Below are 115,343 nucleotides of genomic sequence, written 5' to 3' on the forward strand. Positions count from 1 at the left end.
GTCCAGGTGGTAGACGCGGCTGACGTCCGTGCGCCCCTCGGCGCGCAGGCCCGCCAGGATGAGCGAGGCGCTCGCCCGCAGGTCCGTGGCCATGACGGGCGCGCCGCTCAGGTGCTTGACGCCCTTCACCACCGCGGTGTGCCCCTGGATGGTGATGTCCGCGCCCAGACGGTGCAGCTCCGGCACGTGCATGAAGCGGTTCTCGAAGATGTTTTCGCTGATGACGGATGTCCCCTGGCTCACACACATGAGGGCCATGAGCTGGGCCTGCATGTCGGTGGGGAAGCCCGGGTGCTCGGTCGTCGTGATGTTGACGGAAGTCAGGGTGCGCGGGGCCTTGCAGCGGATGCCGCCGGCCTCGGCCGTGAGGGTGCACCCGGCCTCGCGCAGCTTGTCCATGACGGCGTCCAGGTGCTCGGGGACGGCGTGCTTCACCAGGACGTTGCCGCCGGAGATGGCCGCGGCGACGAGCAGGGTGCCCGCCTCGATGCGGTCCGGGAGGATGGCGTGCTCGACGGGCTTGAGGCCCTCCACGCCCTCCACGGTGATGACGGAGGTGCCGGCGCCTTCGATGCGCGCGCCCATCTTGTTGAGCACCCGCGCCAGCTCCTCGATTTCGGGCTCGCGCGCGCAGTTCTCCATGATGGTGCGGCCCTTGGCCAGCACGGCCGCCATCAGCACGTTCTCCGTGCCGGTGACGGTGATGACGTCGAAGTTGACGGTGCCGCCCTTGAGCTGCTTGGCGCGGGCCTCCACGTAGCCCTCCGTCAGGTGGATGTCCGCGCCCAGCGCCTTGAGGCCCTTGAGGTGCTGGTCGATGGGGCGCGCGCCGATGGCGCACCCGCCCGGCATGGACACCCGCGCCCGCCCGAAGCGCGCGACGAGCGGCCCCAGCACCAGCACGCTGGCGCGCATCGTCTTGACCAGGTCGTACGGCGCCTCCGGGGTGATGTGGCCGTTGACGCCCACCTCGCAGACGTCCTTCTTGCGCGCGGTGAGCCGCTCCGCGCCGCAGCCCATGGTGCGCAGCACCTTGAGCATGGTGGCGACGTCGGCCAGGTCCGGCACGTTGCGGAAGGTGGAGGTGCCGTCCGCCAGGAGCGCGGAGGCGAGGATGGGCAGCGCCGCGTTCTTCGCGCCCGAGACGACGACCTCGCCGTGCAGCTCCGCGCCGCCCTTCATCACGATCTTGTCCATGTTGCTTCCGGCCCTCAGCCCTGTGGCCCGCTGACCGCGGGCTGTGTCCCAAATGCCATGCGCTCCCGCCGCTCGAGGTCCTTCTCCACGCGCGCGTCCTCGTAACCGGCCGCGCGCAGGAGCTCCAGGACGGCGGGGCCCTGCGTCTCCCCCATCTCCAGTGCAAGCAGTCCGCCAGGCTCCAACCACTTCCGGGCCTCGCTGACCACGCGCTGGAGGGCGACCAGCCCGTCGGGCCCTCCGTCCAGCGCCAGCCGGGGCTCGCGCCGCACCTCGGCGGACAGCCCGGCAATCTCCTCCGACGCGATGTAGGGCGGGTTGGACACGACGACGTGGAAGCGGGCGTCGGCGGGCAGCGGGGAGAACAAGTCCCCCTGGAGCACCGTCACGCGCTCGGAGACCTTGAGCGCCTCCGCGTTCTCGCGCGCCAGCGCGCACGCGTCCGGCGACAGGTCCGTGGCCGTCACGGACAGCAGGGGCCGCTCGGCCGCGAGGCTGATGGCGATGCAGCCGGAGCCCGTGCACACGTCCAGCGCGCGCGCGGGCGCGTCCTTGGGCAGCTTGCGCAGGGCGGCCTCCACCAGGAGCTCCGTCTCCGGGCGGGGGATGAGCACGCGCGCGTCCACCTTGTAGGCGCGGTTGTAGAACTCGCGCGTCCCGGTGAGGTACTGCGTGGGCTCACCCGACAGGCGCCGGGCGATGAGCGCCTTGTAGGTGGCCAGCTCGTCCTTGGAGAGCGGGCGGTCCAGGTCCACGTACAGCCGCACGCGCCCGGTCTTCAGCACGTGCGACAGGAGGATTTCCGCGGTGAGTCGCGGCGCGTCCACCTGCCGCTTCTCGAAGTGCTGCGTCGTCCAGGTGAGGACCTTGCGGATGGTCCAGGTCTCGCTGCTCATGCTTCGGGCTGTGGCCTCGGACCGCCGCCCGTCTGCGCCTTGAGGGCCTCGGCCTGGTAGAAGGTCCGGCAGGCGGTGATGATGTCCTCGATGTCGCCCATCATCACGGCCGGCAGGTTGTGAACCGTCAGACCGATGCGGTGGTCCGTCAGCCGGTCCTGCGGGAAGTTGTACGTGCGGATCTTCTCGCTGCGGTCGCCCGTGCCCACCTGCGAGCGGCGGGTGGAGTCGCGCTCGGAGCGGATGCGCTCCTGCTCGATTTCGTAGATCTTCGCGCGCAGCATGCGAAGGGCCATGTTGTAGTTCTTCAGCTGGCTCTTCTCCTGCTGGCACTTCACCACGATGCCCGTGGGCCGGTGCGTCAGGCGCACCGCGGAGTCCGTGGTGTTGACGCTCTGGCCGCCGGAGCCCGTGGAGCGCATGGCCTGCCGGTCGATGTCCGCCTCGTTGATCTTCACGTCCACCTCCTCGGCCTCGGGCATGACGGCCACCGTGATGGTGGAGGTGTGGATGCGGCCCTGCGTCTCGGTGGCCGGCACGCGCTGGACGCGGTGCACGCCGGACTCGTACTTCAGGCTGCTGAAGACGGCGTCGCCCGACAGCGTCACGGTGGCGTCCTTCACGCCGCCCGCGTTGCCGGGGCTCATGTCGATGATGTCCGACTTCCAGCCGCGCGTGTCCGCGTACCGGAGGTACATCTGCATGACCTCCTCGGCGAACAGCGCCGCCTCGTCGCCGCCCGCGCCCGCGCGAATCTCCAGGATGACGTTCTTGTCGTCATTGGGGTCCTTGGGCAAGAGCAGCACCTTGAGGCTGGCCTCGAGCGCGTCGCGCTGTTCCTTCAGTCCGGGCAGGGCCTCGCGCGCGTAGGTCTTCTCGTCGGCGCTGCCGGCGTCGAGCCAGGCTTCGACCTCCTTGAGGTCCGCGAGCACCTGGCGGTACGTCCGGAACGTCTCCACCAGCTTCTCCAGGCCCGCACGCTCCTTGGAGACCTTCTGGAGCCTCGCCGAATCGGCGAGCACGTCCGGGTTGGACAGGTCCGCGGTGAGGCGCTCGAACCGGCGCTCGACGTCTTCGAGTTTGTCAATCATCGTCGTTCCAGGGGGTATTGCCCCTTTGTCCGGCTGCTGGCAAGGGAGGACGGAGTCAAGAAATTCCTTGGCCGCTCGGGCGGTAGCATGAAAGAAGGGCCGCCCTCACCGCCGAGCCTCGTGCCCGAGCGGTCGGTCTCACATCACCTACACGGAGTCCTTCCATGCCCGCCCAGAAGGGAAATCGTTCCAAGAAGAAGGTCGCCAACCGCGCCAAGGGCCGGAAGGCCCAGCTGAAGCGCCGCCGCAGCCGCGCCAAGAAGGGCCAGTCCAACAACAAGGTCTGACGCGCCGGTTACTCCCTCCCGCCTGTCGCGGGGGAGGGAGTCGGCCCGGCCCACGGCTCCAGCTCGGGGAGCATCTTCCCCAGGGAGCGTGAGCTTTCGGCCACCAGGCGCAGCACCTCCTCGGCCGCCGGCCCCGTCACGGGCACCGGCTGGAAGGGGAGCTCCGGGAAGCGGTCCGTGCGCAGCGGCAGCACCTCGCTCTTGAGGTAGCCCTCCGGTCCGAAGGTCCCCTTCCACAACGCGCTGCGCTTGTCGCGCGGGTTCCAGTTCCCCCCGAAGACGAAGTTGCCCAGCGAGTACACCACGGGCCTGCCCTGGAAGAGCTCCATGCCCTGGAGCACGTGGGGGTGGCTGCCCAGCACGCCCGAGGCGCCCGCGTCGATGGCGGCGTGCGCCAGGCGGACCTGGTAGGGCTCCAGCACCTGGGTGCCCTCGCGGCCCCAGTGGAAGTAGGGCAGCACGACGTCCGCCTGGGCCTTCGCCAGGGCGATGTCCTCGCGCAGCATCCGCTCCATCACGTCCACGTCGGAGAAGTGGCCCGCGACGCCCGGCGTGGTGTCGGTGGCGTAGACCTCCGGCGGCTCGATATTGCGCTCGCCCAGGAAGAAGTAGCCCAGCAGCGCCACCCGCAGGCCGCCCACGGTGAGGACTGCGGGACGGCGCGCCTCGGCCAGGGTGCGCCCGGCGCCGAAGTAGGGGATGCGCGCGGCCTCCAGCGTCGCCAGGGTGTCGAGCAACCCCTGGGCGCCGTAGTCCATCAGGTGGTTGTTGGCCAGGCTGACCACGTCCACGCCGCCCGCGGTGAGCGCGCCCACCAGCTCCGGACGGGCCCGGAAGTTGAAGTTCTTGGGCAGCTTCTCGCCCCCTTCGGTGAAGGGGCACTCCAGGTTGATGACGAAGAGGTCCGCCGCGTCACCCAGGGCGCGGACCTCCTTGAAGCCATAGGCGAAGAGCTCCTCCCGGGAGCGGCCCTTGGCCAGCTCGTCGTCGAAGAACTTCTGGTGGTTGTGGCCGAGCGTCACGTCCCCGCCGAACAGGAGGGTGATGGGGCGGGGGACGGCGGGCGGGGAGGGGGGCGCCAGGGCGGCGGGCGTCCCGGCGTCCTCGGTTTGTCGGGTCGGGGCGGGAGGGGTGGGGTCCACCGTCACCGGGCCGGGGCGAGGATGACAGGCGGAGAACAGGAGGAGCAGCAGGGCGGCGTGGCGCATGGACGGAGGGAAACTCTACCTTGCACCCGTGTTTGCGCGGCGCGTAGATTGCCCCGCGCTCTCATGGCCCGGGAAAAGGACAACATCGCGCTCTCCGACGAGCACAACACTCGCGGAATCGAGCTGGCGGACCGGGGTTGGCTGGACGAGGCCATCAAGGAGTTCAAGAAGGCCATCGAGCTGGACCCCAGCTCCGCCCATGCCCACGACAACCTGGCCACCGTCTACGCGGAGAAGAAGCTCTTCCGCGAGGCGCTCACCGAGTACCTCACCGCCCTGAAGCTGGAGCCGGAGAGCGCCACGGCGCACTACAACCTGGCCTGCTTCCTCTCCACGCACGCGGGGGAGATGGCGGTGGAGGAGTACAAGGAGGCCATCGAGCTGGACCCCGAGTACCCGGACGCGCACCTCAACCTGGGCCTCACGTACGCGGACCAGGGCCGGGTCGAGGAGGCGATGCGCGAGCTGCAGGCGGCCATCGAGTTGGATCCGCAGGACGCGTTCCCCCGGCACGAGCTGGCGGCGCTGATGATGGACGAGGGCGACTACCGCTCCGCCATCACGCTCCTCAAGGACGTGGTGCGGCTGGAGCCGGACAACTTCGAGGCCCAGTTGGATCTGGGCATCTGCTACGCGCAGAAGGGCTTCTACGCGGAGGCCGAGCGCGCGTACGAGCGGGCCCGGGCGCTCAACGCCGAGGACCTGCTGCTCAACTACAACCTGTCCGCGCTGTACGCCCTGTGGGGGCGGCCGAAGGACGCGGTGACGTACCTGAAGTCGGCGCTCACGGCGGACCGGCAGAAGGTGATGGGGTGGTTGTCGACGGACCCCATGTTCGACGCCCTCAAGGGCGACACCGACTTCGAAGCCTTGTTCTGAGCCATGGGCATGGAATGGGTGTTCCTGGGGCTGGCGATCCTCCTGGTCTTCGCCAACGGCTTCTTCGTGGCGACCGAGTTCGCCATCGTGAAGATTCGCGCCACGCGGCTGCAGGCGCTGGTGGACGAGGGCCAGCCGGGCTCCACGCAGGCGCTGAAGATGGTGGAGCAGTTGGACGCGTACCTGTCCGCCACCCAGTTCGGAATCACGCTGGCGTCGCTGGGGCTGGGCTGGCTGGGTGAGCCCGCCTTCGCGAAGCTGTTGGAGCCGGTGCTGACGCGGGTGGTGCCCGAGGGCGCGAGCCCCACGGTGGCGCACACCGCGTCGGTGGTCATCGCCTTCAGCATCATCACGTTCCTGCACATCGTGCTGGGGGAGCTGGCGCCCAAGAGCCTGGCCATCCAGCGCGCGGAGGCGACGACGCTCGCGGTGGCGCTGCCGATGCGGGCTTTCTACCTGCTGTTCTACCCGGCCATTGTCCTGCTCAACGGGCTGGCGGCGTGGGTGCTGCGGGTGGTGGGGCTGCAGACGGTGGGCGAGGCGCACGAGGCGCACAGCGAGGACGAGCTGCTCGTCATCCTCCACAGCTCCGCGCAGGCGGGGGCGATCACGACGGCGCGCGCGGAGCTGCTCGAGCGCGCGCTGGAGATGGCGCAGAAGACGGCGCGGCAGGTGATGGTGCCGCGAAACCAGGTGAAGTTCCTGGATGTGGAGGAGCCGCTGGAGAAGTGCATCGCGGACGCGCGCGCCGCGGGGCACACGTGGCTGCCGGTGTGTCGGGGCAACCTGGACGAGGTCGAGGGCGTGGTGAACGCCAAGGACCTCTTCTTCCTGTTGTCGCGCGGCGAGCTGCGCAGCCTGGCGCAGGTGCAGCGGCCGGTGCTGTTCATCCCGGAGAACGCGACGCTGGAGCAGCTGCTCGCGGAGTTCCGGCGCCGGCGTCGTCAGACGGCGCTGGTGGTGGACGAGCACGGCGGTACGTCGGGCCTGGTCACCATCGCGGACGTGGTCGCGGAGGTGGTGGGCGACGTGGCGGAGCTGGGCCGGCGGGTGGAGGAGGTGCGTTCGCTGCCCGGTGGACGCTTCGAGCTGCCCGGCACCGCGCAGTTGGACGACCTGGAGGAGCGGCTGGACGTCAGCTTCGACCTGGACGAGGACGAAGAGGGCGAGGTGACGACGATTGCCGGCTTCCTGATGTCGAAGCTGGGGCGGGTGCCGGAGAAGGGCGACTCGCTGCGGCTCGACATGTGGCGCATCCTCGTGGAGGAGGTGGACGGGCCCCGCGTGGTGCGCGTGGTGGTGGAGCCCCAGTCCCGCGCCGCGCCCAGGACGCCCGCGGATGGCTCCGCGCCGGCGACGTCGACGGACGGCTCCCCGGGTGAGCCTCCCCCGACGGCTTCCTCGGGCTCGGGCGGCGAGTCCGCCTGAGCCTCGGCGCCCGCTCGTGACGCCCTGGAGGTCCGGCCTCGCGTGGCGAGGGCGTCGACTCCTCGGCGCGACAGCCCGCGTCGGTCATCCGTGACGCGGGCCGCGCTGCGTTGACGTTCCCGGTCCCTCGGCTGCGCGCTCAGGGCGCGGACGTGCCCTTCTTGTCGGCCGCGGCCTTCTTCACGGGCCGCTTCTCCTTGCCGGAGGACTTGGCCTGTGCGGGCTGGGGCCTTTCAACCTTGAGCAGCTCCAGATCCGTGCTCTCCGGCGTGGCGAACTTGATGATGCCCACGCCCGGCGCGAACCAGATGTAGCTCTCCATGGAGCGGCCCTCGGAGCCGGGGCGGCTGGCGCGCGCGGTGACGATGTTCTTCACCTTCAGGGCCTTGAACGTCCCGGCCGCGACGGTGACCTCCTCCTCGCCCACCACCGTGGACTCCTTGTCGAACGTCGTCGCGATGATGGGGCGGATGCCGCCCGTCTTGCCCACGGGAGGCTGGAGCTTCACCGACAGGCTGTTCTTCCAGGTGCCACCCAGCACCATGCTCGACGGCGCGGGCACGGCCACGCCCTCGGAGCTCACCACCTGGACATCCATGCCGGACGCCGACAGCAGCGTACCCTCCAGGCCACCCAGGCCCGTGCTCATGCCCAGGCTGCTACAGGTTGCATCCGTCTCGCCCTGTCGGCCCTTGAGCTTCACGGCGACCTTGCCGGTGAGGCCCTCGGGCGTGGGCGTCACGCCGTGCGTGCTCAGCACCATCTGCGAGGACCTGCCCGCCCGGTAGGTGAGCGTCAGCCCCTCCTCGAGGGGGAAATACGGGTTGGGGCAGGCAGAGACCGCCTCCACCGCTTGAGTGTCAGACCGGGGTGCTACCTCCGGCGTAGGAGACGCTCCCATGAGGAGCGTCATGGCGAGAAAGGGCTGGAACGTATGCAACCTCCGGAAAAGTCAATGGGAAGGTAGGGTGGGGCGCCCAGGGTGCAAGTCCGAGAGAGGACCCTGCTGGCCGACTCCTGTCCGACCGAAGGGCAAGCAGCCGAACGTATGGCCACGCGTGGCATGGTCACGCTTGATCGCCTGGGAGGCGGCTGGTAGTCCTCGGAGAAATCGTTCCGAGGCCGATTTCTAGGCCTCGCGCTCACTTTTCACTCAGTACCTCGCGCGTCTCCCGGGAGCCCGCTGGCATGCGTATCAAGCGGTTGGACATCACTGGCTTCAAGTCCTTCATGGAGCGCAGCGTCTTCACGTTCGACGAAGGCGTCACCGGCATCGTCGGCCCCAACGGCTGCGGCAAGTCGAACGTCGTGGACGCCATCCGCTGGGTGATGGGTGAGCAGAGCGCGAAGAACCTCCGTGGCCGTGGCATGGAGGACGTCATCTTCAACGGCTCGGAGAACAAGCCGCCCCTGTCCATGGCGGAGGTGTCGCTGACCTTCCTGGTGGACGACACGGACCAGCTCGCGCCCCAGTACCAGGGCTTCTCGGAGATCACCGTCACGCGGCGCCTGTTCCGCAACGGGGACTCGGAGTACCTCATCAACAAGACGCTGTGCCGCCTGCTCGACATCACCGAGCTGTTCCTGGGCACGGGCGTGGGAACCAAGGCCTACTCCATCATCGAGCAGGGCCGCGTGGGCCTCATCGTCTCCAGCAAGCCGGAGGACCGCCGGCACCTGCTGGAGGAGGCCGCGGGCGTCACCAAGTACAAGGCGCGCCGCAAGGCCGCCGAGCGGAAGATGGAGGCCACCGAGGCCAACCTCCTGCGCGTCACCGACATCACCAGCGAGCTGGAGAAGCGGCTGGACGCGCTGTCGCGTCAGGCGAAGAAGGCGGAGAAGTACAAGAAGCTCAAGGCGCGCATGCGGGACATCGACCTGCACGCGGCAAGCCACCGTCACCTGGAGCTGCTCGCGGAGAAGCAGGTCCTCCAGTCGCGCCTGTCCAACCTGGGCACCGAGGAGCGCGACAGCCTGGACCGCGTGAAGGAGCTGGAGGAGACCATCGCCCGGCGCCGCGCGGAGCTGGACGCGGAGGCCGCGGCGCTCCAGGCCCTGGCCGCCGAGGTGCACGCGCTGGAGAGCTCGCTGCAGCGCGACACGCAGGACTTGTCCTACGGCAAGCGCGACCTGGAGGAGACGCAGGCCCGCGTGGCCCAGGCCCGCACGGAGCTGGACGGGCTGCTCGCCAGGCAGGCGGAGATGTCCGAGGCCATGGCCGCGCGCGAGGCCGAGCTGTCCGGCATCGCCGGCTCGTGGAAGGAGGACGAGGTGGCGATGCAGGTGGCGCAGGAGGAGCTGCGCCGCGTCACCCAGCTGCAGACGGAAGTGGCCCTGCGGCTCGAGCAGGAGCGCGCGGGCCTGGTCGCCGTGGCCACGCGGCTGGCCAACCACGAGAGCAACCTGGTGGGCCTGGCCCGTCAGCGCACCGATTTGGAGGGCCGCCGCGCCAAGCTGCAGGCGGAGCTGGCGGCGCTGCGCGAGCAGGAGGCGCAGCTGGAGACGGCGCGTGGTGAGGTGGCGAGGCGGGTGGAGGACACCCGGCACCTGGCCGCGGAGCTGGCCGAGCACAAGGCGCAGGAGGAGGACGCCCTGTCGCGCACGCGCGCGGCCTTCACGGAGAACGAAATCCAGGTCATCGCCCTGCGCGAGGAGCTGAGCGACAAGCGGAGCCGCCTGTCGTCGCTGGAGGACATCCAGAAGAACTACGACGGGTTCGACCGCGGCGTGCGCGCCGTCATGGTGCGCGCGGGCACGGTGGCCCGGGAGCAGGGCATCTTCGGCCTCGTGGCGGACGTGCTCACGGTGACGCCGCGCTACGAGCGCGCGGTGGAGGCCGCCCTGGGTGAGCGGCTCCAGCACGTCATCGTCGAGAGCCGCGACAAGGGCGTGGAGCTGGTGGAGTACCTCAAGGGCCACGCGGAGGGCCGGGGCAGCTTCCTGCCCGTGCCCGCGCTGGACGCCCTGCCGCCCGTGGAGGCGCCGGACTTCGAGCGCCCGGGCGTGCTGGCGCACGCGCTGGGCGAGGTGACGTGCGAGGAGGCGCTGCAGCCCGTGGTGCGGCTGCTCCTCGGAGACGTCGTCATCGTCCAGGACCTGGCGGCGGCGCGCGCGTACTCGGAGGCCGGCGGCCCGGCGCGCACGCTCGTCACGCAGGACGGCGAGGTGTTCCGGCAGGACGGCACCATCGTCGGCGGTGAGCGCGAGGGCGCGGCGGTGGGCGCGCTCCAGAAGAAGCGCGAGATCGCGGAGCTGGCCACCGAGGTGGCCCGGGTGGAGGAGCGCTACAACGAAATCCTGACCCGGCACTACACGCTCCAGAAGCAGATGGGGCACACCGAGGGCGTCCTCAAGGGGCTGGCCAAGAACCAGCACGCCGAGGAGGTGAACCTCGCCAGCCAGGAGAAGGACCTGCACAAGGCGGGTGAGGACCTGGCGCGCGTGCGCGAGCGGGTGCGCTCCCTGGAGCAGGAGGACGGGCAGCTGGGGCAGAGCCACATGGCGCTGGCCCACGAGGAGGAGGCCAGCCGCGGCGAGGTGGCCCACGGCCAGACGGACCGCGAGGCCCGCGAGGAGCGCGTCAAGCAGCTCGCCGGCGAGCAGGAGTCCCTGCGCCAGCGCGCGGAGGCCGCCAACGCGGACCTGACGGGCCTGCGCATCAAGGTGGCCGCCGGCAGCGAGCGCGGCGAGTCCGCGCGCAAGGAGTTGGACAGCCTGGTCACCCAGCGCCGGGAGATGGAGACGCGCGTGGCGCGCCTGCAGGCGACCCTGGCCGAGGGCGGCGCGCGCACGGAGGAACTGGGCAAGCGCACCACGGAGACCGAGGCGGGCCTGTCCCAGCGCGTGGAGGAGCACCGCGTCGCCGCGGAGGGCCTGGAGTCCCGGCGCGCCGCGCACCTGCTCGCCTCCAGCGAGGTGCGTGAGCAGGACTCCCAGTTCCGCGAGCTGCGCGGCCGGGTGGAGGAGCTGATGCAGGGGCTGTCCCAGATTTCGCTGCGCGAGCGCGAGATTGCCCTGGAGCTCGAGCACCTGTCGGCCGGCATCCGCGAGCGCCACCAGGTGGACCTGGCGCTGGAGCTGCACCGCTACCACCTGCTGCCGTCGCTGACGCCGGAGACGGAGGCGGAGCTGAAGGATCTGCGCGCCCAGGTGGAGAAGATGGGGGAGATCAACCTCACCGCCATCGACGAGCACGCGGAGCTCTCCAAGCGCTTCGACTTCCTCACCGCGCAGAAGACGGACCTGCAGGCCTCCATGGGGCAGCTCAAGGAGGCCATCCAGCGCATCGACGCGACCAGCCGCGAGCGCTTCAAGCAGACCTTCGACGTGGTGAACGAGAAGTTCCAGGCCATCTTCCCCCGCCTGTTCGGCGGTGGCCGCGCCAGCCTGGTGCTCACCAATGACGGGCCCAACGGCGAGCCGGGCGTGGAAATCGTCGCGCAGCCGCCGGGCAAGAAGCTCCAGAGCGTCAACCTGCTCTCCGGTGGCGAGAAGGCCCTCACCGCCGTGGGCCTCATCTTCGGCATCTTCCTCATCAAGCCCACGCCCTTCTGCCTCCTGGACGAGGTCGACGCGCCGCTGGATGAGGGCAACGTGGGCCGCTACAACGACATGGTGAAGGAGATGAGCCGCCAGTCGCAGTTCATCCTCATTACGCACAACAAGCGCACCATGGAGGTCTCCAACACCCTCTACGGCGTCACCATGGAGGAGCCGGGCATCTCCAAGCTGGTCAGCGTGAAGATTCGCGAGGCCAACGCGGCCAACGACGACAAGATCAGCGCGTAGTCGCGCGAGTCTGGGGCCGGGGAGTCCTCCCGGCCTCCCTGCTGGCGGCGGCACACAGGCCAGAAACACGGAAGGCGCGGGCCCCGACTTTCGGGAACCCGCGCCTTCGTGCGTTTCAGGCGGTGCCTGGGGCTACTTCTTGTAGCTCTTCTTCGGGCAGGCCTTCTGGTCCGCCTCGACGCGGGCCTGGGCGGTGCTCAGGTCCTTCTGGGTGTTGGTGAGGGCCGTCTGGCTGGCCGTCTCCACCGGCGTCCAACCCTCGGCGTCGGTCGTCTTCAGCTCCTGCACCAGCGCCACGGAGGCCTGGTCCACCACCTGCTGGGCCTCCAGCGCCTTCACCCAGCCCTGCGCGGCCTCGACCAGGCTGTTGCACTTGCCGGACAGCTCGTCGAAGAGCTTGTAGTCCTTGGTCTTCTGGTACTTGGCCACCACGGCCTCGAAGGCCTCGGCCGCCGCGGCGCGGGCGCCGAACGCGATGGCCGCGTCCGCCGCGCGCTGGTTGCGCACGACCTCCAGCTGGAAGAAGCGCAGCTGCGGGGGCAGCGAGGACGTCGCCTCGGTGGCGTTGGAGTTGAAGTGCACGAAGCGGTGCGGGTAGGTGAGCTTGTCGGTGGACACCTTCGCGGGCACCGCGAGCACCTTCGTCTTGAGGCACGCGGCCAGCTGGTCACCCTCGGTGCTGCCGGAGGCGTCGAACGTCACCTCGGCCGTGGGCTGCCCCTTGACGAGCGTCACGTGCGACGTCAGCACGGGCGGCGTCGCGCCCTTGTAGCCCGCGTAGCAGTCACACCACTCCTGCTGGGCCAGGCGCACCGCGCCGGAGAAGTCCGAGCCGTCGTTCACCCCGAACTTCACCGACGCGCTGCTGCCGGTGTCGTGCTCGAAGGTCGCGGTGGACTCGACGGCCGCGGCGCCCTTGGCGAGCAGCTTCGGCTTGACGAGCTTGTCCACCACGCCCTGGATGCACTGCTGGCCGGTGGGGGTGAGGTTGTCACCGCTGATGGCGTGCGTGGCGCTCGTGTCCGTCACGGTGGTCTTCACCGTCACGACGGTCTTCTCGGCGGGGCCCCGGTTGCTGGGGCTCACCAGACACTCGAGCACCTCCGGACGGGTGGTGAGCATGGCGCCCACGAGCACGCCCTGGTTGGACGGGGGCAGGTCCAGCTCGCGCGGGAAGCAGCTGGCCACGTCGAAGGCGGGCTGGTTGCCGATGCGCACGCGCTCCTCGGTGCTCACGGGCTTGCCGCCATTGCCATTGGCCGCCGCATCCTCTGCGGGCTTCTGCTGACCGGCGCAAGCGGCGGTGAAGACGACGGAGGCTACGACGAGACGACGCAACATGCGGTTGTTCTCCCTGGGGTAGGACTGCGAGGGGGCACTCACTTCTCCAGGCCCTCGGCGTTCTTGAGGTCCTTGAGGCGAAGCCCATTCTTCTTGAGCAGGCGGTAGAGGCTCTGCATCGACAACCCGGTGCGCTGCTCGGCGGCCTTCATGTCGAAGCCCACCGTGCGCATCACCTCGGCGAAATACAAACGCTCGAAGTCGGCCAGCACCCGGTCCTTGGCCTCGTGGTACGGCATGCCGGTGACGAGCGTGGCCACCTGCGTGCTGGGCGGCTGCCCGTCCGGGCGGCGCGAGGGCTGGGCCAGGAAGTCCAGCCAGCTGGTGTTGCCCGTCTCCTCCATGAGCGCGCCGCGCTCGAGCACGTTGCGCAGCTCGCGCACGTTGCCCGGCCAGTCGTAGCCCTCGAAGAGCGCCAGCGTCTGGGGCGTGAGCGACACGCTGGCCCGCAGCGTCTGGGACAGGGCCTGCGCGAGCGACGGCAAATCCTCCCGGCGCGTGCGCAGGGGCGGCAGCCGCACGCGCGCCACGGCCAGGCGGAAGTAGAGGTCCGCGCGGAAGCGGCCCTGGCGCACGTCCTCCTCCAGGTTGCGGTGCGTGGAGGCGATGACGCGCACGTCCACCGGCACCGGCTGCCCGTCCAGCGACGGCACCTCGCGCGCGTCCAGCACGCGCAAGAGCTTGCCCTGCACCAGCAGCGGCAGCTCGCCCACCTCGTCCAGGAAGAGCGTGCCTCCGCGGGCGGCCTCGAAGACGCCTCGGGCCTCCTTGTCCTCCGGGTCGCTCGCGCGCAGGCCGCCGAACAGCTCGCGCTCCGCCTTCTCCTCGGAGATGAGGTTGCAGTCGACGACCTTGAAGGGGCCGTGACGCCGCGACGAGTGCTGGTGCACCGCCCTGGCCGCCAGCTCCTTGCCCGTGCCCGTCTCACCCTCGATGAGCAGGCTCATGTCCTCGCGCGCCACGCGGCGCAGCTCCGTGAAGACCCAGCGCATCTTCTCCGACGTGCCCACCAGCGCGCCGAAGGACTCCGCCCCGGCCAGCTCCACCTCCGTGGGCTTGGCGGCCACCTTCACCGCGAGCTTCGTCTTGCCCAGCTCCACCTTGTCGCCGCGCCCCAGGTACGCCTGGAGCACCTGCCGGCCGTCGAGGAAGGTGCCGTTGCGGCTGCCGGTGTCGCGCAGCAAGAGGCCCCGGGGCGTGCGCTCCACCTCCAGGTGACGGCGGCTCACCGTGGTGTCGGTCAGCACCAGGTCGCTCGCGGGGTCCGAGCCCACGCGCACCAGGCCATCCTGGGTGGTCACCTTCTTTCCCTTGTCGGGGCCCGACACCACCTCCACGGTCCACTCGTGAATGGGGATGCGCGTCGTGCGGCCTTCGTCCTTGTCCGTCTGGGTGGTCTGGGTGACCTCGGGCCTGGGTTCCATCATGGGTCCTCTTTAGGTGCGAGGGGACCGGGCGGGCAAGCCCGACGCACCGTCTGCGCGCCCCCACTTCGCGGGGGCAACAAGAGTGGAAGATTCTTCCCGGAAGGCAGCTGTAAGCGCGCCTCCTGCGAGAAGGAAAACCCGGGCATCGCGGCCCGGGACAATGGGAAACGTCGAGGGGGGACGCTTCAGGGCGAGGGAGGGTTCCGCGCGCGTGTGCAGCGCGAGCGCGGCCTCGCGGGTGGGCTTCGGGAGGACGCGTCGAGGGGCGGCGCCTGGAGCCACAGACGCTCCAGTCAGGGGTCGGCGGTGAGTGTCCACCAGGACACGTTCACCGCCGGTCGCGCGCCAGGACGCGTCGGGCTCACGGCGCGCGGCCTCGTCCAGCGCGTGCCCGGAAAGGCCTGCGGGAGGAGAGGTCTCGACGTCGTGGGTCCGAGGGCCCCGTCCGGAAGACACGGCACGGCCGGCGCGCCGCCACATGGGCAGGCGCGCCGACTCGCATCGTCCGGGGAGGGAAGGGCCGTTCCTGAAACTCACGGCCGGCATCCAATGCGAACGCCTCGCGCGAATCCAGTGCTCACGCGAGGCCGTGCTTCACTTCAGTACGTCGCCGGCGAGTCGCTGGCCGGGAAGGACTCCTTCGACAGCTCGTCGACGAGGTCGTCGGACGCGCTGCCTCCGGACTTCACGCCCGCATTCACGGGAGCGCCGGCTCGCGGCGTCTTGCTGGAAGCGCTGGACTTGCTGGAGCCGGCCGCGCGCTTCTTGCCAGGCTCCGCGGCGGGCTTCTCCACGGACGAAAGGCGCGCGCCCAGCAGGTTCTTCGCCCGCTCGGCCAGGTGGCGCTGCTCGTCCTGCCAGTCGCGGAAGAACTGCGCCAGCTCCGGGTCGCCCGCCTGCTCGGCGTCGCGGATGAACTGCTCGGCTGTCGAGGCGCCCTTGAGCAGGTGGTACAGCGTGCTGATGACGTTGTAGTGCGCGTCCCGGGTCCCCGTCTGCCGCTCTTCACCTGCCATGTCCGCCTCCCGAGAAAGGGTGGTGTGCCATGGGGGAAAGCTAGCCACGGGGGCGGTGGGCGGCCCCGGGTGGGGCGCCCGCCCGCCTGCTCGCACCCGGTCAGGCTTGCAGCATGGGGTCCAGCTTGCCTTCCTTGTCGAGCTGGGCCAGGTCCGAGTAGCCGCCGACGTGCGTGTCGCCGATGAAGATTTGCGGCACGGTGCGCTGGCCGCCGCTCATCTCCACGAGCCTGGCTCGCGTGTCGTCGTCTCCGGTGACGTCCAGCTCCTGGAAGTCAACGCCCTTGCGCTTGAGCAGGTCCTTCGCGCGGACGCAAAAGCCACAGTAGTTCGTGGTGTAGATCTTCACGGGCTTCACGGTGTCTCCTCCTTCATTCCCAAACCTAAGGGCGTGGCCTGCCCCGCGCCACCCGGGGCATGAAAGCACGACGGCCCCCGGCTCCCTGAAGAGGAACCGGAGGCCGTCTTCGACAGCAGTCACCCCGGCCGGAGCCGGGGTGGGGGCATCACATCCCCATGCCGCCCATGCCGCCCATGCCGCCCATGCCACCGGCGCCAGCGGGAGCGTCCTTCTCCTCCTTCGGACGCTCGGCCACCATCGCCTCGGTGGTGAGCATCAGGGAGGCCACGGACGCGGAGTTCTGCAGCGCCGTGCGGCTCACCTTGGCCGGGTCGATGACGCCCGCGGCCAGCAGGTCCTCGTACGCGCCCGTCGCGGCGTTGAAGCCGAACGCGCCCGTGCCTTCCTTGACCTTGTTGACGATGACGCTGCCCTCGAGGCCGCCGTTGCCGACGATCTGGCGCAGGGGCTCCTCGACGGCGCGGCGGATGATGTCCACGCCGAACTTCTCACCCTCGGCGAACGTCTGACCCTCCAGCGCCTTGAGGCACCGGATGTAGGCCACGCCGCCGCCGGGAACCACGCCCTCCTCGACGGCCGCGCGGGTCGCGTTGAGCGCGTCCTCCACGCGGGCCTTCTTCTCCTTCATCTCCGTCTCGGTGGCCGCGCCGACGTTGATGACGGCCACGCCGCCCACGAGCTTCGCCAGGCGCTCCTGGAGCTTCTCGCGGTCGTAGTCGCTGGTGGTCTCCTCGATCTGCGCGCGGATCTGCTTCACGCGCGCGTTGATCTCCTGCTCGCTGCCCGCGCCGTCGACGACGGTGGTGTTGTCCTTGTCGACGGTGATGCGCTTGGCGCGGCCCAGGTCCTTGAGCTCCAGGGTGTCCAGCTTGATGCCCAGGTCCTCGGCGATCATCCGGCCGCCCGTCAGGGTGGCGATGTCCTCGAGGATGGCCTTGCGGCGGTCGCCGAAGCCCGGCGCCTTCACCGCGCACACGTTCAGCACGCCGCGGATCTTGTTGACCACCAGCGTGGCCAGCGCCTCACCCTCGACCTCCTCGGCGATGATGAGCAGCGGCTTACCCGCGCGCGCCACCTGCTCCAGGATGGGGAGCAGGTCCTTCATGGAGGAGATCTTCTTCTCGTGGATGAGGATGAGCGCGTCGTTCAGCACCGCCTCCATCCGCTCCGGGTCCGTCACGAAGTACGGGGAGAGGTAGCCGCGGTCGAACTGCATGCCCTCGACCACGTCCAGCGTGGTCTCCAGGCCCTTGGCCTCCTCCACCGTGATGACGCCCTCCTTGCCGACCTTCTCCATCGCGTCCGCGATGATCTGGCCGATGGTGGCATCGCCGTTGGCGGAGATGGTGCCGACCTGGGCGATCTCCTTCTTGTCCTTCGTCGGCTTGGCCAGCTTCTTCAGCTCGCCCACGATGACCGACACGGCCTTGTCGATGCCGCGCTTGATGTCCATCGGGTTGTGGCCCGCGGCCACCAGCTTCGCGCCCTCGCGGAAGATGGCCTGCGCCAGCACGGTGGCCGTCGTGGTGCCGTCACCGGCCACGTCGGAGGTCTTGGACGCGACCTCCTTGACCATCTGCGCGCCCATGTTCTCGAACTTGTTCTCCAGTTCGATTTCCTTCGCCACCGTCACACCGTCCTTGGTGATGGTGGGCGAGCCGAAGCTCTTCTCGATGACGACGTTGCGGCCCTTGGGGCCCAGGGTCACCTTGACCGCGTCGGCCAGGATGTTGACGCCACGGAGGATGGCCTCGCGGGCGCGCACGTCGAAAAGCAGGTCCTTCGCCATGATGGGGATTCCTTGAGTGAAGGGGTGGGGGCGGGATTACTTCTCGATGACGCCGAGCACATCCTCCTCACGGAGGATGAGGTGCTCCTCGCCGTCGAGCTTGATCTCGGTCCCGGCGTACTTGCTGAAGAGGATGGTGTCGCCGGCCTTGATGTCCAGGGGACGCACCTTGCCGTCCTCCTGCACCTTGCCGTTGCCGACCGCGACGACCTTGCCCTCGAGGGGCTTCTCCTTCGCCGTGTCCGGGATGAAGAGGCCGCCCTTGGTCTTGTTCTCCTCGGCGACCCGCTTGACGATGAGCCGATCCTGCAGGGGACGAATCTTCATGGTCTGCTCCTTGATGGGGCGCCCTCCGTCCGGGGACTCCGGGCGGCTTGGGGCGCCGCTGGGGGTTGAAAAAGGGCCGTGACGACCCGCGGCATTAGCACTCCGACCTCGCGAGTGCTAACGCCTAGGCGCGGCGGATAATAACCAGGGAAGATGACCCGTCAAGCGACGCGGGACGCTCGGGCCGTGAGCTGCCAACTGCCCGGCATTGCTGTCTTTTTTCCCTCCCGTTGCGTCCGTGACAGGTAGAGCCCGCCCGCATGCCCGCACGGCTCGGATTGGCACTCGGACGTCACGAGTGCTAGCGCAAGTGCCTGGAATCATTGACGGGCGCTTTTGCGACGCGGAGGGTCGATTGCTACCGTTCCCTTATTCCCGCCGGCCACGCGGGCCGGGCGGGGGGAAGGGAGTGTCGATGAGTCAACTGGTGGCGTCCCTGTCGTTGAAGGAGTTCTTCAAATCGCTCCTGGACGAGGTCACCTCGCGGCAGCGGGTGATGCTGGAAGAGGTGACGGAGTTCTACCTGGTGAACCTGCTGGCGGAGTTCGCCAGCACCGACAACCTGTTCGACCGCCAGGAGGACGGCCGCCGCGCGCGGGAGCCCCTGGCGGTGCTCTACCACCAGGCCCTCCAGCAGGAGCGTGAGGCGCGCATCAAGACGCTGCGGCGGCTGGGCGACGTCTCGCTCTACACCGTGGGGTTCTTCTCCGGCGCGCTGCAGGGCGGGGTGGTGGGGCCCGACTACTACATCCAGATGGGCGGCACCGCGTACGGTCAGGTGGCGGACCTGTCGCCCCGTGCGGGCTTCGCGGGGGTGTACCGGGAGCTGCGCGACAAGTTCCGCGCGGTGGCGGAGGTCCTGGAGGAGATCGCCGCGCGGGGCATGGTGCAGGCGGGGCCCAGCGGGGCGCTCAAGGTCTATGAGACGTGGGCGCGCACGGGCAGCGACCGGCTGGAGCGGGTCCTGGTGGATGCGGGGATGATGCCGGCGCCCAAGGGCCAGCTCCCCAACTGACGCGAGGGAGGTCGCCACATGATTGGCCGCGTTCAGGACCACCTGGAGGCCATCTACGGCTTCACGTGCGAGGCACGGGCGGAGACCTTCGTGGTGGACACGGAGGCCGCCGCCCGGCTGGGCGCCACCGGGCGCAGCGACGAGGAGCTGCTGGTCCACGAAGCCGACGACGCGCTGGAGCTGGCGCTGTACCTGTCCCCGGCGCTCCTGGACCGGCTCAAGCCCTACGAGGCCGGGCCCCTGGGGTACGTGCTGGACGGGGACCTGGCCGGCTACTGCCAGGTGGCCGAGGGCGTCAGCCACTTCCTCTACATGGCCCACACCGCGGCGCACGGGCGCACGGTGTCGCTCTTGGAGCTGGAGGCCCAGGCGGAGGTGGACAAGTTCGCCGTGTGCCTCCTGCACCGCTGGGGCGAGGGCGTGGGGGCCTGGGCGCAGGAGCTGCTCACCCGGCTGTTCGACCGGGTGTCCTACCGCGACAGGCTGTCCTCCCAGGAGCGCTGGCGCTACGAGGAGGCCAACCGGCTGTCCCGGCGGTTCTGCTCGCGGATGATGACGCACGTGGCCGGACGGCGGCTGGAGCGGCTCCTGTCGGACCTGCGGTACGCCTACCGGCTGGGGGCGGAGGCGAAGCTGAGCCACTTCGCCCACGGAGGCTGAGTCCGGGCCCCCACGTCCCGCCGCCATCGGTTAGGGTAGGTGGGCATGCCACGCGAGGCGTCCGCAGGCGGGATTGTCATCCGGGAGAGTGACGGCACCTGGGAGGTGGTCGTCATCCGTCCGCATGGCCGTCCCCTGTGGGCGCTGCCCAAGGGGCACGTGGACCCGGGCGAGACGCCGGAGCAGACGGCGAGCCGCGAGGTGCACGAGGAGACGGGCCTCACCGCCGCGCTCATCGCGCCGCTGGGGGAGATCCGCTACGTCTACCAGTTCCGGGGTCAGCGCATCTTCAAGCGCGTCCACTTCTTCCTCTTCCGCTACCAGGAAGGCGCGCTGGGGCCGCTGCCGGGGCCGCGCGTGGAGGTGGACGAGGTGAGATGGGTGCCGGTGGGACAGCTGGTGCCCCTGCTCGGCTACAAGGGCGAGAAGGCCGTGGCCGCGCGCGCCGTGCGGTGGATGCGCGCCCAGGGCCTGTTGCCCGAGGCCCCTTCCCCGGCCGTGGGGCCCGAGGGGAAGGGAACCTAGAGGGACGGCGGACTACTTGGCGGTGTCGGCCGTGTACTTGCCGGACAGCGCCTCGCGCACGTCACGGTCGAACTTCACGCGGCCGGTGGCCACCTCGCGCAGCGACAGCACGGGGGGCTTGTTCTTGGACTGCTCGATGATGGGGCGGGCGCCGGCCATCAGCTGACGCGCGCGCTTCGCACCGAGCAGCACCAGCGCGAACCGGTTGTCGACGAGGGGGAGGCAGTCTTCGACTGTGACGCGAGCCATGGAACGTCCTTCGGAATTTCGGTGGGGCTACCTGAGAACACTGAAACCTAAAGAGCACCCCGGGGGGAGTCAAGGAAGGACGTACCCCCAGGGCCGCCGGGCGGACAGGCGCTTCGTGGATCAGGTGTACCACCAGGCCCAGAGGATGAGGACGCCCTGCAAGGGGAGCCTCGCCCAGAGGGCGGCCTTGGGAATCTTCCGGAAGCGCTCCGGCTCGCGCGCCATCTGGACGTTGGCGGGGAAGACGGCGATGAACAGCGCGATGAGCCCCCAGGCGGACACCACCCGGGTGGCGGGGATGAGCAGCCCCACCCCCAAGAGCACCTCCGCCACCCCGCTCCAGAAGACGAGCGGGCCGTGCCAGGGCAGGTACGGCGGCATCATCCGCACGTAGGCGCGCGGATGGACGAAGTGGTTGATGCCGCCGGCCACCATGAAGAGGGCCAGCACGTACATCAGGACGGTCTTCACGCTCCGGCGAAGGCCTGGGCGACGATGGCGCGGGCCTCCTCGAGGATGGCGTTCAGGTGGGCCTCGTCGCGGAAGCTCTCCGCGTAGATCTTGTACACGTCCTCGGTGCCCGAGGGCCGCGCGGCGAACCAGCCGTTCTGGGCCACGACCTTGAGTCCGCCGATGTCCGCGTCGTTGCCGGGCGCGCGGGTGAGGCGCTGGAGGATGGGCTCGCCGGCCAGACTCTGCGCCTTCACCGCGTCCGGGGAGAGCTTCTTGAGCACCGCCTTCTGCGCGGGCGTGGCCGCCTGGTCGATGCGCGCGTAGTAGGGCGTGCCGAAGCGCGCGGCCAGGTCCTGGTAGTGCTCGCCCGGGTCCTTGCCGGTGCGCGCCAATATCTCCACCGCGAGCAGGTCCAGCAGCATGCCGTCCTTGTCCGTGGTCCACACCGTGCCGTCGCGGCGCAGGAAGGACGCGCCCGCGCTCTCCTCGCCGCCGAAGCCCAGCGTGCCCGCGAGCAGCCCGTCCACGAACCACTTGAAGCCCACCGGCACCTCGACGACGCGGCGGTGGAGGCTTTGCGCCACCCGGTCGATGAGCCCGCTGGACACCAGCGTCTTGCCCACCGCGGTGCCGGCCTTCCAGCCGGGGCGGTTCTGGAACAGGTAGTGGATGGCCACCGCCAGGTAGTGGTTGGGGTTCATCAGCCCCAGCGAGCGCGTGACGATGCCGTGCCGGTCCGAGTCCGCGTCGTTGCCGAAGGCCAGGTCATACTGGTCCTTGAGCTTCACCAGGTTGGCCATGGCGTACGGCGACGAGCAGTCCATTCGAATCTTGCCGTCGTGGTCCACCGGCATGAACCGGAACGTCGGGTCCACGGTGGGGTTCACCACCGTCAGATTCAGCCCGTAGCGCGTGGCGATGGGCTCCCAGTACGCCACGTTGGAGCCGCCGAGCGGGTCCGCGCCAATCTTCAGCTTCGCGCCCTGGATGGCCTCCATGTCGACGACGGAGCCCAGGTCCTCGACGTACGGCGTGATGAAGTCGTGCGGCTTCACGGTGGGCGCCGTGCGCGCCCGCTCGTACGGCGTGCGCTGGACGCCGCGGTTGTCCTCGCCCAGCAGCGCGTTGGCGCGGCGCTCGATGAGCGCGGTGACGTTCGTGTCCGCGGGGCCGCCGTTGGGCGGGTTGTACTTGATGCCGCCGTCCTCGGGCGGGTTGTGGGACGGGGTGATGACGATGCCGTCGGCGAGCCCCGTGGTGCGCCCCTTGTTGAACGTGAGGATGGCGTGGGAGATGACCGGCGTGGGCGTGGCGCCGTCGGTGAAGCGCACCTGCACGCCGTTGGCGGCCAGCACCTCCAGCGCCGTCTGTTGCGCGGGGGCGGAGAGCGCGTGGGTGTCCATGCCCAGGTACAGCGGGCCGTCGATGCCCTGCTGCTGGCGGTACTCGCAGAGCGCCTGCGTCACCGCGACGATGTGCGCCTCGTTGAAGCTGGTGCGGGCCGACGAGCCACGGTGTCCCGAGGTGCCGAAGGCCACGCGCTGCTCGGGGACGCCCACGTCGGGCTTCTCCGCGTAGTAGCGCGCGCGCAGCTTCTCGGGGTCGATGAGGAGGTCTTCGGGCGGGAGCTTTCCGGCGAGAGGATGGGCCATGTCGGCCGCACCATAGGCGCGCGGGCCGACAGTTTGCTCTGCCTTCTCGACCCGCTGTCCTCGGGTGGACCGAGACCCGCCCGAAGTCCCGCTACGGGCTGGGCGCGCCGGAGGGGGAGGGGGGCGCCTCCTGCTCGGGCAGGTAGAAGGCCCCGGAGCGCGCGGCGAGCACGGCGGCGGTGAGCAGGCCCACCGTCAACCCGAAGACGATGATGCTCGCCAGCGTCACCCAGTCGGTGACACCCGCCGGCTGGAACAGCGCGCCGAAGGGCGTGGCGAAGTCGAAGCCCGCCTGGGGCGTCTTGCGCAGGTTCTGCACCGCGGTGAGCAGCGCCGTCGTCACCAGTCCCAGGCCCATGCCCACCACGGCCGCGAGCGCCGCGCTGCCCACCATCATCGGCCGGCTCACGGCGCGCGTGGTCGGGCGGCTCTGCACGTCGAAGTCCGGGTCCCTCACGCCCAGCGGCACGAAGCGCGCGAGCAGCAGCAGGCCGGGAATGCCGCCCACCATGGTGAACCAGAAGAAGGGCTCCCAGCCGATGGAATACACGAGGAAGCCGGCGATGGGGCCCGCCACCACGCGCGGAATCGAGAACAGGCTGGAGAGCAGCGCGAACTGCGTGGCGGAGAAGCGCTTCTGCGTCAGCCGCATCAGCAGCACGGAGAAGGCGCCCGTGCCCAGGCCTTGCGTCACCTGCTCGAAGCCGATGGCGCTGTACATCAGCCACACGTTGGGCGCGCCCGCGCGGGCCACGAGCACGTAGCCGATGTTGGAGACAATCTGGATGACGCCGAACACCCACAGCGCGCGGCCCAGCCCCAGCACCGTCGTCCACGCGCCGCCCACCAGCGTGCCCAGGATGGTGCCGAACAGGCCAATCGTCCCGAGCGCCACGCCGCGGTGCAGGTCGCTGTAGCCCATGTCCACCAGGAACGGGCGCAAGAGCGTGCCGCCGAGGTTGTCGGCCAGCTTGTAGAGGAAGACGAAGGCGAGGATTTCGAGCGCGCGGTGCCGCGACAGGAAGCCCACGAACGGATACCAGACGGCGTCCTTGAGGGACTTGGGCGGGGTGAGCCGCTCCTCGGGCTCCGGCGCGAAGCGGGTGATGACGAGCATGGGCAGGTACAGCGTCGCCAGCCCGATGACCACCCACTTCCACGACACGCGGCCCGCGAGGGTGATCGCCGCCGACCCCGCGATGAACATGGCCGCGCGGTACAGCGCCACGCGCGCGCCCACCGCCACGCCCTGCTCCTCCTTGCGCAAGACCTCCACCGCGTACGCGTCGATGGCGATGTCCTGCGTCGCGGACGCGAAGGCCACCGCCATGGCCAGCGCGCCCACCACCCACGCGGCCTCGGGATGTTCTCCCAGCCCCGCGAGCGCCAGCGTCGTGGCGAACAGCGCCACCTGCGCCACCGCCATCCAGCCCCGCCGCCGTCCCCAGAAGGGCGGCACGTAGCGGTCCATCAGCGGCGACCAGATGAACTTGAAGGACCAGGGCGCCTGCGCCAGCGTGATGAGGCCCACCACGCGGATGTCCACGCCGATGCTGCGCAGCCAGTCCGGGATGGCGATCCACACCAGGCCCAGCGGCAGACCCGAGGAGAACGAGAGCAGGGTGACGGAGGCCGTCCGCCAGGACGCCATGGCCCGAGCCAGGCTGGCCCACGTCCCCGGTCGCTTCTCCCCACTCTTGCCGCCCTGCTCGCTCATAGGCGGCGGACTCTATACCAGCCGCGTGCGGGGCCCAGGCCGTCCCGCGCTCCTGCGCTCGGAGGGTTGGCCGGTCACCGGTCCAGCGCCGACAGGTCCGGGCAGGAGGCTCGCACGCCCTCAGTCGGATTGAAGATGTCCCAGGAGCGGGCGATGAACGTCACCTTGCCCTGGGCATCCCAGCACTCGGTGTACTTCGCGCCCGGGATGTCGCCCTTCAATATCTCCACCGCGCCCAGGCCCCGGCCGTCCGGCGCCCAGCGCGTGGTGAGCGCCATGTCCTCCTTCAACCCCCCGAGCACGAAGTCCGTCTGGGCCAGCTCGAAGGTCATCTCCGCCACGCCGCCCTCGCCCTCCCGGTACACGTAGCGCGAGGGCAGGGGCCGGGTGGTGTCCGCGAAGGTCCAGACCAGCTCCACCCGCGTGGGGAACGTCTGCGTCTGGTAGTGGATCTCCTGCCGGTCGATGACGTCCACGCCCAGGTACCCCTCCTCGCGCGAGCGCTTCAGGTCCAGGATGAGGCCGCCCGTCCCCCGGCGCACGCCGCCGGTCGCCTCGAAGTGGCCGGAGAGGAAGCTCCACCAGTCGCCCTCACCCTCGCCGACGTCGCGAAGCTGGAGGTGGTAGTCGAAGCGGCCCCCCTCACGCGTCATCACGAAGCGCGTGTCGAACTTCATGTCGTTCCTGCCCGGGAACGGCCCCCAGACCCGACGGTTGGGGCCGCGGGAGGTCGCCGGCTGGGTCCGGATGTTCTCGATGGCCTGCAGCATGTTGCCGACCGAGTCGTTGAAGTCGCGGCCCGTCTCGGACGTGTCGCCGACGATGCCGGAGACCTCTCCCAGCCTCCCCAGTCGCAGGGCGTGGACCTTGGACGCCACGCGCAGGGCCCGGGTCTTCGCCTGCTCCTGCCCGAGCACCTTCGCCATCAGGTCCTCGCGCCGGGGGATGGCGTTCTGGAACTCCAGGTCGTCGTTGGAGAAGTCGCCGCCGCACGCGGCCAGGGCCAGACACAGGCAGATGGGCGTCAGGTATCGCATCGAACGCTCCTTCATGGCCGGTAGGTGAGGAGCGCGCCCAGCTCCCAGAAGCCCAGGGAGCGTTGCTCGTCCACGGTGTAGAGCAGGTAGTGGAGCCGGGCACGCCCCGTCACGTGCAGGCGTCGCAAGGGCTGCCAGCGCAACCCCGCGACGAGCCCCGGCGAGAACATCGCGAACTTCTGGTCCGGATACGCGGCCTCCTCGAAGTCGCGCCGCATCACGAGGTACGCCATGCGCGCGCCGACGAAGGGGGTGACGCGTCCCTGGGGCCACTCGGACGCGAGCGTCGTGCCCAGGCTCGTCACCGAGTACCGGTACGCGGGGCCACTCAACGTGGGCAGGTCCAACAGCGCCTGCTTGCGCCCCAGCGCCACGTCCACGCCCCACACCCAGTCGCGTCGGAAGTAGTCGTGCAGCTGCGCCTCCGCGCCCAGCAGGCCCACCGAGAGGAACAGCGACTGGCGCGTGGGCGCGTCGAAGTAGGACTGCACCGCGCCGGACAGGCCCAGCGTCCACCACGCGCCACCGTCCAGGCTCACGCCCTTCACCGGGTCGTCGGAGAAGGGCGCGTCCCTCAAGCGCGACTCCTCCAGCACCACGGGCTGTCCGCGCGACACCTGCACCTCGCCGATGCGCAGCTTGTCCGGGAGCCGGCGCTTCACGCGGTACGTGCCGGGCGCCAGGGCCACGCGGCGCTCCACGCCGTCCGTCTTGTCCAGCTCCGCCACCACCAGCCCGGCCGGGTCCACGAAGTAGTACATGCCCGGAGGCGCCACCCGCGGCACCACCAGCCCGTCGCCACCCGCGCGCAGGTCCGTGAGCACCAGGTCCCCGTTGCCCGCCAGGTCGTAGCTGAACGTGGGGTGCTGCGCGCCGCCGCTGCTCGCCGCGGTGTCCGCCACCGTGCGCGCGTACGCATGCGAGTACGCCTCGAACAGCGTCACCCGCCCATCACCGCTGCGGTCCGCGTCGCCCAACAGGCCGCTCGCCAGGTGGTGCGAGAAGTAGCTGCCGCCCAGCGCGTCCGACTCCTGCGAGTCCTCGTCCGCCGCGCTCGAGGTGAGGATGACCAGGCCCCGCGCGTCGCGCGACGCGCCGGACTCGATCTCGAAGGCCGGGACCCGCCGCGCGCCCTTGGTGCGCGTCATCGCGCCGGAGCGGCACGAGTCGAGAATCGCGATGCGGATGTCCGCGGGCGCGCTCGACAGCCGGCGCTTCAAGTCATCGAAGCCCAGGCGCGTGTTGCCCAGCCGCAGCGTGCCGTCCTTCGCGTGGCCGGAGTAGTAGACGAGCAGCGCCGTGCGCTCGCCCCGCTCCTGGGCGGCCTTCGCGCGCGCCTCCAGGTCCGTGAGCGCCGCGAGGAAGTCCTTCGACGTCTCGTTGAGCAGGAGCTTCGCGTCGCCGGGAGCCACGCCGCCCAGCCGCGCCAGCAGCCCGTGCATCTTGCGCGCGTCGTCGCGGGCGAAGCGCAGGGGCCGCGTCTCGTCGCCGCCCTCGTCGTTGCCGGCAATCAGCGCGAAGCGGCGCAGGCTGTCCGCGTGCGCCGCCGAGGCCACGGTGAGCGCGAGCACCAGGCCCAGGGCCCGCCCGAATGGGAAGAGGGGTGGGCTCATGGCTTGAGCAGCACCCAGTGCGTCTGCGCGCCCTTCACGTCCAGCGGCGCCATCCGCTCCACCTCGCCGCCCGCCGCCGCGAACGCGCGCCGCGTCGCCTCCACCAGCGACTCCACCGCGAAGGGCTCGTCACCCAGCACCAGTACCACGCGCTCGACGCCCGAGCCGGTGAACTCCCAGCTCCCCTCCAGCCAGTGCACCTCCGTGCCGGGCTCCACCGCCACGCTGGCGCCGGACTCCGGATGCAGCGCCGTCACCTCGCCGATGGCATCCACGGACACGGCGGCCATGTACCGGTGCGCGCCCGCCTTGTAGCCCAGCATCACCCGCTCGCCGGGCTCCAGCGCCTCGGGCCTGTCCGGCCGTGCCTCGCGCTGCGGGCCCGTGCCGCCGCCGATGCGCAGCTCCGCTGCGTCGCCGCCACCCTTGCGCCGGTTCCACTCCGGGCCTTGTTCCAGCAGCGGCTTCGCGAGCACCACCACCAGCAGCGACGCGGCCAGGGCCACCGTCGCGGGCACCCAGCGCCGGGGGGGAGGGCGCGGGGCCCGCTGTTGTTGCTGGCGCTCCAGGGCCCGCTCGACGCCCGCCTCGAAGCGCTCGAAGGGGAGCTCCGCCTCGAAGCGCGCCTGGTGCTCCTCGAGCCCCTTCAGCACGGCGCCGCAGGTGACGCAGCCGGCCGCGTGGGCCCGGACGCGATGGGCCTCGGGGGAGGCCAGCTCGCCGGCCCTCAGGCGCCGCAGTGTCCACTCCGACTCGTGCGCGCTCATCGAACCCTCAGCTCCTCTCCGCCCAGCTCGGCGAAGCGCTCCAGCCGCTTGCGGATGGTGGGCACCGAGCGCCCCAGCATCGCGGCCACCTCTTCCAAGGTCATCCCGTCCACGTGGTAGTGGACCACCGCCGCCTGCGTCTCCTCATCCACCTTCGACAGCAGCCGGCGCACCAGGTCCCGCGTCTCCAGCTCACCGTCCCCGCCGTGTCCCTCCGAGCGCGCGGCGGCGTCGCGCTCGAACCACTGCCTCCAGCCCGCGCGCTCCGAGCGCAGCTGGTTGAGGCAGTGGTGGGTGGCGATCTTCATCAACCACGTCAGCGGCGAGGCGTCCGCGCGGAAGTCCTCCGCGTGGGCCAGGGCGCGCGCGAAGACGTCATGCATCGCGTCCTCCGCCTTCGCCGCGTCCTTCAACAGATAGCGGCAGCGTCCCATCACGCTGCCGCCGTACCGCGTGTACAGCTCGCGCAGGAAGTCACGCCGGTCCGGGAGGGGACCGCCTTGGATGACCCGGAGGGCCGGCTGGCGCGGAGCTGTCACGCACCCCAGACTAGCGCGAGCCGCCTCACAACGAGGAGTAGACCGCGGTGCTGAACCCGCCACAGGCGCTCACCGCCCCGTAGCCGATGACCGGGTTGTAGCTGGCCGCGTAGTAGGTGCTCATGTGCCCCGGGTCCCAGCACTCGTTGACGGTGGCCTCGCCGAAGAGGTCCCCGCCCGACAGCTTGATGTCCGAGCGGCCAGACCCGTCGCGCTCCCAGCGGCTCTTGATGGCCAGCCGCTCCAGCTTCGCGCGCGTCGGGTCCGCGTCGATGTCCTGCTGCGACACGAAGTCCAGCTCACCGCCGGAGCCCGGGGCCTGCTTGAAGCGATACTTCGCGCTCGTCACCAGGTCGCCCGTGTTGGTGTAGTCGAAGTCTGCCTCCACCGACGCCGTCGCGTTCGGCCCGGTGCGCGAGTAGCGGACCTCCAGCGTGGCCAGGGGCTGCTCGCCCGCCTCGTTGCCGGGCAGCGCGCGCTCCTTCTCGAAGTCGATGAGGAACTGGCCGGAGCCGTAGCCCGACAGCCGCTCGCCATCCCCATCCACGCCCGCCGTGTGCGAGCCGGACAGCACCGTCTTGAAGCCCGAGTCCGGCTCCAGCCGGCCCTTGGCATCCAGCACCCACGAGTACGTGTCGCCTCCGGTGTGCTTGACGGTCAGCTTCCACGTGAGGGGGTCCAGGGGGCCGGTGTGCGGGCCCCACACGGCGATGTCCCCGTCGATGGAGGAGGGCGGGTGCTTGACGATCTCCGCCACCAGCCCGAGCACGCTCAGCGTGGCGGCGTTGATGCTCACGGCGGCGGTGGCGGTGAGGAGGTAGTTCCCCGACAGCTGACCCTCGCCGTAGTACGCGGACGTCTTGCCCTGCCCGTCGCCCGTCGGTCCCGGCGACGACACCTCCACCATCTGCTTGGAGGGCACTCCCTGGCGGAACGACTCCACGTCCTGCTTCTTGTCGGAGTCACAACCCACCAGCATCAGGGCGGCACACAGCAGGCTCTTGCGCAGCATGGTCCTTCTTCCTTCCTGTTCGGATGGCCCCCGGCGGGCCGTGCGGCAGCGTGTTCGCTCCTATGGACACAGCCCCGTCGGAAAACAGAAAAGGCGTCCGGCTGACCTTGAAAGCCTCCGTGATTCCAGGGGGTTGAAGGCCGCCTGGCTGCTCCTCGGGCGACTTCGGGCGGCTTTCGGACGATGGAAATGCAGCGTCCCTACCTTTCGCCCATGGAAAAACGACACCCCAACCATCCTGGCGAGATGGGCACCGACGCGGCGTTGGCCGAGCGCGAGCGCACCTCGGACGAGCTCAACGCGCGAGCGCGGGCCGTGGGGCTGCTGCGTGAGGCGGGGGTGCCCTTCGTGGTGGGCGGCGCGTATGCATACGCCACCTACACCGGCATCTATCGTGACACGAAGGACCTGGACCTGTTCCCCCGCAAGGCGGACGCGGCGCGTGCGCTGGAGGTCCTGGGGAAGGACGGCTGGCGCACCGAGCGCACCGACGAGGTGTGGCTCTACAAGGCCTTCAAGGGGGAGTACTTCGTCGACTTCATCTTCTCGTCCGGCAACGGTGTGGCGGTGGTGGACGACGGGTGGTTCGAGCACGCGCGGACCTCCACCATCTTCGGACACGAGTGCCTGGTCGCGCCCGCCGAGGAGATGATCTGGTCCAAGGCGTTCGTCGCCGAGCGCGAGCGCTTCGACGGCGCGGACGTCAACCACCTCATCCTCAAGGCGGGCAAGCAGATGGACTGGGAGCGGCTGATGCGCCGCTTCGACCGGTACTGGGAGGTGCTGCTCAGCCACCTCATGATGTTCCGCTTCGCCTATCCCTCCGAGCGGGACCTCATCCCCGACTGGGTGATGGCGGAGCTGATGCGGCGCACGCTGGACAGCATGCGCGACGGCGGCTGGGAGCAGAAGCTGTGTCGGGGCAACCTCGTCTCCAAGGTGAACTACCACGTGGACATCCACCACTGGGGGTTCGGGGACGGGCGGGCCTGGGACGAGAGCGAACGACGACTGGGGGGCGAGCGTGGCGAGGGATCCGAGCTCGAAGGTTCGATTGGCGGCGGTCGGTGACCTTCACTGTCGTGAGGACCAGCACGGCCGGTTCCGGCACCTCGTCAAGCAGGTGAACGCGACGGCGGACCTGCTGGTGCTGTGCGGGGACCTCACGGACCGCGGCATGGTGGAGGAGGGCAAGGTGCTCGCCGAGGACCTCTCGGCGCTGCGCGTGCCATGCGCGGCGGTGCTCGGCAACCACGACTACGAGCAGGGCCACGTGAAGGACATCTGCGCGGAGCTGGCCAAGGCCGGTGTGCACATCCTCGACGGGGACCACTACATCTTCGAGAAGGTGCTCGGCGTGGCCGGGGTGAAGGGCTTCGGCGGCGGCTACGGCAACGCGACGCTGCAGGCCTTCGGTGAGGGGCAGACCAAGGCCTTCGTGCAGGAGGCGGTGACGGAGTCGCTCAAGCTGGAGGCGGCGCTGAGCCACCTGGACACGCCACGCAAGGTCATCATCATGCACTACGCCCCGATTCCGGAGACGCTGGAGGGGGAGAACATCGAGATCCGCCCCTTCCTGGGCACCAGCCGTCTGGCGATGCCCATCGACCACTACGGCGCGGAGGCGGTCTTCCACGGACACGCGCACCACGGCTCGCTGCAGGGGAAGACCAAGAGCGGCATCCCCGTCTTCAACGTCGCCATGCCCCTGCTCACGAAGCACACGCCGGACCAGCGCTACGTGCTGCTGGAGGTGTAGCGCCGCCGCTCAGGTGGTGACGACCATGCCGTCCTCCACCTTCACGGGCCAGGGCGTCAGGGAGGCGCCGTTGCACGGGCCTCCCACGCACCTGCCGTCGTCGGGGCGGAAGAGCGCGCCGTGCCAGCCGCAGACCAGGTGCTGCTTGTCCGGCGTCAGGTACTGGTCCAGCACGCGCGCCAGCGGCAGGCCCGCGTGAGGACACCGGTCCACGAAGCCGTGGACCTGGCCGTTGTGGCGCACGAGGAAGCCGTGGAAGAAGGCCTCCTCTATCTGGAGGACGAAGTTGCGCGCGCCCGGGTCCGAGAGGGAGTCCACCGGGCACAGCGTGACATCAGGAGGCGTCGTCCAGACGCGCTGCCGGGTCGGAAGGCTCAAGGCAGACGGGCCTTCTCGAAGCCCGCCCAGCAGTCGTCGTAGTCGAGCTGCATGGACGACGTCTCCATGGCGAAGCGCGTGGGGCGGATGACCCAGCGCGACTCGAACATGAACGCCATCGTGTCTTGAATCTTGTGCGGCTTGAGCTCCGCCTTGATGGCCTGCTCGTAGCTGGCGCGGTCCGGACCGTGCCCGCTCATGCAGTTGTGCAGCGACGCGCCGCCCGGAGCGAAGCCGCCGGCCTTGGCGTCGTATACGCCCTGCACCAGCCCCATGAACTCGCTCATCACGTTGCGGTGGAACCAGGGCGGCCGGAACGTGTCGTCGGCCACCATCCACCGCGGCGGGAAGATGACGAAGTCGCAGTTGGCCGTGCCGGGCGACTCGCTGGGCGACGTCAGCACCGTGAAGATGGACGGGTCCGGGTGGTCGTAGCTCACCGTGCCGATGGTGTTGAAGCGCGCCAGGTCGTACTTGTACGGAGCCAGGTTGCCGTGCCACGCCACCACGTCGAGCGGTGAGTGGTCGAACCGCGACGCCCACAGCCGGCCCTGGTACTTCTGCACCACCAGCGTCGGACGGTCCACGTCCTCGAAGGCGGCCACCGGCGTGAGGAAGTCGCGCGCGTTGGCCAGTCCATTCGAGCCGATGGGGCCCAGGTCCGGCAGCCGGAAGAGCGCGCCGTGGTTCTCGCAGATGTAGCCGGCGACGGGGCCGTCCGGCAGCTCCGCGCGGAAGCGCACGCCGCGCGGCACGACGGCGACTTCACCCGGGCGCAGCTCCAGCACGCCCAGCTCCGTCACCAGCGTCAGCCGCCCCGCCTGCGGGACGAGGAGCAGCTCTCCGTCCGCGCTGTAGAACACCTTGTCGGTCATGGACCGGTTGGCGCGGTACAGGTGGATGGAGATGCCGCAGCTCGTGGCCGTGTCGCCGTTGCCGGCGTAGGTGATGAGGCCCTCGACGAAGTCCGTGGGCTCCGTGGGCACGGGCTGGGGGCTCCAGCGCATGCGGTTGGGCGAGGGCGGCACCTCGTCGAAGGGACCGCCGCGCACCAGCCCCTGGGGGTGGGGTTGATACGCGGGATGGTTGGCGCTCGGACGCAGGCGGTACAGCCAGGAGCGCTTGTTCTCCCGGCGCGCCACCGTGAAGGCCGTGCCGGACAGCTGCTCCGCGTACAGTCCGAAGGGGACCTTCTGCGGAGAGTTGCGTCCCACGGGCAGCGCGCCGGAGACGGCCTCCGTCGCCACTTCGTTGCCGAATCCGGAGAGGTAGTCGCCGGGCGCCTTTCGGAGCCCGCTCTTCGGAGGTACCGCGGTTCGATTCTCGAGGGTCACCGTGAAGTTCCTCCGGAGTCGGGCCGGGAGCTACTTCCGGGACTTCTCCACCTTGATGACGCCGCGGCGGATCTGGTCCAACTCGATGGACTCGAACAGGGCCTGGAAGTTGCCGTTGCCGAAGCCCTCGTTGCCCTTGCGCTGGATGATCTCGAAGAAGATGGGGCCGAAGAGGTTGTTGGTGAAGATCTGCAGCAGCAGGCCCTCCTGCTCGTTGCCGTCGATGAGGATGCGGTTCTTGCGCATCCGCTCCAGGTCCTCACCGTGGTTGGGCACGCGCTTGTCGACCAGGTCGTAGTAGGCCTCCAGCGTGTCCTGCAGGTCCACGCCGCGCGCGCGCAGCCGCTCGACGGTGCCGTAGATGTCCTGGGTGGACAGGGCCAGGTGCTGGATGCCCTCGCCGTTGTACTCGCGCAGGAACTCCTCGATCTGCGACTTCTCGTCCTGGCTCTCGTTGAGCGGAATCCGGATGGCGCGGTCCGGGGCGATCATCGCCTGGCTGAACAGGCCCGTGGCCTGGCCCTTGATGTCGAAGTACTTCTGCTCGGTGAAGCCGAAGATGCGGTTGTAGAAGGTCGACCAGGTGCGCATCTGGCCCCGGCGCACGTTGTGCGTCAGGTGGTCCAGCGACTCCAGGCCCACGCTGTTCTTCGCCTCGGACTCGGCGGCGCCGGGAATCTGCACCCAGGAGTCGTAGAGGGTGCCGGCCGCCCCGTGACGGTCGATGAGATACAGCAGGCTGCCACCGATGCCCTGGAGCACATAGAAGCCCTCGCCCAGGGAGCTGGTGGCGGGGTCCGCGGCGACGGCGCCACGCTCCAGCGCCAGCTCGTACGCGGCGCGGGCGTTGGCCACGCGGAACGCCATGGCGTTGGCGGACGGGCCGTGCGCGGCGCGGAACTCGGCGGCCTGACCCGTGGGCTCCTGGTTGATGAGCAGGTTGATGTCGCCCTGCTTGTAGCGGACCAGCGCCTTGGTCGGGTGCCTGGCGTAGGCCGTGAAGCCCAGCTTCTCCACCAGCGCCACCATCGCCTCGGGCGCGGGGCTCGTGAACTCCACGAACTCAAAGCCATTCAGCCCAATCGGGTTTTCCGCCGTGGTCGCCATGACACTGCCTCCGAACATCATCTACGAGTGTGACCAAAAGGTAGGGAGGGGCGGAGGAGGAGGAAAGCACAAAGAATTGCCAGAGAATGTCAGCGGCCCGCACCATCTCCCCAGGGAAGGCCCACGCGAATGTGCACGAGGCGCGCGTCAAATCCGGCGGCGCGTCGCGTCACCTTTCCGACGTAGTGGATTGTCACGATGCGGCCGTGTGTGCCCTCACGGGCCGCGTGCGTTGGCGGGCTCCGCTGCGGGCGCGGCGTCCATCAGGTCCTCGGCTCGCTGGGGCAGGGCGAGGCCCTCGACGGAGACCTCCATCACCTCGGGGCCGGAGCCTCGGGCGTAGCGCAGCTCGGAGGACTCCGGGACTTCGGTGCCCAGCCACAGTCGCGCCAGCTCCTGGCCCTGGGCGCCCAGCAGCACCGCGCCGCGCGAGGCGTCGTCGATGCCGTACTTCGCCCAGCTCCGGGGCTTCGCCTCACCGAAGCTCGTGGCCTTGATGGCACCCAGCGCGCGCAGCAGCGACACGACGCGGAAGTGCTGGGCCTTGCCCTTCACGGGCGACTCCACCTGCCAGGACTCCGTGCCTCCGTCACCCTCGGCCACGTTGACCAGGGTGATGGCGGGCGCGCCGCCGCCCGGGTGGAACACCACGCGCCGCACGTCCTCGCGGCGGAAGCTCAGCACGTGCTTGTCCTTCAGCTCGAGCACGTCCACGTCCAGCACGTCGAGCGTGCCCTCGGGCACCTCGGCCAGCGTCGCGACGAAGCCCTGCTCCCGCAGCGCGTGGAAGCGAGGCGCTCCGTCCTCCATCACCTGCGCCATCCGGATGCGCACGGTGTCGCCCGAGGTCCGCGTGAAGCGCGCGTCCACCAGCGGCGCCTCCAGGCCGAGCTTCTTGCGAGTCTCCGGTGTGTCCTTGGGGAAGGAGAGCGCGCGGTGCTCCTTCAGCGCCTTGAGCAGCGCGGACACCCGGGCCTCGTCCGCGCGCTCGGAGACGGGCTTCGTCAGCCGCCAGCGCGAGGTGCCCTTCTCATGCTCCAGCACGTAGGTGTGCGTCCGAGCGCGGACCTCGATGCCCGCAAGCGCGGTAACCTCCAGCTCGCCGAGCAGCTCCTTCGAGCGCAGCGCGAAGGTGTCCTTGTCCAGGCTCCAGCGCACGGAGCCTTGCGCCGCGTACACCTTGGGGTCTCCTTCGCGGCGCACGTACACGGAGCCATCGAACGTGTTCTCGACGCCGCCATGCAGCGTCACCGCGTGCGGCGAGCCCGACACCTGGGCCTGCGCCGTCACGGTGAACACGGGCGAGTCGAGCCCGTACTTCTTCAGGTCCGCGTCGGTGGGCGCCTCGGCCACCAGGGTGCTCGACTTCGAGCGCTCCAGGGTCTCGAGCAGGGCCTCCACGGCCGCCGGCTCCGCGCGGGCCTGCACGGGCGCGACGATTCGCCATGAACCGTCCGGCCCACGCTCCAGCTCGGTGGTGTCACCTTGTGCGCGAACGGTGATGCGGGTGAACACGGGCGCCGCGTCCTTGCCCGTCGTCGTCCCTGTCGGAGGCGCGAAGAGCTGCTCCGCCACGGCTTGCTCACGTGGCTCGCGCGGCCCGGACTCCTTGCACGCGGGCAGCGCTCCGGTGCCGAGGACGAGCAGCGCGACGAACCCTCCGCGCGAGGCGCTCACTTGTTCCGCCGCGTCAGCCAGATGGCCAGTCCCAGGCCCATCATGGAGAGGGGAATCAGGTCGGTGGAGATGAAGCGGATGTGGTCCATCGCGTCCGTATCCAGCTCCAGCGTCGACACCTCGCGGTCAGGAGGTCGCATCGTCACCTTGGTCACCTGGTTGGAGGCCCAGCCCAGCGTGTTCATCACCAGGTTGCGGTTGGGCTCGTGGCCCCAGTTCGGGTCCAACAGCAGCTCCGAGTCGCCCACCACCACGAGCCGCGCCTCGTCGAAGCGCTTGTCGGCGGCGTCCTTCGTGTCGCGGACGATGGCGGCCGCGAGCGTGAGCTGGCCCGTCTTCTCTCCATCCGACGGCACCGCGTTCTCGTCGGGCTTCGTCTCCACCCAGCCGTGCTGTGAGGTGTGCACCAGCGGCTCCACGCGCACGCCCTCGGCCATGCCCTCGCGCAGCACGGTGAGGCTGCGCGGCGTGGGCAGCTCCACGTTCAGGCCCCGCTGCTTGAGCGGCGCGACGATGGCGTGGGTGCTGTAGAAGGGGGACTGCACGACGTACGGGTTGCCGCTGTTGAACTGCGCATCCGCGGCGATTCCCTCGTCCACCAGGATGCCGTGCTCGGCGAGCAGCTCGCCCAGTCCATCCACGAGCCCCGCGTCGGTGAAGTAGACGAGCCGTCCACCGCTCGCGAGGTACTTGCGCAGCACGGCCACCTCCGGCTGCGTGTACGGCACGCGGGCTCCCGCGATGACGACGAGCGAGGCATCGCGGGGGATGTCCGTGGTGCCCACCAGGTACATGGCCTCCGCGGCGTAGCCTTCCTGGAGCAGCTGCCGGCGCAGCTCCGACAGCGAGCCGCCCGGGTCCGAGGGCGCGGCTTCATCCTTGTCGAGAGGCCACTCGCCGTGCCCGGTGATGAAGTAGACGCGCTGGGTGCCCACCGCGCCCAGCTTGATGAGCGCGTTGGTGAGGTCCTGCTCGGACACGGCGGCGAGCGTCGTGTGCGACTCGCCGCGTGCCAGCACCACGCTCGCCTGACCTTCCTTGAGCTGGTACTTCGAGGCCATCTCGGGAGAGCGGCGCGGGTCCCGGAACTCGTACTCGAACTTCGCCGGCGCCTCCGCGTGGTAGCGCTGGAAGAGCGTCTCCAGCAGCGCGTAGGACTCGTGCGTCGGGGGCAGGAAGCCGATGGCCTTCACCTTCTCCGGCATCGTGCCCAGGGTGGCGATGGTCTGCGGCGCCAGCGTGTGGATGCGCTCCTTCGTCAAGTCCCACTGCGGCGCCTGCTGATGGGCCACGTAGTTGATGCCCACCAGCGCGCCCAGGACGCCGAGCACGGTGAGCACGGAGGTGATGAAGAAGGTGCTCGACTTGCGCGTGGCGAGCTGGCCGAACTGCTTCAGGTTCGTGGCCAGGTACACGCCGACGAGCGCCAGGCCCACGCCCGCCTTCACCCCCGAGGCGATGAGGCTGCCGGAGGTGATGAAGAGGGTGAAGGGGCTGGAGACGAGGAGCAGCAGCCCGAAGGCGCCCAGGTACCTGCCGATGAGGGTCGCGTTCATGTCCGGGGGTTGCCTTTCACGTGAGGGCGGGCCACGTCACGAGACCCAGCGTCGCGCTTCCACGGTGCGGTGCGTGAGCACCAGCGAGAAGACGATGACGGAGGCGAAGAAGACGAAGCTCTTCACGTCCAGGATGCCCTTGAGCAGGTTCTGCAGCTGCGCGTCGAAGGACAGGTGCATCAGCACCGAGCGCGCCGGCTCCTCGGCCCCCTGCGCCACGCCGGACAGCAGCATCCACGGCAGCAGCACCGCGAAGGTGAGGAAGGCCGCGAGCATCTGGCTCTCCGTCAGCGCGGAGATGAACATGCCCACCGCCATGCACGTCGCGCCCCACAGGAGGATGCCGCCGTAGCCCAGCATCACCGTGGACCACTCCAGCGCGGTGCCGGAGTCCGCCTTGCCGAACGCGGAGAGCACCACCGGGAAGACGAGCGTGAGGCCCAGCGTGGCGCAGATGATGCCGACTCCGCCCAGGTACTTGCCCAGCACGATTTCGATGGGGCGCACCGGCGCGGTCATCAGCAGCTCGAGGGTCTTGTTGCGCTTCTCCTCCGCGAACAGGCGCATGGAGAGGAAGGGGGCGACGAACAGGGTGATGATGATGACGATGCCCCACAGCTGGACGACGACGCCGTCGGTGAGGTTGCGGTACGCGGTGAAGTCCTCGGGCAGCTGGGACCAGTTCGTGCTCCGCGCCATCTCCTGCACCTGCTGGAATCGCTCCAGCAGGCCCACGAAGAAGAACGACGAGAGCGCCACCATCGCCGTGAAGACGCCATAGGCCCACGGGGTGGTGAAGTAGAGGGACAGCTCCTTGCGAGCGATGGCCAGGGCGATGCGCATGGGCCGACGGGTTTCCTTGGAAGAGGGACGAAAGGCGCGCGCTCAGGCGGCGGTCAGCTTGATGAAGACTTCTTCCAGCGACGCGCTCTCGGCGGTGCCCTGGGTTCCGGCCAGCTTGCGGAGGTCGTCGTAGGCGGCGATGCGCCCCTGGTTGAGGATGAGGACCTTCTCGCACGTCATCGTCACCTCCGGGAGGATGTGCGTGGAGAGGATGACGGTGTGCCTGCCCGCGAGGCTCTTGATGAGCGCGCGCACCTCGGCGCGCTGGGCGGGGTCGAGCCCTTCGGTCGGCTCGTCGAGGATGAGCACCGGCGGTGAGCCGAGCAGCGCCTGGGCGATGCCGGTGCGCTGCTTGTAGCCCTTGGACAGGTTCGCGAGGACGCGGCCCAACACATGGGTGACGCCGGTGAGGGCGGCCACGCGCTCCACCTCGGTCTTCTGCTCACGCGAGGGCAGGCGCTTGAGCGAGGCGACGAAGCGCAGGTAGCTCTCCACGGTCATCTCCGGGTAGAGCGGCGGCGTCTCCGGCAGGTAGCCGATGCGGCGCTTCACCTCGAGCGGATGCCGGTGGACGTCGAAGCCACCCACCCGGGCCACTCCCTCCGACGCGGGGAGGAAGCCGGTGAGGATCTTCATCGTGGTGGACTTGCCCGCGCCGTTGGGCCCGAGGAAGCCGAGGATTTCGCCCTCTTCGACGCTGAAGGTGAGGTCGTCGATGGCCACGCGGTCGCGATAACGCTTGGTGAGGTGCTGCACCTCGATCATCGCCATGGGGAGGCTCCAGGAAGACGTGCTCGACCTGGGCCGCCGGCCGTGGAGGTGTGTCTCGGACGGCCCGGGCAGAACCGCCGCCGACTATAGGAGGGGTCTTCGGGGTGTCAAGGCGACGCCCGGCGAGTGGCCTGGGTGCTTCCCTTCGCTGGCCGGGCTCCTGCAAGACTCCACTCCGGTGTGGTTCCCCGGACACGCCCAAGAAGGGTAGTGAGACGCTCATGCCTATCGTGGTCCAGAAGTACGGCGGCTCGTCGGTGGCCGACGTGGAGAAGATTCGCAAGGTGGCGCGCCGGGTGAAGGACAAGCGCGACGCCGGGTACCAGGTGGTGGTGGTGGTGAGCGCCATGGGCGACACCACGGACGAGCTGCTGGCGCTGGCCAAGCAGGTGTCCCCGGACCCCGCGCGGCGGGAGCTGGACATGCTGCTGACGTGCGGCGAGCGCATCTCCATGGCGCTGCTGTCCATGGCGCTCCAGGAGATGGTGGTGCCGGCCATCAGCTTCACGGGCAGCCAGAGCGGCATCATCACGACGGACGCGCACGCGCAGGCGCGAATCGTGGAGGTGCGGCCCTACCGCATCCACGACGAGCTGGCGCGGGGCAAGGTGGTCATCGTCGCCGGCTACCAGGGCGTGTCCTACAAGAAGGAGGTCACCACGCTGGGGCGCGGCGGCTCGGACACGACGGCGGTGGCGCTGGCCGCGGCGCTGGAGGCGGAGGCGTGTGAGATCTACTCGGACGTGGATGGCATCTTCAGCGCGGACCCGCGCGTGGTGCCGGACGCCCGCAAGCTGGAGTCGCTGAGCTACGACGAGATGCAGGAGCTGGCGAGCGCGGGAGCCAAGGTGCTCAACGCGCAGGCGGTGGAGTGGGCGAAGTCGCGCGGCATCGCCATCCTCGCGCGCACGGCGCACGCGGAGGGCAGCGGCACGGTGGTGCGTGAGCTGACCGCGCCGTCGGACAGTCGCATCAAGGGCGTCACCGCGGACGCGGAGCTGGCGGTGCTCGCGGCGGGCGCCGAGGTACCGCTGGCGGAGCTCCTGGAGTTCCTGGACGCCCGGGGCGTGCGAGGCCGCTCGCTCGGGTACGACGGGCTGACTGGGGGCGCCGGGCACGCGTACCTGCTGGTGCCGCTGGCGGACATCCACGGGCCGGAGGCGCTGCGCAAGGAGCTGGCCACGCGCTTCGGCGCGGCGGTGACGTGGCGCGAGGAGCTGGGCACCGTGACATGCGTGGGCGTGGGCCTCAACGCGGACTGGGCGCCCTTGCGTCAGTCGCTGGCGGCGGCGGAGGAGCTGGGCGCGAAGGTGCATGCCGCGCACACGTCTCCGCTCCAGCTCACGCTCCTGGTGGATAAGCCGCACCTGAAGCCGCTGACGGCGCGGCTGCACCGCGAGCTGCTCGGCGCGTAGAAGCGAAGACCGATGTCGACACGGCCCGCGCATGTCGGATGCGTGAGGCCGTGCACCGCGGGCGGCGGCCGCGAGCCTCGAACTCGCGACTCACCGCGCGAAGCAACCTCCCACGCGACAGCCCGCGTGGGAGGTCATCACCTGAGTGCTACTCGGTGAGCTCCGCCGTCGCCGTCTGCATGGCGGTGGGGCAGTCGGACTCGATGGCGCCCACGTCCGGCGCGGCGCCGCAGTAGGGCAGGCCCAGGTCCATGCCCTTGTCCACCGCGCCCGGCCCGGGCTCGAGCGAGTCCGTGTCGACCAGCGCGTTGAGCGCCTCGATGGAGGTGACGTCCTGGCCCTCCTGCTGCTTCCACGCGGCGAACAACGTCCCCACCCACGACAGCTCGGGGACGAAGAAGTTGCCCGTCGTGAAGTTGGCGCCCGGCCGGTAGAGGTTGGACTCCATCTTCAAGCCCGGCGCGCTGTGGCCCAGGTGCACCGCGTTCTTCGTGTCGAAGATGTTGTTGCGCACGGCCACGTTGGTGGAGTCGCCCCCCGTGCCGTGGCCGAGCACCAGCGCGAACCCGTTCGTCCCCGTCACGGTGTTGTGCAGCACGCGCACGTCCACGCCGTTCTCGATGCGGATGGCGGAGCCCTCGGGCGTCTTCAGGTTGAAGATGCGGTTGCGCCGGATGGACACGTTGGTGGGCGGGGCATTCAAGCGGTTGCCGCCGATGGCGACGCCCAGCGAGGACTGCGAGATGTCGTTGTCCTCGATGATGATGTTCTTCGCGGAGTAGTGCACCACGATTGCCTCGCCCCGCGACGTCGCGGACTTGGTGAAGCCGTGCATCCGGTTGCCGCGCACCGTGACGTCGTGACACGTCTTGATGTCCACCGCGTTCTCGCGGTTGTCATACATGTCGTTGCCCTCGATGAGGACCCCGGCGGCGGGCGCGTCGTTGCTGAAGCCCTCGGGCCCCAGGCACTGCACGGAGTCACCCGAGTTGTCGTGGATGTCGTTGCCGCGCACGGTGATGTTCTTCGACGTGGGGGCGATGACGACGCCGTGGGAGTCGGTGCTCCCCTGGGCGAAGTGGTGGATGTGGTTGTTCTCGATGGTGACGCCCCGCGCGCCGGCGTCGGTGCTGATGCCGCTGCCGAAGGAGCCGTGGTGCAGGTCGTTGTTCGCCAGCACGCTGCCCTGCGTGTCACCGGCGAACGTCACCGCGACCTGGCGCTGGCCGCGCACGTCGAACTCGAAGCCCTCGATGCGCCAGTTCGGCCGCTGCACGAGCGCCATGTACCACCCGCCCGAGGTGGGGACGATCTTCGCCTTGCCCTCACCACGCAGGGTGATGGGCGCGCTCGCGGTGCCCGCGCGCACGCTGGAGTCGAACACCAGCTTCTCCGCATAGGTGCCCGCCTGGACGCGGATGATCTCGCCTGGACCCGCCAGGGTGATGGCCTTGGAGATGGTGCGCAGCGGCCTCGACTCGTTGCCGGCCGCGGAGTCGTTGCCGGCCGGACTCACGAACCACTCGCGGGAGTACTGAGGCTCGGTGGGCGCCTCGGGTGAGGGCGTGTCCGGAGTGGTGGGCGTCGTTGGAGACGGTGTTGGAATCTCCGTGACGGGGGGCGTGGGGTCCGGCTCGGGCTGCTGGGGATTGCCGGTGGACGGGAGGGTGGGGCGGGTGGGGTTGGGGATGGCGCCCGAGGGGGAGGTGGACTCCGTGTTTCCGGTACAGGCGAGGCCTCCCACGGAGAAAGCTCCGATGAGGCACAGGCTGCGCAGCGTGGACATGGGGGGTTGACTCCTCTGGGGGGGTGAGCGAGCCAATGAACGTCCGGGAGGGCGAGCGCTATTCTGGCTCCCCGCGCCGTCCGTTCCCTCGTGAAGCAGGCGACCTGTCTTCCTTCCCGCGCGAGAAGCACTGGTGAAGGAGGGCCGTGGCTCGGTCCATTCCGGTACCACGAAGCGCCAAGCCGATGGAACGTCACTCGTGCTCGGCCACTTGACGGGCGGCGATGGCTCGCAAGGCCCGTCGTCGAGCGACGAGGCAGTCACTCGCGACGGTGTCCGTTACGCGGCGAACACGAGGGCCTGGAGGGCGAGACAGGAGTCGAGGCGGGCGTGCCTACAGTGCGCCGCCTCGCACGCTGGCCGCTGCGTGGACATCGTGCGACCGGACCCGACAGGAGGAGCGCCCATGGCCCTGCAGAACGACTATCAGGACGTGCTCGAGGTGGCGAAGACGGTTGGCGCGAAGGTCGAGTCCCGAGAGGAGAACGGGAAGCTCATCCTCAAGGGCTCGGTGGACCACGCGTGGGACCGCGACCGCATCTGGGATCAGATCAAGGCGAAGCACGCGAACTGGCAGCAGGAGATCATGGTCAACCTCACCGTGACGAACGCGGAGCCGTACGGCCTCTACACGGTGAAGTCCGGCGACACGCTGGGGAAGCTGGCCAAGGACATCTACGGGGACGTGAAGCTGTACCCCAAGATCTTCGAGGCCAACAAGGACCAGCTCAAGGACCCGGACAAGATCAAGGTGGGCCAGGTGCTCAATCTGCCGCCCAAGTCGATTGCGCAGGCCTGACGGAGCCGGTCAGGGCAGCAGGCCCGGGATGCTGCCACCGGGCCTCGGCGTGAGGTGGAAGCGGATGGAGCCTGGCGCCAGCAGACACGCCGGAGGCACGGGGGCCGGGAGGATGGCCCGGTGCGGTGGCCGCGAGCACATGCCGAGCAGCGGTCCGGTGGAGTAGGGCGCCCAGGGCCATCCACGGTCCACCCGCTCCGGGAGACGGGGCGGCTCGGGGGCGTCGCTCAGGGCGAGCGAGTCCTCCTCGGGCAGCGGCGTCGTGTCCGGCACGAAGACGATGCCCTCGGGGATGGGCTCCTCGCGCTCCGGTGTCCCGATGATGGCCGCGATGCGCTCGGCGCCCTCATCCCGCGACGCGACCCGTCCCGAAGTACACGCACACAGCACCGTGGCGCCCAGGAGGGCGAGGCGTGCGGAACGGGCTGGGAGGGTCAGGCGAGGCGACATGGCTCTCCGGGGCGCTCGGACCGATGTTCCCCTGGGGCTGACCCGAAAGGAAGATGTGCGGCCGGCCTCACGCGGGGGCAATGTCCCCGGGGGTGAGGTGACGCGCTCATGCGTGTCCACCCTCCGAGGAGCAGGAGGGCGCCTCGTCAGCACGCCTGCTCGTGGCCGAGCCCCACGCCCGCCTCCGTCCCTAGCTTGCCCGAGGGAGTGGAGCGCGGAGGTCGTCGACCATGCTGTGTCAGAACTGTGGAACGCGCCCGGCCGCGGTCCAGCTCAAGAAGCGGATGGAGGGACAGGAGACGACCCTCCAGCTCTGCAACCACTGCGCGAGCGCGATGGGCGTGGGGCTGAGCGGAGCGAACGGCTTCGGCAGCCTGGAGAGCCTCGTCGAGCAGTTGATGGGCCCGCGCCCGCGGAGCCGGGAGAACCTGCTCACGCAGCTGTCGGAGATGGCGCAGCAGGTGTTGGAGCGCGCGGCGCGGATGACGCTCGACTCGGGCTATGAGCGGATGCGCATCGAGCATCTGCTGTTGTCGTTGTTGCACTCGGTGCCGGAGCTGCGCGAGGCACTCAAGCACCTGGGCGCGCCCGTGGACGAGTTCGAGACGCGACTGGACGCGGTGATGCCGCGCCGCGAGCCGCGCAAGGCGGCCGTCGTCGCGCTGTCCTCCGGCGTCAAGCGCGTGCTCCAGATCGCGCGGCTCCAGGCCCTGCAGATGGGGCACAGCTTCATCGGTCCCGAGCACCTGTTGCTGGGCATCCTGATGGAGGCGGAGAGCTTCGCCGCGCAGTTCCTCTCGGGCGTCGACGTCAACGAACTGCGCAAGCGCCTGATGGCCTCGATAGGGGGCCCGGCCACGCCCGCGCCCGGAGGCGGAGCCCGTCAGGGGAGCGGAGGCCTGCCGCCGAACCTCACGCGCTTCACGCGGGATGTGTCCGCGCTCGCGCGAGCCGGGGAGCTGGACCCGGTCATCGGGCGCGAGAAGGAGATCAGCCGCGTCATCCGCATCTTGAGCCGCAAGACGAAGAACAACCCGGTGCTCATCGGCGAGCCGGGTGTGGGCAAGACGGCCATCGCGGAGGGGCTCGCGCAGCGAATCATCTCGGGGGATGTGCCGGAGGTGCTCAAGGACAAGCGCGTGTTGTCGCTGGACCTGGGCAGCGTGCTGGGAGGCACGAAGTTCCGGGGCGAATTCGAGGAGCGCTTCAAGGGACTGATGGATGAGATTCGCGCCCTCAAGGGGCAGATCATCCTCTTCATCGACGAGGTGCACACGGTGGTGGGGGCGGGCGGCGCGGAGGGCGCGGTGGACGCGTCCAACCTGCTCAAGCCCGCCCTGGCGCGGGGCGAGCTCCAGTGCCTGGGCGCCACGACGCTGGACGAATACCGCAAGAACATCGAGAAGGACGCCGCGCTCGAGCGGCGCTTCCAGCCGGTCATGGTGGCGGAGCCCACGCCGGAGCAGGCCATCGAAATCCTGCGCGGGCTGCGCGACGCGTACGAGGCGCACCACCGGGTGAAGATCCTCGACACGTCGCTGACGGCGTCCGTCGAGCTGTCGGACAAGTACGTCAATGACCGCTTCCTGCCGGACAAGGCCATCGACCTGCTCGACGAGGCCTCCGCCATGGTGCGCCTGGGCGCGCGCACCGCGCCGGACCGCCTGGGCGAGGTGGAGGCGATGCTGGAGCAGAAGGAGAAGGACAAGAGCGCCGCGGTGGCGGGGGAGCGCTACGAGGAGGCCAGCCGGCTCAAGGGTGAAATCGAGACCCTGCGCACCGAGCTGGAGGGGCTGCGGACCCAGTGGCAATTGAAACGCGGTGTCACCGAGCCCTCCGTGACGCCCGAGGACATCGCCACGGTGGTGAGTGAGTGGACGGGCATCCCCGCGCGCAAGCTGCAGCAGGAGGAGAGCCAGCGACTCTTGGAGATGGAGGACGCGCTGAAGCAGCGCGTGGTGGGGCAGGAGGACGCGCTCCGGGCCATCGCTGAAGCCGTGCGCCGTGCGCGCGCGGGGCTGAAGGACCCGAACCGGCCCATCGGCTCGTTCCTGTTCCTGGGGCCCACGGGCGTGGGGAAGACGGAGACGGCGCGCGCGCTGGCCGACTACCTGTTCAACGACGAGGCCGCGATGATCCGCCTGGACATGTCCGAGTTCCAGGAGCGCCACACCGTGAGCCGTCTCATCGGCGCGCCGCCCGGTTACGTGGGCTACGAGGAGGCCGGTCGGTTGACGGAGGCCGTGCGGCGCAGGCCCTACTCGGTGCTGCTGTTCGACGAGGTGGAGAAGGCCCACCCGGACGTGTTCAACCTGCTGTTGCAAATCCTGGATGACGGCCGGCTCACGGACTCACGCGGGCGCACGGTGGACTTCAAGAACGCGGTCATCATCATGACGTCCAACCTGGGCTCGGAGGCGATGGGGGCCGCGAGGGCGGCGCTGGGCTTCCAGCGCTCGGAGGACGAGGAGAAGACGGGCCGGGAGCGCGCCAGCGAGGCGGTGATGAACGCGCTGCGCGGCCACTTCCGTCCGGAGTTCATCAACCGCATCGACGACATCATCGTCTTCCATCCGCTCAACCCCGCGCAGTTGAGGCGCATCGTCGACACGATGCTGGAGGCCACCCGCCGCAAGCTGCACGGGCAGAACCTGCGCCTGGAGCTGACGGACACCGCGCGCGACGCGCTGGCGGAGCGGGGCTTCGAGCCGCGCTATGGGGCAAGGCCCCTTCGCCGCGTCATCCAGCGCGAGCTGGAGACGGAGATCAGCCGCATGCTGCTCCGAGGCTCGGTGAGCGAGGGCCAGCGCATCCTCGTCGACTTCCAGGACGGACACTTCGTCTTCACCGCGGACGCCGGTGTCTCCGTCACGCCCGAGCCGACGACAGCCCCGTCATGACGGCGCGCGGGTGCTGTCCAGGATCCAGGCCAGGTAGGGCGCATGGCCACTGGCGATGTCGAAGCGCAAGACCTCCGGCACGTCGTAGGGGTGCAGCTCGACGATGCGCGAGCGCAGGGCGTCGAAGAGGGAGGCGCGCGTCTTGAAGAGGATGAGCGCCTCCGCGTCGTCCTGCACCTTGCCCTCCCAGCGGTAGATGGAGCGCAGCCCGGGGAGGATGTTGCCGCACGCGGCGAGCTGCTCCTCCACGAGGCTTCGCGCCAGCTCGGCGGCCTTGTCGGCGGAGGGCGCGGTGACGAGGACGAGGATGGCGTCGGTCATCCGCGCATTGACGCAAAGGACCCGCGGGCACGTCCACTGTCGTGAGCCGGAATACCCGGCTCCGACCCGGAAGCGCTCAGCGGCCCGCGCTGCGCATTCCCGCGGGCGGGTTGTGCAGCGAGTCCATCTCCTGCCGCGTGCGCCGACGGTCCGGCGTGTCCTTCGGCAGCTCCACGAAGGTGCACATCTCGCACAGGCGGCTGTAGATGCGCTCGCCCACGCGCTCGCGCAGCAGCTCGTAGTCCTTCACCGCGGCGCGCGCGTCCTCCGTGGTCCGGTAGCCCGTGGGCCCGTGGGTGCGCTGCTTCTTCTCCGGCTCCAGCGAGTAGTTCGTCGCGAACAGCGTGGTGCGCCCCGCGTTGTAGCGGCGGGCGATGAGCTCATCGAGCGTCTCCATCTCGAAGGGACTGCCGCGCCCCTTGCCCAGCTCGTCGATGGCCAGCACCTCCACCTCCGACAGCGGCCCGATGATCTCCCCGCCGCTCTTGCCCTCCTGGAAGCCGCGCCGGATGGTGGCGTAGAGCAGCGAGATCTCCACGTACCGCGCCCGCACGCCCACCTCGATGACCAGGTGGCCGAGCGTGGCCGCGAGCAGGTGCGTCTTCCCCGTGCCCACCGGGCCACTCAGGATGAAGCCCTTGGACGTCGCGCCCTTCACGTACTGGTGGCCGAAGTGCATCGCCACGCCGCGGCCCCGGTCCTGCGCCTCGTTGAAGGCCCGGTAGTTGTCGAACGACGCATGCGCCACCACGCCGGGCAGCCGCACCTCGTTGTAGAGCGACACGCGCCGCCGCCGCCGCGTGCACGAGCACGGCTCCATCACCTCGTAGCGCTTGGGACCCACCTTCTGGCTGAAGACGGCCTCGCGCTCCACGAGCACATGGCCACGTCCCTCGCAGACGGAGCAGCTCTCCGAGCACACGCACACGCGCGCCTGGGCCTGGTCTCCCTGCCGTTCGATGACGTACGTCCGGCCGGAACACACACGGCAGCCGTCGCCGCCCACCTTCGCTCCCACACCCATCTCGCGCATCGCCATAGCAGAGCCCTTCCCCGTCCCCTCGTGAACTGAACATACGAGCAGTGTCGGGCCGCTTCTCACACTTCCTTCACGCCCAGTCGTCGCCGCACCGCCGCCACCAGGCGAAAGCGCCGCGACAGCTTCCTCGCGCGCACGGACATCACCTGTTGTTCGCTACCCACCGAAAGCGCGTCGCGCCACACCTGGTGACGTTGAGAGAAGGGCAGGGCGCGCAGGAGCACCAGGAAGCTCAAGGACTCCTGGGCATCCAGCGCGGAGGGCTCCTCCGGAACGCGGGCCAGCACCGTCCCACGCAGCCACGCCACCCGGGGCGCCAGCGTGGAGTCCCGCCCCGCCAGGTCCTCGAGCGCGTCCACCAGCCGGGCGTGTCGGGTCTCTTCCCACGACAGCGCCTTGCGACGTCGCGAGGGGGCCTCCGGCTCCGCGGCCACGCCCGCGCCCGCCGCCAGCGCGCGGTACTTCTTGATCTCCGCGTCCACCTGCCGCCGGCACGCGCGCAGGTTGCGCAGCACCGGCTCACCCGGACGCGCATCCCACAGGGCCTTCTCCGCGGAGCGGGAGATGCCTCGCGCCACCACCTCGAAGGGCACGCCCTCCCGGGCCCACGCCGTGAGCAGCTCCGTGTCCAACGCCGACAACATGAGCCCCGCGCCACGCACCGCGAGGAAGTAGTCCTGCACCAGCTCCTCGAAGCTGGCGCTCTCTGGCAACAGGCTCATGATCCAGCACAACTCCCAGCAGGGCGACCGGACAGCCGGCCGTCCGCTCCCCCATACCCGGTGGGTCCGACAAGGCAACCACCTTGTCGTCCTTTTCACAGTCGTTCTGGAAGTTTGCCGGCATGCTTTCCACTTCTGGAGCGGCCAGCCAGTCAGGGTTGACCCTGCCCTTGGAAACCGCGCATAGTGGTTCTCCCCGAATGGAAATTCCCGAAGATTCCCGGCCACTTGGCTGTCTGGCAAGCAACCGGGGACGCCGGTCCCCCCCGCTTAGGAAGACCATGCGCCGTTCGCTCCTCGTCTGCCTCGTGCTCCTGGCCACGGCCTCCGCCGCTCAGGAGAAGAAAGCGCCGCGTGACGCCGACCTCGGCAGGAAGTCCGCCACCGCGGTGGACAAGTCCCTTGCCGGAGACATCACGCGAGAGAAGAAGAAGGAAGAAGTCGCTCCCGCGCTCCAGTACGACCAGTTCCGCCTCGGCGTCGAGTTCCAGGTGGCTTCCAAGCGGCGCGAGCAGATCGCCTCGCTGAAGAAGATCATCTCGCTGTCGCCGGACCCGAAGGAGGTCCCCAGCCTGTTGTTCCGGTTGGGTGAGTTCTATTGGGAGGAATCGAAGTTCTATTTCTTCGAGGCCAACCGCAAGGACGACGACCTGCTCAAGGCGATGAACGCCAACGACGCCGCGGGCCAGCAGCGCGCCAAGGCGGAGAAGGCGGAGCTCGTCGCCAGGCAGAAGGAGTACGGCAAGCTCGCCGTCGAGCAGTACACGAAGATCGTCCAGGAGCACCCGAAGTTCGAGCGCACGGACGAGGTGCTCTTCTTCCTCGGTCAGTACCTGATGGAGGAGGGCCAGGACAGGAAGGCGCTCGTCGCCTTCAAGCGCCTGGTGGAGAAGCACCCGACGTCCAAGTTCATCCCCGACGCGTACCTAGCGTTCGGCGAGTACTACTTCAACAACTCCAAGGGCAAGCGCCCGGAGCTGGAGAAGGCGCTGGTGGCCTACAAGAAGGCCGCCGAGTTCCCCGAGAGCCAGGTGTACGCGTTCGCCCTCTACAAGCAGGGCTGGTGCCACTACAACCTGGGCGACTACGAGGCGGCGAAGGACAAGTTCAAGACGGTGGTGCTCTACGGCGAACTGGCCGGCGCCAACGCGGTGGAGAAGGACGGCGGCAAGAGCGGCCGTGGCTCGCTGGTGCGCGAGGCCCGCACGGACTACGTGCGCGCGTACGCGCATCAGGGTGACGTGGCCCAGGCGCGCGCGGACTTCGGCAAGGTCGCGTCCAATCCGGATGATCGCTTCACGATGATGAAGCAGCTCGCCAACATGTACTACGGCGACGGCAAGGACCGCGAAGCGGCGCTGACCTTCAACTCCCTCATCAAGGAGAAGCCGCTGTCGCCCGAGGCGCCCGGCTTCCAGGGGAAGATCGTCGACTGCATCCTGCGCATGGGCAACAAGGAGCGCACCGTGGCCCAGGTGCGCCGGCTCGTGAAGATCATGAAGGAGGTCGAGGGCTCCGGCGTCATCAAGGAGGACAAGGACAAGAAGCTGCTCGCCGAGGCGAAGGAGCTGTCCGAGCGCACCCTGTCCAACCTGGCCGTCACCTGGCACAACGAGGGCAAGAAGACGCGCAACGAGGACACGTTCCGCTACGCGGACGCCGTCTACAGCGACTACCTCACGCTCTTCCCGGACAACCCCAAGGCGTACGACCTGCGCTTCTTCTGGGCGGAGCTGCTCAACGACAACCTGCAGAACTACGAGAAGTCCGCCGCCAACTACACGCTGGTCGTCCTGCAGGACGCCAAGGTGCTGGAGGCCAAGGACGACAAGGGCAAGCCCAAGCCGGGCAAGCCGGGCAAGTGGCTGCAGAACGCCGCCTACAACGCGGTGCTCGCCTACGACGAGGTCGTCAAGACGGCCGAGTCGCGCGGCGAGGCGAAGAGCGAGGGTGTGTCTTCCGACATCACCAAGAAGGCCACCATCCCCACGCTGAAGAAGGCGCTGCTGGACGCGTGCGAGCGCTACCTCAAGTACGTGCCCAAGGGCGACAAGCGGGTGGAGATCGCCTTCAAGGCGGCCAACATCTACTACCGCCACAACCACTTCGACGAGGCGGTGCTGCGCTTCAGCGAGATCGCGCTCGGCTACCCCGAGTACAAGTTCGAGGACGGCTCGCGCGCGGCGGAGATCAGCGCCAACCTCATCCTGGACTCGTACAACCTGCTGCAGGACTTCGCGAAGGTGAACGAGTGGGCGCGCCGCTTCTACGCCAACGACAAGCTGGCGACGGGCAAGTTCCGCGACGACCTGGCGAAGCTCATCGAGCAGTCGTCCTTCAAGCTGGTCAGCCAGCTGGAGGAGAAGAAGGAGTTCGCCAAGGCGGCCGAGGCGTACCTCAACTTCGTGCACGACTTCCCGCAGACGGAGATCGCCGACCTGGCGCTCTACAACGCGTCCGTCGACTACTACAAAGCCAAGATGCTGGATAAGACCATCGAGGTCCGCGCCCGGCTCTTCGCGCAGTACCCCCGTTCCAAGTACGTGCCGGACTCCATCTACGCGAACGCGGAGGCGCTGGAGGCCATCGGCGACTTCGAGCAGGCCGCGACCACGTACGAGCTGTACGTGAAGGGCTACGAGCGCAGCCTCGGGGAGAAGGGCGGCGGCGGCGCCAAGGCGCGCGGCAAGAGCGCCAGGAACGCCAGGAAGGGCGGCGGCGACGACAACAAGCCCGCGGTGGTGCAGAAGTGGGACGAGTCCAAGGCGCAGGTGGCGCTGTTCAACGCGTCCACCTACCGCGAGGGCCTGGGCCAGACGAAGGCCGCGCTGAAGAACCGCGAGCGCTACCTGGAGCTGTGGCCGAAGGCGAAGGACGCGGACGACATCCGGCTGTCCATCATCGACCTGACCGGCAAGAGCGGCGCGGCGATGAAGGCCATCAAGATGCTGGAGGAGTACGAGCGCGACAACATGCGCTCGGCCAGCAAGTTCCTCACGGCCGAGGGTCGCATCATCGACCTGTACAAGAAGATGAACAAGACGCGCGACGTGGTGCGCATGTACAAGCGCGTGGGCGAGCACTTCGACCAGCTGCCGCGCCGCGTGCAGACCACGCTGGAGAAGCCCGCGCTGGCCACCGCCGCCCAGGCGCACTTCCTGGGCGTGGAGCCGGACTGGGCCGAGTACAAGCGCCTGAAGCTGTACTGGGGCGCCCCGCCGTCGCCGGACCGCTTCCGCGCCAGCATCCAGGACAAGAGCCGCGCGCTGCAGGTGGTGGAGAAGAAGTACGTGCAGACGGTGTCCCTGGGCGCGCCCGAGCCGTCGCTGTGCGCGCTCAACCGCATCGGCCTGGCGTACGACCACTTCGCCGACCGCGTCACCAACGCGCCCATGCCCCGCGGCCTGGACGAGGAGTCCCAGCAGGCGCTGCGCGACGAGTTCTCCAACCAGGCCCAGCCGCTCAAGGACAAGGCCACGGAGGCCTTCGCCGCCACGGTGGCCAAGAGCCGCGAGCTGGACGTGTTCAACGACTGCGCCGCCGAGGCGCTGAAGATGCTGCGCACGACCTACCAGCCGGACCGCTACCCGGAGATGCACGAGGAGAAGGTCGCCCTGAAGAGCCGCAGCCAGCTCATCGGTGGTGACGTGCTCGCGGGCATCCAGGACGTGCCGCCCCCGGCGCCCACCGCGGTGGCCGAGGCCCAGAAGAAGAAGGAGACGCTGCAGGAGGACCTCACGGACCTCACCGCGCAGCTGCGCTCGCAGACCGAGACCCAGGTGGACACCAAGTCCACCGCCTCCACCCCGGATGGCACCAAGCCCGCCAAGTCGGGCGGCGCCGACGAGGAGCCGGAGGACTTCCTCTAATGAACCGGACGACCCGTACCATGCGCCTGTTCCCCCTGCTGGCCGCCGCGGCGCTCATCGCCGCCGGCTGCTCCTCGTCCAAGGCCACCGGCCCCGCGGCTCCGTCCAAGGGCCCCGTCGCGAAGTCCCCGTCGGATGCGCCGCCGCCGCCCATCTCGAACACGGCCAAGGCCCGCTTCGAGGACGCGGTGAAGTCCTTCGACACGCAAAAGAAGGCCAAGGCGTTCGACTACCCGGCGCTGGAGCGCAAGTTCAAGTCGGCCCTGGAGTCCGACGCGAACCTGGCCGAGGCAGAGTACAACCTGGGCGTCATCGCCGAGCGCCAGGGCAACACCACCGAGGCCAAGGCCCGCTACAAGGCCGCGCTCACCAAGAAGCCCTCGCTGCGCCAGGCGTCGGAGAACCTGGCCGTCATGGAGCAGAACGCGGGCAACGTGGCCGGCGCCGTGGCCCTCTACCAGGAGGTCCTCCAGCGCTACCCGGACGACGCGCAGTCGCGCGCCCGTCTGGCGGAGATCTACCGGCAGCAGAACGACCACGACAAGGCGATGGAGCTGTCGCGCGGCGCGCTGATGCGCGACCCCGCGTCCACCACCGCGCTGAAGGTGATGATCCGCAGCTACCTGGACCGCAAGCAGCTCTCCATGGCGAAGCTGGTGGCGCTGCGCGGCGTGAAGCTGGACGGCGCGGACCCGGAGCTGCACCACCTGGTGGGCATCATCCAACTGCGCGAGGGCAACGCGGACGACGCGCGGCTGTCCTTCAAGAAGGCACTGGAGGCGCGCGACGACTATGTCCCCTCGCACGTGGAGCTGGCCCAGCTGTCGCTCGACGCGGAGGACTACCCCGGCGCCGAGGAGCACCTGCGCCGCATCCTGCAGGCGGACGGGAAGAACGCCACCGCGCACCTGAACCTGGGCCTCTCCTACAAGGGCCAGGGGCAGTACGACAAGGCGATGCAGGAGTACGACGAGGCGGAGAAGCTCGACCCGGAGCTGGCGGCGGTGAGCCTCAACCGCGCCATCATCCTGCACAAGGTGAAGGACGCACCCGAGCGCGCCCTGGAGCTCTACAAGAAGTACGTCGCCATGGCGGGTGACGGCGTGGGCCTCTCCGGTGAGTCCCCGGTCTTCGGGCTGCTGCGCGAGGCGGAGACCCTCGTCAACGCCAAGCGCGAGGCCGCCATGGCCGAGCAGCAGGCGAAGAAGATGGAGGAGCTCCAGAAGCAGCAGCAGTCCCAGATGCAGGCCGCGGAGAAGAAGAACCAGGAGAAGAACCAGGCCCCGCCCCCGGGTGGCGCCGTGGCTCCGGTGGCCGGCTCCGGCACGGGCGCGCAGGCCACGCCCGCGGGTGGGACTCCGCCCCCGTCGCCCGCACCTGCGCCCGCGCCCGCGGAGAAGAAGAATGCAGGCACGGCGGATCCTTCCGAGCCGGGTGAGCCCGAAGACGACCTGCTGTGAAAGTTGGGACGTCCCCGGGTGCCTTCGCTGTGGCGGGCCCCGGGGCGATGATGCGAACCTTCGCGGTGTCCGCGTCAGCGGACACACGGTGTGGAACGGGCCCGGCGGGGCCCGCGTGGGAGACAGTGATGCGGAAGGCTCTGATGCTGTGCGCGGTGCTCTCGGCGGCGACCGCGTTCGCCCAGGATGACGACGCCGCCAAGCCGGCGGGTGGTGGGGCGGGCGACGGCAATGTGCGCTACTCGAAGACGACCAACATCGACTTCGAGGACGACACCATCGAAGGCGACCTCACCAAGCCGGACGGCGAGTACATCGACGCCCGCGAGAGGGTGAAGCACTCGAACCTCATCCGCATCCGCGAGGACTTCGAGGACAAGGTGATGCAGTCGGTGGGCGAGCTGTAGTTTCCGCCTTCCTGCGCCGGTGGGAACCTGCCGGCGCGCGCGTTGTCATACCGGGCATTGACCCCACGCAGGAGCCTTCATGGCCGTTCCGCTGACACTCAAGGTCTTCAAGGGCGAGACGTTGGTCACGTCCAAGGACTACGAGCGCGACATCATCAAGATTGGCCGTCTGTCCTCGGCGCACCTGTGCCTGGAGGACGAGAAGGTCAGCCGCATCCACTCCGTCATCGAGGTCGCCGGCGACGGCTCCATGTCCATCATCGACATGGGCAGCGTCGAGGGGACGTATGTCAACGACAAGCGGGTCAACAAGGGCCAGCTGTCGTTCGGTGACAGGATTCGCGTGGGTGGGACGACCATCCACCTGGAGAACCCGGCCGCCGTGGCCGCGGTGAACCTGGCCGTCGCCGCCGCGAGCACCGACGCCACCACGGAGAAGAACCCCGTGCTGGCCGCGGGAGCTCCGGCCGCCGGGCTCGCGCAGGCCGCCGCCGTGGCCGCCGAGCCCGAGGCCCCCGCTCCGGCCGCCGCCGCGAGCTCGGGCGCGCTGGATGCCTCCGTCGCCGCCACGCAGAAGAACGCCATCGTGGCCGCCGAAGAGCAGCCCGCTCCCGTGGCCCGCGAGGCCGCCGCCGAGGCCGCGCCGCGTGCTCGCACCGTGCGCCGCTCCAAGTCGAGCGGTCCGCAGGGCGTGGCGCTGCGCTTCTCCTGGGGCGATCAGCGGGTGGGCGAGTTCTTCGTGGGCCCGGGCGCCAAGCGCGCCGTGGCGGTGGGCAGCGCCGCGGGCGTCGACTTCGTCATGGGGGACGCCAAACTGGGCGGCCCGCGCTTCGAGGTGCTCCGCACCGACGGCCAGTCCTTCACCGTGCGCTTCACCGGCAAGATGAAGGGCGAGCTGGTGCGCAAGGGCGAGACGCAGGAGCTCAAGGCGGTCATCGAGTCCGGCAAGGCCTCGCACGAGGGTGACGCGTACACGCTCACGCTCGACGCGGAGGACTTCTTCTGGGTGGACCTGGGCGGCGTGACGATGGAGGCCGTCTTCCAGTCCGTTCCCAAGCGCGTCGTGGCGCCGCTGGGCGAGTCGCTGGACTACACCGCGCTCAACATCTTCCTGGTGATGTTCTTCGCGGCCACCGCGTTCGTCATCACCGCGATGAACCGCACCGGCGAGGGTGACGAGTACGCGGACGAGCTGTCCGCCAACTCCGCGCGCATCGCCAAGCTCATCATCAAGCCGCCCGAGGTGCAGAAGAACAAGTTCCTCGAGCGCCTCAATCAGCAGAAGGAGGCGAAGAAGAGCGGCGAGATGGCGGCCAAGAGCCGCGGTGACGAGGGTCAGATGGGCAAGAAGGACGCGCCCAAGACCAACAACCGCACCGCGCCCAAGGGCGACCCGAACAAGAAGGACGAGGCGCGCGCGCTGACCGCGAAGATCTTCGGCGGCGGCAAGGGCGGCATCTCCACCGTCTTCGGCAGCAAGGGCCTGGGCGGCGACCTGAAGAGCGCCATGGGCAACATGTTCGGCGCCAAGGCGGGCAACTCGGGCGGCTTCGGCGGCCTGGGCCTGCGCGGCTCCGGCGGCGGCGGTGGCGGCACGGGTGACACCGTGGGCATCGGCGGCATCGGCACCAAGGGCCGCGGCGGTGGCACCGGCAGCTACGGCACCGGCGTGGGCGTTTTGGGCGGCAAGTCCAGTGTGGACGTGGGCATCACCTCGTCCGACCCGGAGGTCATGGGCTCGCTGGACAAGGAGCTCATCCGCAAGGTCATCCAGGCCAACCGCGCGCAGATCCGCTACTGCTACGAGAGCATGCTCAACCGCTTCCCGAAGCTGGGCGGCAAGGTGGCGGTGAAGTTCGTCATCACGGCCACCGGCTCCGTGGCGTCGTCCTCGGTGGCGCAGTCCACGGCGGGCAACGCGGAGCTGGAGACGTGTGTGGCGGGCCGCGTTCGCACCTGGAAGTTCCCCGAGCCCAAGGGTGGTGGCGTGGTGGTCGTCACCTATCCGTTCATCTTCAAGCAGTCCGGCGAGTAGCGCGCCGGATGTTCATTGTCGGACGGGCGGCCCTTCCCCGGGGCCGCCCGCGCAGTCACCCCGGCTCCCGTCCCCCGTGGGCGCCCCCGTCAACCTCAGGACCGCATGAAAGCCCTCGCCCCCATTGCCCTGTGTGCCGCGTTCGTCCTCCCCATGGCCGCGAGCGCACAGCAACCACCCACCACGGCGACGGGTGACCGGCCCGCCACCACGTTCGATGAAATCGAGCGGGGCTTCTACTTCGCGCTGCTCGGCGGTCCGCTGTTCGTGACCAACCCGCCCGCGGCCGAGGGGACGCCCCGGCCCTTCTCCTCCGGCCCCATGGCCCAGGTGGAGGTGGGCGTGGACCTGGGCGAGCGCATCTCCGTGGGCCTGTTCGTCATGGGCTCCAGCATCCGCACCAGCGCCGAGTACATCGGCGAGTCCGGCGGCGCGGTGTCCGGGGACTACTCCACCTTCGTCCCGGGCGCGGTGCTGCGCGCGCGTCTGGTGGGCCTGGCCGACAGCCAGGAAGTGAAGCGCACGTGGTTCTATCTCCGCGCGGGCGCGGGTTATGCGATGTTCTCGCCGAAGCGTCTCCTTCCGGATTCCGACATTCTTGTGTTTGCCGGGCCCGGAGTGGAGTACTACACACGGTTGCGCCACTTTTCCGTGGGGCTCGAGGTCACGGGGAACTACCTCGTTTCCGGAGGCTCGTTCGGATTCGCTGTGGCGCCGAACATTCGCTACGCGTTCTAGCGGGAGATAGACGTGCCTCAGGAGAATGGAAGCGGTGGGCCGCGCCAGGGTGGGCGCGGTCGTGACGGGGGTGCGCCGGGTCAGGGCCCGCGCCGTGATGGTCCTGGCGGTGGATTTGGTGGCCGTGGCGGTCCCGGAGGCCCTGGTGGTGGCAGGGGCGAGGGACGTGGCCGTGGCGAGGGCCGGGGTCGTGGCCGCGACGAGGGCCCCGTGGGCCCGGGCCAGCGGGTCATCTCCGAGCTGAGCGTCCTGGAGAAGGCGCTGTCCAAGACGGACTTCACGGCCGAGAAGGCTCCGCTGCAGGCGATCGTCCGCTCGCTGCGGCCCATGCGGCTGAAGTCCCTGGATGATCTGGACCTCAACACGCGAGGTCGCCTCATCACCACGATGCTGCGCGTGCAGCGTCAGCCCAAGCCGGCCGCGCCGGAGGCTGCCGCCGCCGACGCGGCTCCGGCCGAGGCCCCCGCGGCTGCTGCGGAGGCGGCGGCTCCGGCCGAGGGTGCCGAGGCTGTCGCCACGGAGGGCGCGCCCGCGGAGGCGGCGGCTCCGGCGGCGCCCGCGGTGGACCCGGCGAAGGAGAAGTTCGACGCGTGGACGGACGTGCTGTTCCTGGTGGGACAGGTCTGGCGTGCTGCGGGCGACAAGGAGCGCGCCGAGGCGGCCTTCACCGCCAGCGGCCGTCAGCCGGGCCCCGAGGTCGAGGAGCCCCAGGCGCCCGCGCAGGCCCGGACGGAGTCGCGTCCGGAGCGCGGTGAGCGTCGCGAGCGCCCGGAGCGGGGCGAGCGTCGGGAGCGCGGTGAGCGTCCGGAGCGCGGCGCGTCCGGTGAGCGTCGTGAGCGCCCGGAGCGGGGCGAGCGTCGGGAGCGCGGTGAGCGTCCGGAGCGCGGCGCGCCCGGTGATCGCCGTCCGGTGCCCGAGCTGACCGGGGACTGGAAGGAGCAGGCCAAGCAGCTGGAGGCCATGGGCCGCACGCGTGACGCGGGCCGGCTCCACGAGCGCAACGGCGGCTTCGCCGACGCGGCGCGCCTGTTCGAGGCGGGCGGGGACCTCAAGAGCGCCCTGCGCAACGCCCTCGCGGGTGGGGACAACGACTCCGCGCGCAAGCTGGTGAGCACGCTGCCGGCGGATCAGCTCGCCCCCACGCTGGAGAAGGCCGGCGCCTACGAGCTCCTCATGGAGCACTACGTGGGCAAGGGTGACTTCGAGAACGTGGCGCGCCTGTACGAGCGGGCCCGCCAGTTCGACCAGGCGGCGCTCGCCTATGAGCGCGCGGGCAAGCTGACCCTGGCGCGCAAGTCGTACGAGCGCTCGCGGGACATGGCCAGCGCCAACCGCATCCGCGGGCTCGAGGTGAAGAGCCTGGTGGAGCGTGGAGACCGTCTGGGCGCGGCCACGCTGCTCGTGGCGGCCGGCCAGCGCCGCGAGGCGGTGGAGGTGCTCGGCACGCTGCCTCCGCCCAAGGCGTTCCACTTCATGCAGCGGCTGAAGCTGGACGACGAGGCGAAGGAGCTGGCGCAGCGCGAGCTGGCCCGGGCCGAGTCGGAGCAGAAGCCCGCGGGCCGTGCCCGCTGGCTGGAGCTGCTGGGCGACGTCGCCGCGTCCGCCGAGGCGTGGGAGGCCGCGGGGCGCAAGGACAAGGCCCTGCCGCTCCACGAGAAGCTCGGCAACCTGACTCGCGCCGCCCAGCTCGCGGAGGAGCTGCAGCAGCGCGACAAGGCCGTGGCCCTCTACACCCAGCTGAATGACAGCGCGGGTCTGGAGCGGGCCAAGGCGCTGCCCGAGGCGGCTCCTGCTCCGGCGCCCACCGAGGCGTCCGCCGGGGGCGAGGACGGGGACACATCCCCCGACGCTTCCTCGGCCGAGTAGCAAGAAGGCCAATGATTCCCGCCCTTTGGCGGGTTTTGCACGATTGCTCGGGGGCGCTCGCGGCCGGTAGAGTCCGGCGGCTGGCGCCCCCGCTGCGTTCCATTTTCACCCCCGAGGCCCGCCGTCCCCATGCAACAGCCCACGTCTGCTCGACCCACGCTGCGCGTGTCCGATGACCGGAGCTTCGTCGAAGCCGAGGCCGCCCTGGAGAAGGCCGGCCGTGTGGAGGAGTTGATCCGCCTGTACGAGGGGCGCTCGCGCGACGTCGCCAGTGACGAAGCGGTGCGCCTGTTGTGCCGCGCGGCGGAGCTCGCGCACGAGCGGCAGCGCAACGCGCCGCGGGCGGAGGAGCTGCTCAAGCGCGCGCTGCTGGTGGCGAAGGAGCCGCTGCCGGCGCTTCGTGGCCTCAAGCGCCTGCACGAGTCGCGGCAGGACGCCGCGGCGCTGTCGGACGTGCTGGAGAAGCTGGGCAGCGCGACCCAGGGCGAGGAGAGCGCGGGCCACTACCTGAAGGCGGCGGACCTCTACGAGCAGAAGCTCTTCCGTCGCGACAGGGCGGTGCTGTGCCTGCAGCGAGCGGCGCGCGCGAAGTCGGACCGGGCCATCTTCCGGCGGGTGCGGCAGCTGCTCCTGTCCGAGGAGCGCTTCCAGACGGCGTTCGAGGCGCTGGAGCGCGAGCGCGAGGCGCTGGGCGACGCGGGCATGGCCGAGGAGTACGCGGCGCTCGCCGAGCGACTGGTGGACGACCCCACCGAGCACGAGCTGGCGCAGCGGGTGCTCGACGTCGCGCGGACGTTGGAGCCGCAGAACGCGCGCGTGGAGAAGGCCACCCGCGCGCTGCAGCGCTTCGAGCAGACGTGGCGCGACCGCGTGCGGATGCTGCGCGGCATGTCGCTGGAGGAGCGCGACAGGAAGAGCGCCGCGCGGCTGTCGCTGCTCGTGGCGAAGCTGTTCGCCTGGTACGACCCGGGCTCGGCCGGCAAGGTGAAGGAGGCGTTGGACCGCTGCTTCCTGCTGTGGCCGGGCATGCCGGAGGGCCTGTCCCTCATCGAGAAGATGGCCGCGCGCGCGGGCACGGACTTCGCGCCGGCCATCGAGCAGATTGAAGCGATGGCGGGCGAGGTGAAGGACCGCGGCGCGCAGGTGGACCTCTGGCTGCGCGTGGGCACGCTGCGCCTGGGCAGGCTGAACGACGCGCCCGGCGCGCTGGCGGCCTTCGAGAAGGCGGTGGCGGCGGACCCGTCGCGCGCGGACGCGGCGAGCCTCACGGCGGAGCAGCTGCTGGAGGGCGGCCGGGCGCAGGACGCGGTGGTGGTGCTGGAGCGCTACCTGGGCACCGTGAAGGACAAGTCGGGCCAGGCGGCGATGCGCCTGCGGCTGGCGGAGCTGTGTCTGACGCAGCTCAAGGACGGCGCGGCGGCGCGCGCGCACCTGGAGGCGGCGCTCAAGCTGGACCCCACGCACGCGCTGGCGGCCTTCCAGCTGGCGCGGCTCCTGGCGGAGGACGAGGAGCTGGAGGCGGTGGTGCCGCTGCTGGACCTGGCGCTGCTGGCGCCCCGTCCGAGGGCGGAGCGGGTGGCCTTCTGCGAGGCGCTCGCGCTGATGTTCGAGGAGAAGGACGACGCGCGCGGCGCCTTCGAGGTGCTGTCGCGGGCGCTGGAGTTGGATCCGGCGCGTCCGCTGCTGCTCGGCTCGGTGGTGGAGCACGCGGAGAAGGCCAACGCGCGGCCCGCGCTGGCCCTGGCGCTCCAGCGCGCGGCGCAGGCGGCGCCCGTGGTGGAGGTCGCGGCGACGCTGTGGCGGCAGCTCGCGCAGCTGCTCGAGGGACCACTGGCGGACCCCGTGCGCGCGGAGGCGGCGTGGCGCGAGGTGCTGGTGCGGGTGCCCGGTGACGAGGCCGCCGCGGAGGCGGTGAAGTCGCTGCAGGCGGCCGCGGCGCTCGCGGACGACCCGAAGGCGCGCATCGAGGCGGAGGTGACGCGGCGCGAGGCCGCAGGCGCTCCGCCCGAGGAGCTGGAGCCGCTGGTCCGTGAGTGGACGCAGCTGGCGCCCGACGAGGTGGGCGCGGTGCAGCGGCTGCAGGCCTTGTGCGTGGCGCTGTCCCGCTTCGACGAGGCGGCGGCGCTGGCGGGGCGGCTGGCGGCGCTGGCGGAGACGCAGCTGGAGCGCAACGAGTGGACGGCGCGCCAGGCCAAGCTGTACGCGGAGCGACTGGGACGTCAGGAGGATGCGGCGGACCTGTTCCTGGGCCTGCTGACGGAGAACGTGTCCACGGGCGTGGTGGTGGGCGGCCTCGAGCGCCTGGCGGCCTCCGGCGTGAGGACGCAGGAAGTCACCGAGGCGCTGGCGGCGCACTACGGGCGCACGGGCGACCACCAGCGTCAGGTGGCGGCGCTCCAGCAGCAGCTCGAGTCCACGACGGACGGGGCCGCGCGCAAGCGGCTGTTCTCGCTTCTGGCGAGCATCCACGAGAAGCAGCTCGCGGACAGCCGCGCGGCCTTCGATACGCGCGTGCGCGTGGTGCGCGAGGACCCTCGGGACGAGTCGTCGCGCGGCGAGGCCCTGCGGCTGGCGAGGGACCTGTCGGCGCACGCCGAGCTGGGGCGCGTGCTGCGTACCCTGGCGGCGGAGGCCGAGGACCCGGCGGTGGCGCTGTCGCTGCTCACCGAGGCGGCGGGGCTGGCGGAGGAGGGCGGGCTGGTGGCGGAGGCCATCGCCGCGCTCGAGGCGGCGGTGGAGCGCGCTCCGGAGTCGGGCGCGGTGTTGCAGCGACTGGTGCGCCTGTACGGTCGCGCGGGTCGCGCGGCGGACGCGGAGGAGCTGCTGCGCAAGCGCATCCAGGGCGCTCGCGGCGCGGAGAAGCTGGAGCTGCTGCTCCAGTTGGTGGACCTGAACACGGAGCTCGGGCGTCCGGCGCAGGCCGCCGAGGCGCTCCAGTCCGCGCTCTCGCACGGCGCCGAGGAGGGGCGGCACCTGCCGCGCCTGGCGGAGCTGTACGAGAAGGCCGGCCGCACGCGGGAGCTGGGCGACACGCTGGCGCGGATGATTGGCCTGGCGGAGTCGGCGGGTGAGACGGACAAGGTCTCGCGGCTGAAGCTGCGCCGCGCGCAGCTGCTGCAGGGCCTGCAGGACGGCAGCGCGGAGGCGGTGAGCAGCTACGCGGACATCCTGCTGCAGCGCCCCTCGGACCCGGACGCGCTCGCGGCGCTGGAGGCCATGCTGGCGTCGGGCACGGCGCGCGAGGCCGCGGCGCGCGTGCTGTTGCCCGCGCTCGAGCGGACCAAGGACTATCGCAAGCTGGTGGCCACGCTGGATGTGCTGGCGGAGGTGGCCAAGGACGACGCGGCGCGGGTGCAGGTGCTGCGGCAGGCCGCGCAGGTGCATCTGGCGCATCTGCGGCAGCCGGAGCTGGCGTTCGCGGCCCTGGCCCGCGCGCTCCGACTGGCGCCCGGCGACGCGGGGCTTCGCTCCACGGCGCGTCAGGCGGCCGAGGACGCCGACGCGTTGGACAGCTACGCGGAGATCATCGAGGAGCTGGCGGAGGAGGGGGACGTGGGCTCCGCGCGCGCGGCGCTGCTGCGCGAGCTGGCCGAGGTGCAGGAGAAGAAGCTCGACGACAAGGCGGGCGCGGTGAAGGCCCTGCGCGCGCTGCTGGTGCTGGAGCCGGGCAACCTCGACAGCCTGCGCGCCTTGCAGCGGCTGCACCGGGGCGGCGAGGAGTGGGCCGCGCTGGCGGAGGTGCTGGAGAAGCTGGCGGCCGCGTCGCCGGAGCCCGCCGAGCAGCTCGGGTTCCTGCGCGAGGCCGCGCTGCTGCACGAGGCCCGCCTGTCGGACCTGGAGAGCGCGGCGGAGGCGTGGCGCGCCATCGCCCAGCGGGACCCGGGCAACCGCGAGGCCGCGGCCACGTTGGACCGGCTCTACACGGAGCTCGGGCGCCATCAGGACCTGGCGTGGGCGCTGGCGCTGCGCCGCAATCAGGAAGGACAGAGCCCGCAGGGCCGCGAGGTCTCCTTCCGCCTGGCCGAGCTGCAGCGCACGGTGCTCGACGACTCGAACGCGGCGCTGGGGCTCTACAAGCGCATCCTCGCGGAGGACTCGGGTCACCCCGGGGCTCGCGCCGCGCTCGAGGCGTGGGTGAAGGCGGCGGTGTCCGCCAGTGGCGCCGCGCTGGATGTGTTGGACCCGGTGCTCGTGCAGGTGGGGGACCATGCCCGCCGCGTGTCGCTGCGCGAGGCGCGGATGGAGTCCGCGCTCACCACGGAGAAGATCCTCCTCGCCGGGGAGATTCGTCGCATCTACGAGCGCGACATGAGCCAGCCGTCGCTGGCCTTCATGTCCGCGGTGAAGTCCTTCGCGCAGGGCCTGGACCGGGACGGTGTGCGCCCCGACCTGGAGCGCCTGGCGCGCGAGACGGGCTCGCACGAGGTGCTCGCGGAGATCTACGAGACGGCGGCGGTGGAGCTCACCGAGGGTGACCCGGCCGCGCTGGACCTGCTGCGCCGCGCCGCGGAGCTGCGCGAGTCGTTGGACCAGCCCGAGGAGGCCGCGCGCCTCTGGAAGAACCTGCTCGCGGACGCGCCGCAGGACCGCCAGGCGCTGGAGGCGCTGTCCCGGCTGTACGAGAAGGGCCAGAACGCCAAGAGCCTGTCGGAGGTCTACACGCGTCAGGCCCAGCTCTCCCAGGACGCAGAGGAGCGCGTGGGGTTGTTGCTCAAGGCGGGCGAGGCGTACGCCAACGCGGGTGAGGACGCCCGGGCCATCGAGACGTACCGCTCGGCGCTGGCGCTGCGGCGGCTGCCCGAGGGGCTGCTCGCGCTGGAGCGGCTGTACGCGAAGGCGCGGCGCTTCGTGGAGCAGGCGGACGTGTTGGATCAGCTCGCGGACGGCGCGGCCGACGACGCCGCGCGGCGGGGCTGGCTGCTCAAGCGCGCGCAGTTGCTCGAGAAGGAAGTGGGCCCGGCGGAGGCGCTGCCCGTCTATCGCCGGCTCCTGGAGCTTGCGCCCGGGGATGGCCAGGTGGTGGCGGGCCTGGAGCGGCTGATGGCGCACGACGGGCCCCGCGTGGAGGCGGCGCGCCTGTTGGAGCCCGTCTACCGGGGCCTGAACGACACCCGGAAGCTGGTGGAGGTGATGGAGGTGCTGCTGCCTGGCGTGGCGCCGGAGCGGCGGCTGGAGCACATCCAGGAGATCGCCACCCTGCGCGAGGCGCTGGGGCAGACGTCGCTGGCCTTCGTGGCGCGCCTGCGCGCGTTCAACGAGTTCCCGCAGGAGACGTCGGTGCGCGACGAGCTGGAGCGGCTCGCGGCGGACTCCGGCTCGTTCGAGGAGGTCGCGGGCGCGTATGAGGACCAACTCGAGCGGGACACGCAGGAGCCGCTCGCCGGGGACTTGTGGCGCCGGCTGGCGGCGCTCTACGACAACCGCCTCAAGCGCTACGACCTCGCGGTCCGCGCGCTGGAGGAGGTGAGTCGCAGGGACCCGAAGAACAAGTCGGTGCTGGAGTCCATCGCCCGCGTCCATCGGCGCACGGGGGCTCACCGTGAGCTGGGGCTGGTCATGCGGCGGCAGGTGGCCGCGGAGCCGAACGCGGCGTCGCAGGTGAATCTGCTGTTCGAGCTGGCGCACCTGGCCGAGGAGACGCTCGCGGACAAGGCGCTGGCGGCGCAGGCGTACCGCGAGATCCTTCTGCTGCGTCCGGAGAACGCGAACGCGCTCAAGCTGTTGGGGCGCGTGCTGGCGGAGATGGAGCGCTGGCCGGAGCTGGCGCAGCACATCGAGCGTGAAATCCAGCTCGCCGACGCGCGCGGTGCCCAGGAGGAGTCGTCCGATCTGCGCGTGCGGCTGGGGCGCCTGAAGTTCTCGCGCCTGGACGACCCGCGCGGGGCGCTGGAGCTGTACCAGTCCGTGCTGGAGCGGCGGGCGGGACACGCGGGCGCGGTGGGTGCGCTCGAGGAGATGGCCCGCTCGGAGAGCCCGCTGCGTGGCGCGGCCGCGAGCGCGCTGGAGCCGGTCTTCGTCGCCGTCGGCAACCACCTCAAGCAGGTGGAGATGCTGGAGTCGCGCGTGTCGGCGGAGGCGGTGCCCCAGGAGCGCGCCGCGCTCCTGCGCCGCATCGCCGAGATGTACGCCGGTCCGCTGGAGAACGCGGAGATGGGCTTCCTCGCCGCGACACGCGCGTTGCGTGAGCTGCCCGATGACCTGCGCTCGCTGGAGCTGTGCGTGTCGCTGGTGGACCGCGCCGAGGCCCCCGAGGAGCTGGGCGCGGTGCTGATGGAAGTGGCGCCCAAGGCGGGAGACGCGGCGCGCGCCGAGCTGTACCGCGCGCTGGCGCGGCTGCAGACGGACCTGGGCGAGCCCGCCGAGGCGCTGGCGTCCTGGAAGCGCGTGCTCGAGCTGCGGCCCACGGACGCCGAGGCGCTGGATGGCACCGTGCGACTGGTGGCGTCGCAGGGCAAGCCGACGGAGCTGCTCGAGGTGCTGCGCCGTCAGCTGGCGGTGGCCGAGGAGCCCGCGCGCCGTGCGGCGGTGCTCTTCCAGATCGGACACCTGCAGGAGGAGCAGCTCCAGGACGCCCTGGGCGCGCTGGCGACCTTCCGGCGCCTCCTGGAGCTCAAGCCGGACGACGTGGCCGGCCTGGAGCGCATGGAGGCGCTGTGCCAGAAGCAGGAGCGCTGGCCGGAGCTGGCGGACGTGCTGGCCCGCCGCATCGCGCTGATGCCTCCGGAGGCGGGGCTGGAGCTGAAGTTCCGCCTGGCCTCGGTGCGCGAGACGCGGCTGTTGGACCGCACGGGCGCGCTGGCGCTGTACGGCGAGGTGCTGACGGTGCAGCCCAACCATCCGGGCGCGGTGGGCCGGATGGAGGCGCTGGTGTCGCGCGAGCCGCAGAACCTGCTCGCGGTGGAGACGTTGCTGCGCGCCTTCCGCGCGAGCGGCGACGTGCCGCGGCTGGCGCAGCTCATCGAGACGCGCGTGGGCGTGTCCACGGATGCCTTCGAACGCAAGGCGCTGTTGGGCGAGCTGGCGACGCTGCGCGAGTCGCAGGGCGAGTCGGAGCTGACGTTCCTGGCGCTCTTCCGCGCCTTCAAGGAGGACCCGAACGACGGTGAGGTGCGCCGTCGTCTGGAGAACGCCACGGATGCCTCGGACAGCTACGACGAGCTGGTCGCGGCGTACGAGGAGGCGCTGCCGCGCGTGGCCGAGGCCGCCGACGCGGCGCAGGTGTGCCTGAAGCTGGGCCAGCTGCTCGAGTCGAAGTTGAGGGACTCGGACCGCGCCGTCTCGTACTACGAGCGGGCGCGCACGCTGCATGTCGCGGTGCAGGCCAAGGCGCTGGTGGCGCTGGACCGGCTGTACCTGGAGCTGCAGGCGTGGCCGGAGCTCGCGGGCATCCTGGAGGCGCTCGTCACCGGCGCCACCGAGCAGGCCGAGCGCGTGGGCTACCTCTTCCGCCTGGGACAGCTCTACCAGGAGCGGCTGGACAGTCCGGACCGCGCGGCGAGCGCCTACGAGGGCATCCTCAAGCTGGAGCCCGGGCACCTGGCGTCCGCGCGGCTCCTGGAGGGCATCTACGAGGCGGCCTCCGCGTCGGAGAAGCTCTACGCCATCCTCAAGCTCCAGTCGGAGAAGGTGGCGGGGGCGGAGCGGGACCGCGTCCTCGCGAAGATGGCGCAGGTGTCCGCCGAGGGGCTGTCGGACCTGGGCGGCTCCATCGAGCTGTACCGCGAGCTGTTGGCGAAGAACGCGCGCAACGACCAGGCCTTCTCCGCGCTCGAGTCGCTGTACGAGCGGGCGAACCGTCCGGAGGACCTGCGCGCGCTGCTCGAGGGCCGTCTGTCGATGACGCTGGACCCCCGTGAGGTGGTGCGGCTCAACGAGCGGCTGGGGCGCGTGGTGTACCGGCTGCTCAAGCAGCCCGAGGCCGCCGTTCCGTACTTCAAGGCGGCGTTGGACCGTGACGCGCGCAACCGCGCGGTGCTGGACACGCTGCGCGAGCTGTACGACGAGACGGAGCAGCGCGAGGAGCTGGTGGGCGTGCTGCGCCGCCTCATCCCGCTCCAGGAGAACAGCGAGGGCGTGAAGGCGCTGCGCCTGCGCCTGGCGGAGGTGCTCGCTGGGATGGGGCGCCGCGAGGAGTCGCTGGACGCCGCCCGTCGCGCGCTGGAGGTCGAGCCCCACCAGGTGGCCGAGCTGGAGCGCGTGCACACGCTGTTCGTCTCGCTGCGCGCGTGGAACGACGCGGTGCGCGCGCTGGAGCTGAAGGTGCAGGTGCACCTGGGCGCCGAGGAGCGTGAGCGCGCCGTCGCCACGTACTACGAGGTGGCGGACCTGTGGGCGGGGCCGGGCGGCAAGCCCGAGCAGTCCACGGGAGCGCTGGAGAAGGTGCTGGAGCTGGACCCCGCCAACCGCACGGCGTACGAGCGCGTGTGCGACCTGTACCGGACGTACAACGACTGGCGCGCCTACGCGACGGCCGTCGACCGGTACATGCCCCACTTCGTCACGGACGAGGAGAAGATGGCCGCCCTGCGCGAGCTGGCTCGCGTGCAGGAGGAGCGGCTGGGGCAGAAGGACGTGGCCTTCCTGGCGCTCTGCCGCGCGCTGCAGCTGGATGCCTCGGACGACACGCTCCGCGAGGAGGTGGAGCGGCTGGCGGACGAGACGGGCAGCCACGAGGAGCTGGCGGCCGTCTACGAGGAGGTCGCGGACGAGCTGCCCCGTGGGCCGCTGGCCGAGCGGCTGTACGCGACGCTCGCGCGGGTCCACGACACGCGGCTGGATGACCCGCAGGCCGCGGAAGGGGCGTTCCGGAAGATCCTCGAGTTCGACCCGACCAACGCCACCGCGCTGGATGGACTGGCCGCGGTGTTCCAGCGCCGGGGCCACGAGCGCGAGTACGTGGTGGCGCTGGAGCAGAAGCTCGAAGCCGCCGGCTCCATCGAGCAGCGCAAGGGCATCCTGCGGGAGATTGCCCGCGTCTGGGACGAGAAGCTGGAGGACCCGTCCGAGGCCGCGAGCGCGCTGTTGCGCGCGCTGGAGCTGGAGCCGGACACCGAGACGCTCGGCGTGCTCACCGCGCTGTACCGGCGGCAGCGCGCGTGGCGCGACGTGGCCATGACGCTCCTGCGCGCCAGGGATCTCGCGGACACCGCCGAGGAGCGCGCGCGCATCCAGGTGGAGGTCGCCGGGGTGTTCGAGCGCGACCTCTCGGACGACGAGTCCGCGGTCGCCGCCTACCGTCAGGCGCTGGAGCTGGACCCGGTCAACCGCGAGGCGCTGGAGTCGCTGGAGCGGCTGCACACCAAGCTGGACCAGCCCGCGGACCTGCTCGCCATCTACGAGCGGATGCTGGAGCTGAGCGACGACTGGCGCGAGAAGGTCCGCGTCCTGTTCCGCAGTGCCACCATCTGGGAGGACAAGTACCAGAACCCGGCCAACGCGGACGTGTGCGTGGAGAGCGTGCTCTCCATCGATCCGCAGAACGTCCAGGCCATCAAGGTCCTCATCCGCCTGCGTCGGGTGCAGGGCCGCTGGGAAGACCTCATCAACGCCTACGAGCGGCAGCTCTCGCTCGCGGTCAGCCCCGAGGAGCAGGCGGAGCTGTACGTGGACATCGGCAACGTCCAGTACCAGAACCTCAAGGCGGTGGACCGGGCCGTCAACAGCTACCACGCGGCGCTCGCGGCGGACCCCGGCAGCCGGCCCGCGCTGCACGCGCTGGGCAAGCTGTACGAGCGCAGCGGCAACTGGCCCTTCGCGCTGGAGATGCTGCAGAAGGAAGCGGAGCTCGCCGGCCAGTCGAAGGACGCGGTGGAGCTGTACTTCCGCCTCGGGAAGATCAACGAGGACATGCTGATGGACACGGGCAGCGCCCGGAACGCCTATCAGCTGGCCATCGCCATCGACGCGGGCCACCTGCCCAGCCTCCGCGCCCTCAAGGGCATCCTCGAGCAGGACAAGGACTGGAGCGGCTACGAGCAGACGCTGCGTCAGGAGGCCGAGCAGACCGAGGACCCGGTCGCCAAGGGCAAGGCGCTGCTGGACGTGGCGCGCTACCACGCGGAGACGCGCGAGGACCGCGACACCGCCACGGGCTACTGGGAGGAGGCGCTCAAGCACATCCCGGACAGCATCGAGGCCGCGCGTCCGCTGGCGGACGTGTACATCGCCCACGAGCAGTGGTCCGACGCGGAGCGGATGCTCGACATCGTCACGCGCAAGCTGTCGGAGAAGGCGATGGTGGAGAAGGACGCGGCCACGGCCGCGGACCTGTGCCGCCAGCTCTACCGGCTGGGCTACGTGGCGGAGAAGCTGGGCCGGCGCGACAAGGCGCTCAGCTGCTACGAGACGGCGTACGAGCGCGACGCGACGTACCTGCCCGCGCTCGAGGGCTACGGCAACCTGCTCGTGCAGACGCGCCGCTACGAGGGCGCGCTCAAGGTCTTCCAGACCATCCTCATCCACCACCGCGAGGAGCTCACGGACCTGGAGGTCGTGGAGGTCTACTGGCAGCTGGGTGACATCCACGCCGCGCTCAACCAGGCGGACCGCGCGCAGAACCACTTCGAGAAGGCGCTGGCCATCGACCCGGGCCACGAGCCCACGCTGCGCGCGCTCGTGGTGCTGATGGACAAGGCGGGCCAGTTCGAGAAGTCCGCGGACCTGCGCCAGCAGCTCGTCGGCGTGCTGGAGGGCGAGGCCAAGGTGAAGGTGTACCTGGACCTGGGCCGCATCTCCCGCGATGAGCTGCACGACCCGTACATGGCCATCGACGCCTTCACCGGCGCGCTGCGCGTCCAGCCCGACGCGCTGGAGGTGATGGACCAGCTCTACGTGCTGCTGCGTGAGACGCGGCAGGGGCAGAAGGCCGCGGACGTGCTGGCGCGCATGCTGGCCCTCCCCGCGCTGGCGTCGGAGCCGCACAAGGCCAAGCGCGTCTGGTTCGCCCTGGGCGAGCTGCGCCGTGACGACCTGAAGGACGTCGAGGGCGCGAGCCAGGCGTTCAACGCGGCGTTGGACCTGGACCCCCGCTTCGTCGAGGCGTTCAGCTCGCTCGAGGCGATGCTCGGTGGCGCCCGCCAGTGGAAGTCGCTGGAGGAGAACTACACGAAGATGCTCGGCCGTCTGCCCAAGACGCCGGAGACGCACGTGGCGCGCATGGCGCTGTGGCGCGCGCTGGGGGATTTGTACCACCAGGTGCTCAAGCACCCGGAGGGCGCGGTGGCCGCCTACGGCGTGGCCGCCAAGGGCCTGCCAGACGATGCCGCGGTGCAGGAGACGTACGCCGAGCTCGCCGGCAACCTGCCCGGCAAGGAGGACGAGGCCATCGCCGCGCTCCGTCGCGCGCTGCCTCACACGACCGACGCGCGGAAGATCTGCGGTCAGCTCGTGCGGCTCGCGGCGCTGCGCAAGGACTACGACCTGGCGTGGCTCGCGGCCCAGGCCGCCTCGGGGCTGCTCGGTGAAGCGGGGGAGGACGAGAAGGAGATCCTCTCCAAGCTGGGGCCCTACGCGAAGAAGAAGGAGGTCGCCCAGCGTCCGGTCGATGACCGGCTGTGGCACACGCACCTGTTCCACCCGAAGGCGCGAGGGCCGCTGGCGGAGCTGCTCGGTCTGCTCTTCGCCAAGGCGGGACACCTGTACGCGGTGCCCTTCACCCAGTACCAGCTCGTGCCGAAGAAGCACCGCATCGACGTGGCCAGCGCGCAGGAGTACCACGTGCACCACTACCGGTACGTGGCGCGCCTGTTGGGCATGGAGGCGGTGGAGCTGTACTCGCCCTTCCTCGTGGCCACGCGCGAGCGCATGGCGAAGCGCTCCAACGAGCCCGCGCCCGAGCCGCTCGTCAACGTGGAGCTGCTCCAGACGCATCCGCCGTGTGTCCGCGTGGGCGGCAAGTACTTCGCGGAGCAGGGACAGAAGGAGGTGTACTACCTCCTGGGCCGCGCGCTGGCGCTGGCGCGTCCGGAGCTGGCCTTCGCGCAGTACGTGCCGGCGGAGCGACTGGAAGCCATCCTCCAGGCGGCGCTGAACCTCGTGGTGGGAAATGTGCGCGTCGCCGAGTCGCTCCACGGCGTGGAGATGGAGCGGCGGGCCCTGGAGAAGGTCCTCACGGACGTGGACCGCGCGGCGCTCGCCAAGGCGGCCCGGGCCTGGCTCCCCACGGCGACGCCGCAGTCGGTGCGTCAGTTCCTGGAGGGCGCGGAGCTGACGGCCGCGCGCGCGGGCCTCTTCGTCGCTGGGGAGATGGAGCCGGTGCGCCGGCTGGTCCAGGGCGAGACGGGCTCCACCTTCCGCGTCGCTCCTCGCAACAAGCTCAAGGAGTTGCTCGTGTTCGCGACGTCCGAGGAGCTGCACCACCTGCGTGTGGCTGTTGGCACACACGTGGAGGTGCAGGTGCGCAGATAGCGCGGTAGAACCCGGGCAAGGGTTCACGCGTTGATGAGCAACCGGGCGGTCGAGGTACTGATCCTTGACCGCCTCGGGTGGCCACTTCTACGATTCCGACGGGATTTCTCCCGTCATTTCCGAGGCTTGCGGAAAAGATGCGTTTCGTCTGTGACAGCTGCCGCGCGCAGTACATGATCAGCGACGACAAGGTTGGCCCGAAGGGGGTCAAGGTTCGTTGCAAGAAGTGCGGCCACACCATCACCGTGCGCCCGGCGGGCGCCGCGGCGGGGAAGGATTCCCCGTCCGAGCCCGCGTCCACCTCTTCTCCCGCTCCCGAGAGCGCGAGCACCCAGGGCAAGGAGGCCGATTCGTCCTCCTCCGCCTCGCTGCCCGCGACGCTCGGGACCCCGCCCGAGGGAGGCCTCTTCACGGACGTGGAAGAGGACGAAATCGGCGCGGTCTTCGACCAGGTCCTCAGCTCCGGCACGCACAAGATTCCGGCGGGTGAAGCCGCCGGAGAGGCCGCCGCGCGCGATGCCACCACGGAGTCGGTGCGCAAGCTGGCCGAGGCAGAGGACGAGCCCGACAAGGAGGAGCCGAAGCCCGCGGCCACCTCTCACGAGTGGTACGTGGCCATCGACGAGAAGCAGGTCGGGCCGCTCACCGTGGAGAAGGTGAAGGACGCGTGGGACCGTGGCGAGGTGGGGCCCGACAGCCTGTGCTGGCGTTCGGGTTTCAGCGATTGGATTCCGTTGTCGGAGACGGCGGAGCTGGCGTCGGTGCTGGCGCCGCGTCCGTCGAAGCCGACCATCGTCGCGCCCGAGCCCGTGTCGGGCTCGACGCCCACGGTGCAGCCGGGGCCCGTGCAGTCCGCGTTCAGCGCGGGCAAGCCGAAGGGCGATTCGGTGGTGCTGGCGTCCTCCTCCGAGGAGCCGGTGGGGTGGAAGCCGTCGGCCGCCAGCGTGCTCGCCTCGCTCGTGAAGGAGGAGAACGACGCGCTGTCCAAGCCGCCTCCGACGCCCGCGCCCTCGCTGGGGCGTGAGCCGGTGTCGCAGTCTCGCCTGCTCGACGTGCCGATGCCGCCTCCGGAGCCGGTGTCGTCCCCGTCGCTGCTGGGCGCGGGGCCGGCGATGGCCGCTCAGATGTCGCCTCCGCAGGCGTCGCATGCCTATCCGCAGCAGCCCTATGGCCAGCCGGCGCAGATGCCGTATGGGCAGCCGCAGGGGCACTACGCGCAGCCTGTCCCGGCGCCGTATGCGCCTCCCGCGGGCTACCCTCCGGCCTATGCACAGGGCGGGGGGGCGCCTTCTGGCGGAGGCAAGGGCCGGGTGGGGTTGATCGTCGGCATCGTTGTGGGCGTGCTGGGGCTCGGTGGTGGAGCCTGGGCGCTGGCGTCGAAGGGCGGCACTCCCGAGGCTCCGCCCACCCAGCAGCCTGTCGCCGCGGCCACGCCGCCGGCGGCTGCTCCGCCCGTGGTGACGCCTCCTCCCGTCGCGGCGGCACCTGTCGCCGCACCGCCGCAGACGCCGCCCGTCGTGGCCACGGCGCCCGGAGCGCCGACGCAGCCTCCTGCCCCTGATACAGCGGGCGCGGCGAACCCCGCCGTGGCCGCCGCGGGAGCGCCCACGACGCCTCCCACGACCGCGCCCGTGGCGACGCCGCCTCCCGTGGCCGCGCAGCCCGTGGCGGGGCAGGTGCCCGCGACGCCGCCGGCGGATGCGGTGAAGCAACCGCTGGACAACGCGGTGGCGAAGGTCGAGCGGACGACGACGCCTCGGCGTGCCTCCGGCTCCTCGTCTTCTTCGTCTTCTCGACGGGAGGACACCGAGGAGCGCCCCGTGGCGCGCGCGGAGAAGCCGTCCTCGAGCGATGGTGATGACGACTTCGACGAGCTGTTCGGCACGAAGAAGTCGAAGCCCGAGCCGAAGGCGTCGGAGAACCGCCCCACGGCCTACATCCCTCCCGAGCCGGGCGGGGGCGGGGTGCGAGACACCCTTCAGCGTTCCGACATCATGGAGGTGGTGCTGAACAACAAGCCCGCCATCGTGAAGTGCGTGAACGAGCAGAAGAAGAAGGACCCGATGCTCAGCGGCAAGCTGGTGATGCGGTGGACCATCCAGACGAGCGGCAAGACGTCGAACGTCACCTGCAAGTCGGATGAGTACCGCAGCACGTACATGGCGACCTGCATCACCGGGCTCATCAAGAGCTGGGCGTTCCCGAAGCACAAGAAGCAGGGCGAGCCCATCGACTTCCCGTTCACCTTCTGAGCGGGAGAGGAAGAATCTGGGTCCTTGGCGACATGTGTGTCACGCCAGGGTCCCATGTGAGTGTTCGCTTTCGTGAGGGCTGAATTTCCGCGGGAGCGATGCGTCCGTGGGCGTGTCGACACTCGTTGACACGTCACGACGGGCGGGACTAAAGCCGAACCGCTTGTATGGACGTCGGGGCCTGACTTCAGTGGCCGGAGGCCCCCCAGCAGACGATTCCAAGCAGATCCACGGAGGGATTCCCAACATGCAGCTTCGTAAGATGATGCTCGTGCTCTCGGCACTCGGCGCGATGAGCGGTTTGATGGCGGGTTGTGGCGACGACGACCCGAGTGGCACGACGTGCTCCGGCAACGACGACTGCGCTGAGAATGAAATCTGTCACCCGGACGCGAGCGTCTGTGTTCTGACGTGTACGACGAGCAACGACTGTCCTGCGTCCGCGAAGACCTGCGCGGAGCTGGGTGGGACGAGCTCCCAGTCCGACACGCTGATCTGCCAGTGCTCCACCGACGCGCTGTGCAATGGCGGCTCGGACGGCACGTCGAGCGACCTGGTCTGCTCGAACCTGGACAACGTCTGCGTCCCGGCGTGCGACTCGAACGATGACTGCGGCTCCGGCCGCGTGTGTGACACGGCCTCCGGTCAGTGCGAGGAGGACGACACGGGTCCGACCACCTGCTCGGGTGAGGGACAGTCCACGTGTCTCTACGGTGATTACTGCTCCAGCAGCACCTGCACCGCAGTTCCGGCGCCTACGTGCGCGAACTTCGACCCTGCGCAGGGTGGCAAGCAGCCCGTGTGGACGATTTCGAGCTCGGGGCCGATCATCTTCAGCATCACCAAGCAGTCCTGGGCGCCGGACACCAACTCCATGCCCTGGTGTGGCGCTGCGGACACCGTCAAGGTCCAGGTGAAGGCCTACCAGCCGGCCAACAGCAACAACAAGTTCCCGGATCAGCGGTCCGGTCTTCAGAACCTGCTCTACGTCAAGGTCAACGGCACCGAGGAAAATGGCGTCAACCTGATCCGCCCCTCGGAGTACGCCACCAGCCAGAACGGGAAGGTCGCGACCTTCACGATGAACTTCTGCCCGGGCGCCATCAACACGCTGTCCATCGGTCTCTACTTCCGGGACGGCAACGAGATCTGCGGCGTCATCCAGAAGTAGCTCGCAGCCTCGTTGCAGTCAGCTGAAAGCTGTTTGTAGCGCAAGAGCCCCATCCCATGACCCGGGGTGGGGCTCGTTGTTTTGGGCCGGAACGCAGTTGGTGGCGAATGCCGCCATGAATAAGAGAAGATTTCCTGCGTTGAGATAGGTGGTGGCGCTGCTCGTCCGGCGTCCTTCCGCGAAGGAGAGATGAGATGGCTTATCGTCACGTGGTCCTGGCTATTGCAGTGGTTTCCGCGCCTGCCCTTGCGGGAGACGCCTCGGCGGGTCAGGGGGTTCGTCTCGAATGCCCGGCCGGGACCACTCAGAAAGGAAGCAAGCCCACGAAGGACCTGGGGGTTTTCTGCATCAAGACCGGAGGAAGTTCGGACCTGGACAAGGTCGTCCGTCATGGTCCCTACGTCGACTTCTGGGCCAATGGGCAGAAGCAGTCCGAAGGGCAGTTCAAGGACAACCTGCGGACTGGGCGCTGGACGTTCTACGACGCGAATGGTGTCAAGACCGGCGAGACCGAGTTCGAGCGCAATGACTACCATGGCAAGCGCGTCGAATACTTCGCCAACGGCACGAAGAAGCTGGAGCAGGCGTGGGTGAAGGGCCTTCAGGACGGTCTTGAGGTCGTCTACGCGGAGGATGGCCGGACGGTTTCGCAGGCCCGATTCGCGGCCGGCAAGCCGGTTTCCGACCGGTAGTCCCGGAACATCAATCTCCGTCTTGCCCCCTCCCTGTTGGTTGGGGAGGGGGAGGGCCAGCTCCCCTCAGGGCTTTCCCGCGTCGAACGACTCGGATAGGAAGCTCAGTCGTGAAGGCCCCCTTGCTCTCCCTCGTCCTTCCAGAGATCCCCGTCCGCACAGTGGCGGAGATGGGCTTGCGCGAGCTTGAGCGCATTCGTCTCATCCTGCGGGGTGGCTCGGTCATCGATTGGCGTCGGATGCACTTCCAGACGCGAGACGAGGTCGACCGCTTCTTGCGACTTTGCCAACTGGATTTGTCCCAACCTCACGACGAGGCCTGGGCGCGAAGCGTGCTGGCCGAGTCGGTGGTCTATTTGCGGAAGACGTTCAACTACCGTGTTGCCGACGCGGTAGCCCAACCGACAGAAATCCATGACCTGTTCCTTCTGGCCTCAGGGGCCAAAGGTGAGGTTCGGCATCGGCGGATCGCCTGTGTCGTACTCAAGGTGATGCATGTCATTCAGCACATCGAGGGGAGAGATCTGCTGTTCCGGCTTGCCATCTCCGAGGCTGAACTGGCGGAGTTGGTGACTGAGAGAGTCCAGGGGGTCGCACGTGAGATGCAGGCGAAAGGGTTGCCTGTTGTCGAATTCGCGCACTCCATCAAGACCCAAGACTCCTTGGTGACGAAGCTGCTGGCCAAGAAGGAGACGGTTGCGGCACAGGTCTATGATCGGACCCGTTTCCGGATTGTGACCCGTGCACGAGAAGACTTGTTACCGGTCCTCTACTATCTGACGCAGTGGTTGTTCCCGTTTCATCTCGTTGTTCCCGGGCAGACTGAAAACACACTGCTCCCCTTTCGCAGTGTCCTGGAGGAGAATCCTCACTTCGAGCAAGTCACCCATCGACTCCACCTCGATAAAGACTACGAAGCTCGTGAGGACAAGAGTGGCAACTCCTTCTCCGGAAACACCTATCGGGCGCTGAACTTCGTGGTGGACTTGCCAGTGCGTATGGACGCCCATCTCCCTGCTCCACACGAAGATACGCGTTCACGGAAGGGCCGGGTCATCATCTCCTTGGTCGAGTTCCAGATCGTCGACCAAGAGACCGCCCGATTGAATGAGCAGGGAGAGAATGCGCATGATGCCTACAAGCGCCGTCAGAAGAAGCGTGTGCTGAAGCGACTCAGCCAGGGGCTGGTTGTCCCAAAGCGCGACAACAGCTGAGTCGACGGAGGGCTGGGCGCGTTGAACGCCCAGCCCCACTGGCTCATTGGTTCTGCTGCGCGACGTAGACGTGCGTCCCAGTAGCTGTCGTTTCCAGCCAGGCAACCAGCGGACGGTTCTCTTTTCCGAGAGCCAGCACGGGTCGGCTACCCGGAGTGCTTGCGCCTGACTCCGCACTCAGTGCCGGGCCGAGCTGTGTCCAAGAGGACGTGCTTCGCTTGGCGACGAAAATCACTTGCTCCGGCTCGGCGAATCCACTCCAAGCCAGCAGCGGAGAGCCATCATCACCCATCGTGAGCGATGGAGCTTTGTTGTTGGTCGAGTGTGGGGTCACGAGCTCTGGAGATTGCCACGCACTGCCCTGCCACCGCGCGAAGAAGATGTTGGAGGATGCCCCAGCGCCCTTGAATTCGTCCCAGGCTACCAACGGTTCGCCAGCGCCATTGGTGGCAAGTGCTGCTTGGTCAGTGTAGGCGTCGGTAGGACTGGAGATGAGTGCGGTTCCAAATGGCTGTGAGTGGTTTTGGGTGACGGTGATAGCGCGAGTCCCGAGCGAGTCGACATAGCTGCTGTGGGCTGCGAAAATGGTGTTTCCCGCGCTGGTTATTGCCTTGAGATAGTTGTTGAGCCAGTCAGGGCCAAGAAACAGCTGTGCCTGCGTCCAGGTCTGCTGATTGGCTGTGAGGATGTAGGCTTTGGACTCGTAATATGCGGTGACGTAATAGACCTGGGCATAGACAGTGATCGCTCCCGATGCGTCCACCGCGAGCTTGGGGATGGTCGTTTCGGTGCCGGAATCATTCGGGAAGGGAGGAGGCGTGAGGGATTGCCACAACGTTCCCGACCAGGCCATGACTTGAATGGGCGGGACACCTGCTTTCCCAACAGCTTCATCCCAAGCGATGATGATCCTCCCTGAGTTGTCGATCGCAAGGTCCGGACGCTCTGCGTGGGCACCTGGTGCGGAGTGCACTCGAAGAGGTCCTCCGAGTCGTTGCCATTCTTGTCCGGTCCATCGCATCACATGGATGTTCTTGCTCGTCCCATCCGACTCCGACCAGGCAATGACGGGCAGCCCATCCGTTCCCACCTTCATCACCACGTTCTCCGCGGGCGTGTTCCCAGGAGACGCGCTGATGGCGCCTCCCATGGGCAGCCAGAAGGGGACCGCGAAGGACCACGAACCACCCGTGGTGAGGATGTTGCCCGCCTCGTCGGTGATGGGCTGCTCCGCCGTCCCAAGTCGCACGCTCACCGCCGTGGACGCGGCGAGTGACGCAGCCGGGGTCAACGTCAGGGTCCGTCCATCCGCCGACAGCTCCAGGGCGACAGGAATGGGCACGCCGCCATCCCCGATGAGTCCCACGTTCGAAGTGCTCACGGTCGCCGCCTTCACGGCCTCGCTGAACCCCACCTCGACGCGGGTCCGGGCGCTCACCTGGGTTGCCCCGTGTGCCGGCTGCCTGCTCGCGATGCTCGGCGCCGTCCGGTCCACCACCACGGTCCTCGCGACACTCGCGAACGTCGAGCCCGTTCTCGTGGCCTTGGCCACCAGCGTGTACTCCCCCTCGGCCTCGCTCGTCGTATCCCAGTAGTATGTGTAGGGCGGCGCGGTCCACGTGGTCAGCACCGTGTCTCCCTTCATCAGCTCGACTTTCTCGGCTTGTCCCCCCTGCACCGCGACTTCGACCGACAGTCCTCCATTCGTGGCGCTGTACGACGCTGAAGGCGCAACCCAGGAGACCGCCAGGTCCCCCAGGGGAACGATGGTGAGCGAGACGCTCCGGTCTCGATGGAGCGCTCCTGAGATTCCACGCACCGTGAGCGTCACGGGACCGGGCGCAACCTGCTCGGAAACACTGATGCTCAAGCTCGAGACCGTGCTCGCGCCGGGAATCGTGACCGAGGGCGCGGTGATGCCTCCCGGTGGACTCACCAACATCACCGAGACACTCCCATTGAAGCCATTCTTGCGGACGAGCGAGACCTGGAAGCTCCTCGTGGCCCCCTGGAGAATCGAGTCCTCCGTGGGCATGACATTGAGCTCGAAGTCCCCAGCGGGCTGCTCGCCTCCGTCCGGGAGACTTCCTGCGTCAGGAGGAGGCTGCCCCGCATCAGGGATGTCCTCCGGCCCCGCGACGTCCGGGACATCGATACAGGCGGACAGCAGGAAGACGGCGAAGAGGGGGACGGACAGGCGAAGTCGGTTCGTCATGAAGGTCTGCTGTGCAGGGAGTGTTCCAGTCCAGACACCTACCATGACACGCCCTCCTCCCCGCCGAGGCCCCGGGGCCCCGTCTCATCCCCTGGCTCCCGTCCCGGCCCCTGGACCCCGGACAAGCGAAAGCCCGCGCCCCCCGGACGTCTCCGGGTGACACGGGCTTCGTGCTCACGGGCCAGCAGGGGCCTGACCGCCTACCTCTTCTTGCGGTTCTTCTTCTTGTTCTCCTTCTCCCGCTTGCGGCGCTCCTTGATGGCATCCCGGTCCTCGCCCTTGGCGCCGGCGGCGGACGGCGGGGCGTAGCCCATCAACCGGGCCTTCGCCATGGCAGCCTGGCCCATGGGGGGCGTGTAGCCCGGAGCCACCTGTGGCAGCTGCATGGGCAACCCCATGCCCGGCATCCCGCCGCTCATCATCTTCTCCATCATCTTCGGGTCCCCACCGAACATGCTGGAGAGGTCCATGTTCCGCATCTGCGACAGCTGACCCAGCTGCTTGAAGCCGGGGATGCGACCCAGGAGCCCCGGGTTCTGGCCAATCGTCCCCATCACCTGCTGCATCATCCCGAACTTCTGCAGCAGCTCCCGCACGTCCTCGGGCTTGCGACCACTGCCCTTCGCGATGCGGTTCACCCGGCTGGCGTTGATGAGGTCCGGACGCAGGCGCTCCTTCACCGTCATCGAGTCGTACATCGACTCGATCTTGGTGAGCTCCTTCTCGTCCGGGTTCAGGTGCTCCGTCATCTCGCCGAAGAGCGGGAACTTCTCCAGCAGGTCCTTGAGCGGACCCATCTTCCGCACCATGCGGATCTGCTCGACGAAGTCCTTCATCGAGAACTGGCCGGACAACAGCTTGCGCGCGTCCTCCTCGGCCTTCTTCTCGTCGACGACCTTCTCGAAGTCCTTCATCAGGCCGACGATGTCGCCGAACCCGAGGATGCGGCCGGCGAGGCCCTCCGGACGGAACTCCTCCAGCTTGTCCATCGACTCGCCCATGCCGAGGAACTTGATGGGCTTGCCGGTGACTTCCTTGATGGACAGCGCCGCGCCACCACGCGCGTCACCGTCCAGCTTGGTCAGGATAAAGCCATCCAAGGTCAGACGCCGGTCGAACTCGGCCGCCGTGCGCACGGCGTCCTGACCAATCATCGCGTCGCACACCAGCAGGATGTTGTCCGGGTGCACGTTCGACTTGATGGACTCCAGCTCCGACATCAGCGCCTCGTCGATGGCGAGACGACCGGCGGTGTCGATGAGCACCACGTCGCACTTCTGCTCGCGAGCGGCGGCATAGCCCCGCTTCGCCAGCTCGGGAGGCTGCACCCCGGGCTCGTGGTAGACGGGCACCTTGAGCCGCTCGCCCAGGACCTTGAGCTGGTCCACGGCGGCCGGACGGTAGATATCCGCGGCCACGAGCAGCGGCTTGCGGCCCTGCTGGAGCAGCCGGTTGGCGAGCTTGCCCGTGGTCGTCGTCTTACCCGAGCCCTGCAGACCCACCATCATGATGCCGGACAGCTGACCCTTGGGCTTGAGGTTCAGCCCCGTGTCCACCGGCCCCATCAGCGCCTCGAGCTCGTCGTGGCAGATCTTGATGAAGTGGTCCATCGGGCTGACCTTGCGCTTCTGGCCCGAGGCATCGGTGATGGTGGTCTGGACGAGCTCTCCCACGGCCTTCTCGCGGACGCGGGCGACGAACTTCTTCACCACGTCGAAGGCCACGTCGGCCTCGAGGAGCGAGACGCGGATGTCGCGGAGCGACTCGTCGACCAGCTCCGGGGTGAGCTCGCTCTTGCCGGCGAGGCGGTTCTTGGCGGCGCGGAAGCCCTTGGTGACGGTCTCAAGCATGGGGGGCGCTTTATAACAGGGGGGAGGTGGGATGCGACCTTGGAGCGCATCCCAGGCGTCGAAGAGTGAAGAGCCGACCCCCGGGCCCGTCTGGCCCGGGCCGAGGCCCTGGATTCATCAACGCTCCCAAGGGGTTGGCGCATCCCCCAGGGCCCGGCGGGTGGCTTTCGGGCCCGGGCCCCAGCCTGCCCGGGCCCCGGTCGAGCGGAGGCCCCGGGGCTGTCCTCCGCTCAACGGACCTGTTCGAGGTCCTCGAGGATCCTTCCCCTGTGCGCGGCATCGGCCATGCCCAGGGCCGCGAGCACGTCCTCGGCGGCGAGGGGCGCACCGCGAGGTCCTCGCCGCGCGGGCGCCGGAAGGTCATCCCCGCGTGGGCCGCGCCTGAAGTCGTTCGCGGACGGCCGGGGACTCGGCTCCACGGGCGACAGGATGGGCGCGGGCCACCCTCTGCGGTACGCGGCATACAGCTCCGCGAGCTCCCACAGCAGCACCTCCAGGGGCCGGATGTCGATGAGGCTGGGGTGGAATTCGAGCCGGAGCACGTGCTCGCTCACGTCCAGGACGAACAGCGTCGCCTGGACGAGGGGCGCGCCCTGGCGGTCGACCGGACGCCGGGCCTCGTGGCGCAAGGCCTCGGCCAATCGTGCCTCTCGCACCGCCGAATAGGGCGTTCCATCGAGCAGGCTGATGGTGGGGAGGACGAAGACGCCGGGCACGGGGGGCGTGGACCACGGAGCGCCGTGGCGATGCTGCAGGGCCTCGAGCGCCAGACGCAGCGCGCGCCAGTCGAGCAGGCCGGACAGACGGAAGACGCGGGGCAGGTGGCATGTGCTCGCCGCGTCCACGTGTCCCGGTCGCTCGAAGTCCCGCCAGAGGTCCACGTGCATCGGGCGGGCTCCCGTCCGTCCCCGAGGCTCGGATGCCGAGTGTCCCACGCTCCCGTTCATGGCGACTCACTCCGATGTCCAGCTGGGCGAGGCCACGGGGCCAGGCCCGACGCGGTGGGACGAGACAGCTCAGGCGCGTTGGCGGGCGTCCTCCTGGATTCGGACGCGGTCCTTCTTCCCGGCGGTCGTCTTCGGCAGGGATTCGCAGGTGTCGATGCGAGTGGGGACCATGTAGGGCGGCAGGTAGTCCGCGCAGTGCTGTCGCAGGTCCTGGAGGCTGGCGCTCGCGTTGTCCTTGAGCACCACGAAGGCGCGCAGCTCCCCGCCCGCGAGCTCGTCCGGGAGCGTCAGCACGGCGCTCTCCTCGACATCCGGGTGGCGCAGCAGCACCTCCTCCACGGCGGTCAGCTCGATGTGGCGGCCCCGGACCTTGACCCGGTCATCGCGGCGGCCCAGGAAGCGCAGCACGCCTCCACCCTCCCGGGTGACCCGATCCCCCGTCCGATAGGCCTTGGGGTGGCCTGGAATGGGGCCGAGCACCTTCCGGGTGTGCTCCTCCTGTCCCCAGTAACCGCTCATCAGCGTGGGGCCCGCCACGCACAGCTCGCCCTCCTCTCCGTCCGCCGCCCGCGCGCCGTCATCCCGGATGACGAAGACCTCGTCTCCGCAGCAGACCTTGCCGATGGGCAGGGGTTCGGGGCTCGCGAGGTCCGCGGGCGTGACGACGTGGTACGTGCAGACGTTCGTCTCGGTGGTGCCGTAGAGGTTGAGGTACCGCGGCCTGGGCAGGGTCAGCACGAGCTTGCGCAGGTACTTGTGTGGGAAGACCTCGCGGGTGAAGAGCACGGTGCGCAGGTGCGGGAAGGCATGCCGTGACAGCTCGCCTCGGGCCTCGAGCTGGGTGAGCACCGAGGGCACGGAGTGCCAGATGGCGATCTCCCTCTTCGCGATGAAGTCCGCCAGCTCCCGCGGAATCGCGGACAGCTCGATGGGCACCAGCACCAGCGTGGCGGCACCCTTGGCCGTGGCGAAGAGGTCGAAGACGGACGGGTCGAAGTGGAAGGGCGAGAGGCTGGAGACGCGGTCCGAGGAGCGCACGTTCGCAGTCTGGAAGGCCCACTCGACGAAGGCCTGCGCGGCGCGGTGGCTGTGCATGACCCCCTTGGGGTGTCCGGTGGCGCCGGAGGTGTAGAGGACATACGCCAGGTCCTCTGCCGTGGCGCGCGAGTCCTTCTCCAGGCGCGAGGTGGAGCGGGTGCGCACCTGCTCCCAGGTCAGGGTCGTCGGGAGGTTCTCCCCGGGAGGTGCTGATGTGGTGTTCGGCTGTCGCGTTCCCACCAGGATGATTCCGCGCAGGGTCTGCACCTGCTGGAGCGAGGCCTGCCAGGAGGGGGTGGTGAGGATGGCCGCGAGCGCGCAGTCCCTCGCGATGAACTTCAGGCGCCACTCCGGCGCGGAGGGGTCGATGGGGACGTAGGCCGCGCCGGCCTTGAGGATGCCGAAAAGGCCCACCACGGCCTCGAGCGACTTGGTCAGGTGGAGCCCCACGCGCGCGCCCCGGCCGATGCCGAGCTCCTGGAGCGTGCGGGCCACCTGGTTCGCGCCCGCGTCGAGCTCCTCGTAGGAGATGGCTCGCTCGCCGTCGATGACCGCTGTCCGTCGAGGGGCCGCTCGCGCGCTGTCTTCAAGGTACTGAAACAACATGGATGTGATTCTCCTCAGGGGCCCAAGGCGTGGGTCACGAGTTCTCGGTGGAGCACGGAGCGCGAGTCGGGGGGCTCACGAAAGGCATACACGCCGGGCGCGGGGGCCTGGACGGCGTCCGCTCGGAGGCGCGAACGGGGCGACGTGCTCATGGGCGGCGTTCTCCCCTGTCGTTCCAATGGGACCCGCGCAGAATGCGCGGTGCCACCGGAGATGTCGTTCGTCCCGGGGTCGTGCCCGTGAGGCGCCTTCAGGACAGTGAAAGCCGGGCGCCCTCGGAGTCCGAGAGGCGGGCGCGCTGGGGCAGACGAGGCAGGGGGAGGCCCGGGCGTGGGGCCTCGGAATGGTGTTGAGCAGTGGGCAGGGGGATTGGTAGGACAGGGGGCCTGCACGAATGGCGGAACTGGCAGACGCAGCGGACTTAAAATCCGCTGACTCGCAAGGGTCGTCCGGGTTCGATTCCCGGTTCGTGCAATATCGTGAGTCCGTCAGGGAGGATGCTCGCCTCCCTGACGGCGCGCTGCTGCCACGGCGGCACGAGACGGGTTCCGCTCAGTGCCCTGATCATCCCGAGGGTTTACGGATTCGGCGTCCAGCAGCGGAAGCTCTGTTCAACGAAGTTCGAGACGTAGGTGTTGGCGTCGAGGACGCGGAAGCGGATGTACTTGTAGTAATACCGTCCGCCCGGGTAGAGGCCGAACTTGCAAGGCTCGCTGAAGGTGGTGGTGCCATTGCGCCAGGGCCAGTTGCCTGGAGCGGGATCGACGTCGAGGTTGTGCGCCCTTTGCCATTGGTAGGTATAGGGCGTCACTCCGCCGCTCGCGCTCGCTGTGCACTCGATTCGCTCGGTCTCGTCCATCCATTCGCAATTCATGGTCGCCGTGGGAGGAGGAATCTCGAGCGTGGTGTCCGTCCCATCCGCCCGGGCTTCCGGCGCAATGCCAGGACACTCCCCACCGTCAGTTTCGATGAAGTACGGGCTCCTTTGCCCCGTGCGCACGGGTGTCCTTCCACAGATGCACCGCTCCGTGCCGACCGATGTGGTGAGGGTTGCATCGCTGTAATACCTGATGAAGTACTCCGACAGGCAGATGAGGAGCGGGGCCTCCTGTGAAGCCATATCGGGTTGCGCTTCCGTGTCGGCATCATCCACACCACAGCCGAACTGGAAGCCAAGGACTGCAAGGCCCAGGGTCAACAGGGTACGCATGGTTCCTCCCAACGCGATTGACGCTTCGTGTGCTGCCTGTCGATGATGCCACGGCCGTTGCGTGTGCATTCATGGTGGAGAGGCTTTTTCGCGCAGGCCGGTGGAAATGTTCACCGTCACCCGCGTGGCACACGCAATGGGGTTGTCGGAGGCGCTGCTCCTGGTGAAGGCTGCGCCTTCATGGAGAAACTCATCCCGGGACTGCATCACTTCCAGACCGAGGTCTTCCGCTCCAAGCAAGACCTCTATTCGAAGCTCGCGGAGGCGCAGAACCCCGAGGTCCTCTTCATCACCTGCTCCGACTCTCGCGTCCTCCCCAACGAGGTGACGGGCGCCGGGCCCGGCGAGCTGTTCATCATCCGCAACGCCGGCAACATCGTCCCGCCCTACAGCACCGCCAACAACGGCACCGCGGCCACCATCGAGTACGCCGTCGCCGCCCTCAAGGTCCGCCACATCATCGTCTGCGGACACACCCGCTGCGGCGCCATGCACGGTCTGCTCAAGCCCCAGCTCCTCGACAAGCTCCCCCAGATGGCCCAGTGGCTGCGCCACGCGGAGTCCACCCGGCGCATCGTCGAGGCCAGCTACGCCCACCTGAGCGGAGATGCCCTCCTCGATGCGGCCGTCGGTGAGAACGTCCTCGTGCAGCTCGAGAACCTGCGCTCCCATCCCACGGTCGCCGAGGCCCTCGCGAACCGCGCGCTCAACCTCTACGCCTGGGTCTACCAGCTCGAGGACGGCTGCGTGCACGCCTACGAGCCGAGCCAGGGGCAGTTCACCCCCGTCGTTGCCACGGACGGAGACTCCCTCCGCGCCCGGGGCCGCTTCGGCCTTCGCCAGGTGCTCTGACTCGGTCGCGCCCAGCTCAGCCCGTGAGGGGCGCCGCGCGCCTTTGGTGATGCAGCGCCACCACCACCATCCCGGCGAACGTCACCACCAGCACGGCGACCTCCTCCAGGCTGTCCAGCGGCGCCTCGCTCTCGTTGATGAGCGCGAGGCTCAACAGACACAACACCAGATGGGCGCTGAAGACGGGCAGGGACGCGCTGCCCAACAGCTCCAGCACCCTCGGCCGCAGCCAGCGATACACGAGCGGCGCACCCCGGTCCGCGAGCAGCGCCAGCGCCAGGAAGTTCACCAGCCGCAGCGGCGCCAGCGTCCACTTGTCGAGCAGCACGGGCCAGCTCGTGAACAGCTGGAACCCCGGCACCTCGTACCGCGCGAGCAGGAACACGACGACCACTCCCCACGCCACCACCCACTGGAGGCGCGGCGGCGGCGCGGGGCTCCCGGCGGCCCGCGCCCGGAGGCTCCCCCGCCACACGCCGAGCACCCAGAGGAACTGCCAGGCGAACAAGTCGAACGCCCCGGAGTGGTCCACCTTCATCGGCAGCCAGGACACGGACCCCAACGTGCCGTACAGCTCCCGCTTGAGCCCCAGCTGCGCCCACAGCCACACCAGCGCGCTGAGGCACACCACCTTCCCCCAGCCCGCATGGCGCGCCGCGGTCAGCACGAAGGGCGACAGGAACAGCAGCACGACGTAGAGCGGGAGGATGTCCAGCAGCGGCGGGCAGTACAGCAACACCAGGCTGCTCAGCAGCGCCGTGAGCGGCTCCTGGTGGAAGAAGTCGAGCAGGTTGAGCACCGCGGGGCGGCGCGTGAGCCAGCCCACCGCGCCGATGAAGGTGAAGGCGAAGCAGAGCAGCCCGACGTGGTGCGCGTAGACCTTGAGGGCTCTGCGCCGCAGCCCGCGCCACAGCTTCCCCGGCGCGTCCCACGCCTTCACATGCGTGCCCCCCACCAGGAACGCCGACAGGAACACGAACCCCTCGGCCGCGGAGACGAAGCCGAACGGCTGGCTGGTGTACGCGTTGAGCCGCGTGGGCAGGTGCGTCAGCGTCATCAGGACGAGCAGCAACCCCCGCAGGGCATCCAGGTCGGGTCGACGCGGCATGAGGAAGACGGGCTCAGGGCGCGCCCAGCTCCTCCCGCAGATGACGCTGGAGCGCCTCGGGCCGACGACGCGCGCACTCGCGCATCCACTCCACCTCCGCTTGCCACGACTCCACCGAGGCCGGGTAACCCCACCGCGCGACGTGCTCGGCCATCTCGGGCGCGAGCCGCGCCGCGGCCTCGTCGAGCAGGGCCAGCACCCGCTCCGGCGCGAAGGTGTTCTCCAGGTGCCACTGGAAGCGCGAGACGAACAGACCCTTGAAGTCCGGCGACTTCATCAAGCTCCGGAACAGCACGACGAAGGACTCGCCGAGCCGCTCGTCGCGCAGCAGCCGGCCGAGTGAGTTGGCCTCGGGACCTCCGATGAAGGCCGCGTCCAAGTCGTGGAGCAGCCAGCGCCACCGCCCATCCCCGGGCCCCGTGTCGCCGGAGGTCTCGCCACCGCGCAGGCGCCAGAACTTCACGTTGTTGTCAGGCCAGTCCTCGTTGCCGAAGTAGACCTCCGCGATGTGGTAGTCGATGAAGTCCTCCACATCGATGCGCGCCGCGACGTACGCGAAGTGCTCGGGGACGGAGAGGTCGTGCTCGCGCACGTAGGCGAGCAACTCCTGGTAGGGCAGCACGTCCGCGTCCTCGCCCGTGTCGAGGATGCCGTCGGCCTCCAGGATGACGATGTCCTTGCGCTTCAGCCCGTGGTGCGTGGCCAGGTAGTACTCGTCATACCGCTCGCGCAGCTCGTGCAGTCCCCAGTACTCGCCATCCAGGAACACCAGCGTGGGCTGACAGGCCTGCAGCGCCAGGGACGTCTCGCGCAGCAAGCCCTGGAGCGCGCAGTCGCGCAGCTTGGAGCCCACCTGGTCCTGCCCCGACGTGCGCACGATGAGCCGCTTGAACTCGCGCAGCGGATGGTCCGGGAACACGTCCGCCTGGAACAGCTCCGGGCCGTACTCCTCCTTCGCGTACAGCCGGAGGCTCTTCTGCGGCATCGCCGCGCTGCCCGAGCCGTGGATGCGCACGCCCGCGTTCTGCGCGAACACCGTCGCGCCCACGGCGTCGAACCACTCGACGTGGACCGGGCGCTCCCAGTCCTTGCCGTCCTGCATGTAGTTGCCCGTGCCCCAGCCCTCCATGGGCCCCGGCGTCTCGGCGTAGACGCGGCCCGGCACGTAGATGCCCTGCTCGTCACCGAAGAAGTTCGCCGCGTCCGTCGCCAACGACAACACCGGCAACGTGTACGCGCGCGGCTGTCCGATGAGGTACGTGCGCGCCTGTCCCGCGTCCACCGGCGTCTCGCCCGCGAACTGCCGCACGCGCACCACCGTCGCGAGCGTGGAGGGCGCGGTGGGCGGCTTCCAGCGCCAGGGCTCCGGTGACTCGGCGGGGTTCGTCGGGATGAGGCTGAGCGGCGCGGGCTGCCCGCGTCGGTTGAGCAGCACCAACGGCGCCGTATAGACGGGAGACGTCGGGCCCGGCGTGGAGCCGTCCAGCGTGTAGCGCGTCGTCGTGTCCGGGGACGTGGGGAGCGTCAGGAGCGCCTCGGCCGCGTACAGGCTGTCCTGCGTGCCGAAGCCCAGCCGCTGGAACTCCAGGCGCGTGCGCACCTCCGTCCCGCTGTCGTGATAGGCGACGACCTCCAGCGACTCGCTCTCGTGGCCCGGCTGCCACGGGATGCTCCACCGTCCGTCCTCGAGCACCGCCAGCCCGAGCAGGATGGAGCCCTCGTAGACCTCCACGCGCACGACGCCCGCGTCCATCTGGAAGCCGCCGCGCAGCACGTGCTGCTCGTTGTCCATGGCGTCGATGGTGACGACCGGTGACGCCGTCTCCTCCTCCACCACGGGCCCGGAGCCCTTGTCGGACGGCGTGCTCTCGCAGGCCGTGAGCGCGATGAGCAGCGCGGCGAGTGCCCCGGAGCGCCTCGGCTTCGGGAAGACGAACGGGACTCGCTCGGAGGCCACGACAGAGCCCCCCGCGACTTCGGGACGAGACGGGTGATTCATGGATGAGACACGAAGGGGAGGACCCTGGGGGACGTGGGACCCGGGGTCGTCAGCAATCCTCGTGCCTCAAACTATCTCCCTGAATTCAGGGAAGCAGTGTCGGGAGAGCGTGGCAGTGTGCCACGCTGGGGGTTGCGGAATGCCATGGCTGTTGCGCACCCGAGCGAGGGAGCCCACCTGCGATGACCGGACCCCGACTTCGGCACTGCGCGACGTGTGGGCGCGCCCTGAACCCACGCGAGGTGTACTACCGCTTCAAGCTGGTCCTGGAGGGCGAGCAGGACGTGCTGGAGTCCGCCGAGGCGTCGGAGGACGGTGAGCAGGACGCGCTCGCGGCGCTGGTGCGGCGACTGGAAGAGGGGCCCGAGGATGCTCGCGAGCTCGAGGACCAGGTGCACTGGGAGCGGGCGGGCGTGGTGTGTGGCGGATGTCGCGCGGTGGCGGTGCGGATGCTCGACGAGAGCACGGACTCGACGCGCCCCCATTGAGAGACCGCGGCGCGCCGCCGGTTGACGGCGCGCCGGGTCGTGGCCTGCTTCAGCGACGCGAGGGCGCCACGGGGAAGACGAGGTCGTCGTGGTCCGTCCACTCGCTCGCGACGCAGCTTGCCCCGGTGGGATTGTCACCGATGACGCCGCGAATCGCCTGGAGCCCACCCTCCGGCAGCGTGAAGGTGACGGACAGCGCATTCTCTCCCGTCACCTCGACCGGGAGCGTGGCCACGTGGGTCCACTGGGGATGGCGTGCGTCGGGTGCGTGGAAGAGGTTCACGCGCTCGAAGAAGGGGAGGAAGCCGATGACGTTCGCGGTGAGCGTCACGGGCCTGCCGGCGGTGAGCGGGCCTCCATCCTGGCTGGCGACGCGCAGGCCCTCCAGCGACGGAGTGACGCCGTAGGTGCCGCCGTTGCCGTCGGCGCAGCTCCCGCCGAGCGTGTTGGGGGCATGGAGTTCGGGCCCCACGCTCCCCATGCCGCGAACGAGCACGCCCGTGTCGCACGCGGACGCGAGGGTGGTGCAGCGGGGCGCCAGGAGTGTCGCATCGAAGTCCGCGACGTCCGGGTTGCGCACCGTCACCTTCACCGGCGTGGCGCGCCAGGCTCCGAGCGCGGTGTCGTAGGCGCGGACCTCCAGCGTGGTGGGGCCGTTCAGCTCCTCGCGCGTGTCCCAGTCCAGCTCGAAGGGGAGGGTGGTGTCGCTGGCGCGCAGGAGGCCGTTGACCCAGAGGTCCACGCGGCGCACCGCCACGTCATCCCAGGCGAGCACGCGCACGCGCGAGGTGCCTCGCACGGTGCTCCAGGGGAACGGCGTCATCACCTGCGCCCAGGGACGGTGATGGTCTCCCGTCACGTGTCGGAAGCCCGCCTGGAGCAGCAGGTTGGGGGAGCCTGGGCCGGCCTCATTCACACGCCCCGCCACGGCGGCGCCCGCGAGCGCGTCCATCACCTGCGTCGCCGTGGCGCGGGGATGGGTCTCCAGGTAGAGCGCGGCGGCGCCGGCGACGTGTGGTGTGGCCATGGAGGTGCCGGAGCGGACCTCGGTCGCCGTGTCGTCCGGGAGGTCGGCGGAGAGGATGTCCTCGCCCGGCGCGAACAGGTCGATGCAGCGGCCGTAGTTCGAGAACGACGCCCGCGTGTCCGTCAGCCGGGTGGCGCCCACCGTGAGGGCTTCCGCCGCGCGGCCCGGAGAGTAGTCGCACGCATCGACGCTGCGGTTGCCCGCGGCCACGACGACGGTGACTCCGGCGGCCACGGCGTTGCGGACCGCCTGGTCCAGGGCCTCGGAGACCTCCAGGCTGAGACTCAGGTTGGCGACCGCGGGGGCCTGGTGATGGGCGGTGACCCAGTCGATGCCGGCGATGATGCCCGACACCGTGCCCTCGCCTTCGCAGTCGATGATGCGCACGGAGTGCAGCGTCGCGGCGCGCGCCACGCCCCAGGTGGAGCCTCCGAGGGTTGCCGCCACGTGCGTGCCGTGACCGTGGCAGTCCTCCGCACCACCCTCAGGGTCCAGCACGTCGAAGCCCTCGCCCAGGCGTCCCTGGAACTCGGCGTGCGTGGAGCGGATGCCGGTGTCGAGGACATACGCGTGGACGCCCGCGCCGCTCAGCGCGGGACGGTAGTGGCCGTCGAGCGGCAGGTCCTCCTGGTCCACGCGGTCCAGTCCCCACGCCGCCGTCTGCGACGTGGCGAGCGGGCGCACCCGGGCGTCCTGTTCGATGAAGGCCACGCGCTCATCGGCGCGCAGCGATGCGAGGCGTGTCGGGTCGAGCTCCGTGGTGAAGCCCTGGAGCGCGTGCTCATAGGCGCGCAGCACCGTCGCACCGTGCGCCTTGGCGAGGTTCGCGACGTACTCGCGAGGCTTCTGTTGCCCGTGGGCCTTCGTGTGGGCCTGGGGGCGGAGCACGACGATGTATCGGTTCGGGATGGGCTGCTGGCGCGAGGCTTCGCGTGAAGTGGGCTCAGTGCAGCCGGTGAGGGTGAGGAGACAGAGCAACGGGATGAAGCGGAGTTTCCACATGGGGTGTGTGGCCTGCGATGTGCCGCCTCTTTCGAGGACAGCGTCTGGGTGAGCCCGCTTGGACGCCGGGGGCTCCGAGGTTGATCAATTCGAGACACCGCGCCCCTCAGGTTTCTGAGTGCGCTCGCGGAAAACACCGGAGACGCTTCGGATTGTCACCGCGGCTTCTCGAATGAGACGCTGCTGGCACCGCCATTGCTGTCGGCAATGAGGTCGTACCCAGAGAGGAGTGTTGCTTGAACTCGAATCAACTGCGCCGGCTCTTCGCCCGTGCGCTGAGTGCATCCCTGGCGTCGCCCCTGGTGCTCACCGGTTGTGGCGACGGGGGGATTTCCCTGGAGGGGTTCTCGGCGCCCCCCTGTGACAACGGTCGCGTGTCGCTCCAGGGGCTGGCCCCCGCGAGCCCGACGGACTTCATCGAGCTGCGAATCGTGACGGACCTGGAGAGCTCGCCGCGGCAGCAGCGTCTGGCGTCCGTCGGGACGGCGTGCGAGACCGCCACGCAGCCCGCGGTGTGCAACGCGGAGCTGGACGCGCTGGCCTCCGAGGACGGGTTCCGCTCCCGCTGCGAGGTGGGCTGCTATGCGTACTATCTGGTGACGACGCGAGGAGATTCGGTCGAGGCGCACACGTCCCGCAACGCGCTCGCGGCCCTGCTGGGCAGCATCGACACCCCGACGGAGGCGCTGCTCCAGGTCTTCGCGGAGGACTACAACGTGAGCTGCACCGAGCTGAAGCATGGCGCGGTGAAGACGAACGCCGATGGGACCTTCAGCGTCATCGCCACCAAGGGGTTCGCGTGTGGCGAGGGGACGGCGCTGACGCAGTACCTGCTGGTGGTCAAGCCCTCCGGCGAGGTGGTCGAGAAGCGCACGCACGTCCTGGAGCGCGGCGACAAGGGGTGCTCGGTGGGGCGCAGGCCCGCGGGGCTTCGCTCGGATGGAACGGTGGACTGCGTGGATGAGCTGGGACAGCACTTCGCGCTCATCACCCACCTGGAGGAGGCCTCCATCACCGCCTTCCTACGGCTGCGCGAGGAGCTGGCGCTGCATGGCGCGGCCGTCGAGCTGCAACAGGCGGCGCTGCGCAGCGCGCTGGATGAGGTGGCGCATACGCAGGTGTGCGGCAGCCTGGCGCGGCGACATGGGGTGACGCCGGAGCGCGCGGTGGTGGCGCCGCTGGCTCCCCGGCCGCTGTTCGAGGTGGCGCTGGACAACGCGGTGGAGGGCTGCGTGCGCGAGACGTATGGCGCGCTGCTGGCGCATCACCAGGCGCTGCACGCGGAGGACGCGGAGGTGCGCGAGGCGATGGTGCGCATCGCTGAGGACGAGACGCGGCATGCGGACCTGTCGTGGGCCGTGGACCGCTGGGCGGAGGAGAAGCTCTCGCCCGAGGAGCGCGAGACGGTGCGCGCGGCACGTCAGCGGGCCGTGGAGGCGCTGCGCGCCGAGGTCTCCGCGCCGACCGATGAGGCGGTCTTGCGTGCGCTGGGATTGCCTCCGCCGGAGGTCGCTCTCGCGATGGTGGAGGTGCTCTCCCGCGAGCTGTGGAACTGAGGCGCGGGGCCGTGCATGCCGGGACGCCTGGGTTGACGTAGGCGTTTCGGTGCTTCGACGGGAGGCTCGGCTCGGGGCCGGCGTGCCCTCCGGCAGAATCCAAGGATTGGCGTGCCGCAGAGCCACGTCTCACGGTGACCGTGGTCCCTACCCCAAGGTCCGCTGTCCCCCCGATGGTCGATGCGGCGCCGCCTGCGAAGTCATCATCGGCGCGGTGTCGCGCCCAGGGTGGGGCCGTCCACTTGCCGCGACTCCTCGGCGCGGTGTCGCGTCCTCTCGGCGGCCGACTGCCGGCGCGGGGCGTGGGTGCATTCCTCGTCGAGTGACTCCGTGACGCGCTCAGGTCGGCGGCACTTCCGCGAGCACCTCCCGCAGTCGCTCCTCGAGGAAGCGGCGCTCTGGCTCCGTGCGCACCAGGGCGAGCGCGCGACGGTAGGCCGCCACGGCTTCGTCCCTGCGCCCCAGCCTGCGCAGCAGCTCCGCGCGGGCCGCGGGCAGCAGGTGGTGCTCGGTGAGTCGTCCGGACGACTCCAGGTCGTCGACCAACACCAGCCCCTGTGCCGGGCCCTTCGCCATCGCCACCGCCGCCGCGCGGTTGAGTTCCACCACCGGACCCGGTGTCAGCTTCGCCAGCCGCTCATAGAGCGCGGCGATCTGCTCCCAATCCGTGTCCTCCGGCCGCTTCGCCTGTGCATGCAGCGCCGCGATGGCCGCCTGCACCGTGTACGGACCGAAGGCTCGCAGGGACAACGCGGTGTCGAGCAGGGACAGCCCCTCCGCGATGTTCGCCGCGTCCCATCGCCCGCGGTCCTGCCGGTCCAACAGGACCAGTCCACCATCCTCGGCCACCCGCACGTGGCGCCGGGAATGGTGGAGCAGCATCATCGCCAGCAGCGAGGTGGCCTCGGGATGGCGGGGCAACAGGTCGCACGTCAGCCGGGCCAGCCGCAGCGCCTCCTCGCACAGCTCCACGCGCACCAGCTCCGTGCCCTGCGTCGCGGAGTGCCCCTCCGAGAAGAGCAGGTAGATGGCATGCAGGACGCCCCGGGTGCGCTCCCCCAACGCGTCCGGCTCCGGGATGACATACGGAATGCGCGCGTCTCGAATCTTGCGCTGCGCGCGCACCAGCCGCTGCGCCATCGTCGCCGGCGGCACGAGGAACGCTCTCGCCACCTCCTCGGTCGTCAGCCCACACAGCGTGCGCAGCGCCAACGCCACCTGGACGTCCACGGCGAGGGCAGGGTGGCAGCACGTGAAGAGCAGTCGCAGCGAGTCGTCCGGATGCGCCTCCCAGTCCTCACCACTCGGCGTGGCGGCCAGCTCCTGCTCCAGCCTCGCCACCACCTCCAACGCATCCACCCGGGCGCCGAGGCGCACGCCCCGGCGCACCCGGTCCACCGCCTTGTTGCGCGCGGCCCGCAGGAGCCACGCGCGAGGCTCCCGCGGAATCCCCTCGCGCGGCCACTGCTGGAGCGCCGCCTCGAAGGACTCCTGCACCACCTCCTCCGCCGAGGCGAAGTCTCCCCCCATCGCGCCGATGAGCATGGCCACGATGCGGCCATGCTCGGCGCGATAGGTCTGCTCGACGATGGACCGCACCTCCTCCATGGACGACCCGCTCCGACTCCGGGCCTCAGCCCATGACGTCGGAGTAGTCCATCACCGGGCGTATCTCCACGCAGCCCGACCTCGCGGCGGGGATGCGTGAGGCCAGGGCAATCGCCTCGTCCAGATCCTTCGCCTCCACCAGGAAGAAGCCGCCCAGCTGCTCGCGAGTCTCCGCGAACGGCCCGTCCGTCGTCAGCCGCTTGCCGTCCCGCACACGCACCGTGGTGGCCGTGGACGTCGGCTGCAGCGCCTCGCCCGCGATGTTGTTCCCGCTCTTCTCGATGGACTCACTGAAGGCCGCGTACTCCTCCAGCACCTTCTGGGCCTCCTCCTGCGGCAGCGCGTCCCAGGCCTTCTCGTTCTCGAACAGCATCAGCAGGTACTTCATGGGTCCATCCTCACGGTGACGAAGGGGAGTGAAGCCTCCCGCCTTGGGTCGAACAGGCCGGCGGGAAATCGACCGCCCATTTCCCAAGGGATTTTCCGCCCCATTTCCACCCGGCCCCTCAGGAGGGCTCGAGCGGGGAGAAGTGGCTGAAGGGACCATGCCCCTGCCCCAGGGGGAGCGGGTGCTCCAGGGCCGAGGTGACGAAGGTCTTGGCGCGTCGGGTGGCCTCGAAGGGCGCCTGCCCCAGCGCCATCCACGCGGCGATGGCCGCGGACAGGGTGCACCCCGTGCCGTGCGTGTTGTGCGTCTTCACCGAGCGAAGGAACAACGTCTCCATCCGCTCCCCGTCGAACCAGACGTCCAGGCCGCGCAGCTCGCCCGACATGCCGCCGCCCTTGACCAGCACCGCCCGCGGGCCGAGCTGGTGGATGCGCCGGGCCGCCTCCTTCATGTCCTCGAGCGTCTGCAGGTCCATCCCGGAGAGCAGCTGCGCCTCGTGCCGGTTGGGCGTGACGACGTCCGCGAGCGGGAGCAGGTGCTCCTTGAGCGCACCGACGGCCGAGTCGTCGATGAGGCGCGCGCCGGCTCGGGACACCATGACGGGGTCCACCACGAGCGGGCCTGGCTTGAGCGCCTTCAGCCGCCACGCGACGACGGAGATGATCTCCGCGTTGACGAGCATGCCCGTCTTCACCGCGCCCACGCCCAGGTCGTCGATGACGGCGTCCACCTGCGCGGCCACGGAGGCGGCGGGGAGCACGTCGACCCTGGTGACGCCCCGGGTGTTCTGCGCGGTGACGGCCGTGAGCGCGGTGGTGCCGTGCACCCGGTGATACGAGAAGGTGTTCAGGTCCGCCTGGATGCCTGCGCCACCGCCACTGTCGGAGCCGGCGATGGTGAGCGCCGTCGGCACTCGCTTGGGAGTCTCCATGGGGCGCATGCTGCGCCGGCCCGCTCCAGGGAGCCACCCCTTTTGGAGGGCGCGGGCCCGCGGAGGTCCGCGAGCCCGCACCCGGAGTCAAGACGATTAGATGGTGATGCCGGCCGTCATGAAGACGACCTCGGCGGCGCGCACATCGCCCAGGCCCGTGAAGCTGGCCGTGTCGATGAGCAGCGTCCACTCGCCCAACAGGCTCCGGTCATAGAAGGAGTTGTTGGCCGGCGTGGAGCCGCCCGGCGCCACGCTGCACGCGTCCGTGAAGGCCGCGCCCTGGAACGGGGTGGAGCACGCCGGGTCGGCGACGTCGCACGCGGGCGGGCCGGAGACGCAGGCGGTGAAGGGCACGTAGTGGAGCACCTGCCGCGTCCCGCCGGAGGTGTACTCGTCCCGGTCCACCAGCTCGAACTCGGCGAAGTAGTTGCCGAGCTTGAACCCGTCCATGGTGTCGCGCACCAGCACCGCCGGCACCGACACGGAGGCGCCCGTGGCCGTGACGACGTTGACGCGCACGTTGCGCACGCGGTGGCCCTTGCGCAGCGACAGCACGGTGGATGCGTTCACGTCCGTGGGCGTCACCTGGAAGCGCGCCGCCCGGTACGTCGTCCCGGCGGTGACCAGATCTCCCAGCGCCTTCATGCGCTCCGACTCGTTGACGGTGAGCGGGTGGAAGTCGGTGGCGGCCAGGCGGCGGTAGTACGGCGTCAGGCTCATCACCGTGTGCGTGGGCAGGCTGTCCAGGTGCTGCACCAGCCGCGTCTTCATGTCCGGATAGTTGGCCAGGTTGAAGTCGTAGTTCTCGCGGAACGTCGCAGGGATGGCGCTGTCGCCGGTGGACGCGTCGAAGGGCAGGTACTGGTACTCGGCCACGCGGATGAGCTCCCAGTAGCGGATGGAGAGCTGGTCCAGCGTGCGCAGCGCGCGGGCGTACACCTGCTGGCCGATGAGCAGCTGGTCGAACTTGCGCAGCTCCGTGCCGTTGCCGAAGGCCAGGATGTCGTTGAGCGCGTCACGCGCGGCCACCGAGTTGCGCTGGCGCAGCGTCACCATGTCCCGCTCCATCAGCGCCAGCCGGTACTCCGCCTGGGCCTTGGTGACCTGGGCCTGGAGGTCCATCAGGTCCAGCGTCATCTCCACCTGCGACTGGGAGAGGATCTCCTTCTTCACCTCGTCGGAGATGATGCTGCGCGCGGGCTTCTTCTGGTTGCCGGAGACGATGTCCCACAGCTCGGTGCCGCCGCTCTTGAGCTTGTCCTTGAAGGGCTTGCTCGCGGCGGCGTTGGCGGCGCTCGTCTTGATGGCGTCCCACAGCAGGGTCTGGATGGAGCCGCTCTCGCTGCTGGGCGCGCCCGCGCCGGCCACGGGCGTGCCGCTGGACTCCGACTGGAAGCTTTTCTTCACCTCGCTCCACAGGGACTCGGCCGCCTTGCCCGCCAGGTCCGCCAGGAACTCGCCGCCGTAGGCCGCGGCCACCGTGCCGACCAGGTCCAGCAGGAACTCACCGAAGCCCTTGCTGGTGTTGTAGTGGTCCGTGATTCGCTGGTCCGTGGCCTGGATGTTCTCGGTCATCAGCTGAATCGCCGCCTTGCGGTTGTTCATGGACTGCTGGAGCGCGGCCATGGAGGCGTTCGCCACGGTGATGCGCTGGTCGGCCACCACCTTCTCCGCCTCCAGCACGCCGACGTCCGCGTTGAGCGCGGCCTGGTTCTGGGACATCCACGCGGACAGCTGCGTGCCGTTGGCCAGCGTGAGCCACTGGTTCACGGAGCTGTCGAGCACGTCGTAGAGCGAGTCGAACTCCGCGCGCAGCTGCTCGTAGCGCAGGTGGGGGTTGAAGGGCGTGTCCTTGGCCAGGCCGTAGAAGTTGCGCTGGCTCTGCAGGAAGCTCAGGCGCGTGACGTCGTGGGCCATCAGCGGGCACAGCGAGCCGTAGAGGTACAGGTCCGCGAAGGGACGGCCCGCCGCGGGCGTCTCGTCACACACCAGGCCCGCCTGGGCGAGGATGCCGCCCATCTCCATGATGTTCTGCAGGTAGTGGAAGCCCGCGCGCTGCAGCTCGCCCCGCTTGAAGAGGGCGTTGGCGTGGGACTGCGACACACGCCAGGACTGGGGCGCGAGCAGGGCGCGCAGCATGTCCACGTCGCGGCGCATCGAGCGCAGCACCTTCTGCGTGCCGGCCGTGCCCGCGGCGCCCGCCACGCCGTCGTTGGCCTTGGTGCCGACGTAGCAGGTGCGCGTCTCGTCGCGAGGCACGCAGAGGTAGTCGTCGTAGTGCTCGCAGCTGCCCGGAGGCGCCTCCTGCACCACCACCTGCACCGTCCGGGACAGCCGCTTGCCGGCGATGCCCTTCTTGCCGGACAGCGGCGCCGTGGTGACGAGCTCCGCGCGGGTGTCGACGTAGCGGCCGTTGTAGGAGTCCCCCAGGCTCACGTCGTGCCACGTCTGGATTTGATTCCGGCACGCCAGGTCCCCGAAGAAGGGGCTGTTGCGGCAGGTGGAGTCGGAGCAGTCCTTGTAGCCGTCGTTGTCGTTGTCCAGGCCGTCCGTGCACTGGGCGAAGGTGTTCTCCTGCGCGCCGCACACGTTGCCGGCCAGCGGGCTGTTGCTGCACTGGAAGTCGGAGCAGTCCGAGTAGTAGTCGCCGTCGTTGTCCACGCCGTCCGAGCAGGTGGCGGCGGTGGCCTCCTGCAGGAACGGGTAGGTGTCCGGCTCGCACACCTTCACGTAGGGGTTGCCGGCGCAGCCGGGGTCCTGGCAGTCCACCTTGCCGTCACCGTCGTTGTCGATGCCGTCCGAGCAGTTGAGCACCGTGCGCTCGCTGCCGCAGGCGTTCAGCACGCGGGGGTTGTAGCGGCACTCCTTGTCCGCGCAGTCCACGTCACCGTCGACGTCGTTGTCCGTGCCGTCCGAGCAGGCCGCGTCGTTGGTCTCCTCCAGGCCCGTGGTGAGCAGGAGCACCGGGCCCAGGCCGCAGTACGCGTTGCCGTGGCAGCCCGGGTCCGCGCAGTCACCCAGCCCGTCGCCGTCGTTGTCGATGAGGTCCGTGCACTCCTCGTCGCCGCCCTCGCCCGCGGTGCCGCAGGTGGTCGCGAAGTTCTTGCAGCCGAAGTCGGCGCAGTCGACGAAGCCGTCGCCGTCGTTGTCGTGGCCGTCCTGGCACGCCTCCTCGGAGAACTCGCTGTTGGCCGCGCGGCTCTGCTGACAGAAGCCGCGCTGGCTGCACTCCGGGTCCAGACAGTCCGTCTTGCCGTCGTTGTCGTTGTCCTTGCCGTCGCTGCAGGACTCGGCGGAGGCCTCGCGCTGGATGGGGCCCCAGGACGCGTCCGCGCACACGGTGACGTGCGGGTTCTTGGAGCAGGCGTAGTCCTCGCAGTCGGTGTAGCCGTTGAGGTCGTTGTCCTTGCCGTCGCTGCACTGGGTGTTGTCCGCCTCCGTGCGCGAATCACACAGCGCGATGGCGGGGTTCCAGCGGCACTTCAGGCTGTGGCAGGGGCCGTCCTCGTCCTGGAAGCACTGCTCGGGTGTGATGGGGGAGGCCTTGTGGGGCTCGTTGACGACGCCGGGACCGATGAGCGAGGTGTAGCGGATGACGACGTCGCCGGAGTGGCCGCCCTTGCCGCCGTTGCTGCCGTGGCCGGCTTGCGCGGTGGGGGTGCCGCTGCAGCTCACCTTCGGGTCCGGGCCGTAGTTGCCGGTGATGGTGGTGGTGGGCGGGGAGCCCGTGGCGTCGACGCCCGTCCAGCCATCCTCGCCCTTCTGGCCGGAGGTGGTGACGCGCACGCCGTTGAGGACGTTGGTGTAGAGCACGAAGCTGCCGCCGTTGAGGCCGTCGCGGCCCGGGGGCACGACGCGGTCCATCGGGTCCGCGTCCTGCTGCGGCGTGCGCGCGCCCGGCGTGGTGCGCACGGAGAAGCCGCGCGAGGTGAAGCCGCCGGAGGCGACGACGAGGGTGGCGCCGCCCGTCTGCACCGGGGCGGCCAGCTCCACGAGGGGCGCGACGATGACGATGACCTTGTGGTCCAGGGTGCCCGTGTCCTGCTGCGTGGGCTCGAACAGGTTGGCGCACGCGTGGGTGGAGGAGCAGGCGTTGGAGGCCAGCGTCTGCCAGGTGACGACGGGGCTCTGGGCGGAGATGACGCCGTCGGCCTGGGGCAGCAGGGCCTGGTGGCCCTTGAGGAACACGGGGTAGTCGCGCGCGTAGGACGTCAGCAGGCGCACCTTGTCGGTGGGCTGGTGGCGCGTCTGGAGCACGCCGCGCAGGTCGGCGAAGCGCGGGTCGGGCAGCACCGCGAGCAGCTCGCTCACCGTGGTGTCCATGGAGGCGGGCGCCGCGGGCAGCCCACGCAGCTCCGAGAAGTCCATGGGCGAGGAGAACGCCAGCGGCTGCGCCGTCGTCGCGGTCTCCAACTGCTCGTCTCCGGCCGGACGGGCGGTCTCCGGCAGGCCGTTGTCGCCACAGGCGCCCAGCACCAGCGCGGCCGCCAGACCCCAGACTCTCCGCCGGTCCCGGCGGATGTTTCGCAAGAAGTTCATTGTGATTGGTCCTTTGCTGGGGTGCTGAACGGACCCGGGTGGATTTCTTCCCGCGATTTGTCTGGCGTTATCCTCCGCGCCCATGGCCCCTACGCTTCGCTGTCCTGGCGTCGTCCTGGTGTGGCTGTTCGCGGTGGTGCTGTCCGTAGGTCCGGTGGCGGAGGCCCGGACCACCCTGGTGAAGGGGGAGGGCGGCTGGAGCTTGCAGGTGGATGGCCGCCCCCATGTCGCCAAGGGGGTGACGTTCAGCGGCAGCGCGGGCTCGGCCGCGTACGAGCAGGACTGCGCGCGGCTCGCGGCGCTCGGCGTCAATACCTTGAGGACCTGGGGAGTGGGGCCGCAGACGCAGCCGCTGTTGGACGCGGCGCACAAGCACGGGCTCAAGGTGCTCGTCGGGCTGTGGATGCGGCATGGCCAGCCCGGCGCGGAGGACGACGACTCGTTCGACTATCTCACCGACACGGCGGGCATGAAGAAGCAGCGCGAGGACACGCTGGAGAGCGTGCGGCGCTACAAGGACCACCCGGCGGTGCTCGCGTGGGGCGTGGGCAACGAGGTCATCCTCAACAGTCCCAACGACGCGGCGAAGGAGGCCTACGCCCGCTTCCTGGAGGGCGTGGTCCGGGACATCAAGAAGGTGGACGACGCGCACCCCGTCATCTCGGTGGATGCGTGGGTGCTCGCGGTGAAGTGGTGGGAGAAGCTCGTCCCGTCGCTGGATGCCTACGGCCTCAATGTCTATGGACGGGGGCTCCAGGCGCTGCCGGAGGCGCTGCGCGAGGAGGGCGCCACCAAACCCTGGCTCATCACCGAGTTCGGCGCGCAGGGTGAGTGGGACGCGCCCAAGGATGAGCGGGGCGTCCCGCGCGAGCCCGATGACCGGGAGAAGTACGCCGTCATCGTCGACGCGTGGAACACGCTGCTCGCGCCCCACGTGCGCACCGGTGACTGCCTGGGGCTCTTCGTCTTCAACTTCAGCTCCACGTTCGACCACACCAGCCTGTGGCTCGGCATGCTGTCGGGCAAGTCGACGCGGCCCGCGTGGCACGCCGTGCGCGAGGCGTACACGGGGCAGAAGCCGCAGCCGCCCCTGCCGGAGGTGGGCGCGCTCGTCGTCCAGGGCGTGAAGAAGGAGACCTCGGGCACCTGGGCGGACGTGGCCTTCGAGGTGAAGGACCCGCAGGGCCGGCCGCTGGACATCTCCTTCGCGTACAACTTTCGGGGCGCGGCCACCCGCTTCGAGCGCGGTGAGGTCATCCGCCTGCGCGCCACGCCGGGCGCCACACCGAACTCTTGGCGCGTGAAGCTCCCCTCGGTGAAAGGCCCCATCAAGCTGTACGGGCTGGCGAAGGACGCCTCTGGCAACCTGATGACGGCCACCACCTCCGTGCTCACTTCCTCTGCGCCATGAGCCGTTCCGCCGTGTCGTGGAAAGGCAGAGCGAATTGTATCTTCGAAGGAATACTGTAATTATCTGATTTCTGAGATTTTAAGGTCTGGGTGGTTGGAGCACGTAGTAGGGTCGGCGCGGCATGCGTCCCGAATCGTCTTCGCGCTCCACCTCCTCGGGCCGGCTGTCGCGCCATCGCGTGGTCGCCGTGCTCGTGGGTGGGCTGTTGCTGGTGTTGGTCGTGGGGGTGGTGACCTTCTGGCGCGGAAGTCTTGCGCCCTCGACTCCGGTGCCGGCTGTTGGCGTCACGCCCGACGGAGGGGCCCCGCATCGGGGCGCTCGCGCGGGTGGGCGGGCCTTGGCCGCGGCCCAAGAGGAGGAGGCCGTCGAGGCTGCGCCCCGGTACGACGCCACCACCTGCTGGCGGGAGCTGGAGCGCTTCAACGACGGCGTGAGCGTGGAGACGTTCCGCGAGTGGGCGGCGCCGCTGCTCGCGTCGAGAGACCCGCTGGTCCGGATGTACCTCAAGGAGCGGCTGACGGAGCTCATCGGCGGAGACGCGAGCAAGGCGCGCGAGGTGTTGGAGTGGACGCGCGAGGCGGGGCCGAAGGAGTTCAAGGTCTTCGCGATGGCGCTGAAGGACTCGGACGCGGTGCACCTGCCGGAGGTGTCCCGGCGCATCCTGGAGCTGGGGCTGGACGTGGAGCTGTCGCCCGAGCGGCGCGCGGGGGTGTTGTCCGCGTTGGACACGCAGAAGCAGCTCTCCCCCGACGCGCTGTCGAAGCTCTCGGACTTCGCCAAGGACCCGGCCTCGGGTGAGGCGGGGTGGGCGGCGGCGCGGACCATCGCCCGGGTGATGAAGAACGACTACGGGCGCACGGCGAACGCGGGGCCCTATCTCGAATCACTGTTGAGCATCGGCACGCAGTCGCTCGACGAGCACGTGCGCTACATGGCGCTCTCCACGCCGATGGAGACGGCGCCGGTGCTGGATGCGCGCGCCACGGACGGCTACGCGAAGGTGCTCACCACCGAGGGCAGCCCCGACGCGCGCGGCGCCGCGGCGCACAACCTGGCCCTGTCCGAGGACCGGACGAAGGTGCTGGACACCTTCACGCGCGCCTTCGAGCCGGAGCAGGACGTGTGCGTGAGATGGGCGTTGTTCCGCTTCTCCGCGCGCGCCGCGGGACAGGAGGCGCTGCCCGTCATGGCGAAGATGGCGCTCATCGACCCGCGCTTCCAGCCGCTGTACCAGGACTTCGAGCGCATCTACGCCAGCGGCGTCGTGGACTTCGAGCGCGTGTGGAACGCGCTGGCGGACCAGGACCCCCTCGGCTGTCTCCACCACGACTGAGCCCTCCATGACGCGCACCTCGTCTTTTCTCCGGGCCCTTCGCCTGCTGGCCCTGTCGTCGCTCCTGCTGTCCGTCCCTTCCTGGTCCGCGCCGCCTCCCGAGCTCCAGCCGGAGACGTGCTCGGTGGAGGGGCTGATGGACTCCATCCGTCGAGGGCTCCAGTCGAAGTCGCCCGCGTACCGGCGCTACCTGCGCGAGCTGTTGAAGGAGTCCGCCGTCACGCTGCCCGAGGCGCAGCTGCGCGCGGCCTTCGAGCGCGAGACGGAGCCCGTCATGGTGGAGCACCTGGCGGCGGCCCTGGCGGCGAAGACGGACCGGGGCGAGAGCCCGGGCACGCTCCAGCTCGTGGCGAAGCGCGCGCTCGGGGACGCGGACCCGGCGGTGCGAGCGGCCGCCACGCGCGCGCTGCGGCGCACGAGCGCGGAGGAGCACACCGGGGACATGTACTCGCGGCTGGTGCGGGACGCCTCGCCCCAGGTCCGCGAGGAGGCCGCGACGAACCTCATCGAAGACAACCAGTTTGTCTACGCGGGCATGCACGGGCCGTCGTCGGACCTGGCGGTGGCGGCGGCCGCGGCGTCCCATGACGCGAAGGTGACGGCGAGAATCCTGGGCAACATCTCCACCGCGGCCATCGGCGCGGGTTCCGCCGGGGCGCTGCACACGCTGCTGGGCAGCGATGACGCGCAGGTGCGCGCCTCCGCGGCGACGGCGCTGGGCGGGGTGCCGGCGTCGGAGATGGCGCGCGCGCGTCAGACGCTCGGCGCGCTGTATCGCGCCGAACAGGACGTGGGTGTGCGGACGGCCATCCTCCAGAGCCTCGCGCGGCTGGGGTTCCAGGGCGCGGTGCCGGAGCTTCGGGCGCTGCGCAGTGTCGACCCTCGGCTGGTCGCCGAGGTCGACGCCTGGATTGGCGCGTTGAGTACCGGTCTTCAGGAGTGGAGCCTGCTCCTGAGGGAGAAGCAGCGGTTGCGTCAGGCTCGCTGAGCAGCAGTCCTTCTGGGGGCCGCACAGTCGGCCCGAAAGGAACAACGATGCGTAGCTCCAAGTCGCGCCTGATGGCGCTGGCGGCCCTGGTCTCCCTTCCCACGGCCGCGCTCGCGTACACCGCCGTGGCGCCGTATCCGAGCACCGTGACGGCCACCACGTACTACTCGAGCGGCACGTACCACGGCGCCGTGGACGTGGCGAACTCGCGCTGCAACTACTGGGGGGCCCAGACGGGCGTGTCCGCCACCGTCTACTGGAACGTGACGGTGCGCACCTCGGGCGTGGTGTGCAACGGCAACGGCAGCGGCAACCAGAACGAGGCGAAGCTCAACCTCGGCAGCGGTTGGTCCTTCCGTCAGTGGCATTGGATCAAGACCAGTGACTCGTATGACCGCACGTGCAACCGCTGCCAGGTCGGAAACCTGGGCGGCACGGGCAACGCCACCGGTCCCCACTCCCACTTCCAGAAGGACCAGTACGGCACCAAGAACACGTCCTGGTACTCCTCGTACACGTCGAAGGGCGAGGCCTTGGACCGTGGTGAGCTGATGGGCTACATCTAACCGAAGCCCCGCACCGGCCAGGGAAGCGGGGCGTCGTGTTCCTCCTCCCTGGCCCGGTGCCCCTGCGTCAACTTGACGCGCTCGCGGACCGGGGGCTTACGGGTTACAAGGAGGCGTGTTCCGCCCGCCCTCCGACTCGCAGGCGGCCCCGCGTGGCTCGCCGGCGTCGAGACAACCTCCGCCTCGCTCCGCGTTCCACCGCTCCGCGCAGGACATGGTGGACCTGCTGTCGTCCAGCGCGATTGCCCTGCGGTGGCTCGCGCGCCTGCGCTGGCACGCGGTGGCGGGCACGGGGCTCACCATCATCGTGGCCGTGCGGGTGCTGATGCTCGACCTGCCGGTGGTGCCGCTGCTCGCGCTGGTGGCGACGACGGGTGTGTCCAACCTGCTCTTGACGCTGTGGCTGCGCCGGGGGCCGGTGGTGAAGACGCACCACCTGGGTGGCGTGCTCGCGTTCGACACGATGCTGCTGACGGCGATGCTCGCGCTCTCCGGGGGGCCGGACAACCCGTTCGCCATGCTGTACCTGGTGCACGTGTCGCTGGCGGCGCTCGTGCTGGGGCGGCGCTGGATCGTCTGCCTGTCCATGCTGTCCGTGCTGGGCCCCATGCTGCTGATGCTGTGGCACGTGCCACTGGCGGAGGTGGCGCATGTCGCCAGCCCCATGCCGACGCACTCGCGCCATGTGCTGGGGCTGTGGGTCGCCTTCTCGCTGACGGTGATGCTCATCGCGCTGATGGTGGCGCGGGTGTCGGCGGCGCTCCGGGACCGACAGGAGGCGCTGGTGCGCGCCCAACTGCTCGCGGCGCGGGCGGAGAAGCTGGCCTCGCTGAGCACCCTGGCGGCGGGCGCCGCGCACGAGCTGGGCTCCCCGTTGGGCACCATCGCCATCGCGGCCAACGAGCTGGAGGCGCTCATCCAGGAGGAGCCGAACGAGGCGCTCGAGGACGCCAGGCTCATCCGCGACCAGGTGGAGCGCTGCCGGGACATCCTGGAGCGCATGAGCGCGCGCGCGGGGCAGACCTACGGCGAGGTGCCCGAGCGCACCACGACGGGCGCGGTGCTCGGGCTGCTGCGCGAGCAGCTGTCGGCCGGGGAGCTCTCGCGGCTGCGCTTCACGCAAGGGCCCGACGTGTCGCTGTTCTTCCCCACGCGCGGGCTGGTGCAGGTGCTGGCCAACCTGGTGCGCAACGCGCTGCACGCGAGCGAGGCGTCGCAGGCGCCCGTCACGTTGAGCGTGCACGGCGACGCGGAGGGCACCGCCTTCGTGGTGGAGGACCAGGGCACGGGCATCCCCCGCGAGGTGCTGGAGCGCGTGGGCGAGCCGTTCTTCACCACCAAGCCGGCGGGGCAGGGCATGGGGCTGGGGCTGTTCCTGGGTCAGACGTTCGCGGAGCTGTGCGGCGGACGACTGGAGCTGGATACGGAAGAGGGCCGGGGCACGCGCGCCACGCTCGTGCTGCCGTGCCGGAGGGAGGCTGTCCATGCAGCGGCCTGAGACCTCCGCGGTGGTGCTCGTCATCGACGACGACGAGCCCTATCGCGAGCGATTGGTGCGCGCCTTCGGGCGCAAGGGCTTTACCGCGCACGGCGTGGGCAGCGCGAAGGAGGCGCTCGAGCTGGCGCCGTCGGTGCGCCCCGGCTACGCCGTCATCGACCTGAAGCTGCCGGATGGCTCGGGGCTCGACCTGGTGCGCGAGCTCAAGGCGCTGGATGCGCGCACGACGATGGTGGTCCTCACCGGCTACGGGAGCATCGCCACGGCGGTGGAGGCCGTGCGCCGTGGGGCCACGCACTACCTCTCCAAGCCCGTGGACGTGGATGACATCCTGCTGGCCTTCGCGGGCGCCACGCTGCCCGCCGGAGAGGCCGCGGCCCTGGAGCACCAGGTGCCCTCGCTGGCGCGCGCGGAGTGGGAGCACATCCAGCGGGTGCTCGCGGACTGTGGCGGCAATATCTCCCAGGCCGCCCGGCTGCTGCGCATCCAGCGCCGCAGCCTCCAGCGCAAGCTGTCCAAGCACCCCGTGCGGCAGTGAGACGGGGTGACGCGGGGTGCGTCACCAAGACGCACGATGCGGCCCGCGCCCTTCGTTAGTGTGGCGGCGTGCGAATCGTCTGGCTCGTCGTCCTCGTCCTCCTCGCTCCGGGCTGTGAGCGTCGCTCCTCGCGCGGGGGCGCCGGCTGGAAGGCCGTGGACGGCGGCATCGTCTGCGAGGGCGGAGGGCTGCAGCACCTGGCCTGCACGGGCCTGTACGGCGAGGGGGGCAAGGGCTGGGAGAAGCGCGCGGTGGGCGCCGGGATTCGCGCCTTCGAGCCCGGCCTGCAGCTCTGGAGCGACGGGCTGGAGAAGTCCCGCTTCATCCAGCTGCCGCCCGGGACGCGCATCGACACCTCGCGCCCGGACGAGTGGCGCTTTCCTCCCGGCACGAAGCTCTGGAAGGAGTTCCGCTGGAAGGGAAGGCCCATCGAGACGCGGCTCTTGTGGAAGAAGTCCGAGGGCAAGTGGCTGCGGACGACGTACCGCTGGAGCGACGACGGCCAGCAGGCCACCGAGCTCACCGACGGCGAGAAGAACGTGCCGGGGACCCCGGGCCATGAAATCCCGAGCCAGGTGGACTGCCTGACGTGCCACGGAGGGCGCGAGGACGAGGTGCTCGGCTTCGAGGCCGTGGCGCTCGGGCACGAGGCGGCGCGGGGACTGACGCTGGCGAAGCTGGTGGAGGAGGGCCTGCTCACCCATCCCCCCGAGCCTCCGCCGCGAATCCCGGGGAGCGAGGTGGACCGCGCGGCGCTGGGCTACCTGCACATGAACTGCGGCGTGTCCTGTCACAACACCAACCCGCTGGCGTTGGGCGGAAGCGGCGGGCTGCTGTTGCGCCTGGAGGCCGCGGAGCTGGGCTCGGTGCACCTGACGGATGCGTGGAAGACGGCGGTGGGCGTGCGCTCCATCTTCCGCACCACGGGGCTGTTCGGAGATGCCGTGCCTCGCATCGCTCCGGGGGACGTGAAGCGCAGCACCTTGTTCCACCGCATGAGCGCTCGCGGACTTCCCGTCCAGATGCCTCCCCTCGGCACCCACGTGGTGGATGAGCAGGGGCGCGGAGTGGTCCAGCGCTGGATTGAGTCCATGCCCGCCACGGCGGAGAGGTGAGCGTGAGCGCGTACCCGGTGGTGCTCTTCCTTCATTCGTGGGTGCGCTGGGCGGTGGTGCTGCTGGGCGTGCTCGCGCTGGGAAGGGCGCTTCGGGGCTGGAGCGGGGGGCGTGAGTGGACGCGCGGGGACCGGCGGCTCCAGGTGTTCTGCGTGTCCGCCTTCGACACGCAGATGCTGTTGGGGATGGTGCTCTATTCGGGCCTGAGCCCGTTCACGCCCTTCTCGCTGCAAGGCGGTCTGCGCGAGAGCCTGGCCCACCCGACGCTGCGCTTCTTCGGCATCGAACACCCGACGCTGATGCTGCTGGCGTTGGTCGTCGCTCACGTGGGGTCCGCGTTGAGCCAGCGCGCGGACGTGTCGGTGACGCGGCACCGCGCCTGGGCCCTGGGGCTGCTCGTCGCGATGGGGCTGGTCGCGTGCGCCATCCCGTGGGCCGGGTTGTCCCAGGGTCGTCCCCTGTTTCGAGGTTTCTGAGGTCCTCGCCCATGTATGACTTCCTCTGGATGATGTTCGTGGTGGCTCCCTCGGTGCCCCGGGCGCCGAGCCTCAAGCGAGCGCCGAGGGCCGCGCTGTCGGAGCGGACCCGGAAGGGGCCTGGCGAGGCGACTCCCACGCCCCCGGCGAGGCGCGCGCGACGCCCGGTGGGCAAGACGCGTCGTCCTCGAGACCCCGCCGCAAGGTGAAGTGGGAAAGGGGCGTGTGACTCCCACCTCCACGTTCAGTGGCGGGAGTCCGTGGAACATTCAGCTTGAGCAGGGGGGCGACATGCCAGAACCTTGTCGCGATGAAGCTCGCCCTTCCGGTCATGGCCTCCGTGTTCTTCCTCGCGGGCGCCGGAGGATGTCGGCGTCAGCCTGATACCGAGGCTGCGCAGTGGGAACCGCTTCCGCGGGTGGACGCCCGCGAGCTGCGCTCCCTGGACATGTTCCAGCGCATCGAGGACCCGAAGCAGCGCTCCCGGGCGCTGTTCCTCGAAGCCAGTCGCGTGCTCCTGCATCCGCGCTGCGCGAACTGCCATCCGGATGGGGACAGCCCCTTCCAGGAGATGGGCTTCAAGCCGCATGACCCGCCCGTGACGCGAGGCCCCGAGGGCTTCGGCGTCGTGGGCATGGAGTGCGCGGGCTGTCACCAGGACCGCAACCAGGCGCTGACGCGCGTGCCGGGGGCGCCGAACTGGCACCTGGCGCCGTTGTCCATGGCCTGGGTGGGCAAGAGCCCCCGGCAGGTGTGCGAGCAGCTCAAGGACCCCGCGAGGAACGGAGGCAAGACGTTGGCGCAAATCGTCGAGCACAACGCGCATGACGAGCTGGTGGCGTGGGGTTGGACGCCGGGCTCCGGGCGGGAGCCCGCGCCGGGCACCCAGGAACAGTTCGGCGCGCTGGTGGGTGCGTGGGTGGAGACGGGCGCGGAGTGCCCCAGCGAGGAGGCGCGGCCATGAGCATTCGGGTGAAGGTCAACGGCGTGGACCAGGTGCTGGACGTGGACCCGGAGATGCCGCTGTTGTGGGCGCTGCGCGACGTGCTCGGGCTGACCGGGACCAAGTACGGCTGCGGCGAGGCGCTGTGCGGCGCGTGCAGCGTGCACCTGGACGGGCAGGTGGTGCGCGCGTGCGTGACGCCCATCCGCCGCGCGGACGGGCACAGCGTCACCACCATCGAGGGCCTGTCGCCGGACGGCAGCCATCCGCTCCAGCGCGCGTGGGTGGAGATGGGCGTGCCGCAGTGCGGGTTCTGCCAGTCGGGACAGCTGATGTGCGCGGCGGCGCTGCTGGTGAAGAAGCCGCGGCCGACGGACCAGGACATCGACCAGTCGCTCGCGGGCAACCTCTGCCGCTGTGGGACGTACACGCGCATCCGCGCGGCCGTGAAGAAGGCCGCGGGCACGCCCGACGCGAAGTGACGAGGACGCGATGAGCCAACAGCCTGAGTTGATTTCCCGGCGCTCCTTCCTCGAAGGGCTCAACCTCTCGGTGGGAGGGCTGGCGCTGGGCGTGGTGCCCACCGTGACGCTGGCGGGCGCGGCCCCTGGCGCGAAGGGCAAGCCCGCGGAGCTTCGGCCCAACGTCTTCGTGCACATCGCCTCGGACGGGCAGGTCACCATCGTCTGCCACCGCTCGGAGATGGGGCAGGGCGTCCGCAGCTCGGTGCCGGTGGTGGTGGCGGACGAGCTGGGCGCGGACATGGCGCGGGTGAAGGTGGTGCAGGCCGTGGGCGACGCCGTGTACGGCGACCAGAACACGGATGGCTCCAGCAGCATCCGGGGCGTGTACCAGTCGCTGCGCCGCACGGGCGCCACGGCGCGGGAGATGCTGGTGGCCGCGGCGGCGCGTCGCTGGAAGGTGCCGGCTTCGGACTGCGAGGCGCGGGACCACGCGGTTTTCCACAAGCGCGGCTCGCGCTCGCTGGGCTTTGGGGAGCTGGTGGCGGACGCGGCGAAGCTGCCGGTGCCCAAGGCGGAGTCCGTGCGGCTGCGGCCCGCGTCGGAGCTGCGCTACGTGGGCAAGGAGCTGCCGCTGTTGGACGGGCCGGCCTATGTCATGGGCACGGCCGTCTTCGGCGCGGACGTGAAGCTGCCGGGCATGCTCATCGCGGTGGTGGCGCGGCCTCCCGTCGTCGGTGGGAAGGTGGTGCGCTTCGACGCCGCGAAGGCGCTCGCGATTCCGGGCGTGAAGCAGGTGCTGGAGCTGCCCGTGCCCAAGCGGCCCTATGTCTTCCAGGGCTGGGGTGGGGTGGCGGTGCTGGCGGAGAACACGTGGGCGGCGATGCGGGGCCGCGCGGCGCTGGACATCACCTGGGAGGACGGTCCCAACGCCGAGTACGACTCGGTGAAGTACCGCGAGGCGCTGCTGGAGTCGGTGCGGGTGCCGGGCAAGCCGGCGCGCACGGTGGGGGACGTGGACAAGGCGCTCGCGAGCGCCGCGCGGGTGGTGGAGGCGGAGTACTACGCGCCGCACCTGTCGCACGCGCCCATGGAGCCGCCGGTGGCGCTGGCGCGGGTGGCGAATGGGGTCTGCGAGGTGTGGGCGCCTTCGCAGCATCCGCAGGCGGCGCGCACCGAGGCGGCGCAGGCGTCGGGGCTGCCCGAGGACAAGGTGACGGTGAACGTCACGCTGCTGGGCGGTGGCTTCGGGCGCAAGTCGAAGGCGGACTTCGTCGCGGAGGCGGTGCACCTGGCGAAGATGGCGGGGGTGCCGGTGCGCGTGCAGTGGACGCGCGAGGATGACATCCGCCACGACTACTACCACTCGGCCAGCGCGCAGCGGCTGAGCTGCGGATTGGACGCGGCGGGCAAGCCCACGGCGTGGCTGCACCGCACGTCCTTCCCTGCCATCCGCTCCACGTTCTCCGAGGACGTGACGGGGCCGGTGGCGAGGGACTTGAACCAGGGCGTGCTGGACCTGGCGCTGGCGATTCCGAACGTGCGCGCGGAGATGGGCGAGGCGCTGGCGAAGGTGCGCATCGGCTGGCTGCGCTCGGTGAACAACATCTTCCACGGCTTCGCGGTGGGCTCGTTCATGGACGAGCTGGCGCATGCGAGGGGGATGGACCCGCGGGAGAACCTGCTGGAGGTGATCGGGCCTCCGCGCCTCGTGTCCGTGGCGGAGCTGGGCGTCAGCGCGCTGCCGAACTATGGCGCGCCGGTGGAGGCGCATCCGGTGAACGCGGAGCGGCTGCGCGGGGTCATCGAGCGCGTCACGGCGATGTCGGGCTGGAGCGAGCGCGAGAAGAACGGCCGCACGCTGGGGCTCGCCGCGCACCGCAGCTTCCTGAGCTACGTGGGCGTGGTGGTGTCGATGAAGAAGGACGCGGCGGGACGGGCGCGCGTGGACGAGGCGTGGGTGGCGGTGGACGCGGGGCTGGTGGTGAACCCGGACCGCGTCCGCTCGCAGATGGAGGGCTCCGTCATCTTCGGCATGAGCCTGGCGTTCCACGGCGCCATCACGATGAAGGGCGGCGCGACGGAGCAGTCGAACTTCCGCGACTACAAGCTGGTGCGCATGGCCGACGCGCCCCGGGCCATCCACGTGGACATCATCCAGAGTGACGCGCCCCCGGGTGGCGTGGGCGAGCCGGGCGTGCCCCCGGTGGCCCCCGCCATCGCCAACGCGCTCTTCGCCCTGACGGGGACACGCGTGAGGGATTTGCCCATCGCCCGGACGGTTCCCGTCTGACTCCAGGAGGCTCCCGTTCAGCGGGAGCAGGTGCCGTACGTCGCACCCGCGACCTTGCGACAGTAGAGCGAGCAGCAAGAGCTGTTCGCCGTGCAGAGTTTCGAGCCCAAGGGAAGGCAGACCGCGGCCTCGACGGCCGGGTCACCGGCCTCCACCTTGGCGGGCTCGGCGAGGGCGTCCTCCCCTCCACAGCCGAGCAGCGTCAGGGTGACGAGCAGCGACAGTCCTCCGAGAAGTCCTCGCATGCTTCCTCCGATCCGCGTGAAGCCCTCGGTGTAGTTTGTGGAGGCGGGTGAAGGCAGACACTCCCTGATGAAGTGTCGGGTAGTCGATGGTTGCGATGGGACGTTCAGATTGCTCGTCAGGGATTCGCTCGTGCGGGATAGGTTTGGGGGATTGGCGGATGCGTGTTCCCTGGAGGCGGCATGAAGATGTCTGTCATTCGTGGCTTGCTGGCTGTGTCGATGCTCGCGGGGTGTGGCGGTGGCATGGAGCCGGTTGACGAGACCGAGGCGTCGTCGCGTTCCCTGGACCCGCTGCCCGCGTGCGAGGAGGTTCAGGGATTGTCCTGTCGTCTCAACGTGCTGGAGTGTGTGTGGCAGTCGACGGGCCAGTTGGGCATCTGCGCCTGTCGGCAGACCCCCGCAGGCCCCCGGCTCAACTGTCGTTGAAGCGCAAGGCTCGCGCCGTTCAGTGAATCGACGGCGGCGCGGTGGGCTCGGGCCCGGTGAGCGGCAGCTCGACGATGAGCGTGGCGCCGTGGCCCCGCCGGCTCTCCGCGCGGATGGTGCCCTGGTGTGCCTCTACAATCCGGCGGCTGATGAAGAGGCCCAATCCCAGTCCCCCGTAGTTGCGCGCGGGGACTGCGCGGCCGAACTTCTCGAAGATGCGCTCCAGGTCCTCGGACGCGATGCCGATGCCCTCGTCGCTCACCAGGATTCGTCCCCGCCCCGCGCGCTCCTCCACCCGGATGCGCACGGGTCTCCCCGGCCCGTACTTGATGGCGTTGGACACCAGCCCCCGCACCACCTGCTCCAATCTGCGCGCATCCCACCGGCCCACCACCGCCAAGGGCGCCTCGACCTCGAGCACGCTGTCCGCCTGCGCCGCCTGCGCCCGGAGCTGCTCCGCCACCTCGCGCGCCACCGCGGACAGGTCCACCCTCCCCAGCTCCAACGGCAGCGGTGAGCCCGCCAGCTGCGTCACGTCCAGCAGGTCGTTGATGAGCGCGGCCAGCTTGCGCACCTGCAGCGACGTGCTCTCCGCCGCCCGCATCACGCTGTGACGCAGGTGCTCCTCGGACGTGGACGAGCCGGCCTCGCGCGCGAGCCCCTGGAGCTTGATTTGCAGCGGCGTCAGCGGCGTCTTGAGCTCGTGCGAGGCCACCGTGAGGAACTCGTCTCGCAGGCGCACCGCCTCCTGGAGCCGCACCTCCGTGTCCTTCAGCCGCGTCACGTCCTGGAGCGCCAGCACCACCGTCGCCGGATGTCCGTGCATCGCGGGCAACAGCTCGGAGTCCACCAGGATGTCGAGCACCTGTCCGGACGCGACCCGCCAGCGCATCGGCTCCCGCCGCAGCGTCTCACCCCGCGCCGCGCGGGCTCCTGGCATGCGCTCGTTGGGCAGCGCGGCGTCGTGCTCGTCGATGACGTTGTAGACGGTGCCGTAGCGCTCCACCGGCACGCCGAGCGCGAGCTCTCCGCCCGCGAGCTGATGGGCCGCCTGGTTGGCGAAGAGCACCTTCCCCGTCCCCGGCTCCATCATGAGCAAGGCAATCGGAGTCATGTGCAGCAGCGACTCCAGCCACTTCTGCTGGCTCGCCTGGTGCGCGGCCAGCTCCTCGGCCTGATAGCGCGCCCGGACCTGGTCCGTCACGTCCAGCGAGAACGACAGCACCGAGTCCACCTCGCCCCGCGCGTCCCGCAGCGGCTGGTAGACGATGTTGAAATAGTGCTGCTCCAGCCCCTTGTCGTTCAGGTTCAACAGCTGCGGCATCTCCGTGAGCTTCATCGGACGCCCCGACGCGAAGACCTCGTCGATGGCCAGCGAGTACGCCCGGACCTGCTCGCTCTCCCGTGCGATGTCCCGCAGGGAGGTGCCCACCAGCTCCGCGTTCTGTGCCTGCCGCTGGAAGTTCGGGTTGACCAGCGTGAAGGTCTGCTCCGGACCGGAGAGGATGGCGATGGACGCGGGCGCGTTCATCAGCACGTCGTAGAGCCGCGCGCGCTGGGCCTCCACCTCGGCCTCCGTGCGCTTGCGGTCCGTGATGTCGTGGAAGAGCACCACGCAGCCCTGGATGCGGCCCCGCGCGTCCTGACTGGGCACGAAGGTGGCCTGGACGTGGAGCTGCCGGCCGTCGCGCAGGCTGAGCGCCGTCTCGTGGGCCACGTGCTCTCCCGACAAGGCGCGGCGCACCCAGGCCTTGAAGAGCGGATAGAGCAGCTCCCCGCCCACCTCGCGCAGCGTCCTGCCCACCACGCTGCTGGGCTTCACGCCGAACCAGGTCTCGAAGGCGCGGTTGCAGAACAGGTAGCGCTCCTCCGGGTCCAGGTAGGCCACCAGCGCGGGCAGCGCGTCGGTGATGGTGCGCAGCTGGTGCTCCCGCTGTCGCGCCTGCATGCGGCTGTGCTCCAGCGCCCGCTGCGCCTGGGCCTGCTCCGTCACGTCCCGCTGCGTCCCCCACACCCGCACGAGCCAGCCGTCCTCCACCACGCCCACGAAGTTGGACAGCCGCACCCGCTCCAGGCCCTTCCTGTCCCGCTGGCGCGTCTCCAGGTCCTGCACCCGGAAGCCCTTCTGGACGAAGGCGCGGATGGCGTCGGCCGAGCCCCCCGCGCGCTGGATGAGCTCGCGCAGCGACACGCCCTCCAGCTCGCGAGCGGAGTCGAAGCCGCTCATCCGCGCCATCACCTCGTTGCTCTCCGCGATGTGGCCCGTGCGGATGATGGCGTCGACCAGCGCGTCCTCCGGCTGGCGCGTGTCCAGGGGCGCGTCGAACTCCATGCGCCAGATGCCCTCCGTGCTCTGGGCCAGGAAGGTCCGGTAGCGCTCGTCACTCGCCGCGAGCGCGCGCGTCGTCTGCCGCAGCTCCTGCTCCGCCTGCTTGCGCTCGCTGACGTCCTCGGCCGTGGACATCCACTCGCGCACCAGGCCGTCGTCGTCGAACACCGGCACGCCCCGGAGGATGACGTCCCGCCACGTCCCGTCGCGGTGCTGCAGGCGCACCTCCCCGCGGTACGGCTCGCTTGTCTTCAAGGCGGAGCGCCACTCCGCCACGAAGCGCCCGCGGTCCCCGGGGTGGATGGCGTCGAGCCAGCCGAGCCCCAGGTGGGCTCCCCGCGACTGTCCGGTGAAGGCCATCCAGCGGGGAGCCGCCTCGGTCAGCTCCCCCTGCGCATCCGTGGTCCACACCGGCTGGGCCGTGGCCTCCACCAGCGAGCGGAAGCGCTCCTGATTCAGCCGGTTGGCCTGCTGCGCGAGCTTGTGCTCCGTCGTCTCCACGACGGTGATGCCCACGCCCTGCATCGCACCCCCCGCGTCCCGCACGGGGAAGTAGTTGATGACGAAGCTGCGGGGGACGCCGAGCGCCTTGGCCGTGGCGCCGACAATCTCCAGGTTGCGCACCGGCTGCCCGTGCTCCAGCACCTGTCGGTAGTGCGGCTCGATGAAGGGCCACAGGTCCGGCACCACGTCGCGGACCTTGCGGCCCAGGTGCGCGTGGCGCGGCAGGCCGTTCATCTCCGCGAGCGCCTCGTTGATGTGGATGTAGCGCAGCTCCAGGTCGACGAAGGCCAGGCCCACGGGCGCCCCCGCGACCATCGTCTCGAGGAAGAAGCGGGACTGCTCCGGGGAGATACCCTCGATGGCCTCCTCGTCCGTCACGCTGGCGCCTGGTCCCCGCACACGGTGTTCCCCCGGCCGGCTCCACCCAGGATGGGTGGTGGGTGGGGCGTGCCCGCGCGCGCTTCCGGGCACACCCCACCCACCGCGAGTCTGTACATCCTCCCTGTCACCGGGGAGATGCGGGCCCACCAGGAGGCGAGCCCGCGGTCGTCGGGTGACAGTGGAGGACGCAGGGCACCTGGGGGCGGGGGACTTGCGCCCGCCGGGCCGTCTG

Annotated in this window: 84 protein-coding genes and 1 tRNA gene (1 of these 85 cut by a window edge); 39 read left to right on the forward strand and 46 right to left on the reverse strand. The window is 69.8% G+C overall.

Annotation, left to right across the window (positions count from 1 at the left end; all coding sequences use genetic code 11):
• The 3 genes in view from murA to prfA are tightly spaced (at most 14 nt apart) and all read right to left on the reverse strand, a layout consistent with a single transcriptional unit that may run on beyond the window.
• Positions 1-1,197, reverse strand: partial view of a UDP-N-acetylglucosamine 1-carboxyvinyltransferase gene (gene murA, locus K8640_RS03105; protein WP_223745699.1) — the 5' portion only. Its footprint begins 75 nt before the window's first position; only the first 1,197 of its 1,272 coding nucleotides appear in the window; the start codon lies at positions 1,195-1,197; its stop codon lies off the left edge, out of view.
• Positions 1,198-1,211: 14 nt separating this feature from the next.
• On the reverse strand, positions 1,212-2,093 hold the full coding sequence (gene prmC / locus K8640_RS03110) for a peptide chain release factor N(5)-glutamine methyltransferase (protein WP_223745700.1): 882 nt from the start codon (positions 2,091-2,093) through the stop codon (positions 1,212-1,214).
• Entirely contained in the window at positions 2,090-3,184 is a 1,095-nt protein-coding gene (prfA, locus tag K8640_RS03115) for a peptide chain release factor 1 (RefSeq protein ID WP_141329943.1), read from the reverse strand. The genes prmC and prfA overlap by 4 nt, the downstream gene beginning before the upstream one ends.
• 164 nt (positions 3,185-3,348) lie before the next feature.
• Here prfA and K8640_RS42420 point away from each other — a divergent pair, with 164 nt between their 5' ends.
• A complete protein-coding gene (locus K8640_RS42420) occupies positions 3,349-3,471 on the forward strand; it encodes a hypothetical protein (RefSeq protein WP_013941470.1) in 123 nt (40 codons plus the stop codon).
• A gap of 8 nt (positions 3,472-3,479) precedes the next feature.
• Here the strand turns inward: K8640_RS42420 and K8640_RS03120 are convergent, their stop codons facing one another.
• Complete coding sequence (locus tag K8640_RS03120; protein WP_223745701.1) at positions 3,480-4,679, reverse strand: CapA family protein; 1,200 nt, start codon at positions 4,677-4,679, stop codon at positions 3,480-3,482.
• A 63-nt stretch (positions 4,680-4,742) separates the two neighbouring features.
• Here K8640_RS03120 and K8640_RS03125 point away from each other — a divergent pair, with 63 nt between their 5' ends.
• Both K8640_RS03125 and K8640_RS03130 read left to right on the forward strand, forming a co-directional pair.
• On the forward strand, positions 4,743-5,558 hold the full coding sequence (locus K8640_RS03125) for a lipopolysaccharide assembly protein LapB (RefSeq protein ID WP_223745702.1): 816 nt from the start codon (positions 4,743-4,745) through the stop codon (positions 5,556-5,558).
• Between the two features lie 3 nt (positions 5,559-5,561).
• A complete protein-coding gene (locus K8640_RS03130) occupies positions 5,562-6,986 on the forward strand; it encodes a hemolysin family protein (protein ID WP_223745703.1) in 1,425 nt (474 codons plus the stop codon).
• A 139-nt stretch (positions 6,987-7,125) separates the two neighbouring features.
• Here the strand turns inward: K8640_RS03130 and K8640_RS03135 are convergent, their stop codons facing one another.
• Positions 7,126-7,836, reverse strand: a complete 711-nt coding sequence (locus K8640_RS03135) for a hypothetical protein (protein ID WP_223745704.1) — start codon at positions 7,834-7,836, stop codon at positions 7,126-7,128.
• Between the two features lie 338 nt (positions 7,837-8,174).
• Here K8640_RS03135 and smc point away from each other — a divergent pair, with 338 nt between their 5' ends.
• Complete coding sequence (smc, locus tag K8640_RS03140; protein ID WP_223745705.1) at positions 8,175-11,774, forward strand: chromosome segregation protein SMC; 3,600 nt, start codon at positions 8,175-8,177, stop codon at positions 11,772-11,774.
• 132 nt (positions 11,775-11,906) lie between these two features.
• Here the strand turns inward: smc and K8640_RS03145 are convergent, their stop codons facing one another.
• The 6 genes from K8640_RS03145 to groES form a co-directional block, all read right to left on the reverse strand.
• Positions 11,907-13,115 carry a hypothetical protein gene (locus tag K8640_RS03145; RefSeq protein ID WP_223745706.1) on the reverse strand — a complete coding sequence of 403 codons (1,209 nt, stop codon included), beginning with the start codon at positions 13,113-13,115 and terminating at the stop codon, positions 11,907-11,909.
• A gap of 38 nt (positions 13,116-13,153) precedes the next feature.
• On the reverse strand, positions 13,154-14,539 hold the full coding sequence (locus K8640_RS03150; protein ID WP_046718241.1) for a sigma 54-dependent Fis family transcriptional regulator: 1,386 nt from the start codon (positions 14,537-14,539) through the stop codon (positions 13,154-13,156).
• A gap of 602 nt (positions 14,540-15,141) precedes the next feature.
• On the reverse strand, positions 15,142-15,558 hold the full coding sequence (locus K8640_RS03155) for a hypothetical protein (RefSeq protein WP_223745708.1): 417 nt from the start codon (positions 15,556-15,558) through the stop codon (positions 15,142-15,144).
• Between the two features lie 100 nt (positions 15,559-15,658).
• Positions 15,659-15,916 carry a glutaredoxin 3 gene (gene grxC / locus K8640_RS03160; protein WP_141325484.1) on the reverse strand — a complete coding sequence of 86 codons (258 nt, stop codon included), beginning with the start codon at positions 15,914-15,916 and terminating at the stop codon, positions 15,659-15,661.
• 148 nt (positions 15,917-16,064) lie between these two features.
• Positions 16,065-17,708 (reverse strand): chaperonin GroEL, encoded by a 1,644-nt coding sequence (gene groL, locus K8640_RS03165; protein ID WP_223745709.1) that lies wholly within the window; start codon positions 17,706-17,708, stop codon positions 16,065-16,067.
• Between the two features lie 36 nt (positions 17,709-17,744).
• Positions 17,745-18,035: a co-chaperone GroES gene (gene groES / locus K8640_RS03170; RefSeq protein ID WP_013941457.1), complete on the reverse strand. Its 291-nt coding sequence runs from the start codon at positions 18,033-18,035 to the stop codon at positions 17,745-17,747.
• 415 nt (positions 18,036-18,450) lie between these two features.
• Here groES and K8640_RS03175 point away from each other — a divergent pair, with 415 nt between their 5' ends.
• Genes K8640_RS03175 through K8640_RS03185 form a run of 3 tightly spaced genes read left to right on the forward strand, consistent with a single transcriptional unit; the run spans position 18,451 to position 20,235 of the window.
• A complete protein-coding gene (locus K8640_RS03175) occupies positions 18,451-19,050 on the forward strand; it encodes a hypothetical protein (RefSeq protein WP_223745710.1) in 600 nt (199 codons plus the stop codon).
• 18 nt (positions 19,051-19,068) lie between these two features.
• Entirely contained in the window at positions 19,069-19,710 is a 642-nt protein-coding gene (locus K8640_RS03180) for a hypothetical protein (protein WP_046714961.1), read from the forward strand.
• A gap of 45 nt (positions 19,711-19,755) precedes the next feature.
• Complete coding sequence (locus K8640_RS03185; protein ID WP_223745711.1) at positions 19,756-20,235, forward strand: NUDIX hydrolase; 480 nt, start codon at positions 19,756-19,758, stop codon at positions 20,233-20,235.
• Between the two features lie 12 nt (positions 20,236-20,247).
• Here the strand turns inward: K8640_RS03185 and rpoZ are convergent, their stop codons facing one another.
• From rpoZ to K8640_RS03230, 9 genes are all read right to left on the reverse strand, one after another.
• On the reverse strand, positions 20,248-20,484 hold the full coding sequence (gene rpoZ, locus K8640_RS03190) for a DNA-directed RNA polymerase subunit omega (protein WP_141325494.1): 237 nt from the start codon (positions 20,482-20,484) through the stop codon (positions 20,248-20,250).
• Positions 20,485-20,604: 120 nt separating this feature from the next.
• Positions 20,605-20,955 (reverse strand): DoxX family protein, encoded by a 351-nt coding sequence (locus K8640_RS03195; RefSeq protein WP_141325495.1) that lies wholly within the window; start codon positions 20,953-20,955, stop codon positions 20,605-20,607.
• A complete protein-coding gene (pgm, locus tag K8640_RS03200) occupies positions 20,952-22,589 on the reverse strand; it encodes a phosphoglucomutase (alpha-D-glucose-1,6-bisphosphate-dependent) (RefSeq protein ID WP_141325497.1) in 1,638 nt (545 codons plus the stop codon). The genes K8640_RS03195 and pgm overlap by 4 nt, the downstream gene beginning before the upstream one ends.
• 91 nt (positions 22,590-22,680) lie before the next feature.
• Positions 22,681-24,306, reverse strand: coding sequence for an AmpG family muropeptide MFS transporter (locus K8640_RS03205; protein WP_223745712.1), 1,626 nt, complete (start codon positions 24,304-24,306; stop codon positions 22,681-22,683).
• A gap of 74 nt (positions 24,307-24,380) precedes the next feature.
• Positions 24,381-25,343 carry a hypothetical protein gene (locus K8640_RS03210; RefSeq protein ID WP_223745713.1) on the reverse strand — a complete coding sequence of 321 codons (963 nt, stop codon included), beginning with the start codon at positions 25,341-25,343 and terminating at the stop codon, positions 24,381-24,383.
• Between the two features lie 11 nt (positions 25,344-25,354).
• Complete coding sequence (locus tag K8640_RS03215) at positions 25,355-26,956, reverse strand: caspase family protein (RefSeq protein ID WP_223745714.1); 1,602 nt, start codon at positions 26,954-26,956, stop codon at positions 25,355-25,357.
• Positions 26,953-27,723 carry an ACP synthase gene (locus tag K8640_RS03220; RefSeq protein WP_223745715.1) on the reverse strand — a complete coding sequence of 257 codons (771 nt, stop codon included), beginning with the start codon at positions 27,721-27,723 and terminating at the stop codon, positions 26,953-26,955. The genes K8640_RS03215 and K8640_RS03220 overlap by 4 nt, the downstream gene beginning before the upstream one ends.
• The gene (locus K8640_RS03225) at positions 27,720-28,262 is read right to left on the reverse strand and encodes an RNA polymerase sigma factor (protein WP_223745716.1); all 543 of its coding nucleotides are present in this window, start codon (positions 28,260-28,262) and stop codon (positions 27,720-27,722) included. The genes K8640_RS03220 and K8640_RS03225 overlap by 4 nt, the downstream gene beginning before the upstream one ends.
• Before the next feature lie 25 nt (positions 28,263-28,287).
• Positions 28,288-29,274, reverse strand: a complete 987-nt coding sequence (locus tag K8640_RS03230) for a hypothetical protein (RefSeq protein WP_223745717.1) — start codon at positions 29,272-29,274, stop codon at positions 28,288-28,290.
• A 246-nt stretch (positions 29,275-29,520) separates the two neighbouring features.
• Here K8640_RS03230 and K8640_RS03235 point away from each other — a divergent pair, with 246 nt between their 5' ends.
• Positions 29,521-30,345 carry a nucleotidyltransferase gene (locus K8640_RS03235; RefSeq protein ID WP_223745869.1) on the forward strand — a complete coding sequence of 275 codons (825 nt, stop codon included), beginning with the start codon at positions 29,521-29,523 and terminating at the stop codon, positions 30,343-30,345.
• Positions 30,329-31,033 carry a metallophosphoesterase gene (locus K8640_RS03240; protein ID WP_046714952.1) on the forward strand — a complete coding sequence of 235 codons (705 nt, stop codon included), beginning with the start codon at positions 30,329-30,331 and terminating at the stop codon, positions 31,031-31,033. Before K8640_RS03235 ends, K8640_RS03240 begins: the two co-directional genes overlap by 17 nt.
• Positions 31,034-31,042: 9 nt before the next feature.
• On the opposite strand, the gene K8640_RS03245 is transcribed toward K8640_RS03240, so the two are convergent.
• The 7 genes from K8640_RS03245 to K8640_RS03275 form a co-directional block, all read right to left on the reverse strand.
• Positions 31,043-31,411, reverse strand: a complete 369-nt coding sequence (locus K8640_RS03245; RefSeq protein WP_223745718.1) for a Rieske (2Fe-2S) protein — start codon at positions 31,409-31,411, stop codon at positions 31,043-31,045.
• Positions 31,408-32,745: a homogentisate 1,2-dioxygenase gene (hmgA, locus tag K8640_RS03250; protein WP_223745719.1), complete on the reverse strand. Its 1,338-nt coding sequence runs from the start codon at positions 32,743-32,745 to the stop codon at positions 31,408-31,410. Before hmgA ends, K8640_RS03245 begins: the two co-directional genes overlap by 4 nt.
• 30 nt (positions 32,746-32,775) lie before the next feature.
• Complete coding sequence (hppD, locus tag K8640_RS03255; protein ID WP_223745720.1) at positions 32,776-33,852, reverse strand: 4-hydroxyphenylpyruvate dioxygenase; 1,077 nt, start codon at positions 33,850-33,852, stop codon at positions 32,776-32,778.
• Positions 33,853-34,068: 216 nt separating this feature from the next.
• Positions 34,069-35,529, reverse strand: coding sequence for a DUF4340 domain-containing protein (locus K8640_RS03260; protein ID WP_223745721.1), 1,461 nt, complete (start codon positions 35,527-35,529; stop codon positions 34,069-34,071).
• Positions 35,526-37,085, reverse strand: coding sequence for a GldG family protein (locus tag K8640_RS03265; RefSeq protein ID WP_223745722.1), 1,560 nt, complete (start codon positions 37,083-37,085; stop codon positions 35,526-35,528). The genes K8640_RS03260 and K8640_RS03265 overlap by 4 nt, the downstream gene beginning before the upstream one ends.
• A 36-nt stretch (positions 37,086-37,121) precedes the next feature.
• Positions 37,122-37,928, reverse strand: coding sequence for an ABC transporter permease (locus K8640_RS03270; protein ID WP_223745723.1), 807 nt, complete (start codon positions 37,926-37,928; stop codon positions 37,122-37,124).
• Between the two features lie 42 nt (positions 37,929-37,970).
• Positions 37,971-38,693: an ABC transporter ATP-binding protein gene (locus K8640_RS03275; RefSeq protein WP_223745870.1), complete on the reverse strand. Its 723-nt coding sequence runs from the start codon at positions 38,691-38,693 to the stop codon at positions 37,971-37,973.
• Positions 38,694-38,920: 227 nt separating this feature from the next.
• Between K8640_RS03275 and K8640_RS03280 the strand changes: the two genes are divergently transcribed.
• Positions 38,921-40,114, forward strand: a complete 1,194-nt coding sequence (locus K8640_RS03280; protein WP_223745724.1) for an aspartate kinase — start codon at positions 38,921-38,923, stop codon at positions 40,112-40,114.
• Between the two features lie 148 nt (positions 40,115-40,262).
• On the opposite strand, the gene K8640_RS03285 is transcribed toward K8640_RS03280, so the two are convergent.
• Positions 40,263-41,900, reverse strand: coding sequence for a nitrous oxide reductase family maturation protein NosD (locus tag K8640_RS03285; protein WP_223745725.1), 1,638 nt, complete (start codon positions 41,898-41,900; stop codon positions 40,263-40,265).
• A 406-nt stretch (positions 41,901-42,306) separates the two neighbouring features.
• Here K8640_RS03285 and K8640_RS03290 point away from each other — a divergent pair, with 406 nt between their 5' ends.
• Positions 42,307-42,699, forward strand: coding sequence for a LysM peptidoglycan-binding domain-containing protein (locus tag K8640_RS03290; RefSeq protein ID WP_223745726.1), 393 nt, complete (start codon positions 42,307-42,309; stop codon positions 42,697-42,699).
• Between the two features lie 9 nt (positions 42,700-42,708).
• Here the strand turns inward: K8640_RS03290 and K8640_RS03295 are convergent, their stop codons facing one another.
• Complete coding sequence (locus K8640_RS03295; RefSeq protein WP_223745727.1) at positions 42,709-43,149, reverse strand: hypothetical protein; 441 nt, start codon at positions 43,147-43,149, stop codon at positions 42,709-42,711.
• A 230-nt stretch (positions 43,150-43,379) separates the two neighbouring features.
• On the opposite strand from K8640_RS03295, the gene K8640_RS03300 reads away from it, so the two are divergent.
• Positions 43,380-46,049, forward strand: coding sequence for an ATP-dependent Clp protease ATP-binding subunit (locus tag K8640_RS03300; protein ID WP_223745728.1), 2,670 nt, complete (start codon positions 43,380-43,382; stop codon positions 46,047-46,049).
• Here the strand turns inward: K8640_RS03300 and cutA are convergent.
• From cutA to K8640_RS03315, 3 genes are all read right to left on the reverse strand, one after another.
• On the reverse strand, positions 46,044-46,370 hold the full coding sequence (gene cutA, locus K8640_RS03305) for a divalent-cation tolerance protein CutA (RefSeq protein ID WP_223745729.1): 327 nt from the start codon (positions 46,368-46,370) through the stop codon (positions 46,044-46,046). The two genes, K8640_RS03300 and cutA, sit on opposite strands and share 6 nt — an antisense overlap.
• A gap of 76 nt (positions 46,371-46,446) precedes the next feature.
• Entirely contained in the window at positions 46,447-47,409 is a 963-nt protein-coding gene (locus K8640_RS03310) for an ATP-binding protein (protein ID WP_223745730.1), read from the reverse strand.
• A 59-nt stretch (positions 47,410-47,468) separates the two neighbouring features.
• On the reverse strand, positions 47,469-48,131 hold the full coding sequence (locus tag K8640_RS03315; RefSeq protein ID WP_141324400.1) for a hypothetical protein: 663 nt from the start codon (positions 48,129-48,131) through the stop codon (positions 47,469-47,471).
• Between the two features lie 281 nt (positions 48,132-48,412).
• On the opposite strand from K8640_RS03315, the gene K8640_RS03320 reads away from it, so the two are divergent.
• From K8640_RS03320 to K8640_RS03370, 11 genes are all read left to right on the forward strand, one after another.
• Positions 48,413-52,000, forward strand: a complete 3,588-nt coding sequence (locus tag K8640_RS03320; protein WP_223745731.1) for a tetratricopeptide repeat protein — start codon at positions 48,413-48,415, stop codon at positions 51,998-52,000.
• On the forward strand, positions 52,000-53,460 hold the full coding sequence (gltE, locus tag K8640_RS03325) for an adventurous gliding motility TPR repeat lipoprotein GltE (RefSeq protein WP_223745732.1): 1,461 nt from the start codon (positions 52,000-52,002) through the stop codon (positions 53,458-53,460). Before K8640_RS03320 ends, gltE begins: the two co-directional genes overlap by 1 nt.
• 128 nt (positions 53,461-53,588) lie before the next feature.
• The gene (gene cglF / locus K8640_RS03330; RefSeq protein WP_223745733.1) at positions 53,589-53,867 is read left to right on the forward strand and encodes an adventurous gliding motility protein CglF; all 279 of its coding nucleotides are present in this window, start codon (positions 53,589-53,591) and stop codon (positions 53,865-53,867) included.
• 79 nt (positions 53,868-53,946) lie between these two features.
• Positions 53,947-55,902 (forward strand): adventurous gliding motility protein GltG, encoded by a 1,956-nt coding sequence (gltG, locus tag K8640_RS03335; RefSeq protein ID WP_223745734.1) that lies wholly within the window; start codon positions 53,947-53,949, stop codon positions 55,900-55,902.
• Positions 55,903-56,007: 105 nt separating this feature from the next.
• Positions 56,008-56,640 carry an adventurous gliding motility protein CglE gene (gene cglE, locus K8640_RS03340; RefSeq protein ID WP_141324395.1) on the forward strand — a complete coding sequence of 211 codons (633 nt, stop codon included), beginning with the start codon at positions 56,008-56,010 and terminating at the stop codon, positions 56,638-56,640.
• A gap of 210 nt (positions 56,641-56,850) precedes the next feature.
• Entirely contained in the window at positions 56,851-58,506 is a 1,656-nt protein-coding gene (locus K8640_RS03345; RefSeq protein WP_223745735.1) for a DEAD/DEAH box helicase, read from the forward strand.
• 129 nt (positions 58,507-58,635) lie between these two features.
• Positions 58,636-70,911, forward strand: coding sequence for a tetratricopeptide repeat protein (locus K8640_RS03350; RefSeq protein WP_223745736.1), 12,276 nt, complete (start codon positions 58,636-58,638; stop codon positions 70,909-70,911).
• 137 nt (positions 70,912-71,048) lie between these two features.
• Complete coding sequence (gltJ, locus tag K8640_RS03355) at positions 71,049-73,163, forward strand: adventurous gliding motility protein GltJ (protein ID WP_223745737.1); 2,115 nt, start codon at positions 71,049-71,051, stop codon at positions 73,161-73,163.
• Positions 73,164-73,410: 247 nt separating this feature from the next.
• Positions 73,411-74,334 carry a hypothetical protein gene (locus K8640_RS03360; protein ID WP_223745738.1) on the forward strand — a complete coding sequence of 308 codons (924 nt, stop codon included), beginning with the start codon at positions 73,411-73,413 and terminating at the stop codon, positions 74,332-74,334.
• A gap of 194 nt (positions 74,335-74,528) precedes the next feature.
• Positions 74,529-75,026 (forward strand): toxin-antitoxin system YwqK family antitoxin, encoded by a 498-nt coding sequence (locus K8640_RS03365; protein WP_223745739.1) that lies wholly within the window; start codon positions 74,529-74,531, stop codon positions 75,024-75,026.
• A 110-nt stretch (positions 75,027-75,136) separates the two neighbouring features.
• A complete protein-coding gene (locus K8640_RS03370; RefSeq protein ID WP_223745740.1) occupies positions 75,137-76,240 on the forward strand; it encodes a TIGR04552 family protein in 1,104 nt (367 codons plus the stop codon).
• Positions 76,241-76,283: 43 nt separating this feature from the next.
• Here the strand turns inward: K8640_RS03370 and K8640_RS03375 are convergent, their stop codons facing one another.
• The 4 genes from K8640_RS03375 to K8640_RS03390 form a co-directional block, all read right to left on the reverse strand.
• Positions 76,284-78,455 (reverse strand): Ig-like domain-containing protein, encoded by a 2,172-nt coding sequence (locus K8640_RS03375; RefSeq protein WP_223745741.1) that lies wholly within the window; start codon positions 78,453-78,455, stop codon positions 76,284-76,286.
• A 200-nt stretch (positions 78,456-78,655) separates the two neighbouring features.
• Positions 78,656-80,305 (reverse strand): signal recognition particle protein, encoded by a 1,650-nt coding sequence (gene ffh, locus K8640_RS03380; RefSeq protein WP_223745742.1) that lies wholly within the window; start codon positions 80,303-80,305, stop codon positions 78,656-78,658.
• Between the two features lie 230 nt (positions 80,306-80,535).
• Positions 80,536-81,192, reverse strand: a complete 657-nt coding sequence (locus K8640_RS03385) for a hypothetical protein (RefSeq protein WP_223745743.1) — start codon at positions 81,190-81,192, stop codon at positions 80,536-80,538.
• A 129-nt stretch (positions 81,193-81,321) separates the two neighbouring features.
• Positions 81,322-82,896: an amino acid adenylation domain-containing protein gene (locus tag K8640_RS03390; RefSeq protein ID WP_223745744.1), complete on the reverse strand. Its 1,575-nt coding sequence runs from the start codon at positions 82,894-82,896 to the stop codon at positions 81,322-81,324.
• Positions 82,897-83,284: 388 nt separating this feature from the next.
• Here K8640_RS03390 and K8640_RS03395 point away from each other — a divergent pair.
• Positions 83,285-83,370 (forward strand) — tRNA-Leu (locus K8640_RS03395).
• A gap of 103 nt (positions 83,371-83,473) precedes the next feature.
• Here the strand turns inward: K8640_RS03395 and K8640_RS03400 are convergent.
• Positions 83,474-84,106, reverse strand: a complete 633-nt coding sequence (locus K8640_RS03400; protein WP_223745745.1) for a hypothetical protein — start codon at positions 84,104-84,106, stop codon at positions 83,474-83,476.
• Between the two features lie 180 nt (positions 84,107-84,286).
• Here K8640_RS03400 and K8640_RS03405 point away from each other — a divergent pair, with 180 nt between their 5' ends.
• Entirely contained in the window at positions 84,287-84,958 is a 672-nt protein-coding gene (locus tag K8640_RS03405; protein WP_141323624.1) for a carbonic anhydrase, read from the forward strand.
• A 16-nt stretch (positions 84,959-84,974) separates the two neighbouring features.
• On the opposite strand, the gene opgC is transcribed toward K8640_RS03405, so the two are convergent.
• Positions 84,975-86,066, reverse strand: coding sequence for an OpgC domain-containing protein (opgC, locus tag K8640_RS03410; RefSeq protein ID WP_223745746.1), 1,092 nt, complete (start codon positions 86,064-86,066; stop codon positions 84,975-84,977).
• Positions 86,067-86,079: 13 nt separating this feature from the next.
• Positions 86,080-88,023 carry a CotH kinase family protein gene (locus K8640_RS03415; protein WP_223745747.1) on the reverse strand — a complete coding sequence of 648 codons (1,944 nt, stop codon included), beginning with the start codon at positions 88,021-88,023 and terminating at the stop codon, positions 86,080-86,082.
• 224 nt (positions 88,024-88,247) lie between these two features.
• Between K8640_RS03415 and K8640_RS03420 the strand changes: the two genes are divergently transcribed.
• The gene (locus K8640_RS03420; RefSeq protein WP_223745748.1) at positions 88,248-88,553 is read left to right on the forward strand and encodes a hypothetical protein; all 306 of its coding nucleotides are present in this window, start codon (positions 88,248-88,250) and stop codon (positions 88,551-88,553) included.
• Positions 88,554-88,602: 49 nt separating this feature from the next.
• Here the strand turns inward: K8640_RS03420 and K8640_RS03425 are convergent, their stop codons facing one another.
• Positions 88,603-90,582: a S8 family serine peptidase gene (locus tag K8640_RS03425; RefSeq protein WP_223745749.1), complete on the reverse strand. Its 1,980-nt coding sequence runs from the start codon at positions 90,580-90,582 to the stop codon at positions 88,603-88,605.
• Between the two features lie 236 nt (positions 90,583-90,818).
• Here K8640_RS03425 and K8640_RS03430 point away from each other — a divergent pair, with 236 nt between their 5' ends.
• Positions 90,819-92,138: a ferritin-like domain-containing protein gene (locus K8640_RS03430; protein ID WP_223745750.1), complete on the forward strand. Its 1,320-nt coding sequence runs from the start codon at positions 90,819-90,821 to the stop codon at positions 92,136-92,138.
• 339 nt (positions 92,139-92,477) lie between these two features.
• On the opposite strand, the gene K8640_RS03435 is transcribed toward K8640_RS03430, so the two are convergent.
• The 4 genes from K8640_RS03435 to K8640_RS03450 form a co-directional block, all read right to left on the reverse strand.
• Positions 92,478-93,746, reverse strand: coding sequence for an RNA polymerase sigma factor (locus K8640_RS03435; RefSeq protein WP_223745751.1), 1,269 nt, complete (start codon positions 93,744-93,746; stop codon positions 92,478-92,480).
• Positions 93,747-93,771: 25 nt separating this feature from the next.
• On the reverse strand, positions 93,772-94,134 hold the full coding sequence (locus K8640_RS03440) for a YciI family protein (protein ID WP_141323632.1): 363 nt from the start codon (positions 94,132-94,134) through the stop codon (positions 93,772-93,774).
• Positions 94,135-94,252: 118 nt separating this feature from the next.
• Entirely contained in the window at positions 94,253-95,074 is an 822-nt protein-coding gene (gene thiD, locus K8640_RS03445) for a bifunctional hydroxymethylpyrimidine kinase/phosphomethylpyrimidine kinase (protein WP_223745752.1), read from the reverse strand.
• Positions 95,075-95,161: 87 nt separating this feature from the next.
• The gene (locus tag K8640_RS03450; RefSeq protein ID WP_223745753.1) at positions 95,162-99,604 is read right to left on the reverse strand and encodes a hypothetical protein; all 4,443 of its coding nucleotides are present in this window, start codon (positions 99,602-99,604) and stop codon (positions 95,162-95,164) included.
• An 82-nt stretch (positions 99,605-99,686) separates the two neighbouring features.
• On the opposite strand from K8640_RS03450, the gene K8640_RS03455 reads away from it, so the two are divergent.
• The 11 genes from K8640_RS03455 to K8640_RS03505 all read left to right on the forward strand — a co-directional run bounded on the left by K8640_RS03455 (position 99,687) and on the right by K8640_RS03505 (position 111,226).
• Positions 99,687-101,015, forward strand: coding sequence for a glycoside hydrolase family 2 TIM barrel-domain containing protein (locus K8640_RS03455; RefSeq protein ID WP_223745754.1), 1,329 nt, complete (start codon positions 99,687-99,689; stop codon positions 101,013-101,015).
• Positions 101,016-101,136: 121 nt separating this feature from the next.
• A complete protein-coding gene (locus tag K8640_RS03460) occupies positions 101,137-102,348 on the forward strand; it encodes a hypothetical protein (protein WP_223745755.1) in 1,212 nt (403 codons plus the stop codon).
• A 7-nt stretch (positions 102,349-102,355) separates the two neighbouring features.
• Positions 102,356-103,336 carry a HEAT repeat domain-containing protein gene (locus K8640_RS03465; protein WP_223745756.1) on the forward strand — a complete coding sequence of 327 codons (981 nt, stop codon included), beginning with the start codon at positions 102,356-102,358 and terminating at the stop codon, positions 103,334-103,336.
• A gap of 47 nt (positions 103,337-103,383) precedes the next feature.
• Positions 103,384-103,902 (forward strand): hypothetical protein, encoded by a 519-nt coding sequence (locus tag K8640_RS03470; protein WP_141323642.1) that lies wholly within the window; start codon positions 103,384-103,386, stop codon positions 103,900-103,902.
• A gap of 115 nt (positions 103,903-104,017) precedes the next feature.
• Complete coding sequence (locus tag K8640_RS03475) at positions 104,018-105,400, forward strand: ATP-binding protein (RefSeq protein ID WP_223745757.1); 1,383 nt, start codon at positions 104,018-104,020, stop codon at positions 105,398-105,400.
• Positions 105,387-105,938, forward strand: coding sequence for a response regulator transcription factor (locus tag K8640_RS03480; RefSeq protein WP_046714908.1), 552 nt, complete (start codon positions 105,387-105,389; stop codon positions 105,936-105,938). The genes K8640_RS03475 and K8640_RS03480 overlap by 14 nt, the downstream gene beginning before the upstream one ends.
• Positions 105,939-106,006: 68 nt before the next feature.
• Positions 106,007-107,053: a hypothetical protein gene (locus K8640_RS03485; RefSeq protein ID WP_223745758.1), complete on the forward strand. Its 1,047-nt coding sequence runs from the start codon at positions 106,007-106,009 to the stop codon at positions 107,051-107,053.
• 2 nt (positions 107,054-107,055) lie between these two features.
• Complete coding sequence (locus K8640_RS03490; RefSeq protein ID WP_223745759.1) at positions 107,056-107,529, forward strand: hypothetical protein; 474 nt, start codon at positions 107,056-107,058, stop codon at positions 107,527-107,529.
• A 310-nt stretch (positions 107,530-107,839) separates the two neighbouring features.
• Positions 107,840-108,493 (forward strand): hypothetical protein, encoded by a 654-nt coding sequence (locus K8640_RS03495; protein ID WP_046714905.1) that lies wholly within the window; start codon positions 107,840-107,842, stop codon positions 108,491-108,493.
• On the forward strand, positions 108,490-108,954 hold the full coding sequence (locus tag K8640_RS03500) for a (2Fe-2S)-binding protein (protein WP_046718233.1): 465 nt from the start codon (positions 108,490-108,492) through the stop codon (positions 108,952-108,954). Before K8640_RS03495 ends, K8640_RS03500 begins: the two co-directional genes overlap by 4 nt.
• Positions 108,955-108,964: 10 nt before the next feature.
• A complete protein-coding gene (locus tag K8640_RS03505; RefSeq protein ID WP_223745760.1) occupies positions 108,965-111,226 on the forward strand; it encodes a molybdopterin cofactor-binding domain-containing protein in 2,262 nt (753 codons plus the stop codon).
• A 17-nt stretch (positions 111,227-111,243) separates the two neighbouring features.
• On the opposite strand, the gene K8640_RS03510 is transcribed toward K8640_RS03505, so the two are convergent.
• Positions 111,244-111,471, reverse strand: coding sequence for a hypothetical protein (locus K8640_RS03510; protein WP_223745761.1), 228 nt, complete (start codon positions 111,469-111,471; stop codon positions 111,244-111,246).
• Positions 111,472-111,651: 180 nt separating this feature from the next.
• Between K8640_RS03510 and K8640_RS03515 the strand changes: the two genes are divergently transcribed.
• A complete protein-coding gene (locus K8640_RS03515; protein WP_223745762.1) occupies positions 111,652-111,897 on the forward strand; it encodes a hypothetical protein in 246 nt (81 codons plus the stop codon).
• A gap of 19 nt (positions 111,898-111,916) precedes the next feature.
• Here the strand turns inward: K8640_RS03515 and K8640_RS42815 are convergent, their stop codons facing one another.
• Positions 111,917-115,108 (reverse strand): PAS domain-containing protein, encoded by a 3,192-nt coding sequence (locus K8640_RS42815; protein WP_370640306.1) that lies wholly within the window; start codon positions 115,106-115,108, stop codon positions 111,917-111,919.
• Positions 115,109-115,343: the final 235 nt, after the last annotated feature.

It is taken from the genome of Myxococcus sp. XM-1-1-1 (genome assembly GCF_020037095.1).
GTDB lineage: Bacteria > Myxococcota > Myxococcia > Myxococcales > Myxococcaceae > Myxococcus > Myxococcus fulvus.

Coding starts and splice junctions, on each gene's coding strand:
- K8640_RS03205 (WP_223745712.1), bottom strand. CDS start 24,306: ATGAGCGAGCAGGGCGGCAAGAGTGGGGAGAAGCGACCGGGGACGTGG.
- K8640_RS03290 (WP_223745726.1), top strand. CDS start 42,307: ATGGCCCTGCAGAACGACTATCAGGACGTGCTCGAGGTGGCGAAGACG.
- cglE (WP_141324395.1), top strand. CDS start 56,008: ATGAAAGCCCTCGCCCCCATTGCCCTGTGTGCCGCGTTCGTCCTCCCC.
- rpoZ (WP_141325494.1), bottom strand. CDS start 20,484: ATGGCTCGCGTCACAGTCGAAGACTGCCTCCCCCTCGTCGACAACCGG.
- K8640_RS42420 (WP_013941470.1), top strand. CDS start 3,349: ATGCCCGCCCAGAAGGGAAATCGTTCCAAGAAGAAGGTCGCCAACCGC.
- K8640_RS03235 (WP_223745869.1), top strand. CDS start 29,521: ATGGGCACCGACGCGGCGTTGGCCGAGCGCGAGCGCACCTCGGACGAG.
- K8640_RS03400 (WP_223745745.1), bottom strand. CDS start 84,106: ATGCGTACCCTGTTGACCCTGGGCCTTGCAGTCCTTGGCTTCCAGTTC.
- pgm (WP_141325497.1), bottom strand. CDS start 22,589: ATGGCCCATCCTCTCGCCGGAAAGCTCCCGCCCGAAGACCTCCTCATC.
- K8640_RS03390 (WP_223745744.1), bottom strand. CDS start 82,896: ATGTTGTTTCAGTACCTTGAAGACAGCGCGCGAGCGGCCCCTCGACGG.
- K8640_RS03425 (WP_223745749.1), bottom strand. CDS start 90,582: ATGTGGAAACTCCGCTTCATCCCGTTGCTCTGTCTCCTCACCCTCACC.
- K8640_RS03315 (WP_141324400.1), bottom strand. CDS start 48,131: ATGAGCCTGTTGCCAGAGAGCGCCAGCTTCGAGGAGCTGGTGCAGGAC.
- K8640_RS03405 (WP_141323624.1), top strand. CDS start 84,287: ATGGAGAAACTCATCCCGGGACTGCATCACTTCCAGACCGAGGTCTTC.
- K8640_RS03180 (WP_046714961.1), top strand. CDS start 19,069: ATGATTGGCCGCGTTCAGGACCACCTGGAGGCCATCTACGGCTTCACG.
- K8640_RS03515 (WP_223745762.1), top strand. CDS start 111,652: ATGAAGATGTCTGTCATTCGTGGCTTGCTGGCTGTGTCGATGCTCGCG.
- K8640_RS03270 (WP_223745723.1), bottom strand. CDS start 37,928: ATGCGCATCGCCCTGGCCATCGCTCGCAAGGAGCTGTCCCTCTACTTC.
- K8640_RS03275 (WP_223745870.1), bottom strand. CDS start 38,693: ATGATCGAGGTGCAGCACCTCACCAAGCGTTATCGCGACCGCGTGGCC.
- prmC (WP_223745700.1), bottom strand. CDS start 2,093: ATGAGCAGCGAGACCTGGACCATCCGCAAGGTCCTCACCTGGACGACG.
- gltG (WP_223745734.1), top strand. CDS start 53,947: ATGGCCGTTCCGCTGACACTCAAGGTCTTCAAGGGCGAGACGTTGGTC.
- hppD (WP_223745720.1), bottom strand. CDS start 33,852: ATGGCGACCACGGCGGAAAACCCGATTGGGCTGAATGGCTTTGAGTTC.
- K8640_RS03420 (WP_223745748.1), top strand. CDS start 88,248: ATGACCGGACCCCGACTTCGGCACTGCGCGACGTGTGGGCGCGCCCTG.
- K8640_RS03120 (WP_223745701.1), bottom strand. CDS start 4,679: ATGCGCCACGCCGCCCTGCTGCTCCTCCTGTTCTCCGCCTGTCATCCT.
- ffh (WP_223745742.1), bottom strand. CDS start 80,305: ATGCTTGAGACCGTCACCAAGGGCTTCCGCGCCGCCAAGAACCGCCTC.
- gltJ (WP_223745737.1), top strand. CDS start 71,049: ATGCGTTTCGTCTGTGACAGCTGCCGCGCGCAGTACATGATCAGCGAC.
- K8640_RS03365 (WP_223745739.1), top strand. CDS start 74,529: ATGGCTTATCGTCACGTGGTCCTGGCTATTGCAGTGGTTTCCGCGCCT.
- K8640_RS03150 (WP_046718241.1), bottom strand. CDS start 14,539: ATGGAACCCAGGCCCGAGGTCACCCAGACCACCCAGACGGACAAGGAC.
- K8640_RS03265 (WP_223745722.1), bottom strand. CDS start 37,085: ATGAACGCGACCCTCATCGGCAGGTACCTGGGCGCCTTCGGGCTGCTG.
- K8640_RS03470 (WP_141323642.1), top strand. CDS start 103,384: ATGCGTAGCTCCAAGTCGCGCCTGATGGCGCTGGCGGCCCTGGTCTCC.
- gltE (WP_223745732.1), top strand. CDS start 52,000: ATGAACCGGACGACCCGTACCATGCGCCTGTTCCCCCTGCTGGCCGCC.
- K8640_RS03285 (WP_223745725.1), bottom strand. CDS start 41,900: ATGTCCACGCTGCGCAGCCTGTGCCTCATCGGAGCTTTCTCCGTGGGA.
- K8640_RS03125 (WP_223745702.1), top strand. CDS start 4,743: ATGGCCCGGGAAAAGGACAACATCGCGCTCTCCGACGAGCACAACACT.
- K8640_RS03295 (WP_223745727.1), bottom strand. CDS start 43,149: ATGTCGCCTCGCCTGACCCTCCCAGCCCGTTCCGCACGCCTCGCCCTC.
- groL (WP_223745709.1), bottom strand. CDS start 17,708: ATGGCGAAGGACCTGCTTTTCGACGTGCGCGCCCGCGAGGCCATCCTC.
- K8640_RS03375 (WP_223745741.1), bottom strand. CDS start 78,455: ATGACGAACCGACTTCGCCTGTCCGTCCCCCTCTTCGCCGTCTTCCTG.
- K8640_RS03310 (WP_223745730.1), bottom strand. CDS start 47,409: ATGGCGATGCGCGAGATGGGTGTGGGAGCGAAGGTGGGCGGCGACGGC.
- K8640_RS03215 (WP_223745714.1), bottom strand. CDS start 26,956: ATGAGCCCACCCCTCTTCCCATTCGGGCGGGCCCTGGGCCTGGTGCTC.
- K8640_RS03280 (WP_223745724.1), top strand. CDS start 38,921: ATGCCTATCGTGGTCCAGAAGTACGGCGGCTCGTCGGTGGCCGACGTG.
- K8640_RS03440 (WP_141323632.1), bottom strand. CDS start 94,134: ATGAAGTACCTGCTGATGCTGTTCGAGAACGAGAAGGCCTGGGACGCG.
- prfA (WP_141329943.1), bottom strand. CDS start 3,184: ATGATTGACAAACTCGAAGACGTCGAGCGCCGGTTCGAGCGCCTCACC.
- K8640_RS03510 (WP_223745761.1), bottom strand. CDS start 111,471: ATGCGAGGACTTCTCGGAGGACTGTCGCTGCTCGTCACCCTGACGCTG.
- K8640_RS03385 (WP_223745743.1), bottom strand. CDS start 81,192: ATGCACGTGGACCTCTGGCGGGACTTCGAGCGACCGGGACACGTGGAC.
- K8640_RS03220 (WP_223745715.1), bottom strand. CDS start 27,723: ATGAGCGCGCACGAGTCGGAGTGGACACTGCGGCGCCTGAGGGCCGGC.
- K8640_RS03455 (WP_223745754.1), top strand. CDS start 99,687: ATGGCCCCTACGCTTCGCTGTCCTGGCGTCGTCCTGGTGTGGCTGTTC.
- K8640_RS03460 (WP_223745755.1), top strand. CDS start 101,137: ATGCGTCCCGAATCGTCTTCGCGCTCCACCTCCTCGGGCCGGCTGTCG.
- K8640_RS03320 (WP_223745731.1), top strand. CDS start 48,413: ATGCGCCGTTCGCTCCTCGTCTGCCTCGTGCTCCTGGCCACGGCCTCC.
- K8640_RS03450 (WP_223745753.1), bottom strand. CDS start 99,604: ATGAACTTCTTGCGAAACATCCGCCGGGACCGGCGGAGAGTCTGGGGT.
- K8640_RS03480 (WP_046714908.1), top strand. CDS start 105,387: ATGCAGCGGCCTGAGACCTCCGCGGTGGTGCTCGTCATCGACGACGAC.
- K8640_RS03210 (WP_223745713.1), bottom strand. CDS start 25,343: ATGCGATACCTGACGCCCATCTGCCTGTGTCTGGCCCTGGCCGCGTGC.
- cutA (WP_223745729.1), bottom strand. CDS start 46,370: ATGACCGACGCCATCCTCGTCCTCGTCACCGCGCCCTCCGCCGACAAG.
- smc (WP_223745705.1), top strand. CDS start 8,175: ATGCGTATCAAGCGGTTGGACATCACTGGCTTCAAGTCCTTCATGGAG.
- opgC (WP_223745746.1), bottom strand. CDS start 86,066: ATGCCGCGTCGACCCGACCTGGATGCCCTGCGGGGGTTGCTGCTCGTC.
- K8640_RS03495 (WP_046714905.1), top strand. CDS start 107,840: ATGAAGCTCGCCCTTCCGGTCATGGCCTCCGTGTTCTTCCTCGCGGGC.
- K8640_RS03185 (WP_223745711.1), top strand. CDS start 19,756: ATGCCACGCGAGGCGTCCGCAGGCGGGATTGTCATCCGGGAGAGTGAC.
- K8640_RS03360 (WP_223745738.1), top strand. CDS start 73,411: ATGCAGCTTCGTAAGATGATGCTCGTGCTCTCGGCACTCGGCGCGATG.
- K8640_RS03465 (WP_223745756.1), top strand. CDS start 102,356: ATGACGCGCACCTCGTCTTTTCTCCGGGCCCTTCGCCTGCTGGCCCTG.
- thiD (WP_223745752.1), bottom strand. CDS start 95,074: ATGCGCCCCATGGAGACTCCCAAGCGAGTGCCGACGGCGCTCACCATC.
- K8640_RS03500 (WP_046718233.1), top strand. CDS start 108,490: ATGAGCATTCGGGTGAAGGTCAACGGCGTGGACCAGGTGCTGGACGTG.
- K8640_RS03435 (WP_223745751.1), bottom strand. CDS start 93,746: ATGGAGGAGGTGCGGTCCATCGTCGAGCAGACCTATCGCGCCGAGCAT.
- K8640_RS03175 (WP_223745710.1), top strand. CDS start 18,451: ATGAGTCAACTGGTGGCGTCCCTGTCGTTGAAGGAGTTCTTCAAATCG.
- K8640_RS03300 (WP_223745728.1), top strand. CDS start 43,380: ATGCTGTGTCAGAACTGTGGAACGCGCCCGGCCGCGGTCCAGCTCAAG.
- cglF (WP_223745733.1), top strand. CDS start 53,589: ATGCGGAAGGCTCTGATGCTGTGCGCGGTGCTCTCGGCGGCGACCGCG.
- K8640_RS03155 (WP_223745708.1), bottom strand. CDS start 15,558: ATGGCAGGTGAAGAGCGGCAGACGGGGACCCGGGACGCGCACTACAAC.
- K8640_RS03230 (WP_223745717.1), bottom strand. CDS start 29,274: ATGCTGCGCAAGAGCCTGCTGTGTGCCGCCCTGATGCTGGTGGGTTGT.
- groES (WP_013941457.1), bottom strand. CDS start 18,035: ATGAAGATTCGTCCCCTGCAGGATCGGCTCATCGTCAAGCGGGTCGCC.
- K8640_RS03130 (WP_223745703.1), top strand. CDS start 5,562: ATGGGCATGGAATGGGTGTTCCTGGGGCTGGCGATCCTCCTGGTCTTC.
- K8640_RS03350 (WP_223745736.1), top strand. CDS start 58,636: ATGCAACAGCCCACGTCTGCTCGACCCACGCTGCGCGTGTCCGATGAC.
- K8640_RS03505 (WP_223745760.1), top strand. CDS start 108,965: ATGAGCCAACAGCCTGAGTTGATTTCCCGGCGCTCCTTCCTCGAAGGG.
- K8640_RS03145 (WP_223745706.1), bottom strand. CDS start 13,115: ATGTTGCGTCGTCTCGTCGTAGCCTCCGTCGTCTTCACCGCCGCTTGC.